Origin of the sequence: Pseudoalteromonas sp. JSTW, from assembly GCF_013423925.1 — a bacterium.
GTDB classification, from domain to species: domain Bacteria; phylum Pseudomonadota; class Gammaproteobacteria; order Enterobacterales; family Alteromonadaceae; genus Pseudoalteromonas; species Pseudoalteromonas lipolytica.
Genome location: NZ_CP058973.1, coordinates 173015 through 288357 on the forward strand (window position 1 = coordinate 173015; position 115343 = coordinate 288357).

Consider the following 115343-nt stretch of genomic DNA (forward strand, 5'->3'; position numbering starts at 1 on the left):
CAATGTCCCAGCAGATAAGCTTTTTACACCAGAATTTGTTGCTAAGCAGCTATATAAGTTTGTTGCAGATACTCATTTTTTATCTCAGTTAGATAATCCTGCTTACATTGATTGGCAGGGAAAAACCATTGATTGGTAACAAGGAAAATTATGTACTTTTCAAAAAACACCATTGAAAATTTAGACAGTCGATACCGAGCCCATTTCATTAATAGTTTATCGGGGTTCAAAAGTGCTAATTTAATTGGCACACAAGATAATCAAGGGCATACAAATTTAGCCATTGTCAGCTCAGTGTTTCATTTAGGCGCACACCCGCCGTTGGTAGGCATGATAATCCGTCCACATTCTGTGCCTAGACATACATTAGAAAACATTTTAGAGACGGGGTTTTATACGATTAACCACGTTAATAAAACAATTTATCAACAGGCACACCAAACATCTGCACGCTATGATAAAGCGGAATCTGAGTTTATTGCGACGGGTTTAGAAGCAGAATATCTCGCTGACTTCAAAGCCCCTTACGTGAAAGACAGCCGGCTTAAATATGGCGTTGAGTTAAAAGAGCACCACCACCTTGAAATCAATGGCACCGAACTCATTATTGGTGAAATTACTGCTATTCACCTTGATGAACACAGTATAGACAACGATGGGTTTGTCGATATCGAATCGTTAGAGACCGTCGCAGTAAGCGGGCTCGACAGTTATCACACGACTGAACGACTTGCCCGCTTAGCGTACGCTAAAAAATAGTGGCTTAGATAATAAATGGCTTAGGTGCGTGCGTTAATACTTCGTATCCTGTGTCAGTAACGACGATATCGTCTTCTAAACGCACCCCACCATAACCTGGTATATAGATGCCAGGTTCTATGGTTATCACATTACCAACCTCAAGGGTGTAATCAGTCAAGGTATTAATAAAAGGCACTTCATGTAAGAAAAGCCCTAGCCCATGCCCGAGTCCTTTACCTGCATACTCTCCATATCCTGCATCATCTAATACTTGCTGTGATGCCGCATTTAACGCCAAACAGTTGATACCGGGCTTAACAAGCGCAAGTGATGCTTGTTGCGCCTCTTCGACAGCTTTGTAAATCGATATTTGTTTATCTGATGCCTCACCTAGTATATAGCTTCGTGTCATATCGGAGCGGTATCCGTTCACCACAGCCCCAAAATCAAGGGTGATAAAGTCGCCGTGTTTTAACACCTGTGAAGACGGATTACCATGCGGCAGCGCTGTTCGTTCAGCAAATAGCATAATAGTGGCAAAAGACATGCCTTCGGATCCTAGCTTCTGCATTCGGTATTCAAGTTCTAAGGCTAAATCACGCTCAGTAACCCCTTCTTTGAAGTAAGGTAAAGTCTCTGCCAAAGCCTGATCCGCGATTGCTGCAGCCGCTTTAATCTGCTCAACTTCCCAAGCATCTTTAACACGTCTTTGCTGTTCTATAAGACCAGTAACCGGGGCTAAGGTGTGATTACTTAGCGCTTTTTCTACATCTTGCCATACTGCTACTGTGATATAACTTGCATCAAAAGCAACATGACTTTTAGCAGCTAAATGACGGTTGATGCAGTCACCAAGACTTTCAGTATCACGGTCGCGGCACACCACATCAAACCCCGAAGTCTCTGCAATAGCACGCTGATGGTAGCGATAATCGGTTATCAGTATACAGTCGTTCTTTGTGATCAATGCGTAGGCGGCATTGCCACTAAAACCACTTAAGTAACGAATATTTTCATGACCAAGAACTAACATGGCGCTATAGCCTTGCTGTTCGAGTCGGGCTTTAAATTCAGCTTGTCTTTGTAGGTAGTTTGCTTGCATCATCACTCCTTATTTTTTGCGCATGCTAGCAGCATTCGATTTAAAAACGAATTAGATGCGATTAGTCGCAGTGAATTTGCATCCCGTTACACACTCAGGTCACAATGTGAAAAAACCAAGGAGTAAACAATGACAACATATGGCATCGGTATTCAGTCACCAGAGCAAGCTCTGGCTTCTTTATCAGATATGACAACAGATTTAACCCCGATACAAAGTAATGAATTTTTAGCCCGTATCAGCGCAGCGCAAGCCTATATGCAAGCCAATAATATAGACGCAATTTATCTGAATGCAGGAACCAACCTTGCTTATTTTACTGGAATGCGTTGGTATGCAAGTGAACGTTTAGTTGGCGCTATTTTACCTGCGAAAGGCAATGTTGAATACATCGCCCCTTATTTTGAAATTGGTAGTTTAAATGATTTTATGGTGATTGACGGTCCAATACGCGGCTGGCAAGAACATGAAAACCCGTATCAATTGTGTGTTGATGTACTGTGTGAAATGGGTATCGATAAAAATGCTACGATTGGTATAGATGAAAGCGCGCAATTCTTTATTTATGATGGGATAAATAAAGCCAACAGCCATTACAACATCATTAATGCCCAATGTGTTACAGCGCATTGCCGTATGCATAAATCAGCGAATGAGCTTGCTCTTATGCAACGTGCTATGGATATGACTCTTGAAGTTCATAAAGCCACTGCAAGTATGCTCTACGAAGGGATAACAACCACCGAAGTCGAAGCCTTTATTAAAAAAGCACACCAAAAAGTAGGCGCACCAGGAAACTATTTCTGCATTGTATTATTTGGTGTAGCGTCGTCTTTCCCGCATGGTGTAAAGAACCCACAAACCCTTAAAAAAGGGGATGTGGTGTTGATTGATACAGGTTGTAAAGTACATGATTACTTATCTGATATTACACGTACTTATGTCTTTGGAGATGCAACTGTACGCCAACGTGAGTTCTGGCAACATGAAAAAAATGCACAATTAGCTGCATTCAACGCCGCTAAAATTGGTGCTAGTTGCGGCTCGGTTGATGATGCTGCACGGCAATATCTCGCAGCTAATGGTATGGGCCCAGACTATCAAACACCGGGATGTCCTCACAGAACAGGTCATGGCATTGGTTTAGATATTCATGAATGGCCTTATTTAGTTGGGGGTAATACAACTAAACTTGCTAAGGGTATGTGCTTTAGTAACGAGCCAATGATTGTTGTTCCTGACGAATTTGGTATTCGATTAGAAGATCACTTTTACATGACAGAATCGGGCCCATGTTGGTTTACAGAACCGGCACACAGCATTGATGACCCGTTTGGCTTAGGTAAATAAGTTTTATTCAGGCCACTGTATTGTGGCCTGCCTCTTTCCCTGTCTTTATGCGCTTCACATATTACATTAGTTCACAATACGCTTACTTTTCGGTCACCTTTTTTGTCTAAGCCATGGTATTATTTCAAGAATTTTACCTATAAAAATATTATGGAGAATAAATGGGTTTGCATTTTAAAGTTCCCCACACGCTAATTTTACTACTCAGTATGATGGTCATTGCTTTAATCGCAACATGGCTCGTACCACAGGGTTTCTTCAGCACAACACTCAGTGACTCAGGCCGAGAAATGGTCGTTGCGGGTACTTATCAAACAGTATCAGAACGTCACTATTTAACTCCTTGGGATTTATTACAAGCAATTCCTCGCGCTTTTGCAGCGGCACAAGATGTAATTTTCTTTGTATTAATCGTCGGGGGTGTATTAGCCATAGCGCGCGCAACAGGTACTGTTGATGCACTAATCGGTCGCTTACTTGAGCGCCACGGTGAAAAACCACAGCGTTTAATATTTATGGTGGTATTTTGCTTTGCACTTGCATCGAGCAGTATTGGTACTGCAGGTGAGTACATCCCGTTTGTTATTATTTTAGTTGCGCTTTGTAAAGCAATGCGCCTCGATGCGATGACCGCAGTCGGTATGATAGTCGCAGGCTATGGTATTGGGTATGGTGTATCGGCATTTAACCCCTTCACCGTATTAATAGCGCAACAAATTGCAGGTATTCCTGTTTACTCTGGCCTATGGTTACGTTTAGCCATCTTCATTCCATTTGTTCTTATCGGTTTTCATCATGTTTGGAAATACACCAAAATGGTGGCCAATGATCCGTCTAAGTCGATGATGATAGGTGTACCTTGCCCGCTTGAAAATCAAACGGCTGCAAGTTACCCAACACTTGCTCTTCGCCATAAACTTATTTTAGGCAGCTTTATTATTACCCTTGCGATTGCTGTTTGGGGTATCGCATCAAAAGGATGGTATTTATATGAGCTAGGTGGTGTTTTTATCGCATGGGGTGTCGTTGTAGCCATTTTAGGCAAGTTATCTGCTGATGAAGCGGCCAATAAATTTATTGAGGGGGTGTCAGACCTAGTAACAACCGCAATTTTGATTGGTGTTGCAAGGGGTATTGCGCTGATTTTAGAGGATGGTCAGATTCTGCATAGTTTAGTGCATGGCATGTCGTTACCGTTGTCTTATGTATCTGCCGAAATATCAGCGATTGGCATGTTAGTGATTCAAACTGTATTAAATACATTTATTCCATCAGGTTCTGGTCAAGCTTATGTCACGATGCCACTAATGGCACCACTAGGAGATTTAGTCGGTGTGCCACGTCAAGTTGCAGTACTTGCTTACCAATTTGGTGATGGGTTCTCAAATATGATCATTCCTACCAATGCCGTACTTATGGGTATTTTAGGTATGGCTGGCGTACCCTACGGCCATTGGTTTAGATTCTGTTTACCACTGCTTATCAAACTAATGGCTGCCGCATCAATAGTACTGGTAATCGCAGTTATGTTTGGTTATGGGCTAGATGTGCAACCCACACTAAATTAAGCTAGTTGATATTAAAAAAGCGCCCTAGGCGCTTTTTTTACATGTTTTGAGTTCTTTGTAACAACACATTTTTGGATAAAATGGAGTTGGAGTCAAAGGACAAGCCTGTGCCAAAACCTGACCATAAGCCGCAACTCGCTTCTGCCCCAAGACGTGTTTAGGAGAATTTCTAAAAATAGTGAACTTCGGCCGTTCACAATTGCTTTTCTATTTCGTCAAGGTATATTGCTTGCATAGTCAGGAAAGCAACACAATCGCTCGTTTTTGTCCTGAGGCAAAAGCTAGGACTACTGCATTTTAGTAGTAATGGCAATTAGTTAAGAAGTTTGTTACAAATGAGTCATTCAGAAAAGCGAGCGACGCAGTGGTAGAAAAACGCGCGATTCGCTCGCTATAAACATGTTATGCATAATTTAACCTGTACATATATACAGCTAGTGCTATTATCTTGTTAAACAAACTGCGTTTATAAAAGGGATCAAGATGATTAAAGGAAGCTGCTGTTGTAACTCGGTTCAATTCGAATTAGTTGAAAAGCCAAGTATGATGGGTATGTGCCATTGTAGTCGTTGTCGTAAAGTTGGTGCGAGTTCATTAGTTTTTGTTAAGTCTGATAAGTTTAAGATAACTACAGGTCGAGATAAAATAGCTACGTTTAAAGCTCAGCCGCCATATGAATACGACAGATGTTTTTGTTCAGTTTGTGGGACTTCTCTTGGTGAGGTTCTATCTGAAATGGATTCGTTTCCAATCAATGCTAATTGCTTAGATACTGAGTTTGAAATAGAAAATCAATTTCATGAGTTTGTTTCGGAAAAGCCACATTGGTTTAAAATTGGAGACCGCGCAAAACAATTTCCTAAACATCCACACGAATAGGAGAAAATATGCATAACAAAGCGTTTAAGAGGGATTCACAACGCTTGGCATTTTTAGTTTGAATCGGTTTAAGTGATTACGACACAATGGCTTAGGTTAGGTGGTTGGCGTTGTTCACCCCTTAACGAGGCGTTATGTGTAAATTATGACCATAGAAACATTCAACCATATTGAAGCTGGCTTATGGTTCAGTATTGGCTTAGGGATGCTAATTACTGCTGTCATTAGGCGCAGAGATAATCGTTGGCTAACGCTTTTGCTGGTAGCTACGGTTGCATTCACTCTATTTGGCGTATCAGACATAATCGAAGCTGAGACAGGAGCATGGTGGAAACCGTTGGAACTATTGGCTCTTAAAGCCACCTGTGTTTTAACTTTTATATGGTGCTATCTCAAAGGGAAAAAATTAAGTGCCCAAAACACATAATAAGCGCCATTTAAACGCCGCTGCGCGGCTCATTTCGCAACACGCTGATCGCGTTTGTGGCGGCCGTTACCACCGTCCGCTTCTGGCACAGAACCGCCCGTCGACTAAAACTCATTTCTGTCCAATAATGATTTAAATGCTAAGGCTTTAAACTTTAGGTTCTGTATAGCACTTTAATTACATGCCAACCAAAGCGGGTTTTCACTAAATGCGGTTCAAGGATCTCGCCGCTAAATGCAATTTTGTCAAACTGCGGTACCATTTGCCCGCGTCTAAATTCGCCTAAATCCCCGCCTTTTTTACCTGACGGACACGTTGAATATTTTTTAGCGAGGGTCTGGAACTTAGCCCCTTTTTTAAGTTGCTTAATGATATCTTCAGCTTGCTCTTTATGTTTAACTAAAATATGCAATGCATGTGCTGTATTGGCCATGGGGTATCTCGAAAATTAAAACGCAGATATTTTATCACGACAAACTAAACTGAGCCACTGCGGCTATTTCTGTTTGCTTATTGCCGGTAAGAACCCTTTAATCAAACAAAATTGCGCTAAATAATAACTACACATGATTGCGATATCTGCATGCACAATTTCAAAATAAAAACGATTAAGGCCAAGAATAGAGTCTGATACAACAAACACTGCCCCACCTAAGACTAAAAAACCGTTCGATTTATCCGTCATCCAAGTAAGGCTTGCCATTATGGTGAGCACCAACATATAAAAAAGCACGGGAATGAGTATGTCATTCAGGTTTGGATAGAATAAGCAAAAAACGATGATTGCAAAAAAGAGATAAAGTAATACGACTTCTATTCGCCAGTGTTTAATTGGTAACATGGTAATGATATAAAAAGCGTGACTTACAAAGAATGCCGCTAAACCGCCTATAAAAAGCTGCCCTGTATCAAGGGCTAGTAGCACATCACCTAGTGTCGAAAAGCTAAGTGCTAATAATAGCGTGATCAAAATGCGATTTTGTATCTGATTGCGTGCTTTTAACACCATCACAATCAACACACCGATAGGCAATGCTTTAAATACCGCCATAGAGGGTTGAGATAATGCAGGCATAAATAGCAGTAAAGCAATGTAAAACGTGCAAAGGATTAGAAAGAGAATGTTCATATTCTTATTATTTTTGTTTGTTCCCAATAATGAGAATAGCAAGCTTTACTTTAAATGTTTATAAAAAATGCTGCTTTTGTTTTTCGCTCAGTAACTTACACTGAGTTTGTTTACCAAAAATACGATAGCGATTACGACCTACCCAATCATAAATATGATCGCGAAAGCCCTTTGGGAGCAGATAAAACACTTTAGCAATTGAGAATGGAAACCCTAATTCATTTGCGATAAATAACACAGCATCACTTTGTTTATATAGCTGGTTTTTATCAATCACTAACATTGAGGAAAGAGGATCTTTAACTTCATGCGCTTTTAATAAACGCTCACCTTTATCGCTTTGCATTGGGCATAACTTAAAGGTTATCTGTTTATCAAAGCGAAGAATAAAACGTACACAAAAATGGCACAGATTACACTGACCATCAAACAAAATGACTGGGCAGTGAGTATGCAAGTTTAACCGCTTACTTGCACAACTTGTTTCCCAGTGAAGCCACCAGCAAGTTGTTTATTCAGTGCATCAGAAACCGCTTGGGCACTAAAGTCAACGGCATGGATTTGTGGCAGTTTTATCTCACCACGCGCTGCATTATCGAGTAATAAATTGCCCATAAAACTTAACTTTTGCTGTGCACATAAGCTATTAGCAAGCCAAGCCCCACCAAGCGACACAATACCAATATTAGGTGCGCGTCTGAACATCAGTTCTTGTTCGAATTTCGGGAGTTCGTTTAAGCATGCAATATGGCCACAAAAGCGCATTAGTTCAACGTTACGAATGGTAGTATCACCACCAATACAATCAAGAACAGCATCAAAGCCTTGCGGCCCTAGTTCACGACGAATTTTATCTTCAAGTTTAGGGTCTTTATAATCAAACACGACATCTGCACCTAATTGCTTAAGTAACTTATGATTGTGTTTGCTGGCGGTGGTAAACACCGTTGCACCACGTTGCTTAGCAAATTGAATAGCAAATTGGCCAACTCCGCCAGCACCAGCATCAATAAACAGTGAATCCCCTTCGCTCAGCTGCAACTTATCAAGGGCAATTAATGCCGTCATACCTGAACAAGGTAAGGTTGCAGCGTCTGCAGGTGATACGTTATCTGGCACAACCGATACAGCATAGTTTGGCACCGTTGTGTATTCAGATAACACACCTTGGTCGCCAAGACTGGCGTGCCATACAACGCGTGCACCAACACCAGGGAATACACCTTTATTTGCCTGAACAACCACCCCAACAGCATCATGGCCTAATACATGCGGGTAATGCCATTTACAAAAACCTTGTTTTGCAAAATTAGCATCAACATGGTTTAAGCCCACATATTCAACTTTAATCAAAAGTTCGTTCCCTTCAGGACTCGGTACTGGCACAGAAAGCTCAGATAACGTAATAGCGTCATTGGGCTCAACCACTGCTAGCGCGCGCATTGTTGACGGAAGATCTGTAGTTTGTTGAATATGTGACATTTAATACTCTGGGTTAAAGATTGTTAAGTTCAAAGCTCCAACGACCGTTAAACACGTTATATGCGCTTACCTTGGCCTGGACAGATGCAATAGTTGAATCAACAGCATTTTCTTGCGCTATTAAAACATCCTGTCTCGCATCTAACAACTCTAAGTAAGGAATTTGTCCTTCTTCATACATAGCGTGAGCTTGTTCAAATGCTTTATTCGCATAATTAAAACGCTGATTAGCAAAATCAAGTTGTTGCTGTTGTTTGACTAAGCGTTGCAAGGTAAGTTCACTTTCGCTTATCGCTTTTAGTACTTTACTTTGATAGTCGCTGTAAGCCGCTTCGCTTAAAAATTGCTGTGCGTCTCGTTGAGCCAATAATGCAGGATAGCTGAGTAATGACCATTCAACTTTTGGCGTCACTTGCCATTGTTGCACGGTATCGTCTAAACCATTACTGGTTAAACTCACCACACCTGCAAACCCTGCTAGGCTAATATCAGGCAGAAGCGCTTTAGAGGCTGCCACACTGAGTGAATAAGCTTGACTGAACTGATACAAGGCACTGGTAATATCCGGTCTGAGTGCCATTGCTTCACTCGCTTTATAAAACGACACGCTAAAATCGCGGCTCAATAATTCAGACTCTTCAATCAGCGTTATGTCGCTTGCAAGTCGGCCAGTTAGCACCGCAAGGGTTGCTAAGTCGCGATATTGCAAGTAACTAAGCTCAGGAATAAGCGCTTGTTGCTGCTTTAACTGAGCAAGGGTACGATTAAGGTCCAACTCATTGGCAACGCCCTCTTCAACTCTTGCTCTCAGCACATCAATACTTTGCTCTAACGCCTCGATTTGCATCTCAATAATCGCTTGTTTTTGCACATTACCTTGATAGCTTACATAGCCTTGCACTACCGCTGAAACCACTTCAACCTGCAATGCCCTTAACTGCTCGGCTTGATTTAGTGCGCCAGCATTCGCAGCATCCACTAAAGCTGTAATTCGACCAAATAAGTCAAGCTGCCAATTTACATTAACACCCGCGTTTGATTGGCGCGTAATAGCGCCATCTAAGCTACTGCGTTGTGCGATTACGCTTAAGCTGCCCTGCGGATAATAATCCGCACGGGCTGCACCTAAACGAGCTATGGCTGCATCAAGTTGAAGTTGGCTGGTTTTTAAGTCGTGATTCATTGCTAATGCATCAGTCACTAAATTGTCTAACTGCGCTGAATCTAAACGACGCCACCAGTTATTCTCGCTCGCACCTTCGTTTTGTGCACCAATTTGTGTATCACTGACAAATTGTGTCAGGCTAACTTGCTGCTCTTGTATGTCTACGCTTTGTGCGCAGCCTGCCAATACACCGGCTAACAGCATTGCACTTACAAGTTTGCCTTTTTTAATGATTACATCAAAAGGCTTATGCATCGTGTTGCTCCTTCTGCGATTTTTTCGTTACTAACATATAAAACACCGGGGTAAACAATAAGCCAAACACGGTTACACCAATCATGCCTGAGAATACCGCGTTCCCCATAGCGTGACGCATCTCAGCACCTGCACCAGTGGCAAGAACAAGAGGTACAACACCTGCCGTAAAAGCAATTGATGTCATTAGAATTGGGCGAAGTCGTAAGCGACACGCTTTAATAATGGCTTCAAGATGAGACATTCCCGTTTTATGCTGATCTCGTGCAAACTCAACCATTAAAATGGCGTTTTTACTTGCTAGCGCAACCAGTACGATTAGTGCGATTTGTGTGAAGATATTGTTGTCATCACCCACAAACCACACACCTAACAAGGCCGAGAAAATAGTCATAGGCACAATCAGAATAATAGCAAGTGGTAATCTCAAGCTCTCGTATTGCGCCGCAAGTACCATGAACACAAGCAATACAACAAGTGGGAAAACATACACCATGGTGTTACCCGCTAATATTTGCTGATAGGTTACTTCTGTCCATTCAAACTCAATCCCATTGGGGAGTGTGTCTGCAAGGATTGCTTCAATAGCTTGCTGTGCTTGGCCTGAGCTATAACCTGGTGCTGGGCTACCATTTAGTTCAGCTGTAGGATAACCGTTATAGTGCATCACACGATCTGGGCCTGTTGTTGGTGTGACCGTTAATACAGAACCTAATGGCACCATCTCACCCATACGGTTACGTACTTTTAGATTCAAAATTTGCTCTGGATCTTGACGGTAATCAGCATCAGCTTGCGCATTTACCTGATAAGTACGACCAAACAAGTTAAAGTCATTCACATACACAGAACCTAAATAGACTTGTAAGGCATTAAATACTTCATCAAGAGGAATGCCTTGAATAAGCGCTTGCTCTCGGTCAATGTCGATATCCATTTGTGGCACTTGAATTCTAAAGCTAGAGTAAAGTCCCATTAATGCAGGGTCTTGCTGCGCTTTAGTAATGGTTGCTTGTAAACTGTTAAAGAGTGCTTCAAAGCCTTTGTTAGCACGGTCTTCAATTTGCAGTTTAAAGCCGCCAGTAGTCCCTAAACCTTGAATTGGCGGTGGCGGGAACACCGCGACAAACGCTTCATCAATAGCGGCAAATTTTTGATTTAACTGCGCCGCTATCGCCATTGCAGACATACTCGGGTCTTGACGCTCTTCAAAAGGTGCAAGCGGAGTAAACACAATGCCGCTATTTGGGCTATTGGTGAAACCATTTACAGATAAACCAGGAAACGACACAGTGTTTGCAACACCGGGGACTTGTAGTGCAATTTTTTCCATTTCTTGCACGACTTCTTGGGTTCTGTCTAAGCTTGCCGCATCAGGTAACTGTGCAACAGCCACTAAATATTGCTTGTCTTGCTGTGGAATAAAGCCACCCGGAACAGCATCAAACAATTTAACGGTGCCACCAACAAGCGCAACATAAGCAACTAATACAATCACACTCATACGAATAAGCTTTTGCACGAGTTTTTCGTAGCCATTGGCGCCTTTATCAAACACGCGGTTAAAGGGTTTAAATAGCCAGTTGCCAAATAGGCGGTTTAATAACTTAGTTAAACGGTCTGGTTTTGCATCATGGCCTTTTAATAATAACGCCGATAACGCAGGCGATAATGTTAACGAGTTAAATGCTGAGATAACCGTTGAAATAGTAATAGTGAGTGCAAATTGCTTATAAAACTGACCCGATAAACCAGTAATAAAAGCCGTAGGAATAAATACCGCGCACAATACTAACGCAATAGCGATAATTGGCCCGGTTACTTCTGTCATCGCAACACGAGTTGCTTCTAGTGGTGATAAGCCCTGTTCGATATTTCGTTCAACGTTTTCAACCACAACAATGGCATCATCGACAACAATACCAATTGCGAGTACGAGCCCAAATAACGATAAGGTATTAATAGATACGCCTAACCATTGCATTACCGCAAACGTACCAATCAAAGATACTGGCACAGCAATCAGTGGGATAACCGATGCACGCCATGTTTGTAAAAACACCACCACAACAATAACAACTAACGCGATTGCTTCTAAAAGCGTTTTAATTACAGCATCAATCGAGCCGCGTACGAAAATAGTGGGGTCATAAACAATGTCGTATTCTACTCCTGATGGAAAGTCTTTAGCTAACACCTTCATGGTTTCGCGCACTTGATCAGAAAGCTCAATCGCATTAGAACCCGGGCGTTGGAATACGGGCATAGCAAGGGCTGGTTGACCATCTAGCATCGCTCTTAGTGCATACGTGTCTTGGCCAAGCTCAAGGCGTGCAACATCACTTAGGCGTGTAAGCTGACCTTGTTCACCGACTTTAATGATCACATTTTCAAATTCTTCTTGTGAGCTTAAGCGCCCTTTTACATTCATTAGAATTTGGAATTGGTTACTTTTCGACGTAGGTTGTGCACCCAAGCTACCCGCAGCAACCTGTTGGTTTTGCGCACGCAATGCATTTACTACGTCCATGGCTGTTAAATCGCGTGCCGATAGCGCATCTGGATTTAGCCAAACGCGCATCGAGTATTGGCCACCACCGAACATACGTACGTCACCCACTCCCGGAAGACGTGCAATTTGGTCTTTGATATACAAGTCAGCATAGTTCGCTAAGTAGGTCGTATCGTGCGTTTTTTCAGGTGAGTATAAATGCACCACCATGGTTAAATCGGGTGATGATTTTTCGGCTACGACACCTAAACGCTGAACTTCTTGTGGTAAGCGCGGTAGTGCACTATTTACACGATTTTGCACTTGTACTTGTGCACGGTCTAAATCAGTACCTAACGCAAACGTTACCGTTAGTGTCATGCGGCCATCACTGGTTGCTTGCGAAAACATATACAACATGTTTTCGGTACCATTGATTTCTTGCTCAAGCGGAGTCGCTACTGTTTCAGCAATCACCGTTGGGTTTGCACCTGGGTAACTTGCCGTCACAACAACTGTTGGCGGCACCACTTCTGGATACTCACTCACTGGCAATTGAAATAACGAGATGGCCCCTGCGATAAGAAAGATAAGCGACAGCATCGCAGCAAAGATGGGTCGCTGAATAAAAAAGTGTGAAAATTTCATTTTGCCCTACTTTTTCGCGACTAAATCTGATTGATTATTTGAAAGAGTGAATGCTATTCCGTCGCTGTTAATGGTGACGGTGTTTGGTGAGATAGGCATACCAGGACCTACACGAGCAGGGCCATTGACGGCTATCACATCACTTTCATTTAAGCCTGATGTAATCGCGCGTAGGCTGCCGTAACGCTCGCCCACCGTCACTAATTTATATTCAAGAACATTGCCTTCACCCACAGTGAGTACAAAACGGTTCTTTAAATCTGTACCAATTGCACGCTCTGGCACGATGACTTTTTCGCTTACTTTATTGGCTGCAAGCTTAATACGAGCAAATGACCCCGCACGCAGTTGTTGCTCATCGTTTTCAAACACGGCACGAACGCGAAGAGTACCGGTAGTTTCGTTAATTTGATTATCAATAAAATTGATTTTGCCATTAAAGTTAAAGCTCGTTTCGCCCACTTTTTGCATCACGACCGCTTGTTCGCTTTGCGCTGTAACATCAGCAAATGACTGATTCCACGTGCGCTCATCAATATCAAAGTAAGCATACATTTGCTGGTTTGAAACAATGCGTGTTAACACGCTTTGACCGGCAAGTACGTTGTTGCCTTTGGTGATATTTGCTCGCGATACTACGCCATTAATGGGTGAACGAACTTGGGTAAATGCTAAATCAAGCTTAGCTGCACTCAGTTCTGCCTGAAGAGCTAACAATTGCGCTTCGCGTTGTCTAAGGGTTGATTTACGAGACTCTGCTTGCTCAATTGAAATAGCTTTACGTTCTGTTAAGCGCTCAGCTCGTTTTGCTTCACTTTTAGCTTGCTCAAGTGCTGCCTTGGCGCTTTCAATTTGCGCTTTTAAGCTATCAACCACCGCAGCAAAAGGGCGTGCATCAAGCGTGAAAAGCAAATCGCCTTCTTTAACGCTGTCACCTTCTTTAAAGTTAATTTTATCGATCACACCCGAAACACGTGGCATGAGCGCAACTTCTTGCGGTGCTTCTAAACGTGTTGTATAGGTGTGCCAATTTTGTACTGGCTTAACGAGTACTTGTGCTACATCAATAGGTTGTAAATGCTGTTGCTGCGCTGCTTGGTTGGCTTCTGTGCCACACCCTGCAAGCGTTAAGCTCGCAATGGCCACTGCCACTGCAAGAATAGATTTGTTCATCACGACTCTCCTGTTTATAGATTGGAGACAATGTTACGGCACTAATTAGATGACAAAAATGATAGATTTCTAAATTCTTTAATGCCAAAATGGCATCAATAATGTTTTAGGAACTGCTATGGATACCACCAGCCGCCTGTTAATGCTACTTGAGGTAATAGAACGAGGCTCGTTTGCAAAAGCCGCTGAATCGAGAAATATCGACCGCTCCGTTATCTCTAAACAAATTAGCCGCCTCGAAGACGAGTTAGGCGTTCGCTTGCTTAATAGAACCACGCGCTCGTTTTCATTAACTGCAGCAGGGGCTGAAATGATCAAAAAAGCCGCTGAACTCAGAGATCTCTTAAATGAAACAGTGCGACTAGCTGAAAACTATCACCAAGAACCGCGAGGAACCCTTAAAATCACTTCCTCAAGTATTCTTGGCAAACGCTACATTCAACCGGTTATTAACGACTTTCAAAAACGTTTTCCGCAAGTAGAAGTGGAACTTCGTCTAGACGACAGATTAATTGATTTAGTGTCTGAGGGTTACGATCTCGCGTTTCGTGTTGGCGAACCAAAAGACTCCTCGTTCATCGCGCGTAAAATTGCACGTAACCGGATGTTGCTCTTAGCCTCGCCTGAGTTTATTGAAACCTACGGTATGCCAACATCTGTAGAAGATTTAAAAGAACTGCCAGCAGCCAGCTACACCAGTCCGAGTAAGCGTATAAGTGGTATTCGTTATCGCAATGCTAATGGCGATATTATCGAGCAAAATATTAAAAGTGTTTTCAGGGCTAATGACGCAGAAGTACTTCTTATGAAGGCTATTTCAGGAAACGCGTATGTGCTCGCTCCTGCCTTTATACTTGAAAATGAAGTAAAGCGAGGTGATTTAGTGCCTATTTTGACCAACATTGAATTACTTGATTACAGTGCGGTGTATGCTGTGTATCCACACAGAGACCTGCCAGTCAGAACACGCTTATTTTTTGATGCTATGCGTGAATACATAGGTAAAGATATCCCCATTTGGGAAGCAAATATCCCTAATTACGATGCCATGTATCAAAAAAGTACTTAGCTTGCTTTATCTGTATCGCAAAACAGTTGAGAAATATTTAACTCATAGGCTGTAACAACACGATTACGTCCTTGCTGTTTTGCCTGATATAAGGCGTCATCAGCCCGTTTTATAAAGTTTTTAAGGGTTTGCTTTGGCATATAACACGCAACACCAATGCTAATGGTTACATTAATTGTGTGCTCATCTATTTGGTAGTCAATTGTGGCTAATTGCTCACGCAACATATCCGCAAATTCAAACGCACTCTGTGGGTCACTTGCAGGTAAAAAGATAGCAAATTCTTCGCCACCAATACGAAACACATAGCCTTTATTAAGCCGTTGCCTAAAGAAACTGGTGACCTCTATTAACACTCTATCGCCTACTTCATGACCGTACTGATCATTAATTTTTTTAAAGTAATCAAGGTCGAGCATTAACATAAACAAACCATTTTTATGAGTCAGCTCAACTTCGAAATAATGAGTCATTGCGAGTCGATTGCCAGCCCCTGTGAGAGGGTCTAACAAGGCTAAATTTTCAAGACGCTTTCCATATTCTGCACGGCTATTTTCAAAACTGTGCGACACAGCCCAAATGCTGATATAGACAAACGAGAGGTTGAGTAACGAATTAACAGAGTTTAACGGTACTAAGGTCTCTTTACTGAGTAAAGTAATGCCTTGGATGATGGCTATTCCAAACGAGAAAAATAGCCCATATCGCTTGCCTAATAACAAATAATACAAAATGGGCAGAGCGCACGTCCAAATAAATAGCAGGTTTTTAATATCACCAAAATGCGTACCAATAACAACAAGCAGACTCAAAAAAACGCACAGAGTGAGCGATTGCCACAGATGGCCATAGTGTTGTCGTGTGTAAAAATAGGTGTGGAAACAAAAAACGGCAAAGAAAACTTCGAGTATGCCAAGCACAGCAAAGTCGTTATAGAGTAAATTATAAAAAGCGAATATTGTTGCAAGTACGCCCAAACAAAAGCTCATCCATTTAAGAACGTTATTTCGTAAAGCCTGAGTGCCTCTCAGCGCACCAATATCCATCAAGTTTCTCGCTTTGTTATGATTACTTGATTTTAGCGTGAAACAAATTAATTAGGAACATTTTATTAACAGTGAACAGCGTTAAGGTAAGCTCTTTACACTACATCCCTATTATTACTACATAGTATCTCTTTGGATTAGTAGCACACGCTAATAACAGAACCGGCTTAAATATTCAGTTCAAAATAAACAACTAATCGTTGATTAACGCTGTCACTTCTTCGATCAGATCATTAAATTCATTGCGTACATTTTTTTGCTGTTTGTCTGTTAATGTTGATTTAAGTGCTAACAATAGTTTCACGTAATTCTCTAAATTTTTGTCGTCAGCGTTAATAAGTGCTTGGCTCATGAACGCAACTCGGTCGTTAATAATAACCGCAAGTTGTTGATCAAAATCGGCGGGCTTGGTTTCTTGTAAAAATAACGTTTTAAGTGCATCTAAACGTTTTTGTTTGTACTGCATCCAGAGCAAAAAAGTATCGACACGCTGATGAGTGAAATCGACAACCAATGTTTTTTGTTCAGTTGATAACTTTGTACCAAGCCACTCTTTATAGGTATCAAGGTTGTCATCTAAACGCGCTTTATCATGCTCTGCTGGCGTTTTTTGTTCATGCTCTTCATATTCATCGTTAATGTTCTCTTGTAACGCAGCCACAAACTCAACACGCTGCTTGTAAGACAATGTATTTGCTAATGCAATTAACTCAGGTTCAAGTTTTGTCACTAATGTTTGCCAATGCTGTTTGGCAGCTAAGAAATGGGTTTTTAATTCATCATGACTAACATTTTTATCAAGTAATGATCTTAAATGTTCGAGATCACGCTTGTACAAAGGCAATTGCGTTTCTCTGTGCCAATCACGGCTAGTTTGAACTATGTGTTTAAACTTATCTGCTTGGTCGCTATTCAGGTCGACATAGTCGTCTATCCAAAACCCAGACAACCAGCCAAGATTGTTATAGGTAAAACTAGGTGAACATCCTGCAATGCCAAGCAATATGCTAAGTGCAATAAGGTACTTTGCTATTTTTTTCATTTGTATTTGTAAAATCCTGTTCCTGTCTAATTACTTTAGCAAGTTGATAGAGAGTGTAAATATGCAATGCCTGCATTTTAATGAAATTAATTCTCATTTAACTATTGACGAACAGTTAAACCTAAGTAATAATCGTTATCAACAACTTGGTTCGCTAAACTGTTTATACCGCAGTTTCAATACCTACAAGGGTTTGATGCTGTTCCACCAAGTTTATTCAAGACGTAACTCTTGAATGATGGTTGCTTCCTCGACCCGAGCACCGACATAAAACGTTACACTTTACTTGCTACATTGCTCATATCGGTGACGGTAGATATGACCTCAAAAAGCCCACTCTGGGCTTTTTTTATTTCTTTAGTTTTTCTATTAAAATCTGTATCTTAAGCCTACTTGTTAATTACTAAGCGTGTCGGTGTCTATAAATTAGGCATTTGCAGTAGTTGGGTCTAAACTAACAATATGTTTTGCCCATTTGCTGATACGGCAAGGCTTTTATCAATACCCTAATTATTGATATTTAAACACACATTTGGAGGCAGACTATGATCAAGCCTAATTTAAAATCACTATTGCTAAGCAGCGTGTTACTTCTTTCACCGTTTGCCAATGCAAGCCTAGAAGATGCTCAACTCGCAGCGAATGAAGGACGTTTTGAAGAAGCACTTCAAGAATTTAATTACCTTGCAGATCGTGGCTATGCACCCGCTATTTATGAATTAGCTAAAATGTACGAAGGTGGGTTCGGTGTTCAGCGTGATTACCGTAAAGCAGCAGAGCTTTACCAAAAAGCCGTTAAGCAAGTTCACGCAGATTCAATGTTTGCACTTGGTGTACTTTACCAAGAAGGTAAAGGGGTAAAACTAGACAAAGAGAAAGCAATATCACTTTACGAAATGGCAGCGCAAAAAAACCACCCTGCAGCACAATATAATTTAGGTGTTATGTATGCCAATGGTGAAGGTGTTTTACAGGACTACCGCACAGCAATGAGCTGGTATCAAAAGGCTGCTGCAAATAACTTTACGCTTGCGCAGTATAATATGGCGTTAATGTATTATGATGGTTTGGGCGTTCCAAAAAACCTTGAAAAGTCATATATTTGGAACACAATTGCTGAATACAATGGCAATATGGATGCCAGTCATAGTCGTAAACTTGACGAGCGAAACATGATGCCAGCAGAAGTTGAAGCTGCAAAAGAAAAAGCCGACGCTATTTACGCAAAAATACAAGCGGGATTATACGCCCCTGACGGTCGTTTATAATGACACGAAGTACTTGCGTCTATCGACGCAAGTACATCCATTTTAATAGCGTAATAAGCAATTTATTTTGCTTAAGCAATAGCTGTGTTCTTGGATTAAATTTACCAGATACCAATGTATTTCTGGCATGACTAAAAGTTTTAAACCCTTCTATTCCATGGTAGTGACCCATTCCTGATTCACCAATCCCACCAAAAGGAAGCTGATCTGCGGTCACTTGCATCAACACATCATTTATTGCCAAGGTGCCACTGCGAATCGACTGACTCACAAACGAAATCCTCTCTTTATCGTGGCCAAAAATATACAATGCTAAGGGATGAGGGTGACTATTTATATAGTCAATAACCTGTTGCAATGATTCATAGCTCATTATCGGCAGTAATGGGCCAAATATTTCATTTTGCATCACGTTCATCGCATCATTAACTTGCGTCAATATATGCAAACCCAAACGATGTTTTAAATCGTCATATTGATTCTCTTCAAGCGGCTTAAAAATCTGAGCCCCTTTATCTTCAGCATCCACTAAATATGATTTTAAACGCTGATATTGAGAGTCAGAGACGATTGAAGTTAGGTTTTTTCCCTCAACGCCGTCTTTAAAATGCTGTTTATAGAGCTCACATAGCTGTTGCAGTAATTGATGCTCATGTTTTTTTGGCACGAATACATAATCAGGTGCAACACAAATTTGCCCTGCATTATTTAGCTTGCCAAACAGCAATGTTTTCGCCACTGATTTTATATTCACATCGTCAAGAATCACAACCGGTGATTTACCGCCAAGTTCTAAAGTAACCGGTGTTAAATGCTGACTCGCTGCCTGCATCACCTTACGACCTACTGTTGTGGAGCCTGTAAATAATATGTGTGCAAAAGGCAGTTCACTAAACGCCGCAGCAACCTCGCTCTGCCCTTCAACAATATGGCAATGCGCTGCTAACTCACCAGAAAATATATCCTGTATAATCTCATTGGTATGGGGTGTAAATTCGCTGACTTTTAGCATCACTCGATTACCTGCCGCTAACGCGGTAATGACAGGAACCAGTGCGAGCTGTATAGGATAATTCCACGGCGCAATAACACCGACAACACCTTTTGGCTGATAATTAATATGAGCCTTAGAGGGCCACAAACTAATACCCACACCACGCGACTCATTGCGAGCCCACTTGGGCAGCCGTTTTATTGTGTCACTGATGAGTTTTACTGTCGGTAATAAATCACCCAGTACGGTGTCAAAAGCAGTGCGGTATCCAAAATCTTTACTCGTCGCCGCAACAAGGGCTTGCTCGTTAGTAATCAGGCTATTTTTTATCTGTTTTAAAATGCTAATACGCTGCTCGATTGGCAAATAAGGTTCAGCCAAAAAAGTACGATTGAGTTGCTGGAATTGAGAATGTAGAAGTCTTTGAATATCAGTCAAAATGTGATCTCTTGAATAGCGACAAATTCAACTATAGCGATCAATAATAACCGCCGCAACTTTCATAGAAGTAAAAAAACAGCGCTCAGGGTGAGCGCTGTTGTTGGTTGGAATAGGTTGGATATTATAAATGTATCTTAAAAGCCAAACACAGCGGCCGCGATGGTCATTGTAATTAGCGTAATCATCGCAATCGCAATAATATTAAGTGCAAAGCCTGATCGGATCATGTCACGCATTTGAATTTGCCCTGACCCAAACACAATGGCATTAGGAGGGGTTGCAACAGGCATCATGAATGCGCAGCTACATGCAATCGCTGCAGGAATAACCCACACTAAAGGCGTTCCAAATACAGATTCAGCAACCGGACCTAATAGCGGTAAGAAACCAGCAGCAGTTGCGGTATTACTTGTGATCTCAGTTAAGAAAGTAATCAATGTTGCAACAGCCAAGACACTCAGTACTAACGGAATCACACTTGCACCTTCAATCATATGAGCGATGTACTCTGCTAGGCCTGATGATTTAATTTGCGCAGCAAGTGTTAAACCACCCCCGAACAGTAATAACACGCCCCAGGGCACTTTTGCTGCACTTTCCCAATCGAGAATACGCTCGCCATCCCCTTTATTAGCAGGTAACACAAACAGCAGTAAAGCAGCAGCAATCGCAATGCCTGTATCCGATATTTTTAACCCTGTTGAGTCAGCCAATAACGGTCTGAAAATCCAACACACTGCAGCAAGTACAAACACTATTGCCACGCCTTTTTCAGCACGCTGCATTACGCCAAGCTCTTTAAGCTGGGTTGAAAATAATGATTTAGTATCTTGGCTCGCATCTTGCGCGCACGGTGTATCCACTTTATAAGCAAACTTAGTTAACCATACCCAGCACAAGATAAGCATGACTGTTGCAAGCGGGACACCCACTTTCATCCACTGTGCAAAACCAATATCAATTTTATAGCTATCTGATAAGTACGCTGCCATTAATGCATTTGGCGGAGTACCAATCAATGTGGCAATACCACCAATGCTCGCGCCATACGCGATAGATAGTAATAATGCTTTGCCAAATTGGTCGTTATCAGGATTAGATTGCTTTACTAACATCGTGATCGACATAGCAATCGGTAGCATCATCACCGCAGTGGCTGTATTTGACATCCACATTGATAAAAATGCCGTCACCAACATCATCGCTAAAATTTGTAGGCTAGGTTTTGTTCCCGCACGAAGCATTGTATTAAGTGCTATACGTTTATGTAGCCCCCAACGCTCCATCGCGATAGAAATTAAAAAACCGCCCAAGAATAAAAAGATCAAAGGGTGAGCATACGGTGCTGCAACCCCTTTGATTGCTGCAATACCAGCAAGAGGTGATATAACCAGTGGTAATAATGAAGTAGCTGGAATTGGCACAACCTCACTCACCCACCAAGATGCCATCCAAAATGCAAGGCCTGCTGTTCTAAGTGCGGGTTCACTCATCCCTGCTGGTGGGTCTATTAAGCATGTTAATAGCATCACTAATGGACCCAATAAAAGCATCACAGTGGTCATCAACGGACGTTGCTCTGTGCCGTCTTTTGTTTGATTAACTAATGACATACCGACTCCTTAAAACTTGTACTTAAGGCCAAGTGCAATGCTGTTATCTGATTCAATATCAAGGTCTAAATCAGTATAGAATAAGTATGCAGTTGTTTGTTTATCAAATACATAGTCAACACCTGCTGTCCATTGTTTACCTTCTTCAGCATGGCGAATTTTAGAGTCGTCTTTTACGTATTGTAATTTAGGGACCCATTTATCAATTGCATAGCTTGCACTTACAGCATAACCATTGCCTTCTTTAGTCCCGTCTGTTGATTCACTACGTTGGATTAAACCGGCTAACTGAAGATTTTCGTGTTTCCACGCTGCGACAACGCGACTTGCCGTTAATTTATTAAGGGCATCAACATGACTGATTGCAACATAATAATTAGCTGATTTTAATGCACGGTCACCATAAATAACGGTTGCAGCAAACCCTGACTCATCATTACTGCTATCGTCTTTTGGCGCGTATGTTAACGCTAATGAAGCACCCGCATATGTTTTAGAGCTATAGGTAATGGTGTCGCCAATCCGGTCTTGCCCTGGGATCAACTGCGCAATATCAGCTTGTGTTTCGTTAAAACCGTCAAGTTTGCCTTCTGAATATTTAAAGCGCGTGTCATTACGACCAACGACAACTTCACCAAAATCGCCCGCTAAGCCTAAATATGTATTGCGTGCTGAGAATGGCTCATTAGTATCATCGTGTTCAAAGCCTTTTACTTGTACTTCGTATTTGAACACTGCTTTTAATGATTCAGTGAGTTTATGACTGCCCTTGATGCCTATACGAGAAAAAGGTGCATCAATTTGCGTACCTTCATCAGCATAGCGCATCACACCAGTATCAGTGTTGGCTATTTGAACTTCGGCTTTTCCATATACAGCGTAGTCAGCAGCCATAGATGAGCTTGCAAAACACGCTAAAATTATACCCGCTGCAACGCGAGTTTTTGTATAAGTTACTATTGTTGTCATTATGCGCCCCTTTATATTAGGTTCAAATTGTTGTTCCTAACACTAGAGGCAAATTAATTGCCAACTCACACAATAAATTTAAAAAACTTAAAATACATATAGTTATGATTAAATCAATTTATTGGCATTGTTTTTATGTGCGGATTTCCACACATTTTTTAAGATGCGATGTCACTTAATCCACCCACACCCACTTTGTGATTGCTTAATCCTTGAACATTTCACGATTAATACCGTACTTACTCATTTTGTCATAGAGTGTTTTACGGGCGATTTGCAGGGTTTGCATGGTATTTTTAATACTGCCATTGTTTCGCTCAAGTGCTTCTTCAATCAGTGACTGCTCATAAAAACTCATTTTTTCAGCGAGACTGAGATCTTGGGCGAGTTGGATTTCGTTGTTACTATCATTATTAGTGGCAAATGCTAAGTCAGAGCCCAACAAAACAGCGCGTTCTGCTTGGTTTCTAAGTTCACGCACGTTGCCAGGCCAATCGTAGGCTAACAGACGTTGTTTAGCTTCGCTATTCAGTGTTGCAGGTGGTTTATGGAATCGAGTCGCCGCAATGGAGCTAAAATGTTTAAACAGCAACGGTATATCAGCTTTACGATCACGTAACGCAGGGATACTCACTTTAACGAGGTTCAGTCGATAATAAAGATCGGCTCTAAACTCACCCGCTTCGACTAAAGAAAGTAGATCAACCTTGGTTGCTGCAACAATACGCACATCAAGATCAACAGCATGATTGTCACCAACGGGAGTAACTTTTCGCTCTTCAAGCACGCGTAATAACTTAACCTGCAAACTTGCTGGGGTCGATTCTATTTCATCTAAAAATACCGTTCCCCCTTTAGCAAATTCAAACTTACCTTGTCGTGATTGTGTTGCCCCCGTGTACGCGCCACTGGCTGCACCAAATAACTCACTCTCAATTAACTGCTCAGGAATTGCGCCACAATTTATGGCAACAAAATTTGCTGAAGAACGATTACTTTGGTCGTGGAGGTAGCGAGCAACTAGCTCTTTTCCGGTGCCTGTTTCGCCTTCAATTAATACATCTGCTGGCGTATCAATCACGGCATTGAGTAAATGCATCATCTGCTGCATTTGTTCGGTTTCACCCAAAATTCGCACGCCTGGTGCTGATGTTTTTTCGACAGCAATTTTCAATGCACGGTTTTCCATCACCAACGCGCGTTTATCGCATGCTCGCGCAATGCAATCTAATAGCTGCTCAGTTAGCGGCTTTTCAAATAAGTCATAAGCCCCTAATTGCATGGCTTTTACTGCGACAGACACGTCTGCAAAGCCCGTTAGAAAAATAACCGGTAGTTCACTATCAAATGCCTTAACTTGTTCTAAAAAGGTTAAACCATCCATCTTAGGCATATTAATATCGCTTAATACAACCCCCTCAAAACGACGACTTAGTTTAGATAACGCCGCCGTTGGTTCGCTAAAGCATTGCACCTGATAGCCTTCAATCTCGAGCAGTTGCTTTAATGAATCACGGATCACCGCTTCATCATCAATAACGATCACCTGTTGGCAGGCATTGGCAACTAAACTCATGAGGTTTCCTTATTGCTTTGTAGTGTAATAATAAACTGTGCGCCCCCTTCAGGGCGGTTATGGGCACTTAATCGACCATTGAATGAGTCGATAATTTGTCGGGAGATAGACAGCCCTAACCCCAAACCATTGCTGGTTTTGGTACTGTAAAATGGCTCAAAAATACTGCCTAATGCATGTTGGTCAATGCCTGGGCCTGTGTCTAATATCGAAAACTTCACTCTGTCGTCAAATAATTCAAGCTCAAAACTCAATTCGCGTTTTTCACATTCAGCCATCGCTTGGCTGGCATTGGTGATTACATTCACTAATACTTGTTCAAACTTTACACTGTCGACCCATACCGTGATATGTTCTGAGATGTCGGCTGTTTTAACATCAATATCATCTTGCTTTAATTGAGCACTGGCGATCATTAATGCATTTTTAAGCATCCGTGATAAGCTCTGTTCACGCAGTTGCGTTTGTGCAGGCTTACTAAAATGCTTAAGTTGAGCAACGATCTTATGTACACGCTCAATGAGCGATTGCACCAATACAAGGTTTTCTGATGCTTGTTCAATATTGCCTTTCATAAGCAATCGCTTTGCACTGACTAAATAAGTGTTCATGGCACTTAATGGCTGGTTTATTTCATGATTAATACCCGCACTTAACTGGCCTATCGTAGCCAGCTTAGCAGCTTGGACAAGTGCCTTTTGCGCTTTTTCGAGTGCATGCGTACGCTCTATCACTTCTTGCTCAAGACTGTGTCTTGAAAATAAGAGTTTTTTATAACCCGCGAAACGAACCATACTCATGTGTATCAGCACGACAACTATCATATAAAACACACTAAACCACAGTAAACGTGGTATTTGTGCAACTTCTAAACCGCTTATATCTACCAGCACGCTGGCCTTCGCATTGATAATATCGATGGTTTCGAACGCGCTAATAAATCGCACTCGCTTATTATTTATTTCGATGGTTTGCTCAGCCGTATTATCACTTAAAGGCTTAGAAGTATAAGCTAATAAACTTGGCGTATGTGATAGGTATCGCCTTGAACTTACAAGCGTTTCCATTTGCTTTTCGCTAAGCGCTTTTAACGAATTTAAACGCCAGCTTTGCACATCAGACATCACGATAACACTGTCTTCAAGAGAAATATGAAAGTGCGTACTGTCTGACGCATTTAGCAATTGCCTGTCTTGCTCAAACTTTTTTGCATTCACTTTTAATGTCACGACGGCAATAACTTTACCGTCTGCAATAACCGGTTCAGAGAAGTATATACCCCGCTCACTTGAGCGCATTCCTAGTGCAAAGTAAGCAACTTTTTCACCTTTTTTCGCTAAATAAAAATACGGCCTAAACGCAAAGTTACTGCCAAGAAAAGTGTAATCGACTTGCCAATTACTACTGGCCACAACAGAGCCAGATAAGTCCATTAAATAAACATCTGATGCACCACTTGCACGCTGGATATCTTCAAGATAATAATTGACGGCTTGTTCACCAACACCTTGGTTAGTTACAAACGTCTTTACTAAATCATTAGCACTCACTAAGGCAGGGATCGTTTGAAACCGTTCAAGTTCACTTGAAAAATAGTGACTTAATTGAACCGCTTGCACACGGCTTAATTGACTGGCTTTTGTGTAATCGTGTTGTCGACCAATGTAAAAAACCAATACAAGCAGCAATATTAAAATAGCACCTGCCGCAACTAACTTTTTACTTAATGATGACATTCAGACCTTAAACACGACACTGCTAGAAATTGATTTGGTAGTGTAGCGATAATTCTTCTGTTGTACCAGCGACAGAGCCATTCTCAACACGTGGATCAAACACGTTATAGTTTTTACCCAATACGTTTTCAGCCTTAAACATTAAATGACTATGCGTATTCAATTGCCATTTAACCGTGCCTCCTAATAAACTATAAGCCGATTGGTTAAACTCATCACCGTTTAATGAAGCCGCATTCACTTGGTCACGCCATAAAATGTTTAGGCTTAGCTGCCAACTATCGTTTAAGTTATAACGGGTAACTAAGCTGGCAAAGCGTTTAAAACTGGCATTTATCGGCTCATGGAAATAGTGTGTATAGGTTCCCGTAAGCGCAAATTTTTTATTATATTGCCATGTAGCATCCAGCTCTAAACCACGGTTATCAGTGTTGAGTGAGTTTTCAAAAGTGAACAGTGTGTCACTGCCTTGAAAGGGCACAGTCTCAATAAAGTCATTAAGTTCATTATAGAAAAGTACCGCATTTGTTTGAAGTGTCGCGTTTTGATAGTGCCAAACAAGTTCAGTGGTTTTAACTGATTCAGATTGTAATGATGGATTACCTTTCGTCACAGAGTCATTAGAAAAAAGTTCATTCGTCACCGGTGTTCTGAACGATTCGCCATATTGAAGCTTTAATGTATGTGACTGATTAATTTCGTAAATGCTTGCTAATCGAGGTGATAATTTACTGTCGATATCTTTAACATCATCATAGCGTGCCCCTATAAAGAACGTGAACGAGTCAGAAAATGGAATCTTTAATTGCCCGTAAGCACTCACCGTTTCAAAGGTATACTTTAATGACGCAAATAAAGGAAAATCTTTAATACGTACAATCCCATTTTGATAATAAGCAGGCGCGAGGATAACTTGTTGTGAGTCACTGTCATAATAGTTAGTACGTACATCGGCTTTTTGCTGCTTTGCCTCAGCATATTCAACGCCTGCAGCTAATTGCCATTGATTATCAAGCTGATAACTTAATTCTGTTGAAAATTTACTGTCATAGGTTTGCCAATCGGGCCCTAATAAAAAGTCTGGCATATCGTCAAATTCAGCAATCAACCCAGCCGTTGATATTGCATGTTTACTGTAAGAGTAATGACTATCTAGCTTGAATTTATCGGTATTAAGCCAATTATATTTAATGCCTATAAACGTATTATCACTGGTGTGTTGGTTTTGTTTCGAATAACCGGCAAGATTTAAAAACTCATCAAGTTGCGTTTCATTGTAACGTGTATGAAGTGAAAGTTTTTTATAATCTAACCCTGCCTCAATATACACCGCTTTTAGAGGGTCTTTTACGTCTTGTGGGTAGCGTTCACCCGATTTACTTTCGTATGATAACGTCGCATACGCCGACACCGTGTCACTAAAATGCTTATAAAACTGTGCTGTTGCTCCGTAACGACCATTGTTGCCTGCTACAGCCTGTAATGCATTACGCTCTTTTGTCGTGACAATATTCATCACACCTAAAAAGGCGTTACTACCGTATAAAGCAGAGCCCGGCCCACGAATAAACTCTATTTTTTCTATTACCTCAATAGGTATGTAAGGCATGTAGACCGAAGCCTTACCAAATGATGATTCATTGACGCGCTCACCGTTGATCATCACCAACACATTACCACTATCTAGGTACACTCCTCGGGCATGATCTTTAGGCACAGCCCCTACCCAATCACCGCGGGTTGATTGCATACCCGCAACAAAATTCATCACTTCATACGCATTATCAACTCCGAGCGCTTGAATTTGCTGACGGCTAAACACGCTCATTGTTGAAGGAACTGATGACAGGGTTTCCGCTGTTTTACTCGCAATATCAACGTGTACATCGAGTAAATCTTCAAAACTTAATGAAAATAAATCTTCATCTTCAGAAGCTTCTGCGCCAAATAGCGCTGCTGGGGAATTTGCGATTAAAAAAAGTGTTGAACATAGTAAAAACTTCATGCTGCGAGACACCCGTAATAATGATTAAATGTTGCACTGCAACACTCTGTTTACACTATTAATACAAAAGATGGGTAAGCTTGCAATCTTTTTATACCAATTCACTTAATTTTATACAGTCTTTGACGCTCTGTACTTGGTGTAATAAAAAAGCCCATGTACTTTATAGTTATGGGCTCCTGTATCATTAGTTTAACGTCTCAATTAGCTAAACTGCTTAACACGCTCACTGCGCTTAGTTTTAAGATATTTGTATAAGCCAATCAATGATGCCGCAATCCAAAATATTTCAATGACAAAGCTGGCCAAGTTAAAGTTATAACACAAACTAATTAACAGCAGCACCGCGCCAGTTAAGTTCATCATGTTATACACAAGCCCTGTCGGGGATGCTTTATTTAGTTGTAACATGAAAAAGGCACCTACTACCAAGAAAGTACCCGTCATACCAATAATATCAAATAAAAGTGCTATCACGTACGTGAATCCATATTGTTCATTTGTTTATACCCAAACAACTGGCCCAATCCATGGGGAGGGTTGTTTTCATTCATTGAAACAGCAAACCGAACAATGGTATCAAAGCAGATAACTTAAACGAGGATAAATGTCCGCATTCTATGTATAAGCTACTTATGCGTCACTTTACCGCCAATAATTTTTAATGCGGGTGTGCCTCTTATCATTGTTTCGCGGGCAAAATGACGATGGCACTGCGGGCAAACACCCGTCTGTGCTGTAAAATTTTGGCTTATACGTTCAACAAAGCACTTAACTAATGCACCTTTGCCGCCTTTGCGGTATTTAAATAATTGGCACTTGCACTGACTACAAAATATATCAACGGTTTTCGTCGGGCCTTTTTTATTGGGTTTAGCCATAAACTCCACACTAAACGCGATTAAAAAACGCATGCTACCATGTCTATGGCCAAAGCCCCAAAACCAAACCCGTTAAAGAGAACTGTAAAATAGAATAGCCAGCGTTCACTAAAAACAATTTAAGGGGTCGTTGCTCAAAAATATAACCAATGCCAAGTGCGCAACTTACCCAACATAAACCGATGATGAACCCTGTGCCTACGGCAACGCCTACATTAACATTGCTACCAATAAATAAAGATAAACTTAAAGCAATTAATAGACACAGCACAAAACTGCCACCAAACACCATGACATGATTGATTTGCTGAAGATCAAGTTCTGTTAAACCGCAGCTCTCCATCCAAATGCGTTTAAAAAGCCACGGAGAATACCAAACAGCCCCAAGAAGAAAAGAAGCAAGCGCAGCAAGAAATACGGCAAAAAAATTCAGTTGAGAAAAATCCATACACCAGACTCATACAACCAATAGGGTTAATTTGACTTTAGTTAAGGAATCCCAAAGCAGCAAATCAAATGTGACGAGTGGTATTTGGTTCTAATACTAAATACCTTTTTTATGTTGTGCTACTTAATTTAACAATACTTAAATATCATCTTTATTGCTGAACGGGTTTCTTTTGAAGTTTACGTTGTAAGGTTCGTCTGTGCATGTTCAACTGCCTTGCTGTTTCAGATATATTGCCATGATTACGATGCAATACGTGTTGAATATGTTCCCATTCGAGTCGTTCTGGCGACATTATTTGTGTTTGCGGCAAAGTATGAGTAGGTTGCTCTGCCTCACTGCCCTCAAGTAATGTTCTCAATAACGATACAAAATCTACGGGTTTGGGTAAATAATCATCTGCACCGAGACGAATCGCTTCAACCGCACTGGCAATACTTGCAAAGCCTGTTAGAAGGATAATACGTGAACGCGGAAATTGCTGGCGCATTGGCTTTATTAACGTTAAGCCATTTTCATCTTTTAACTTTAAATCGACTAAAAAATGACTGGGTGAAAAAGCACTACAAATGTCAATTGCTTGCTGACAACTGTGGGCAAGCTGACAACAAAAGCCATGTTTTGTAAAGCGTCTGGCTAGCGTGTTGGCTAGATTAATGTCGTCTTCGATTATTAATAAATTCATGCCACTTTCAGGGTGATTGTAGCTACAGCCCCCTGCTCTTTATGATTACTCACTGTAAGTGAGCCTTCTAAGCGTTCCAAAGTCACATTAGAAAGCATTACTGCCATCCCCATACCATGTTGACTCGGCATAAGTTGACCCCCTAATGCTGCCATTTGTTGCTCACTTAAACCTTGACCAAAATCACGTAAAGATAAAGAAACCGAATCCGCGTTAAACTGCCAACGAGCTTCTATGTGAGAGTGCTGCTGATTGTTTGCTAATACTGCATTTTGTAGCAAATTCAAAATAGCGGGTAATAACATTGCATCACTCAGAATAGTGCATTTAGGTGGTTCATTTAACCATTCAAGCGTGTGTTCTGGATGATGTAATAATGCAGCATCTGCTATTTCTTTTTGCAGCACATCGACCGGTATTATTGTTTGCGTTTTACCTGTTCTAAGCGCAGATGATAGCGCTCTAAAATGCGCTAGTTGCTCATTGCACTGCTCCAATGGCTTGGCCATTTCTTGTATAATGGGGTCGTCAGCTTGCTGCTCTTTAAGCTCTTCGTAAAGAAATTGCAGGTTTGCTATAGGACTTGCTAACTGATGGGTAATTTGTGCAGCTGCACCATCTAATGTTAACAATTGCTCGTGCCTGAGCTGCTGCTCTCGGCCTCTTGCTATAGTGGCATCGCGTGCTTTAATCGTCCGATTTAGCGCACCGATTATAAATGCAATTACAATCACACTTATCACGAAGTTAACCCACATCCCAATAAAGTGATGAGTCATGTCGATTTGATGCATACTGTGATCAGGCATTTTAAACAGCAAATAGCTATACGCCGCGATAGCAAGCCCGGCTATGTAAGCTAATCCTTTACCATTAACCGACACGGCAGCAATCATAATTGGTAAAAGTAACAGCGACACAAATGCGTTCGTGGCGCCCCCACTCAAAGACAACAATATTGATAAAAATAAGATATCAGCAGTCAACTGCATCAACACGGCAATCGGTTTCGCGTGGTTCACTTTGCGATACGCTAAAATACTGAGCAATTGGAACAGTGCTTCAACACTAATCACAGCCAGTAAAGGGAAGATGGCAACTTGATAATCAAATAAAAAGTATACCGAAACAACAGCAAAAAATTGCACAGCAATAGCTGCACTTCTTAAAGTAAGTAAACGACTAATCGCCGGATCAGTTTGCATAAAAAGCGTTAAGTGACTTAATCGTCATCCATAGAAATAGTAAAGGGAGCGCAAGGTGTTCCTTGATGAAACACCATTTGCCATTGTTGACCATTAAAGCGCCATAGCGACATGCGAATTGAATAATTAAACTCAGCACGGGCGGAACGCCTAAAAGCAGCTTGATAACTCAATTGGGCAATCTCATCACTCAGCATCCGCCCTTTAAAGTGTTGATTATAAAACTGAGGAACGACTTCAGTCGGTAAACGAGTTAAAACCTGAAACTTATTAAACGACGTGCCATTAGCTGAAATTTCAATAAAGTCATCATCGAGCAACGCATCGAGTGCATCTGCAGACTGACGGATCTCAGGTTCTAGCAATTGCCTTTCAGCCTCAATGAGCTGATTAAATAACGTTGCTTTAATTTTACCGCTCATCGTAGTTACCCTTACTGTTTGAGCACGTCTCCGCCTTTCATAACAAAGCGTACATTTCTAAGTTCACTAATGTTATCAAGTACATTCATATTAACACTGATAATATCTGCTTGTTTACCAACACTCAAGTCACCAAGGTGCTCGCTTTGCCCTAATAATTTAGCGGCCTCGACAGTGGCTGACTTTATTGCTTCTTTTGGTGTCATGCCATAATTAACAAGTAGCTCAAACTCTTTTGCATTATCACCATGCTTTGATACGCCTGAATCTGTTCCAAATGCTATTTTAACCTTATTTTTTAACGCTAATTTAAACGATGCCTCCATTTTTGGAGCTACAAACTCAACTTTATCAGCAATTGCTTTTGGCATGTTGGGGTTTTCTAATACTTCTTGTTTGACTGTAGCACCTGCAAGTAATGTTGGGATTAAATACGCATCTTGTTTCTTAAATAGCTTAACAGTGTCTTTATCTAAAAAAGAGCCGTGTTCAATTGAGTCTACACCCGCTCGTAAAGCCGCTTTGATACCTTCTGTGCCATGTGCATGTGCAGTAACTGGGCGACCTAAGTGATGAGCCGTATTAACGATTGCAGTAAGTTCATCATCGGTAAACTGCTGATTAACACCGGCAGCTGTATTACTCAACACCCCACCCGTGGCAGTGATTTTAATGACATCGGCCCCACTTTTTATTACATCTCTTACGGCTCGAGTACAATCATCAGCGCCATTACACACGCCTAACCCACCGCCAATGGCTTGGCTAACATCACGGCGGTACCCGTGCATATCGGCATGCCCTCCCGTTGGGGTAATCATATCGCCTGCCGCAAAAATTCTTGGCCCAGGTATATCACCCCGCTCAATTGCACGCTTTAATGGAAAAATAACTTGATAACGGCTGCCTAAGTCACGCACTGAGGTAAAACCTGCGTCGACTGTGCGCTTTAAATACTTGAGTGAACGCAGAGCATCATCCGCTTCATACTCAGTTAACCACTGATGGGGGTTTCGCTTAGTATCTCGTTCAAATGTTAAGTGCACATGCATATCGATTAAACCGGGGAGCACCATCTGATTTTTTAAATCAATAATCGTTGCATCTGTAAGATTTAATTGCTCTTTAGTTAAATAACCAGCTTCAATTGCTGTAATTTTATCGTTTTCGATCACGATGGTTTGTTGTTGTTTTACAGCTTGCTCAACGCCAACCAACATTTTCCCTGCATGGATCAGCAACGTGTCAGCACTCACTGAAAATGTGCACAAAGAAACCAGTACCGATAAGGTGCCTATTTTTAGATTTATTTTTTTCATATTCGCCTCATTTTTATACTAGGTTTAACTTAAATACCGAGTAAAAGCCATTATTTGCGACATAGCAGTGTGTTACGCTAGTCTTAACAAGTGAATTTTGATATAACTTCGGCAAAATTTTAACAAGTCTGACCACATAAAGAGAACACATTATGTCTTATGCCCAAATCACTGGCTGGGGTAAATGTATACCACCAGCAAGCATTAGCAACGACGAAATCAGCAATATAGTTGATACTAACGATGAATGGATCACAACACGTACGGGTATTAAGTCTCGTCGTGTAAGCCACGTTAGCACTGCTGATTTAGCAACTGTCGCTGCAAAACACGCACTTGCATGCGCAGGTGTTGATGGGAAAGACATTGACCTTGTTTTACTCGCAACATGTACCCCCTCAACAATGGTGGCTAATACAGCCTCACTTGTACAAAAGAATATTGGTGCGGTGGGTGCAGCAGCAATGGATACAAACGCGGCATGTTCAGGCTTTTTATACGCACTACAAGCAGCTACTGCACAAATTCGTGCTGGTATGATCAAAAAAGCGGTGGTTATCGCAGCAGAGCGCATGACCTGGTACATCAATTGGGAACGTCGTGACAGTGCAGTATTATTTGGTGATGGTGCGGGCGCTGTAGTATTAGAAGCGTCTGATACTCCATCTGGTTTATTGGCAACTAAAACAGGCTGTGATAGCGAAGATCGTGATATTTTGCATATCGAAAATTTTGGTAGCGATCTTAATAAGTACGCGCCAATTGGCCCGTCTAACTTATTATTTGAAGGCCGTGAAATCTTCAAACGTGCCGTTAAAGGAATGAGCGAAGCGTGTGATGATGTGCTTAATCAAGCGCAGTTAAAACTTGATGACATCGATGTACTTGTTCCGCACCAAGCAAACTTACGTATTATTCAAGCTATTCAGCAGCGCTTAAAGGTGGCTGACGAAAAAGTAATGGTCAACATTGCTGATTACGGTAATACATCAGCTGCAACGATTGCAATTGCGATTTGCGAAGCTGTTGAGCAAGGCCTTATAAAACCAAACTCGAATATTATGTCTGCGGCATTTGGTGCCGGTTTAACGTGGGCTGCAAGCTACATTAAATGGGGCGAGCGCGTAACGCCTATCTCAATTTCAGACGCAAGCCTTCCACCCTGCGATAAAACAGGCTTAGAACTTGTTGCGCCGGCTGTTGCAGCATGTAAAGCGGCTGAATAACAAGCTATATATTGTGAATTAAGCGCGGCAATTGTCCGCGCTTTTTTGTTTCAAGGATACTGTTGATATATGAAAACAATCGGATTATTAGGTGTTCACCATGTAGCGATTATTTGTAGTGATTATGAGCATTCAAAACACTTTTACACTGAAATTTTAAAATTGCCAATTATCCATGAGCAGTACCGAAAAGAACGCGATTCTTACAAGCTAGACCTTGCACTGCCAGACGGCAGTCAAATAGAGTTGTTTTCATTTGTAAATGCGCCCACAAGACCAAGTTATCCTGAAGCACAAGGACTGCGCCATTTAGCTTTTAAAGTGGCCAATATAACGGAAGCTAAACAGTACTTAGAACAACAAGGTGTAGATGTGGAAGATATTCGTGTCGATGAAATCACCGGGAAGCAATTTACGTTTTTTGCTGATCCCGATGATTTACCGTTAGAGTTGTATCAAATATAACACTTATTGAAAACGGTCTTGTAGGTAGTTAAATACAGCACGAATACCGAGTGCTTCCCCTCCCACAGGACGACCAGGCAATGGGCGTAAGTTCCACGCCATAACGTCAAAGTGAACCCAAGGCGTATTCGGTTCGATAAACTCTTTTAAGTAAAGTGCAGCAGTGATAGCTCCACCAAATGGGGTTGATGCACAGTTCGCAATATCAGCCACATCACTCTTTAATAACGCTTTGTATTGACTGAATAAAGGCAACTGCCAAACGGGATCAAAGCACTTTTCTCCGGCGCTCATCAACTTACTGGCTACCTCGTTATCGTTCGCAAAAAAGCCTGGCAGTTCAGTACCAAGCGCAATACGACACGCTCCTGTGAGCGTTGCAAAGTCAATAATAAGATCGGGATTGTCGTTTTGTGCTTCTGCTAACGCATCACATAACACTAAACGCCCCTCGGCATCCGTGTTATCAATTTCAACAGTGATACCTTTTCGGGTTTTAATAACATCACCCGGTCTGAATGCATTACGCGATACAGCATTTTCTACAGCAGGAACCAAGACACGTAAACGTATCGGCAAGTTCGCTGCCATAATTAGCTGCGCTAAGCCAATGACATGAGCTGCGCCCCCCATGTCTTTTTTCATGTTGCGCATGCCCGAGCTTGGTTTTAAGTCTAAACCGCCCGAGTCAAAGCACACCCCTTTGCCCACAAGGGTAATTTGAGGAGCATCTTTTGCGCCCCAGCGTAAGTCTAACAAACGTGGTTTGTTTTCACTTGCACGGCCAACCATGTGAATTGTGGGATAATTTTGCTCAAGCAACTCATCGCCAACCCATTCACTAAACTCACCATCAAAATTATCAGCTAAGTCAGCCATCACTTGTGATAAATGTTGTGGCATCATATCGGCTGCAGGTGTATTTACGAGATCGCGTACTAAATTTATTGCGCTTGCGAATTCAGTCAAGCGCTTGGCAAGGCTTTCATCACTGATAGCAAGTTGTGCTCGTGGCGATGGTTTCTCTTTATATTCACTAAACTCATAACCACCTAACATAAAGCCAAGTGCAACCTGTTCGACAAAGGCACTGTCACCCTGAATTTGGTAACAACCAGCCGGCAATTTAGTCGACAAGTCACCTGCAAGCCAAAAATCGTTAATATCGTTTACAAGGCAATACACATGAACCAAATCACCTGATTCACTGTCAGCTACGAGCGCAAGCCCCTTGTTTTTAAAGTCGCAATTACTTAACCAGTTTTGCAAAGCTTGCGGCTGTTCAGATAACCACGATGCTAAATGCGTTTTTTCAATGAAAGAGAGCGGAATACCCGTAGAAGAATGACGAATTAATGAACTCATTAAACGACTCAATATAAAGAAAAGGTAATTAAGCATACCAATAACTTGAGCTAAAAGGTATAGGCTAAATCAGATTGATAAACGCAGCTTACTTGTGATCTTTTTCTTCGGCTTCTTCTTTTGCAACTTGCTGATCTATCTCTTTAAGTGACTTATTGATATTGAATGAACTCGGAAGAACATCAACACCAACCCACTGCCCTAGTTTTACAACTAGCGGAATCGTAATGGGTGCAAAAGGCAATACAGCAAACACACCCAGCCCAATCCCTTTTAGAATATCTAAAAATTGTTCATTGGCCGTATGCAGCTCTTCTTTAGTTGCGTGGCCTTGTGTATAACGTCTATAGATTTGCAGCATTTCTTTGGTTTCTTGCTTTTCTTGGGCAAGTGCGATTTTAAGTGCCACCATAGCGCGCTTAAAGCGTAATTGCTGACGCTTTTTGGTAATTTTAGCCACTCGAAATGGGGCCCGATGAATAACTTTATATAATCGCATTCGGTTATTTTCACATAAGCATCTCACTTCACAAAGCATAATTTACTTATAGTAGATTTTGCTTTACCCTTCGCACACTTTTCTTAACTCGTTTTATTTTTTAAATGTGCCAAGATCGCCACGTAAATGAACCTAAGCCACAAAAACCTGCGCCTGACGAATGTTGTGGAGGCGGTAGTTGTTGCCCGTGTGTTTGGGATGAATACCGAGAGAAATTACGACAGTGGCAATTAAAAAACGAATCAAAGCAAAATAATTAAACCGTTCCAACTCAGTTTTAGTGCAAAATACGAACAAACAATCACTAATTTTAATTTTTTTTAGCTTCAACAATAAATTCTGACCTCCTTTAAGAAAACAACGAATAATTTATCACATGCGTTTTCAGTGACATACCCCTTAAAAATGCAAAAAATACGACAAAAACACTCAAAATAAAACGTTTCGTTAACAATTTGCAAATCAAATTAACAGTAGGTATAAGTTAGTTACACCAAATTAAAATACCTATTTGGTGGCATAATCATAACTATTCTAACTGGGGAAGTCAGAATGAAATTAAGAAATAATATGCTACAACAAGCTGTTAAGTTTGCTTTAGCCACGACAACAGCGGGTCTGTTTGTGTCGGGTTCTGTGGTTGCTGCAGATGAGTCAACCGAAGAGACTAAAGTTAACAAAAATGTTGAAAAAATCGCAGTAGTTGGTACTCGTTCAGCGCCGCGTTCTATCGGTGACTCACCTGTTCCTATTGATATCATAGGCGGCGAAGAACTTACTAAAGCTGGTAATACCGATATGCTTGAGCTTTTAAAAGGCTCAGTTCCTTCTTTTAACGTACACCAAAACCCGATTAGTGATGCTGCATCACTGGTTCGCCCAGCAAATTTACGTGGCCTTCCTGCTGACAGTACATTAGTGCTTGTTAATGGTAAACGTCGTCATCGTGCTTCTGTAATTGCCTTCCTTGGTGGCGGCATTAACGATGGTGCACAAGGTGCAGACATCTCTGTGATCCCAAGTATCGCGCTGAAACAAGTTGAAGTTTTACGTGATGGTGCAGCGGCACAGTATGGTTCTGATGCCATCGCAGGTGTAATGAACTTCGTATTAAAAGATGCGTCTGAGGGTGGCTCGTTTGAAATCCGCCAAGGCGAATACTACGAAGGAGATGGAGATACAACACAAATCTCTGGTAATGTGGGCCTTCCATTTACAGACAGTGGCTTTGCAAATTTAAGTTTCCAATACAAAACGGCTGATGCAACAAGTCGTTCAGTTCAACGCCATGACGCAGCTGAGCTATCTGCTGCGGGTGTACCAGACGTGTCACCACTAGCACAAGTATGGGGTGCACCAGAGGTAAATGATGACATTTCAATCTTTGGTAACATTGGTCTTCAATTAAGTAATACGTCAGATTTTTACATGTTTGGTAACTATTCTGAGCGAGATGTACGTGGTGGTTTCTATTATCGTAACCCGCATACTCGCCCAGGTGTTTATTCAAATGACGGCGGCGAAACCTTACTTGTTGGTGATTTAACGGGTGATATGAGCGGTAACTGCCCAGACGACATAAAGATTGATGGCAACGTGTTAAATAACACTGATTACATTAACCGTGTAGCGAATAACCCAGACTGTTTTGCATTCAATGAAATTTTACCTGGCGGTTTCACACCAAACTTTGGTGGGAATATCACAGATACAGCACTAACAATTGGTACCAAAGGTGAAATAACCAGTGGTTTCCTTAATGGTGCTTACTATGATTTAAGTGGTACGGTAGGTTATAACGAATCTCGTTACTTCATCTACGATACAATTAACGCGTCGCTTGGTCCTGATAGTCCACGCGACTTTAGCCCTGGTAAATACTCACAGTTAGAGAAAAACTTTAACGCTGATTTATCTAAAGGTTATGATTTTGGCTTAGCATACGACGTAAACGTTGCAGGTGGTCTTGAATGGCACGAAGAAACGTTCACCGTTGTGTCAGGTGATGTTGCTTCCTTTACAGCGGGTCCACTAACAGAGCAAGGCTTTGGTATCGGCTCAAACGGCTTCCCTGGTTTCAAACCGTCTGATGCCGGTGAGTATACTCGCCGTAACTACGCAGCGTATGTAGACGTAGAAGCCCCCTTTACAGAAGATTTCTTAGTGGGCTTAGCACTTCGTTATGAAGACTATGACACATTTGGTTCAACCACTAACTATAAGTTAACGGGTCAATACCATTTAACAGAAGATCTAAATATTCGTGGTTCAATCAGTACAGGTTTCCGTGCGCCAACGGTCGGACAAGCGAACGTAAGTAACGTGCAAACAAACTTAAGTAGCGGTGTATTAGTAGACTCAGCACTTTTACCACCCACTAACCCGATTGCAGTGCAATTAGGGGGTACCGAGCTTGAACCTGAAGAATCACAGAGCTACACATTTGGTGCCGTATGGACCTTAGGTGACTTATTCTTAACAGTAGACTACTACAACATTCAAGTAGATGACCGAATCAGTCAATCAGATAAAATTGAGCTAAGCCAAGCAGACAAAGATACTCTTGAAGCTGCGGGTGTACCCAATGTACAAAACTTAGCGCAAGTTAGCTTTTTCACAAATGACTTTGATACAACAACTCAAGGTATTGATTTAGTTGCTAACTACTCAACTGAACTACTTGGCGGAAGCTCAACATTTAGTTTAGCGTACAACTGGAATGATACTGAAGTTACTAAGTCGACCCCTATTACAGGTGAGTTTAAAGTAAGCCGTTTAGAAAACGATTTGCCTAATCACCGTGCTACATTAAGCTGGGCACAACAATGGGAAGATTTCTCTGCTTTCACACGTGTAAATTACTATGGCGAATACCAAGGTGTTCACGTTGATTATGATGCAACAGCTAAAACAGCTGACGCAGCTATTACTCTGGATGCAGAGGTTACCTACTTCTTAACTGAGTCAATTAGTTTCTCGGTAGGTGCACAAAACCTATTTGATCAAGAAGCTGAAAAACTTGATTTCTTCGACAGTACAGAGATCCCTAACAATAACTGGGGTGGCAAATACTACGAGACATCACCTTATGGGATTAATGGTGGTTTCTATTACGTGAAAGCAACTTACACGTTCTAGAACTGCGCTATTGTGTGGGTTGTGACATTACAACCCACATACCTTGGGTATTTATAGTGATTTAAAAAGGCGAAAGACATTTCGCCTTTTTAGTTTTATAGTGAATAAAAATAATAAATTCTTATCGATGCTATGCTGCTAGAAAAAGCCAATCAATTACTTGCTGAAAACAAACTAAAAGAAGCTGAGTTTCATTTTAAAGCCTTGTTAGATGCGAACCCTGAAAATGGTGAAGCATTGTTTGGTTTAGGCAGAATCGCACTTCGATTAGAGCGCTATGATGCTGCTGTATATCTGTTGCAGCGCGCGTGTGAAAGGCTGCCCTATCTGCTTGAACCGTTGCATGCACTTGCCGATGCGTTTAATGGCGTGCATTCACCTCAAGATGCGCTTACTGTGCTTGAATATGCAAAATCAATCGCAAGTCATAACCCAGAGCCTCACTACTTTTTAGCTCAACACTATTTAACCTATGGTGAACTCGACAAAGCCTATGGTATTTTACAACAAGCGCTCGCCATGGGTGATTACCCAGTTAAGGCCTATATACTTTTTGAGCTTGTGCAATTTTCTCGCTTTAATCACGAGCAAAACTACCTCAATGAGCTGCATCACTTTTTAACACTCACCAATAACTTACGTTTAAAAATGGTCTGCTACTACGCATTAGGTAAAAGCTATGATTTATTAGATGATACCGAGCAAGCATTTAATTACTTTACCCTCGCTAATAAACTGCAGTCACAACTGACTACGTTTAAAACCAATGAACTCGCCCCTTTTTATCAGCAAATCATCAGCCAAAGTGATGCAACGTTAATTGATTCACGCGATAAACGTTTTACGGGCACGATCACCCCTGTTTTTATTATCGGCATGCCACGAAGTGGCTCTACTTTGCTTGAACAAATGCTAGTTAGTCACGAAAGTTTTGCAAGCCTAGGAGAAGATGCCAGTATCAGCAATCAGGTTGTAGCGTATATTGAGCAGCAAACTCAATTACCTTACCCCGAGTGCCTATCTAAACTGGATCAAAAGCTGATCAGTACGGCGCGCAATATCTATATAGAAAGATTAAAGCAATCTCCCCATGTACACCCGTATATGATCAATAAGCTGCCAGCAAATTATCAATCACTTGGATTAATCTATCTATTATTTCCAAACGCAAAATTTATAAATATACAACGTGATTATCAGGCTGTTGCGTGGTCAGTATTTAGTAATTACTTTGCAGAAAATGAGCCCTACTTTTGCTCATTGACTGAATTTAAGCAGTATTACGATTTATATCAGCAACTTATATCGCACTGGCATAGCGTAATGCCCGATGCACTTTTTGACTTACAATATGAGCAACTCGTCACAGAACCTGAACAAACGTTGAGTGCTCTGTGTGAATTTTTAGGCGTTAAGTACAGCAATCGCTTTTTAGAGTTTTACAAGTCGAATAAGCCAGTCGCAACACTGAGTAAAGCAGCAGTCAGACAACCATTAACTGACAAAGCTAAAGATAAATATAAGCGTTACGAAACGGCTATGAATCGCCTTGTGAATGAGCCGAAAACCACTCAAGAAGATCAGCAAACTGATCGTGGCGCGCCTCAGGGTGAGTAAGCATATTAATATGGTCATAATTCACCTTGTGACCATATTTTCGACCGTAAATCGTCATTGTTTGCACACCTACACCTGACTCAGCCATGAACTTTTCAATGTCAATCGGTTGGCAAAGCGCCTTATCTTTTATACCCGCCACATGAAAAATAGGGGGCAGAGCTATATCTTGCAGCGCTTTTGCATAGTCAAAGCCGTCATCTGAGTCTACCCAGGGCTTGCGCTTAGCCCATTGCATACTTTGATAATGGGACTTACGCGTTTCATCGTCACTTCCCCATTTCAATTTTTTAGCAGGCACAAACCCGTGTTTTCTCGCCATTAAAGGTGCTAAACCATACCAAATTAAATTACCTTGGATATATTTGCTTGGGTGATGATTATAAAGCGTGCGCTTTGATCCAAAATACGCACAAGCCCTTACATCATTAATTAGATTAGGAAAGCGCGCAAATACGCTATTCATTAATACCCCACCCCATGAATGGGCAACCCAATAACGTGCGGGTGCACCTTCAAGTTGTTCTATTTTTGCTAAAAAAGCGGGGATGTCTTCTAATATGGCTTCGGTTTGCCCGTAGCTCGCATATTTTGATATTGCAGGTTTACTTTCACCACGGCCCCGTAAATCAGCCACGTAGCACACATAACCCTGTTCAGCTAAAAACGGTGCCAAACCTTTATTGCTGTGAGTGTAAAAAATTTTGCCATTCTCGACTGCACCATGCATAAAAAACACCGCAGGCCCGGTTGCATCAGTTTTACAAATACGGCGCATATGGAGGGTTTGATTTTCAGCTAATTTTATAAATACAGACTGTTGTTTTAATGTCACGGTTGACCTTTTTTATTATTATAAACTCATCGTACCAGCAATACGTTACGTCAGTATTACTAGCAAAGCAAGCATGATGTGATCAAGTAAGTAGCCCTTAAATACAACAAGACTTTGTAAACGTAAGAGCGGGAGTTTTAATAAAAATATAACGGAATGAACCAAATGAAATTGAGTTGAGTTGAGTTGCATGCTTAAAGACGATAAGCGGACATTGACAACTCCCTTATTATCGTTTTTTTCACAGTTGGCTAAACATGCAGCTCAGGATGAAAACCAACTGTGAAAAGTGATTTCCTTGCTATGTTTTTTTACACTCGAAACCCTTAGAGTCCACCCGTGCGATACTGTCTTTGTCGCCACATTGCTCTATGGCCATTTCCATGTGATTTTGCTCATTATATTGTTTAGCGATGGCCCCAAGCCCTACCAATATTACCAAGGCTATAAGAACTTTTTTAAATTTAGACATAAACACTCCTTTGAAAATGATCACTCAATACATTAGTACCTAAATATTACACATAAAGGGACAAGCAAACAATTCACTTTCCCTCTGCACAAACCAGCCGCAAGTTTTAATTACTCGCAGCGGTTAAAGTTTACCTTTAATTATCATTCAATCATTGCCATTGAATTTATATTGAAATGATAAATGGAAAACGATTCACCCTCTTCTTTTAAAGTCACTGTTATTTGTGCTTCACCATTTTCAAAAGAAGCTGGGATTTTATAAGTAACAAAAGTACCTGATCCATCGCCTGTTACAGCTTTAGTGCTGACATTAATAAATTGATACTCACCGAGTTCTTTCAAATCGCCTAATTTCGAAAAAGCTCGAATAATTTTTGACAAGTCGTCATCTGAAACACCCTCAATTGAGGTTGGGGTCATGTAACTTTTTAATGTTTGTGCGTCCCATTTAGATATTTCAGTTAATGCCGGGGTTAAATAAGGTATCGCTGTTTCTTTATATCCTGACGCTTTAAATGAAGTCCAAACCGCTAGGATTACAAACAAGCAAATTATAACTAAGAGCGTTATACCCATTCCTTTAAGTATTTTTTTATCATTATTTTTATTACTTTTCAGTTAGTTGAAATTAAAATTTACCAGCTTTTAATTGTTATTCATAGCCGTTTTATGACTCGTATTAATGAAAAGATTACTTTGCCTCGATTATCAAACAGATAAACTGCATTTAAGAACACACATGACTTTATCACTTAGCTTACCTTTGTTAATTCAGTTAACGCTTAAAATTAGAAAGTTAAATGCATGAAAATTGGTTTTTAGTCATTTTATGCTAACAGAAACCAATAAAATTTCTGACCACCCTGCCTGTTTAAAAAAACCTAAAAACAACACTTTGTAATGATTAATTTGATACAATCTGTACTGAACATTGCTAACAGATAGGTTTATTTAATGCATCCGCGAAATCGCCACCTCAATGGCTACGACTTTACTTTATTATGTAAAGATACTCCGGCTCTTTCTCAGTTTATAACACAAAGCCCAACCGGCAGTGAGACTCTCGATTTTTCAGATGCAATGGCAGTGAAAACCCTTAATCAAGCATTATTAAAAAGCCAATACAAAATTGATTTTTGGGATTTGCCCGACAATTATCTGTGTCCTCCTGTACCCGGTCGAGTTGATTACATTCATCATCTAGCAGACTTATTAGCCAGTGATAACCAAGGTAAAATCCCTACAGGTAAGCAAGTTAAAGTGCTGGATATTGGCACAGGTGCAAATTTGATCTACCCGTTAATTGGTCAACATGAGTATGGCTGGCATTTTACAGGGTCTGATATCGATACCTTATCCGTTAAAATTGCCAAGCAAATTGCGCAATTTAACCGTTTAAAAATATCAGTAAAGCAACAAGATAACAGCAATAAAATGTTTACAGGCGTTATCACTGATAAAGATGTGTTCCACTTAACCTTATGTAACCCGCCATTTCATGCCAATGAACAGCAGGCACAAACAGGTTCACAGCGTAAGTGGAAAAATTTAAATAAAACCCCTAAAAAAGAACTCAACTTTGGGGGCAGAGAAAACGAACTTTGGTGTGAAGGTGGCGAACGCGAGTTCATCAGTAAAATGATCACCGAAAGCCAAGAGTTCAGTGAGCAGTGTATTTGGTTTACGTCTTTAGTATCAAAGTCAGAAACACTCCCACAACTCAAAAAACAACTCGCATCGCTTGATGTCAAAGACGTTAAAACAATAAAAATGGCACAAGGCCAAAAAATAAGCCGCTTTATCGCTTGGAGTTACTTTGACCAAGCAGACCGCGAAGCCATTCTTAACCAACTTGTATAAGGGTAATAACATGATCGACTTTCGTTCAGACACAGTCACTCAACCTACAGCCGATATGCGTGCAATTATGAATAATGCTGCCGTTGGTGATGATGTTTACGGTGATGACCCAAGCGTTAACCAATTAGAACACGTTGCTGCTGAGCGACATGGGTTCGAAAGTGCGCTTTTTTGCAGCTCTGGTACGCAAGCAAATTTACTTGCTTTAATGGCGCATTGCGAACGTGGTGATGAGTACATTTGTGGCCAACAAGCACATAACTATAAGTTTGAAGGTGGCGGTGCCGCCGTACTTGGGTCGATTCAACCACAACCGATTGAAAATAACGCCGATGGCACCATTGATTTAAACAAGGTGGTTGCAGCTATTAAAGCGGATGACTTTCACTTTGCAAAAACGAAACTACTCAGCCTTGAAAACACCATTGGAGGCAAAGTACTGCCATTAAGTTACCTTGAACAAGCAAGAGAATGTGTTAATAAACACAACCTTGCACTTCACCTTGATGGTGCGCGTGTGTATAACGCAGCAGTTAAGTTAGGTGTCGATATTACTGAAATCACCCAATACTTTGATTCAGTGTCTATTTGTCTATCAAAAGGATTAGGCGCCCCTGTGGGTTCATTATTATTGGGTAACAAAGCACTCATTGATAAAGCTCGCCGCTGGCGTAAAGTGCTTGGTGGTGGTATGCGCCAAGCGGGTATGCTTGCCGCAGCGGGGCAATATGCGCTTGAGAATCATGTCACCCGACTAAGTGACGATCACGATAATGCGGCTTATCTCGCTGAAAAATTAAATTCATTATCAGGCTTTGATACCACACCTTTTCAAATCGATACCAACATTGTGTACGCAAATGTCGATGAAGCTATTGATTTAAAAGCTGTTGCTAATAAGCTAAAAGAGAAAAATATACTTTTTTCAGCAGGCAAACCACTTCGCTTAGTGACGCATTTAGGGGTCACTAAGCACGATATTAACTGCTTTATTGATGCTTTAGCGGCAGAGATTTAACGCGGCTTTATAATGTTTGCGGCACACCGATACATATCGGTCGTTGCCGCCAATTTCAACTTGATTACCATCAGCAATCGCATTGCCTTGCTCATCGGTGCGTAAAACGTGGTTTGCTTTACGACCGCAATGGCATACGGTTTTTAGCTCAATAAGCTTATCCGCCCACGCTAAAAGATACTGCGAGCCACTAAATAACTCACCTCTAAAATCATTACGAAGACCATAACAAAGAACAGGAATGCCCAGTTCATCGACCACATCGGTTAATTGCATCACTTGCAATTTAGATAAAAACTGACACTCATCAACTAAAATACAATGACGCTTTTTCTGATCGTTCAACGATTTGATTAGCTCAAATACATCTTTGTCGGCATCAAAAATATGTGCATCAGCTTGTAAACCTATCCGTGACGATACTTTGCCAACGCCCGCTCTGTCATCAATCGCAGCGGTTAAAATCACTGGTTCCATTCCACGTTCGCGGTAGTTAAAAGCCGATTGTAAAAGTGTGGTTGATTTACCCGCATTCATTGCAGAATAATAAAAGTACAGCTGTGCCATGATGTTGCCCAAAATTTAAAGTCGCAATATGCTACCCTAATCGTGCAATAACATCATCTATTACCTTACTCTTTTGCGCCGTAGCTGCTCATCTCTAAATGAGGGGAGTTTTGCATCTGTTTTGCAAAGGTCAATGGGATATTCTGCTTTAAAAGTTGCTGCCAAATAACAACCGCCTCATTCTGATGCTTAACATAAAACTCATTTGAAAAAGCCAAGTACGCTGTCACCGTATTTAAAGGCGGATAGACAGGTGCCAGCTTCTGTCGATGGTATACCGATAAATCAAGTTTATTATTTTCGATTTGGCAGAGCACTAAAGCCGCATCGGCTCGCCCCTCTGATACACGCTCTATAGCCTGCTGCTGAGTAAACGTGTGTTCAATAAAAAACGCCTCTTCGCTGGCCGCTTCTCCCACAAAAAGCCCATTTGCAACGGCCAAAGAAAATGCCTTTGATTGTAACACTTCACGAGATTGCCATTTGGTATGAAAGCGACGACTTCCAATTAAGCATTGGCTCATTCTTGCAAAGGCAAATTTAGCAATCGGTACACCTTTATCAGTAACCGGAAATACAGCATAACGGGATTTTTGTGGACTAAATCCCGCTATAAATGCATCGACTCGACCCTGCTTAATCGCTGTAATGCACTGCGACCATGGCATTTTTACAAACTTAAAAGTCACGGATTCAAGTGCATTATCAAGTTTAGCAAGCGCCGCTAATTGCGCCGTAGGTTCAACAAGGGGTATTTCATGTTTAGCACCAACAAACAGAGGTGCTTGCGTGTGGTCCGCATAACATAAGGTCAGGGGCAATGGCGCACTACTTTTTGCCTGACAATGCAGAGAAAGTACGATAAAAAGAACAAGTAAAAATCTAATAAAAAACAACGTCACTGCCATAATAAACTACGAATTTAGTCAACTAATAACAGTGTAGAAGTAAAAACAGGATTTTTACAAAATTCCTTCGTGTTTAAGTAGCCATTCTTTACGGTCTAGTCCACCAGCATACCCCGTTAACTTTCCGCTTGCTCCAATTACCCGATGACATGGCACTATGATACTAATTGGGTTCTTCCCATTGGCTGCGCCCACTGCACGCACCGCTTTTGGGTTATTAATAGCCTGTGCTATATCTAGGTAACTCTTGGTTTTACCAAATTCAACCCCCATTAGCGCACGCCACACTGATTGCTGAAACGCCGTCCCTTGTGTGTCAAGCGGCACACTAAAATGTGTACGTTCGCCCTTGAAGTATTCGTTAAGCTCGCTCATGCATATTAAAATCGGGGTTAGTGTATGCTCGTTAACGGTTTCAGTTTGCATGGCAACAACAGGATAAAAACCTACATAACTGACGCCCTTTGAGGAGCTTTGAATGGTAATATCGCCAAGTGGGCTTGGCATAATAACTTGTTGCGTTTTCATAATTGTTGCCATAGTTGAAATGTTAAATAAGAACGGAAAGGTGCACAGCGCTCACTATCAAATTCACCGACCTCTGCTAAAGCCTTTTTAATGCCTAAGTCACCGGCAAGTAAAATATCAGGGTTACTTTGACCTCGCAGCTTAGCGTAATTAACTGTCCATGGGCCAATCCCTTTTAGTGACAGCCAATTATCAAGCTCTTGATTATCAGGATGTTGATGACAATACTCACTTAACCGGTTTAAAGCGTCTTTGCGTGATTGAGGCATTTTAAAAAAGCTCAATTCTGAATTGGCAAGCCATTCTGGAGATGGAAAAAACACGGTATCACACGCTTGATTAAACTCAGCGACCAGCTTAGTTACCAAGTTGTGCGCAGCAGTCACACTCACTTGTTGACCCAAGACTGCGCGAATACCCGCTTCAAAATCTGACCAAATACCCGGCAAGCGTAAGCCTTGTGTCAATGGCATGGCATTATTAAGTTCGGCATTTAAATGGGCTTCAATAGTGTGCGTATCAGCATCTAAATCAAGTACACGACGAATGTTATGGATCACTTGTTGTAAATAGCGGGTGTTATCAATATCTATCGTGACTTTAAAATGATTTTTTTGTTCAACAAATTGAGCAGTAAATTGCCCTTGGCAATGCGAGTCTTTAAATGTGCGCCCATAGCTTGTTTCGCTAAGCCATTCGAGACCTTTAATTAAGCGGCGCTGTAAAAACCCATGTAAAGCCTGCCAGTTATAAGGTGGACGAAACGCCAAAGTTAAATTTAACGTTGCACTTGGTTTTTTATCGGTTTTTCGCAATTTTGATGGTGCAATATTAAGCTGCTTTAAAAATGCGTCGTTAAAACGGCGAATACTATTAAAACCAGATGCAAAAGCGATGTCAGCAACCGATAAATCAGTTTCTTGTAACAGCTGCTTAGCAAAATTGCACTGATTGAATAAGCGATATTGTGTGATTGAAAGACCAAAGTGCTGATTAAACAAACGACGCAAATAACGACTCGACACACCTAATCTATCGGCCAGCACTTCACAATCATATGCCTCGCCTTTGTCAATAAGTTGCTTTGCTCTGAGCGCCGTGGTTTTAGTTCCTAACCACGCGGGACTATTCGGTGCACTATCAGGTCGACACCGAATACAAGGGCGAAACCCATCCTGTGCCGCTAAATGCGCGTACTGATAGTATTCAACATTTTTCTCTTGCGCTGTCGGTGCTGGACAAATTGGCCGACAATATATACCGGTACTTTTTACCGCGACAAAAAATACCCCATCAAATCGGGCATCACGGCTTTGCCTTGCTGTACGCCATTGTTGGCTAGTCATAATGATTCTCGTAATCAGCTAATACCGATAGCTTAACCGAATATATTTTTTTGACTAGCCAGTTTCGGACCTTAACTATTTAATCGCTGCTAAATAACGTCGCTCAACTTCGGGCCAATTAATCACTTTATAAAATGCAGCGATGTATTCTGGTCGGCGGTTTTGATATTTTAAGTAATAGGCATGCTCCCACACATCGAGAGCCAAAATCGGCGTATGGTTATGCATCAGCGGGCTGTCTTGATTTAAACTACTTTCAACAACGAGTTGATTATTTTCGTCAACACATAGCCATGCCCAGCCACTTCCAAAGCGGCTGACAGCGGCATCAGTAAACTGCTCTTTAAACTCATCAAAACTGCCAAATGCTTCAACGATCGCTGTATGTAATTCACCGCTTGGTTTGCCTACCCCATTCGGTGTCATTACTTGCCAAAATAATGAGTGATTATGGTGCCCGCCAACATGCTCTTGCACCGCCTCTTGTAATAACTCGGGCATTGTAGCAATCGTTCGCAACAGTGTTTCGGCATCTTGCTCGCTATAATGACTCCCTTCTAAGGCAGCATTCGCCTTATTAATATAAGTTTGGTGGTGCAATGTATGATGGATTTCCATAGTTTTTGCATCAATATTAGGCTCGAGTGCATCATAGTCATAAGCTAAATCGGGTAATGTAAAAGGCATACTGATTCCTTATCGTTAATGTAATAACTGCGTTTTGTGGGGATGCTCAGCTAACAGCTGATTTATACGATTGATGAGGGTTGGAAATGCCGATGACATTTTCGCAAACTTCACCAACTCAAAATACGTTTTGTGATGATGATGTAATACGTGTATGCGAACTTGCTGCTCTGGGTGCATTAAAAGATGACTAAGCCGTTGATGAGCATAGCAAAGCCAACTACAGGCTTGCTCAGGTTTTTGCATAACTTTAAAGGTATCTGCAAGGTTTAAAGTCGCCACTACAAAGGCCGCAATACAATGCTCTAATGTGTCAATAACCGTGGGGGTTAGTGGTAAGTTCGCAAATTGCGTGAGTAATGTTTCTGCACAACCACTTGCCTGCGTGTAGTGATCGCGAGCAATGATTAATTCGCCAGACTCAAAAGCCAGATTCCCGTTATAAATAGCGTTTTGCCAAGGTGCTAATGCATCATCAATAACTGGAGCACCTAAGGCTGAGAGATGTGTTGTGTGTGTCATAAAAATCACCTGCACTTAAAACCTGTGTATTAAAACTACACAGACAAAACGCTAAATGCAAATGATTTATATTTATTATTTGTGTGATTTGGTGATATTACTGATTCGCAAAATCGATCAACTCTTGCCCTGTTAGTCGATAAATAATCCATTCATTTTGTGGTTTAGCGCCAATGCTGTCATAAAAATCAATCGCGGGTTTATTCCAATCAAGTACTACCCACTCAAATCGACCGCAGTCTTTTTCTAGCGCTTGTTTCGCAAGGTATTGCATAATTTTTTTACCTGCACCTTTACCACGGCTATCAGCACTGACATATAAGTCTTCTAAATACAAACCGTTTTTACCAAGCCACGTAGAATAATTATAAAAATAAACGGCAAAACCAATGGCTGTGTCACCTTCTAAACAAATAACACTGTGAGCGGTTGCACCTTCACTAAATAAAGTTTTTAAAATAGCATTCTCATCAGTCTTTACTGCATCTGGTTCTTTTTCGTAGATAGCTAGTTCATTGATGAAATGTAGGATAGTTGCTGCGTCGCTCGGTACTGCAGGACGAATTGAAATTTTATTGCTCACGGTCTGTTCCATATGTTACTTCATTATTATAGCGCCCAGTTTATAAGGGCTTACGTGTTGTGTAAACGCCCTTTACAGAATTACTCAGTACTAAAAAAGGGGCGATTACGCCCCTCTGTAAATAAGCCACTTAGGCAGTTATTTATTACTCATCGACTTATAAAGAACAGGTAGGACAAATAAGGTCAAAAATGTTGCGCTGACCAAACCGCCAACAATCACTGTTGCCAGTGGCTTTTGTATTTCAGCCCCTATTCCCGTGCTCAATAGCATGGGTATAAGCCCTAACATTGAAGTTAATGCGGTCATTAACACTGGTCGTAACCTTGAGGTTGCCCCATCAAACACCGCGTCATCTACTTCGTCTTTGCCCTTAAGGCGATGATTAATACTTTCTACCATGACCACACCATTCAATACCGCAACACCAAACAAAGTAATAAAACCAACAGAGCTTGGTACCGACAAATATTGCCCAGATACAAACAGAGCCACAATCCCCCCTATTACCGCTAAAGGGACATTCACTAAAATAAGTAATACTTGCGATACATTGCCAAATGCAAAATAAAGTAATAGCGCAATCAGTAACAATGCCGCTGGCACAACAATCATTAAACGTTGCTGTGCCCGTTGTTGGTTTTCAAACTGACCACCTATAGCAACACTGTAACCACTCGGTAGCTGTAATTTATCCTCTATTATTGCGCGAATGTCAGCAACAACAGATCCCATATCACGTCCTTGCACATTCGCTTGTACAACTACGCGCCTTTGTACATCATCACGGCGTACTTGGGATGCTCCCGATTCAATCGCTACCTGAGCCACATCACCTACTCTCACAATCGCCCCCGAAGGGGTTTGTAAACGAAGGTCTGCAATTACACGCGGGTTCTGCCGGTAATTTTCTGCTATGCGAACATAGATATCGTAACGCTCGTTAGCATTGATAATTTGCCCTGCACTTTGTCCACCAATTCCGTGCTGTACAACCTCCATTAAATCAGTAACCGATAATCCAAAACGCGATAACGCTAAGCGGTTAGGTTTCACAATTAACTGTGCCTCACCGCCCATTTGCTCCATGGCCACATCTTTAGCACCGGGTATTTGCTTAACTAGCTGCTCAATTTGCTGACCTTTTTCACTTAACACCGCTAAATCACTACCAAACAACTTGATTGCTAACTGTGCTTTTACACCCGATAAAAGTTCATCAACACGGGTGGCGATGGGTTGCGAAAAGTTAAATAAGAGCCCAGGAAACTGCTCAAGTTTTTCTTCCATTAACTGCTGGAGTTCAACACGTGTTTTAGCATTTATCCATTGCTCGCGAGATTTAAGACCAATGTATATCTCTATGTTGTTAACAGGTTCAGGATCGCCACCGACTTCTGCTCGACCAATCCGACTAAGTGCATAATCGACTTCTGCAAATTCAAGTAACATGGCTTCCAGTTTAGGTGCCACTGAGATTGCCGTTTCAAGACTGGCTGATGGTGCAAGCGTTACCCGCAAATTAATCGTACCTTCTTCAAGTTCGGGCACAAACTCAGTCCCCAACCTTGGAAGTAAAATAGCGGCTGTAACCAATAACACGGCAGCAATAGCAAGCACCAACCGTTTTGCTTGTAACGCCTGTCGTAACGCTCGTTGATACAACTTTTCAATGGGTTGTAGCAGCTTACTGTGTTTAACTGTCACACCTTTAGCAAATAAGTAGACGCTTAGCGCAGGCACAACGACTAAGGCAACAATCATGGCACTTACTATCGCTAACATGATACTGACGGCCATAGGCTGGAACAGCTTTGCCTCGACGCCTTCAAAGCTGAATAAAGGCAAAAATACCGTTAAAATAATCAATGACGCAAAGAAAACTGGCCGAGCAACTTCTTTTGCTGCAACAGCAACCAGCTCACGGCTTGATTTACCCTGATTATGTTTTAGCCCTAGATGACGAAAAATGTTTTCAACCATAACAACAGAGCCATCTACCAGCATACCAATAGCCACAGCAATGCCACCCAATGACATTAAATTGGCCGACAGCCCTAACCAAGCCATAATACTGAGCGCTAAGCCGATTGAAATTGGAATGGACAGCAAAACCAAGAATGTTGCTCTTAAGTCTAACAAGAATAGCGCTAACACTATGATTATAAATACAAATGCAAGTAATAATGCATCTATAACGGTTTGTACCGCGTGGCTAATAAGTGCCGCTTGGTTATAAATAGGCGTGAATTTGACGCCCTCAGGCAGCGCGCGGTTGATCATTGTAATACGCTCGTTAATACCATCGATGGTCTGCTTCGTATTTGCACCAATCCTTTTTAATACCACGCCAGTTACAACTTCGCCTCGGTTAACAACATCACCATTTTCATCGCGAGTCGATAAGGTTACTGCCCCTTGGCGTATTTCACTCCCAAGCTGTACGTCTGCAACATCAGTGACTTTAATTACGGTGCCATCAATCGTTTTGATGGGGGTTTGCGCAATTTCACTCAGGCCTTTATCACCGGTCGAAAACCAGCCAGTGCCACGAATAACTAATTGCTCTTGACCGCGGTTCATATACCAACCGCCAACATTCCTGTTGTTTGCTTGCAATGCATTGCTTACATCTTGTTGGCTTAGGTCATAGGCAAGTAATTTGTTAGGGTTGAGGTTAACGTGATACTGTTTTACTTCGCCACCAAACGATAAAATATCAGTAACACCATCTATGGGTAATAGTAATAATTTAACCACCCAGTCATTTAGGCTTCGCAGCGCCATGCTATCAATGTCAGCATCGGGCTTTGCTTCAAGTAAGTATTGATAAACTTGCCCAAGACCAGAGGTATTAGGCCCCATGGTAGGCATGCCAAGTCCGTTAGGGATTAGCTCTTTAGCAGATTGTAAGCGCTCAAACACTAACTGCCGCGCAAAATAGATATCAACGCCTTCTTTAAACACCACCGTCACGCCCGACAAACCTGTTTTTGAAATCGATCGCACTTGTTCAACGTCAGGTAGTGCGTACATTACCGCTTCTATTGGGTATGTGATAAGTTGCTCGACTTCTTCCGCTCCAAGACCAGGAGCTTCGGTGTTAACAGCTACCTGCACATTTGTCACATCAGGAAACGCATCTAAGTTCAGTTTTGGAACCATTAATGCACCCAGAGCAATGGCCGCAAGTAAAGCTAATAGCACGATGAAACGGTTTTTTATCACCGACTCGATTAATAAATTAAACATGCGGCACCTCTAATGGTTATGCGGATCAAACCCGCCTTTTGCGAGCTGTGAAGCAACAAAGAATGCGCCTTGAGTAACAACGTTAACCCCTTGCTCGATACCTGATATTTCACGGTATTGTGCTAAATTTCGACCTACGCTCACCTCTTTGGCAATAAACCCACCATCATCATCAACCACAAAAACTTGCCAATCACCATCGGCACTGCGTGTTAACGCGTTTTCGGGAACCGCAAGCACAGCTTGCTCTGTTGTAAAGTGAAAATACACATCTGCAAACATGCCCGGGTGTAAGCTGTGCTGGGTATTTTTCACTTCAAGCCGCACTGTCCGTGAGCGTGTTTGCTCATCAATAGTGTGCGCCTCTTGAATAACTTTAGCGTGGTAACGGTTTCCATTTACCTGCATCGTTGCAACAGAGCCATTGGCAATCGTGCGGTCTTGATTTGAGGAAAGTTGCGCTTCTACCCACAGCGCAGATTCATCTGCAATTAGCATTAATTCAATACCTGAATCGACACGTTGACCTTGTGAAAAATTATCGGTGAGTACAGCACCCGAAGTAAGTGCAAATAAGGTATATTCACCGAGTTTTTCAGGCGAGATAGTCAGTGTTTGTTCTATTGCGTGTTTAGACAATCCAAACGCGACAAGGCGACTGTATGCCACTTCGCACTCTGCTTTTGCAGTAAGCAGCTGCTTTTCGCTCACCGTACCACGGGTCATTTTACTCACCCGCTGCCACTCAGCTTCGGCTAACCTAAATTCGGTTTGTCGGCTTGCCACCTCTCCACTAAACAAGGTTACCAAGGGATCACCTTTATTAACATGCTGTCCCAGTAAAGCGTGGCGTTTTACAACAATAGAATCAACACGAGGGGCAACCACATAACTGGCATAGCCATTGGCTTTAACTTCACCCGGTGCATACACGGTTTGGCTGTGTGTTTTGAGTTCAAGGCGTTCAACCTTAATATTCGCTAATTGCTGTTGCTGTGGCGTTAAGGTTACTTCGTTAATGTGTGGTGTTTGTGCATTTTCTTGATGGTCATGCAGTTGCTCTGACGCAAAACTGTTTGTGACATATATAAAGCATACGCACGACAATGCGTAGCGCATAAAATTTCTTAAATACATAATTTTCTCTTACTTAAAATAGGCTAAGCCCAAGCTTGCCTTAAAAAATAATCCCAAAGACAAGGGAATAAAGTGTTAAGTAAGAGAGGCGATTGGGGGGCGATGAAGTGGTGTTAGATCTGCCGACTTAAAATTAAGCTCTAACAATTCAATTTTTGCAAAATAAACTGAAACGGGTTCAGAAAGGGTAAATGAATCAACAAATGCAGGACTGTGACACACATGACAATGGCCTTTTTCGGCGGAGTCAGATAACTGTTTTGCAAGCTCGGCATGCTCAGATTGATGCTGTTGATGATCGCCATTAGCTGCGCAGTGGGCTTCAAGATCCAGCTCTTCTAAAAGCAGGGCTGAGGTGTGATTAAATGCAACATTATGATCAGCCACGTCAAAGCTATCCAGCAACGGCTGGAGCAATAACACACTAATCAAAATAACAAATGCTGCTTTCACGTAACACCTAATAATTGGTACAACGGCGTTAACTTACCAAATTAGTACTTATTTGAACAGTAAAACCTAAACACGAAACACCCCATACATGCATACTGCTAACGAGTGTTTTAAAAGCGATGCTCACATGATATAAAAATAAAGAAATCAGCAACTAGGTATGCTTATGGGACACGGACATCACCACCATCACGATGCAGAAAGCAAAAGCACACAGCAATTATTACTTGCTGTATTAATTAATGTGTTACTTACATTTGCACAAATTGTGGGGGGGCTCATTTCTGGAAGCCTATCGCTCATTGCTGATGCACTGCACAATTTAAGTGACGCATCATCGTTATTTATTGCGTTAATAGCACGCAAAATTGGGGCTAAACCAGCAAATAATCGATATCAATATGGCTATAAACGCGCCGAAATCTTAGCCACGCTTTTTAATAGCCTGAGTTTAATTGTAATTGGTGGCTACTTAGTCATTGAAGCAATAAAAAGTTACCTAAATCCAGAACCCATCGATGGCTGGATCGTTATTTGGGTTGCAGGGTTAGCCCTGATTATTGACCTAGTAACGGCATTCCTTACCTACCGTGCTGGCGCTAATCAAAGTATGAATATTCGTGCTGCGTTTATTCATAATCTTTCAGATGCTATGGCTTCTGTCGTCGTTATTATTGCCGGCTCTCTGATCATTTTATATCAATGGTATATTGTCGATCTTATTGCGACCATTCTTATCTCTGTGTATGTGATATACCACGGCGTATTGCTCTTAATTGCCAGCAGTAAAATTTTAATGCAAGTTGCACCAAGTCACTGCGAATCAACACATGTATCTGAACAACTGATAAGCGCATTTCCTATTTCAAATATTGAATACATAAAAGCATGGCAGCTTGATGAACACACCGTGCATTGCGAACTAAAGTTTTATGCCCACCAAACAATCGACAACAATGAAATTCGTCAATTTTTACAGGATAAGTTTGCTATTAAGGCGTGTACTATTGAGCAAGTTTTAGTGTAAATGTTACTTGTTATCATTTACAATTTACCTTTGTATTTAAAACAAAGTAAAGGAACACCTCTTGAAGTTGTGGTTACGCCGTACGCATTTACTCCTTGCCTTAGTAAGCGGCCTTTTTTTGATTTGCTTGAGTTTAACAGGCGCATTACTTATTTACGCAAAAGATATTCAGTACCTTACACAAGGTGATAAATGGACGGTGACTCCACAAGCTTCACCGCTCGCTTTTGACCCACTAATAGCACGCGTATCAAACACAACTAAACAACCTGTTACTTTATTAATGCCTGAGGCGCGTGATGATCTTGCTTGGCAACTACAACTTGCCAATAATCGTTATGTGAGCGTTAACCCTTACACCGGTGATATTTTATACGAATACGATTATTACAGCACGCTGTATGGATTTACCATGGCGCTACATCGTTGGTTGCTTTACAAAGATGGCGACAAAAACCACCCTTTAAGGAACTGGGTTTCACTATGCGCGCTTATTCTTATTTTAGAAATATTACTAGGGTTTTACATTTGGATTAAACCTAAAAACCGTTTAAAGCGACTAGCTATAAAACCAAAAGCCAAATTTAGAGTATTAATGTACCAACTTCATACCGTGCTGGGCGTCTATTTATTGCTGCCACTTATTTTAATAGCATACACAGGCATGGCGTTTAACTGGAAGACAGAAACTAAAGCGGTATTAGAGTTTGTAATGCAAGGCACGGTTGAAGACAGACCTAAACCACCTGACGTGCTGCCCCCTTCAGAAACAACACCTTATCAAGTACAAAAAGCCTATAACAATGCACTCACTGTTTTTCCTGAAGGTAAACTGTTTAGAATTTATTTACCTAAAAAACCGACTGACAACATTGGTTTTCGCATCGAAAACCCAGGTGAAAGCCATGCCTATAGCTGGGTATGGGCCAACCCGTATACAGCCAATATCGTCGCGAGTTACGACGCCAGCAAAAGCTCGTGGACAACACAAACATGGCACTTTAAATACAAATTCCATATTGGCGATTTTGCGGGACCTATTGTGCAGTTACTGTGGCTTGTGTTTGCCCTGTCACCTTTATTTTTTACTGTGTCGGGTTTTTACTTTTGGTACAAACGCCACTTTAGATAATAACGCGTAATTAAACTTAAACTGATAAAACATGAACCCCAGAGCATATCACTACTTTTAGCAAAAAGAAGTGTTTACATTGGCTAATTATACTACTGTATTTAGCCACCTTGAATGGCTCATATTCTCGGGCAAAGCATGATAGTTCAGCATACCCAGTATTATTGATTGATGTGTAAAATAGGTTTTAATACCAACAATACAAAAGAAAGAGTGGGCCAAATTGTAGTTATGACTACCTCTATTGTTTTATTACTTATTTGGGTGCCGCTTAGAAATACAGCGGCACCAAGTAAGTTAATTCAAGGTAAATCTATTCAAGCCAATACTACTCTCTAATGACTTAAAACGACCCTTTAATTCATTGCAGCAATTGACAACATACGCGTTAATTCGCCAAGCTCTATCGCTAATATGCTACATACATCGTAGAGATTAAACTGCCAACACTATTGCAAATAATTATCATTAAGCTTGCCTTTACAGTTCTTTGCATTTACACTGCCGCCCCATAACTCATTTCATTTATCTTTTTTTAACAAGGACAAACATGTTAAAAACATCGCTTAGCCTTATTGCACTGGTGATAAGTAGCCAATCATTTGCTGATGATGCACTCAATAAAAAACTCACAGCAGAAGAGATGGAGCACGTTGTCGTTTCTGGTAGCCGTGTTTTTGAGAGCATTGATGAAGTACCTGCTTCTGTAACTATAATTAATCAACAAGAAATTGAAGAGCACTTAAAGGTAAATCCAGAATTACAAAGTTTGCTGTCACAAATGGTACCCGGACTTGCACCTGACACAGGCAGTTCAAGCAACACAGGCCAAAGTTTACGTGGCCGCGCCCCGCTTGTTATGATTGACGGCGTTCCACAATCAACACCTCTGCGTAATGGTTCTTTAGGAATAAAAACGCTTGATCCAAGTGCAATAGCCCGTATAGAAGTTATTAAAGGCGCCACCTCTATTTATGGCAATGGGGCTTCTGGCGGTATAATTAACTATATTACCAAGCAAGCGCAAAGTGAGGGTAAAACCGAAGGTGAAATTAGCCTATCATCACGTTTTAGTGCCGTAAAACTAGAAGAAAGTGCTGGTGCACGCCTCTCAGCAGCTATTAATGGCCGCGCAGATAAATTAAGCTACTTATTTACTGCCAGTTATGAAGAAAACGGGGTACAACGTGACGCCGAAGGCGACATTTTGGGCTTGCAATATGGTTTGTCTGATGCCGTAACCGAAAACTACTTCACTAAACTGGGGTATGATTTTGACGATCAGAAACAACTGCAATTTAGCTATAACTTTTTCAGTTCTCAGCAAAAAACAGATCTCGGTGATGTCGTTGGTAATATTAACGATGGCGAAAAAACCTATGCGATACATGTGCCAAAAGAGTTGCAAAAACGAGGTAAACCACAAGGCCCTGAAGGCAACGAAAATATTACCTTGAAATACACTGATTACGCCTTGTTTGATAATACCCAAATGACCCTAGACCTCTACATGCAGGATATCGAAAACATATTCTTCTATTCGCCAAACCTTGCAAACCCAGATGAGGGCTACGATGGTGGTCAGTCAATAATCAGCTCAGAGAAAAAAGGCGCACGTGCGACATTTAATACCCTGGTCGATTTTGACAATATTGAAGCAACCTTTATCTATGGTTTAGATGCTTTAAACGATGTGACATCACAACCCCTTGTTGATGGCCGCATTTGGGTCCCCGAAATGGACATGAACAGTGTTGCAGGCTTTTTACAGACTAAATGGGTTATCAATAACGACTTAGTTGTTAAAGCCGGTGTGCGTCAAGAAAGCATTGACTTAAGCGTCGATGACTACGAAACATTAAAACTTTGTCGCTCTGCAACACAATGTTCAGTGCCACTGAGTGTAAAAGGCGACACCATTGACTACGACGCAACAACCTATAACGTGGGTATTAAATATAATTTGCTAGCGGCCTTTAGCCCCTTTGCAAATTACTCACAAGGCTCTGACATTTCAGATATTGGCCGCTTGTTACGCGCAGCAACTGTGAATGATATTGGTTTAATTCAAACCGAAGCGTCTATCATCGACAACTATGAAATTGGTTTTACCTCACAGTTTGATGATGTTCGTTTTGAATTTGCAGCCTACCGAAGTACATCGGAGTTTGGGACGACCAACAGTTTTAATGAGACAACTGGAGTGTATGAGCCCGTACGAGCACCACAAGAAATTTGGGGTTACGAAACGCTTGTTGACTACACGATTAGCCCAACCTTAAAGCTAGTTGCAACCTACAGCTATGTAGAAGGCAAAAACACTGAAGACGATATTTACTTAGGTTCTCGTCAAATTAGCCCACCAAAAGGAACTGCGAATTTAAACTGGACGCCTAACGATGAACTGTCATTAAGCGCAAGTTACTTGTATGTTGGCTCACGTAAGCGCTTTGAACCTAATGCAGACGGTGATTATGTGGGCGATCAAGGTCCAATTAGCAGCTACAATATTGTCAACTTGAGCGGCCGCTATAAGTTTACACATAACTGGCAAGCCTTCATGGGTGTTGAAAATCTATTTAATAACGATTACTACCCTGCTCGTGCGCAATCATACACGTACGGTGGTTACAACATAAAAGGCCTAGGTACAACAGTGACATTAGGGGCGACATATCGCTTTTAACGACCGCTTAATAAAACACTAAGCCCTTCTTCGTAAGGGCTTTTTTTATTTTTAAATAAAAACGATAAATTGTTCATTTATCAACCATTAACGCAAACTTAAACGAGAATCACAATCAATAGTAAATAACTGATTTACAAGGAAAAAGTTTGCAATCTTATTTTTATATACTACAATTATCGCAACTTGAATTTTGAGGACAGCACGATGAAAGGTAACCAGAAAGTCATTGATAGTTTTAATAAACTACTCGCAAACGAATTAGCCGCTATAGATCAATACTTTATCCATTCACGTATGTACGATGATTGGGGCCTTAACAAGCTGTACGAACGCCTTAACCACGAAATGGAAGAAGAGAAAGATCACGCTGACTGGTTAATCAAACGTATTCTATTTTTAGAAGGCGTACCAAACATGACCAAGCGTCGTGATTTATTAATTGGTACCGACGTTAAAAGCATGATGCAAAACGATCTCACTCTTGAACTTGAAGTGGTTGATTGTGTTAAAGAAGCCATTGCTATTTGTGAGCAAGAAAAAGACTATCAATCGCGTGAAGTACTTGAAAAACTATTATTCGATACTGAAGAAGATCATGTTTATTGGTTAGAGCAGCAGCTTGGTTTAATCGACAAAATTGGTAGCCAGAACTACCATCAATCTCAAATGGGCGAATAGAGGTTTACACGTATGAAAGGCGATAAAAGCGTTATTGCTGCACTAAACAAAGTACTAGCAAATGAGTTAGTGGGTATTAATCAATATTTTTTACATGCGCGTATGTTTAAAGATTTTGGCTTTTCAAAATTAGACAAAGCTGACTATAAAGTGTCTATCCAAAAAATGAAAAACGCCGACCGTTTAATTGAGCGTATTTTGTTTTTAGAAGGATTACCAAATCTACAAGACCTTGGTCGTCTGCGTATTGGTGAAAACTCTGAAGAAATGATTGAAGCAAACATGAGCTTCGAGCTTGATTCACTCCCTGATCTTAAAGCTGCAATTAAACTTGCTGAAGAGAAAAAAGATTACATCAGCCGTGAAGCGCTTGATCACATCTTAAATGAGCAAGAAGAGCAAATTGACTGGCTTGAAACACAGCAACAGTTAATCAAAACCGCAGGGCTTGAGAATTACCTGCAATCTCAAATGTAATTTGCAACTATCAAAAAGCAGCCTCGGCTGCTTTTTTCTGCTTAAGTCCCCCCTAACCTAACTAAATCGTTGCATATATTTAAAGCAATCCTATCAGAAAATTCTGATATCGCTGGGTTTGTCGCAATTTAAAGCTGCTTAACAGTGAACTTGATAATGATTTTTATTAACATTAGCTTGTATCCAATAAAGACACTGAGCTTTAGACGTAAAATATCAATTTACTTAATTAAGCGAGCGAGTTTGTAACATAACATATTGCTTATAAACGCAATGATTATGTTGTTTAGCGTTCACAGCGATTGCGATTAACTTGCTCTACTTCTTGTATTTATTTAATCGTGGATAAGACATATTTAACACGGTGATCATCAGATTTACTCCCTCAAGATGAGCAAGTATGTCGGCACATTGGTATTGCACACCACTTTAAAGGATACATTCACCCTTCGAATAATTAGCTAGGTTTAATAATGAATGATTTAACTAAGCGAGCAGTCATTTCTTCTTGTGAATATTTTAAAGAATGTATAGATCAAACAATCGACACAGGTATTAAAGCAGGTAATAAAATGAGTATGAATTGGCTGTCTGAGGCGCTTAATTACCCTAACAGGAAAAAGTTAGAACGGGATTTCAAACGATATCTCAACACCACTTATAGCGATTACATTGCCAAGAAAAGACTGACTCTGGCTTGCAACATGCTTTGTGAGGAAAAAGTGTCTATTAAAGCGGTTGCGCTATCCTGCGGATTTAGTAATTCTGCGACATTCTGTAATGCCTTTAAACGCCAGTTTGGCTTAGCCCCCTCGGTATACAGAGTTGATAGATACAAACAGCGGGTTAAACAAGGATGTGATTGTTCAAAAGAAAAGCGACTTAACAGCGCCGCTTAGAAACTTAGGATATATTACGCACCAAGTAACGGGTGCGTTTATTTATGAAGCGTCTTTTTGCTCAATGATAGATACTTTATTGCTTAAAATTAATGAGTTAGGAATTAAATGAATCGCCCCTTCACCTTTAATAGTTATATAACGAAGATTTAAATCGACTACGATGCCTTTTGAATTACTCACTTCGATATAATTGCCAAGTTTTACCGGCTTATAAAGGACAATCATCACACCAGCAACCAAATTAGAAATTGCGTCTTTTAGCGCAAAACCAAGTGCAAAACCTGTTAAACCAAGCCCAGCAACCAATGCAGCCACATCGAAGCCTAACTTAGAAAGAGCCAGTACGATGCCAACAAAAAGTAAAATAGCGCGCTGCGAGTTCGAAATCAGTCGGAAGGTTTCAAGTGCTGTTGAGTCAAAACGACGTTGAAACTGCTTTATCGCACGGTCAATAATCAAACTAGCGATAAAACAAACAGCCAACACAAAAAATGCCTGAATGAATTGATTAGTCATTGAGTAAATTAGCTCCAGCCAAAAAGCCTATAATAGGCTTAAATAACCTACCAGAAAACATATTATTGCTTTTCAAATACACAACTAACCGAAGGCTGGCTGAGTGTATAGGTTATTTTATCGTTATCCTCGAAGCGCAAATCTTCAACGGTCGTCCCTTCGTCACTTTCATCATTACAGCGACTGTAGCGATTAGTTCTTACTATGCCATTAACGAAATACTTGAGTTTCGATGTGACGATGCAAAAATCAGGAATTTTCTTCGTTTGTGTACCGTTATGTAAATCACTAAAGTCTATTAGGCTTCCTAAAGTGAAGCCTTGTGTGGGCTGTTTAACCAAAGTAAACGGTGCACTTTTGCATACTTCATCACTGCCAGATACAAGAGCATAGTCCCCCTGCTTCGCTTTTATCAATGACAAAAACTGTGTTTTATTACTGGGTTTAACATCGAGTAACGCACTTGCTAAAAGTGAATTTGAGAACAGGAACAACACTAAACAATAGTAATATCTCATTGAAAATCCATAAGCTTATGCACACTAAACAAGCATAGCATGCTGTGTAAGGTTGGTGAAAATATAACTGTATTGCTTCATACGAATTAAAATCAAAAATAGCTCTACTTTATAGATGAACCAGAGGCACTTTAAATAAATATGTGCTATATCTTTGAGTGATAATAATTTTTGGAGGGATTCTAATGAAACTAATCAAGTTACTTTCTATTGCGTTATTCTTCGGTTTATTTAGCTTGCAGAGCGTTGCTGGCGACGATGATTGGAAATCAATTGCTGAAAAAAGGTCAGCTTTAAAAGTGAAACCGACACTGTTAATCCTTTAACTAAAAGCCGATATAGTCATATAAAAGTCAAATGCACGCATGGCACCGTTAACCTTAAAAGTATTAAGGTGATCATGAATGACGGCGAAGAAAAAGTGTTCGACAATTTAGGTGTTCTCAGTAAAGGCATGTCGTCACGAAGCTTAAGTCTGCCTGATAAAAACGACGCTAAGCTTGATAAAATAGAGCTTAATTACGAATCAGTTGGCAGTGCCGCACTAAGCATGGCGGGTGTAACAGATAAAGCACAAGTTGAAATTCTAGCGAAAAAGGCAAATAAAGAAGATTAGTGCAACTTGCGAGACAACCATGTTCGAACGAGTACATGTAAGCTTTCATGTAGGAACGGCTTCAGCCGTGAACTTTAAAAATTCGGCGTTAAAACGCCTCCTACATCGAAAGTGTTCTGCTGTGTAGTTCACCACTTATAGCGGCCTACATACTTATAGCAGCCTGCATAGTGTCGCACTCTATTCTCATAAATCGCGCTAAAGCCCGAGCTACACCTTCAGCTACGTAGGAACGGCTTCAGCCGTGAACCTTAAAAATTCGGCGTTAAAACGCCGTCTACATCGAAAGTGTTCTGCTGTGTAGGTCGCCGCCACTTATAGCAGCCTACATACTTATAGCGGCCTACATAGTGTCGCACTCCATTCTCATAAACCGCGCTAAAGACCGAGCTACACACTCAACTACGTAGGAACGGCTTCAGCCGTGAACTTTAAATGTTCGGCGTTAAAACGCCTCCTACATCGAAAGTGTTCTGCTTTGTAGGTCACCACTTATAGCGGCCTGCATACTTATAGCAGCCTACATAGTGTCGCACTCTAGTCTCATAAATCGCGCTAAGCCCGGACTACACACTCAACTCCGTAGGAACGGCTTAAGCCGTGAACCTTAAAAATTCGGCGTTAAAACGCCTCCTACATCGAGAGTGTTCTGCTGTGTAGGTCACCATTTATAGCAGCCTACATACTTATAGCGGCCTACATAGTGTCGCACTCTATTCTCATAAATCGCGCTAAAGCCCGAGCTACACGCCAACTGCGTAGGAACGGCTTCAGCCGTGAATCTTAAAAATTCGGCGTTAAAACGCCTCCTACATCGAAAGTGTTCTGCTGTGTAGTTCACCACTTATAGCGGCCTACATACTTATAGCAGCCTGCATAGTGTCGCACTCTATTCTCATAAATCGCGCTAAAGCCCGAGCTACACCCTCAGCTACGTAGGAACGGCTTCAGCCGTGAACCTTAAAAATTCGGCGTTAAAACGCCTCCTACATCGAGAGTGTTCTGCTGTGTAGGTCACCATTTATAGCAGCCTACATACTTATAGCGGCCTACATAGTGTCGCACTCTATTCTCATAAACCACGATAAAGCCCGGCCTATACGCCAACTGCGTAGGAACGGCTTCAGCCGTGAACTTTAAATGTTCGGCGTTAAGACGCTGCCTACAAGCTATTTCCTTTAAGCTCGCTAACTTTACTATTTACCTGTAAGTATGCTTTTGTATATTTATCAAATGAGCTTAATCTCGACCAAAGCCAATCAGCTTTTTACCATTTAACCCATTTTTATGCCATTCGGTTTGCTCTTCGCAGAATATTTGTGCGTCGAGCTCTTTGCTTGGTTCTTCGTTTAAGCTACCAGCGGGCACCAAAAGATAGCTGCTGTCTTGTGATTCAAATGGCAGTGCAGAGCCACAGGTTTTACAAAATGCACGTGACAATGCACGATTTGGGTAGTTAAAACGTGTAATATTATGCTCACCTTTCAGCCATTCGATGGCATCGGGTGAGGTAAATAAATTTGCAGCATGTGCAGTGCCAGATAATTTACGGCATTGCTCGCAATGGCAAAAGAAAAAACGCTTAAAATTGTCAGTTACCTGAAAACTCACTTCACCGCAGCAACAGCCACCCGTTAATATTTTACTCATAGTCACCTCCTTTTTGATTCAGCATAACCCGAGATAAAGAGTTCAACAATGCGCCTAAATGGTAATAACAAGTAAAACGAATTATGCCTGAATGTACTAGGCTGGTAGATTCAACACTCTTCATGTTATATTTAGTAATAGGAACCCACCTTAATTTCACTAACCCCCACCATAAAATGCATTTTAATTAATAACTTATGAATAAGTTAAAATTTATAAGTCTGAATAATAAAGGGGAACTTAATTAATTTTAGATAAAACATAAAAATTCATATGTACCCGTTTATCAATTAAAACAATTGACAAAAAAATAAAAAAGCCACACGTTATCGTTATAAAGCAATTTATAAAAAATCGCCATCAAACTATAAGACACGAGGAAAATGCGATGATATTAGCAGCAGGTTATCTGGCTATTTTTCTCGGCCTAATACATTCTTTTTTAGGTGAGATTCTTATTTTCCAAAAACTAAGAGATAACGAACTAATCCCAAGTCATGGTGGTGACTTACTAAAAGCGCGACAGGTTAGAATTTTATGGGCCTCATGGCATCTGGTTTCTATTTTTGGGTTTGGGATGGCAAGTATTTTAATATGGCTTTCATTGTCAACCTCAAATTCATCTATCACAGAGGTTTTAATTAATATTGTTTCTATTACCATGCTGTGTGGCGCTGTATTAGTGCTAATTGGTACTAAAGGAAAACATCCCGGCTGGATAGTCCTTACCATAATTGGTATTTTACCTTGGTTTGCCTAATAGATTTTATAAAGTGGAACTATTAAAAACTACATAACAATAAAAATGGAGAAGAATATGCAAGCTTATTTTTTATGGCAAGCAACTATTTTGAGCGTAATCACGTTTTATGTTCATACATTTATTGGTGGACCAAGAGTTGCCGCTCCATTATTAGCTGATAAAGCCCTACCTGTAGCATCAAAATGGCTAAATTATTACTGTTGGCATATTACGACACTGTATACACTTATTATGAGTGGAGCTTATGCATATGTAGCACTTTTTCCAGGCAAAATTGAGCTAATCGTATTTCTTTGTGTCTTAAATTTCTCTTTTTCTATATTGAGCTTTCTCGTTGCTCTCAAAGCAAAAATTAATCCTTTTCGGTTTCCCTCAACATCACTTTTTTTCTTGGTTGCATTATCAGGTTTAACAAGCTTATTAATTTAGCAACCTTTAATCACCCACCCTATATTACTAATATAAAATCTAATGAAATAATAAATTATGAGTAAAAAAAGAGTAAACTCAATCAATAACATACCTATCAAAATTAGAATGGGCATTATTTTCGCTCTTGGAGTAGTGTTAATAACTTACCACTTAACAAAAATTTCAAGCTTATATTTTTTAAATCCTCCGATAGATTATTCATTACTTACTCACTTTCAATCTTTGGTGCGAGTAGTTATTGTTATCTCCTTGTTTTTAGTTATTTTAAAGAAGAAATACGCCTTGTTCAGTATGTGGGTTAGTATACTCATTTTAGTTATTACCCAATACATTACATACTTTTCAAACTCGCCCACTGACGTTTCTGTATTTTCATATTTAAAAGGCTTTATTTTTCCATCAATAATTACGCTTCTGTTTCCATACAAGAAAGATACAACACGTTCAGTTTAATGTCTCGTCCTAAAATACGTTGACGGTTTTAATTGAAGGCCAGTAGCTTTTGCTCCTGGTCTTTTTTATGCACTTGGTTTGGGGTTTCCATGCCTAAACTCAAATGCGGCCTCATTTCATTGTATATTACTATTGATTCTTCGACGAGTTCACGTAGCTCTTTCAGATTTTGGCATTTATAGAGTAAGAATTCTTGCTTCAATATGCCATTAATGCGCTCCGCCAATGCATTTTGATAGCAATCATAGCCATCGGTCATCGATGGAGTAATGCCATTTTCATTAAGCTTTACTTGATATACCCGTGAGCAATACTGTAACCCTCTATCTGAATGGTGAATCGTACTGCATTGATACTGACGATTAGCGATGGTCATATCTAATGCCTTAACCACATCTGTCGCCTTCATTTCATCACTGAGTTCATATCCCATAATTTTGCGACTATACGCATCAGTTACCAGCGATAGATAGTGAACACCTTGCGTTGATTGAACGTAGGTTATATCACTTACAAATACCTCTTCTGGCCTCGATGGTTGTCTATCTTTAAGCAAGTTAGGATGCTTTTTCATCCAATGTTTACTAAACGTCGTTTTTGTATAACTACGCTTAGGTTTAACCAATAAATGTTCACTTTTTAAGTAACTAAAAAAAGCATCTCGACCTAAACTTATACCTTGCTCTATGAGTTTGGGTTTCAGTAGAAAATATAATTTCCTTCCACCTAAACGCGGCATAAAGCGTCGTATTTCCAATACCATCGCTTTAACTGGTGCAAGTTCAATAGCACGCAATTTAGCTCTGCTCTCTCGTTGATATATTGCTTGTCTCGTTATCCCAAGCAGCTTGCAAGCACGTTCTAAGCTAACTATTTTTTGCTTTTGAAGGCTTCTTGCTCCTTGGCAATATACTTTTTTCTAAGGTTTGTCCCATGCTCAGCGTCAAGAATATTAACCACTTCATTGAGTAACAGGTTACGTAAGTGCTCATCTTCGAGCTCTCGTTCGAGACGCTTGATTTTTTGTGCGGGGCTTTCTTTGGCTTTAGGTGATTTAGGCATAGTCATCTTAGGTGATTGAGTCCAATCCATCTTACCGTGTTTTCTCAACCAAGTAAGCACAGTTGAGCGACCTTGTATGCCATAAATTTTTTGGGCTTGTTTATAAGTCATATCGCCTTTTTCTACAGCGTCGACAACTTGTAATTTAAAGCCTAATGAATAATCTCGTTGTGTTCGTTTGATCGGTGTATTATTTGACTTGGTCATAATAAGTCCTAAATGTGTAAACACATTTCAGGACGAGACATAAAAATAAAAAAGGCCATGTTACGTGTGCAACATGGCCTTTTTGAATTGACACAACTTAAAAATCTAAGTTCGATAAAATCTCGTCATCAACGTTATTCGATAACGTCACCTTCAGTTTTGGTGTACGTGCCATTTCACGCTTAATCGCAAAGTTGGCTTCTTCGTTACGCGCCCAACTACGACGTGCAATACCGTTATTTACATCAAACAGTAACATTGATTTTAAACGACGTTCAGCGGCTTCAGAGCCATCTAGTAGCATACCAAAGCCACCGTTGATCACTTCACCCCAACCTACACCGCCACCATTATGGATTGATACCCATGTTGCACCACGGAAACCATCACCAATCACGTTATGAATGGCCATGTCGGCTGTGAAACGGCTACCATCATAAATGTTTGATGTTTCACGGAAAGGCGAGTCAGTACCACTTACGTCATGGTGGTCGCGGCCAAGAACTACAGGGCCAATTTCTCCACGATTAATTGCATCGTTAAAGGCTTTGGCAATATCTGCGCGGCCTTGTGCATCCGCATACAAGATACGTGCTTGCGAGCCGACAACAAGTTTGTTTTGCTTCGCGTCTTTAATCCAAGTGATGTTGTCTTGCATTTGCTGCTGAATTTCTTCTGGTGACTCAGCCATGATTTTTTCAAGGACTTGTGCAGCAATGGCATCAGTTTTATCTAAATCTTCTGGCTTACCAGAGGTACATACCCAACGGAATGGACCAAAACCATAGTCAAAACACATTGGACCAAGGATATCTTGTACATACGATGGGTATTTAAAATCAATACCATTTTCAGCCATCACATCGCCACCAGCACGAGATGCCTCAAGCAAGAATGCATTACCGTAATCGAAGAAATATGTGCCTTTTGCTGTGTGTTTATTTATAGCATCAGCATGGCGTTTAAGCGTCGCTTGTACTTTTTCTTTGAATACGTCTGGTTCTTCACGAATTAAACGGTTTGATTCTTCGTAGCTGATATCTACTGGGTAATAACCGCCTGACCACGGGTTATGCAGTGATGTTTGGTCTGACCCTAGGTGAACAAAAATATCTTCAGCTAAAAAGCTTTCCCATACATCAACGATATTACCAATGAACGCAATTGAAACTACTTCTTCGTTTTGTTGCGCGCTGCGTACGCGTTCAATAAGTTCTGGCATGTTATCGATTAGCTCATCAACCCAACCTTGTTGGTGACGTTTTGTAGCCGCTTTCGGGTTCACCTCTGCACACACTGTAATACAGTTTGCAATATTACCCGCTTTTGGCTGCGCACCACTCATGCCGCCTAAGCCAGCAGTTAAGAAAATTTTACCTTTTGGTGATTCGCCTTTTTCAAGTACTTTACGGAACGCATTCATCACCGTAATAGTTGTACCGTGAACAATACCTTGCGGGCCAATGTACATGAATGAACCCGCGGTCATTTGACCATATTGCGTTACACCCAGTGCATTGAATTTTTCCCAATCATCAGGTTTTGAATAGTTCGGGATCATCATACCGTTAGTAACCACAACACGCGGTGCTTCAACCGAAGACGGGAATAACCCCATCGGATGACCTGAGTACATGTGAAGCGTTTGGTCTTCTTCCATCTCGCTTAAGTACTTCATGGTTAATAAGTACTGAGCCCAGTTTTGGAATACCGCACCGTTACCACCATAAGTGATCAGCTCTTCTGGATGCTGTGCAACCGCAGGATCGAGGTTGTTGTCGATCATAAGCATAATCGCGGCAGCTTGTTCACATTTTGCTGGGTAATCGCTAATTGAACGTGCTTTAAGTTCATAATTAGGCTTAAAGCGATACATGTAAATGCGACCAAATTGCTTTAGCTCTTGTGCAAATTCAGCGGCGAGCTCTTGGTGCCACTCTTTCGGGAAATAACGCAATGCATTACGAATAGCCAATTGCTTTTCGTCTGCTGATAAAATGTCTTTACGTTTTGGAGCGCGGTTAGCATCGCTTGGATAAGCTTTAGGCTCAGGTAAAACGCGTGGGATCCCTTGTTTAATTTGTTCTTGGAAAGTCATTATCTGCTCCCTTAGTTTACTTTAAACGCTTGCGATTTAACCAGTGTAACCATGGCATCAATATCCGGCTTAAGTAAACGATCTTCTTCTAACTTAGCCACTTTGTTACGAATAATTGCAACGTTTTCTTCTATGATATCTGAGCACTTATTAGGGCGTCTAAATTCGATAGCTTGTGCTGCATACATCAGCTCAATTGCAAAAATTTTATCAAGGTTACCTAAAATCTGGTTTAGTTTACGACCCGAGATACTGCCCATTGATACGTGGTCTTCTTGGCCCATTGATGTTGGTACACTGTCTGCCGATGGTGGGAAACACAGTGATTTGTTTTCTGTTACCAATGCTGCTGTCACGTATTGTGGGATCATCATGCCTGAGTTCAAACCACCAGATGAGGTTAATAAGCGCGGTAAACCGTGTAAACCCTCAAGTAATAAATAACAACGACGGTCAGCAATATTACCAAGCTCAGCCGCCGCAATTGAAGCGTAATCTAATACCATAGCAAGGGGTTGACCGTGGAAACCGCCACCCGAAATAGCCTCTTCTTCGCTGATAACTATTGGGTTATCAGTTACTGAGTTCATTTCTGTTTCAGCAAGTTCTTTTAAGTGGTTGTAGGCGTTTCGCGAAGCACCATGCACTTGTGGAATACAACGCAATGAATATGGGTCTTGAACACGGTCACAATTAGTGTGTGACGCCATGTTTTCAGAGCCTTCGAAAAAGCGACGCATACGCGCTGCCACTTCAACATTGCCTTTAAAGGCACGAATTGCATGAAGCTCTTCACGAAACGGTGATTGGCTACCCTGCATACCTTCGATACTCATCGCCCCTGCAATATCGGCAAGGTCTAGTAAGTAACCCATTTTTGTCAGTGCCGTGATCGCATGCGATAAAATAAATTGTGTGCCATTGATAAGCGCTAAGCCTTCTTTAGCATGTAACTCCATTGGCTCTAAACCATGCTCTTTGAGTACTTCTGCAGCCGGCTTAATATCACCATCAATCCAAAACTCACCTTCGCCTAATAAGGGTAAAAATAAGTGTGATAACGGAGCTAAATCGCCTGATGCGCCTACTGAGCCTTGTTCTGGCACAACCGGGATAATATCAAGCTCAATAAACTTAAGCATGCGCTCTACAACCGCTAAACGAATACCTGAATAACCTTGGCTTAGTGCGTGCACTTTAGTGATAAGCATTAGCTTTGAAATAGGTTTAGCAATGGGCTCACCCACGCCGACAGCATGAGTGATTAATAAGTTCTTTTGTAACAGATTAGTTTCTTCTGGAGATATCTGCGTATCACATAACGGGCCAAAACCTGTGTTAATGCCATAAATGGCTTTATCAGAGGCAGCCATTTTATCTACGTTTTGGCGGCTTTTATTAATTTTATCAATCGCTTCTTGGCAAAGCTCTGCCTGTAACGTACCCGCTGCAATAGCATTAACGCTGTCTAACGTTAACTGGTCAATACCGTACTTAAATGTCATTTATAACTCCTAAAGAACAGGATTAGTTTTATTTAATGCAATGCTAACTTGCTCTAGATGTTTTACAAATGCATAATTATCGTTATTCATTCCAGATTTATCGAACTATAAGAATCGCCATGCAAGTTCATGATGTAGACCTGCGCTTATTGCGCGTTTTTGTAGCAATTGTAGAGTGTGGGGGGCTGTCGGCGGCTGAGTCGCGATTAAATATTGGCCGCTCAACTATCAGTGCTCATTTATCAGATTTAGAAGTTAGGCTTGGCATTAAATTATGTAAGCGTGGCCGCAGTGGGTTTGAAATTACCGATGCTGGCGCCATTACTTATCAAGCTTCAATTGAACTTTTACAACAATGTGAAGCATTCGCCAATACAGTCGCCAGTTCTAAAAATGAGTTATCGGGGCGTTTAAGCATCGCCATGATAGATACCATGGTGAGTGACCCACGCTGTGTGATCCCCCGCGTTATAGCCACACTAAAAAGAAAGAGTAACAATATTCAGTTTGATATTAATGTATGTGAAGCCCGAGAAGTTGAAACGTCGGTGGCTAATGGCCGTTCACTCGTTGGCATTGGCGTGAGCCGCCATCATATTCGCGGTTTACACTACACTCCCCTGCATAACGAAACCAACTTTTTATATTGTGCGAAAGGCCACCCGTTATTTGATTGCGAAGACGGGCACATTAATAAACTAATAAAAGAAGCTGAAGTAATCACCAGTAACTATATGCGCGATAAAGAAAGCCGTAACGACGGTTTGAATTATCAAAACAGTGCGGTAGCGTATCACGATGAAGGCATTGCCCACTTGATTCTATCGGGTGAGTTTATTGGTTATTTACCCGATCACTATGCGCAGTTTTGGGTAGATAAAGGTATGTTTAAGGCTATTCAACCAGCCAAGTACCATTATGATATTCCGGTGGTGTTGATCACCTCAAAAACAAACGCTAATTCGCCACTTGCAAACGCCATGATTGAAGAAATAAAACACTGTTATACAGCTTAATAACAATATTACTGACGTTGAGTACCTTTAAGCTCATTTATTAATACAACACTAAACGCGATAATTGCGAGGTTTGTGGTTACCGGATTAAAGGCTTCAATTAAAAGCGAGGGCTGTAAAATGGCAACAAATAACATTAAGCCAATTAGCGTCAATATGTTTAATACATTGATTAAAATAGAGCGATAGAAAATAAAAAAAAGCACAGCAAAGATGATTTCACCAACACCTGCTGCACGTGTAATCAAATTTGAAATTTCAGGATTAAAACCAAAACTGCCTGTCATCTGCTGCTCAAGAGGCGAAATATGCACAAGTTTTGGAAACAACCCATGGTAAAACCAACTAAAGCTGATAATAAAGCGGGCAATTTGAAGTGTCGTTAAATGGCTCATCGTGAAGGCTGAATTATGTGTGCTCTAGCCATTAGAGCACACTGCAAAGACTTATAAAACAGTTGGCTTACCAAAACGGTTTTCTGTTTCATCACCAGCTAAAAAGCCATTCTCAATGAGTGCCCAAATTGGTCCAATCAACGGAATAAAACCAATTAAGACCCACCAACCTGACTTATTACGGTCATGCCAACGTTTTACTTGAATCGCTAGTGAAACCCACATTAGGGGAATGTACATAATGAACGAAATAACCATTACGGCCGATTCACTAGCACCAGAAAGTAGTGCAGCAATAAACATAATCACAAACGTAGCAGCCACTACTCCTAAGAACGCATACCAATACGTTTTACGCGGAATTCGACCACTAAAAGAGAATAAAATTTCTTTTATGCTTAACGTTGTTGATTCTGTAGAGGTTGAAACAAGGTTCGATTCTGGGGCTTGATAAACATTTTCTGACACTGTCATTTCCTTTGAATTGTGTTTTAGCAAACTAACACGACGGTTACCCTGCTGATTTATAATCATTAACTAAGCGAGACTCAGCGCGAATAACATAACATAAATTTAGGTTATTTAGGTACTAAAAAATTACAACTAGCTATTCGCTCTTAGCTTTTACCGCAGGCACGGTATTTAATTAACGTTTCGAAAATGGGTCTAAAACTAACTCTGCCTTAAAATATGCCACAGCATCTTCAACATCGATAAATGTTTTTTGCTGAAACTTTAAGCCTCTTTCAAAGTAAAAAACCTCAAAGTGGGTTTTAGCATCGTAAATACAATATCCTTCAAACTTTGGCAAAGTACCAATAGCGTACGCACCGGTGCTAACTCGTTTCTCAACTAAATACTTTTTCAGCTCAATAAACTCTTGTCGCACAGTAACAATCTCTTTATTACGAATACTTAATAACTTATTGAAGCGTTGGAGTAAAAGCAAGTGACCTTTGAAACATTAAAATAAGAAGTATTAAAAAGCACCTGAACGGTGCTTTATATTAATTTGGTTGTTGCCAGTATTTGGCGTATAGATTTGGGTAGGTTTGTTTTAAAAACTTAGCTTTATCTTTAAAGCGCTTGCCTTTTGGCTGTTCAAGCCCCGACGGAATAAACGGCAGTTCATCATCATTTCGCTCTTCGTACAGCATACCTGCGATAAGATCATACTCATCTAAATAAGGGTAAGGTTGCTCATTTAAATGATAAACCGGTGTACAGTCAGCGATTGAATCCGGGTTTTCAAGGGCATTTATAAATACCTGCTCGCCACGTGAAATCAGCCAACATAAAAACTCTGAAAATCCGTAATCGTCGTTACAACCTGCCATTACAAAGGCAGCACCGAACAAATCCCACGTGTAGGCTTTACGCATGCGAAGACTAAACTGCTTATCAAATTCCATCAGCTGTTCATCAGATAAGTCAGTTAGCTTTGCTTTTAATGCATTACATACAGACTCAGGCTCCGCGGTTTTATCTTCTGCGGTAACTAACTGCCAAAACTCAGCTTCTGTTAACACACTCATGATAAAATCTCTTTTACACGACCTACTTGACCATCGTCTAACTGCACTTTTATGCCGTGTGGATGGTTAGGTGATTTTGTCAAAATACGTGACACCACACCTTGGGTTAACTGACCTGTTCGTTGATCTTGCTTTAATACAATATTCACTTCACAACCAATAGAAATTTGTGAACGCGTAGGCACTGCCATAGCAAAGTCTCTTTCATTAATTTTTGCCGATTATAGCTATTTGTGGCGCAGTTACCAAACTAAACCCGTGTGATTGACGTGTTTTTAAGCGCTTGATGGGGAATGATATCGTTAAGTCTTTCGATTATAGCGTCTGATTTTCCTTTAATTTGAAAATCATAGCCTTGACCATTTCTATCCAGAATGACCGCTAAGTAATTATCGGCGACTTTAAACTCAGTAATTCGGTTTAATTCAAGCAACTGCTCTTTCGAGCTGTAATAAAACTGCGTTACTTTAAGGTGAGTATTTGTTGCAATTAGCGTGTTACTCAGTGCGGTTTTTGCAGCAAATTTATCTGTTGAGCGAACGGCTTGCAGAGCAAAAAAAACGGCAGCAACAAAAGCGCTAAATGATGGAAACGGCAACGCGTCGTCAGACAGTATGCCATAAACACCCACGCCTAAAAACAACACAGACAGTGCTGAATTCAAAGATAACATGTGCTTCGCCGTTAAATTCAAAAACATATTTATTCCTTTAAAAATGAAATTGCCTTCGCGTTTATAGTTATATCTATCGTATTAAGTTCATCAATAATTAAGTTTACTATCAGTTGCTTTTGATTTTCGTTAATTGGCAACGTATTGAAAAAACACTTTATTTTAAGTGATTGAGGCAGTTTTTTTAAGTCAGCGGTATGAGTTAGCCATAAAAACTCACTGACTGTCTCTTTAGCTTGCTCACACGCGTGAGTTAACGCAACACGAATGGCTTTATCAAGGCGTTTTTCGGTTTTAGTCATTTTCAACTTGTTGTTTTTTAAATTCTTCGTAACTGTCTTCTTGGCGTTTTACACACTCGTGATACTCTTTATCTGCTAAGTAATTGCATTCATTTAAACGGGCCGATTGAATTTCGTGATACCGTGCATCAGAGCTACATGCACTCAGCATAACGAGTAAGGCTGCTAAAGCCACAAACTTTAAAGCGTTAAAAAACATTAAATTTCCTTTCTTAAGTTATACATTGGCACTGTGTTTTACTGTATATTGCGTGGGTTTAAAATCTTATTATCAAAGGGTCATCTATGATGTTGTCGCAGTTACAAGAGCTGTTTCAGCGTATCGATAAAAGTAAAATTTTTCAATCATTTGTTATCGCGGTCATTGTTATTTCGGCGTTAACTGTTGGCGCGCACACGTACTCGTTACATCCAACCGCAGAAATTGCCTTGCACTGGATGGACATGGGGATCACTGTCTTCTTTCTGATTGAGCTTGTGATCCGCTTTATTGCCAGCCGTGGCATAAAGGACTTTTTTAGAAAAGGCTGGAATATTTTCGATTTTATCATCGTCGTCGGAAGCCTTTACCCTGCTGCGGGGTCAACTATTTTCATCGCAAGGCTGTTACGTATTTTCCGCGTATTACGATTAGTGTCGATGATCCCAGAGCTGCGATTGTTGGTTAATTCGCTATTAAAAGCCATACCGCAAATGGGCTATATCGCCTTGTTAATGTTCGTTATCTTCTACATATATGCCGCAATGGGTAGCATGTTATTTGCCGATATTAACCCTGTTTTGTGGGGCGATGTGTCAATTTCAATGCTAACTCTATTTCGTATTGCCACCTTTGAAGACTGGACCGACGTAATGTATGAAACCATGGCGGTGTATAAACTAAGCTGGATTTTCTACTTAACGTTTATATTCTTAACTGCATTCGTATTCTTAAATATGATGGTCGGTGCCATTTTAGAAGTTATGTCTGAAGAGCATCGTAATGCACGTGAAGAACAAACGAGCGACGATGACATGCCCGCTACAAAAGGCCAAATTGTTCAATTACAAGCTGAAATGGCAGAGCTAAAACAATTACTTAAAGAAAGAAAATAACTTTTTTATTTAACAGTTTTTAGTTATGAGGCGCTAGAGTACAAAACCTAGCGCCTTTATTTTATCCACGTTTTTCCACTTTCCATGGTGGATTCAAGCGGTTTTCACCTGCCCAATACAGTTTGATTTTGTTACCTGAAGGGTCTTTCAAAATAGCTTCTGTCCATAAGTAGCGCTGCGCTGTTGGCGGTTGTTCAAAAGTAATCCCCTTTTTAACAAGGCTCGTGTAAAGAGCATCAAGATGTTCTTCTTCAAAATAGATAACAGCATGACTCTTAAAGTCCCCGCTTTCTAACGACAGCGAAAATGTCGCGTCTCCATTGGTACATTTAAAACGCGCATAGTGAGGTGTATCTACAATTTGAATAAAACCAAGAGTTAAATAAAAAGCCACCGCCTCATTCATATTTTTTACTGGTAACGTGACTTGATTAAGCTTCATTTGCTACTTCTGATTAATTAGATTTCGTTATGCCAGCATATTCCGAATAACTAAATAAGCAAAAGATAAGCGTGAATAACGTATTAAATAACTGATAAGCTCACAGCTTGCATATTCGAGTGGACAGCTGTGAGTCATACTGTAAAGCATCATGCAGCGCTCAAAGGGTTTCCCCTTGCCATTTAAAACTGAATAAACGTTCTATTTTTGTTTATACAAAAAGGGCCGTGCAGCCGCCATAAGTGATAACCAACAAGGGCAATGATGATTATATGTATTTTAATCGCCACCTTGCTGGCCTAATACATGCAATAACTCAGTTAAAGGCAACGACTTGTAAAAGTACCAACCTTGACCTTGAACCTGATAGTCGTCATTGTAATTTTTAATAAAGTTATATTCTTCAACTGTCTCAACCCCCTCAAAAATAACAGTGCGGTTTAGGTTTGTTATTAATGACATAATGGCTAACAACATTTCTTGCTTCAACTCATCAGATATTGATTGAGTGAAAACCTTGTCTATTTTGATCACATCAAAATTGATTTCGGTTAACCACACTAGGTTTGAAACTCCTGTTCCAAAATCATCAAGAGAAATAGAGAAGCCGTATGTTTTAGCTTTTGAAGCAAAACATGACAATTCGTCCAATGGAAGCTCTATTCGCTCGGTGATTTCAATTTTGATTTGCTGTGGTTTTATTTTATTTTCAGTGCATAAATCATATAAATAATCTAAATACTCTTTTGTTTGAATTTCATAAGCGTTAATGTTGATTGCCACGCTGAAATCAGAATCAGCACGTAAAACAGGAGAAAGTTCATTAAGCGCTTTTTTGACCGAGTTATACGCAAGAGTTGGATACAAACTTAGCTGCTCTGCAATACCTAAAAAAAGCTCTGGCGAAACATTACCGTAAACAGAATCTTTCCACCTTATCAAACTTTCTACACCAATAATTTTGTTACTTTTTAGCTCGAGTATTGGCTGATACTCCAAATATAATTCTTCGTTTTCAATGGCTTTACGAAACCTAAATTCCATTGAGTGGCTTTTATCTAAGTATGAACAAATTGAATAAGCAATTAAAAAGCTAATAAACCCAATTAAACCGATTAATAGAGCAGAAATGTAAAAAGGGAAATACAGTAAACCAGGCCGGTTATTGTATGTCTCAATGCAGTATTGGAATTGAGTGCTACAAGTTTCTACCACTTGCGGTTTAAGCAGTGTATCTGTTTTAAACTGGTAGTGTGCCGCATAGTTATGAAAGGTGTATTTTCTATTCTTTGAAATAATTTTATATGAAAAATTTTTATTTAATTGATCAAAGTTTTTAAAAGGGGCATTAATTGTAAAAGCAATTACACTCCCTTTATTTGTAATGTCATATTTCGCTGCAACAGGAAAAATATTCGCAACTTGAGAAGCAAAATAGTAGCCCGATGGAGAATGATACAAAACACCGTCAAGTGGCGTTGAATCAGCAAGAAGTCCCCAATTTGCTGAGCAATTAACTTTATTATTAAAAATCAAACCTAAGTCATGCGTAAATTCATGTTTAGAAAGAATAATGCGCAACTTATTGATTGTCTGAGCATCACACTCAAGAGGAGATAATGCTGAAGCCTCTTGGATAGAAGAGCCTAAATCGCTTGATATGTCTTCTGCTTTTGATAACAAAGATTGCGAAAACTCCTTTTGATAGCTGACTTGCAGATAACTAACCAGAAGGTGAAAAGCAACAACGAGAAAAAGCATTAAACAAATAATATAGAGTGCTTGATTATTTTGAGCTGATTTTAGTGTTTTTCTCGTCATATTTAACTTATACGCTTTACAGTCTAAACCTCAAATTAGCCTTTATGTATTACCAAATCAATAAAAAGTAATAAAATGGAAACAGAGTAAGTGTAACTACCTACTAAACCCCGAGATGAATCAGAAAAGACAACATTAGGCTGTTGCACCTCATACCTTAAATTTACCCACTAAGTCTGTAAGTAAATGAGACAGCTGATTAAGTCTTTCACCATTTTGACGCGCACTCTGTGCAATGTCACTTACATCGTCTGCCGCATTTTTAATTTCGACAACATTGCGGTTTATGTCTTCTGCTACATGCTGCTGCTCCTCGGCTGCAGTCGCTATTTGTGTGTTAAGGTCACTAATATTGACAATAGACGATGTGATCTCGCTAAACTGCTGTTGCGCAGAATGTGCAAGCTCAACAGTTTTATGAGTGCGGTTTAAACTTGCAGCCATTTCTTTAGATACTTGGTCAGACATTTTGCGAAGCGTACTAAGTTGGGTTGCTATTTCCTCCGTTGACTCAGACGTTCTTTGCGACAGCGCACGAACCTCATCAGCAACCACAGCAAATCCACGACCGTGATCGCCCGCTCGAGCAGCCTCTATTGCAGCATTCAGTGCTAATAAGTTTGTTTGCTCAGCAATGCCTCTTATGACACTGAGAATCGACATGATATTTTCACTTTCAGCATCAAGCTGAGTGATATCTTGAGTCGCTTTTGTTATCACAGTAGAAAGCGACACAACACTCTCTACAGTTTCTGAAATGACATTTTGTCCAAGCTCAGAAGCATGCTGTGTTTGCGTTGCAAGCTCTGCTGCATTCGCACAACTTGCGGAGACCTCATTGGCTGTCGCAGCCATTTCATTAATTGCAGTCGCTGCCATTTCAAGAGCTTGTTGTTGCTGTGATGTAGAATCAGATAGTTGTGAGGCTTGTGACGAAGTGTTCGCTGATGTTTCACTCACATTTTGAGAACAATCATTTATTTGCGTCACTAACTCTGAAATTAAATTCAAAAACAAATTAAAGCTATTCGCTAATTTTGCTGTTTCATCTCGCGTTTTAATAACAAGCCGCTTCGTTAAATCACCGCCGCCTTGTGATATTTCTGTCAATCCATCACTCACTTCAACAATGGGGGCTGAAATAAGTTTAGAAATATAACTTGCCACTAGAATAAACACAGCAATCAGCACCGTACTAATAACAAGTATAGTAATTGTGATTGTGTTAGCTGCGCTCATTACTTCAGATTTTTCGACTAAAGCAACGAACTTCCAACCAAGCTTTTGCGAAGTGTAAATATTTGCTAAATAATCTTTGCCATTTATTTCAATTTCAAACTGGCCGCGATCGTTGTTAGCAAGCTCCCGGTATTTACCGCCATTGATTTCGTTTAGCTGTTTAAAACGATAATCCGCATTTTTGACATCGACCAAAACATTGCCGCTGTCTTCTATCAGCATTAAGTAGCCTGTTTCACCCAATTTAATGTTCGCAATAATATCTGTTAGACCTTGCAGTGAAACATCCATGCCTTGTACACCAATTAAGTTGCCATTTTCTTTGATAGCCTTAACAGTTGACACTATTACCATGTCATCAGCAGCCCAATAATAGGCATGCGTTCTTAATGTTTCACCGTTAGCGGCTTTTGCAGTTTTGTACCAAGGCCTTACTCTCGGATCGTAATTAGCGGGTACTTCACTTGCTGGCCATTGAACATAACCACCTTGCTCGTTCCCCATATAAATATATGCAAGGCCGGGGTGCGTTGTAGCAAAGTGATCAAACAAGTTAAACACTGTTTGCTCTACCAAACTGCCATTCTGGTGATCTAGCTTGACTGGATTTGATGATTGCATATGCGTCATTACGTCGGTTTTTGCATTTAAAGTCGCAGAATGAGACGCCAAGTAATCAACATTTTTTTCAATTTCAGCGAAAAATAAACTGATACCGTTATCTACTTGCCGCGCTTCACGCACACTCAATTGAGCAAAGTTGTCTAGCGCCTGTTGGCGGGTTTCAGTAATAACTAATAGAGAAATAATGATTAAGGGAAGTGCAATTGCTGATGCAAAGGAGAGTTTTAATTTTTTTGAGATGTTCATTGTAGACTTCCAACTAAGTACTTACGAAAATATAGTGAGGTGGTTGCAATTGAGCAAATAAATAGTTGGAAATTTATTAGGCACAAAGTTGGGTAGGCAAGTCGTTCAAGTCTTTAATTTATTTATGATATGACAATAGGTTGACAGATATACATTGTAGACTAGCTTTACCTCTAGTAATGAAACAAATATTTAACAAACCAAACGCTAATGACCTTCCAACCAATTGGCAGCTTTTGCAGGATGCAAATTAGCTGCCTATTCCAATTTCGTGTTTAAGCATATAGCGCAATAAAGCCTGTGCATCTGGGTGTGTATCAGCTTGTAACCCTGCAACAACACCTTGTTGATCCGCTGCTAACTTGTGTTGGCCAAGTTTTTCTTTTGCTTGTATTGACTGAACATTAATTTTAATTCCGACAATACCGCGCAGTAGTTTTGCTTGGTAATCAGCAGGTAGCAAGTCGGTATCGTGTAAAATACTCGGCTCATACTGGCTAATTAACTCATCTAAGCAGGCTAAGGTATTCTCATTATCAAGATATTCAACCTCACCTTGAACATGGACCGCAGCATAGTTCCACGTCGACACAGCGGGTTTTTCTGCATACCAGGTTGGAGATATATAGCTATGCGGACCACTAAAAACCACTAATACGCGGGTTATATCTAAGCCCTTACCATGACGATTTGCCCGTGATACATGACCATACAAGGTACCCAATTCCCCCTCATCAGCTTTGTATACTAAAGGCAAATGTGTGGCTTCAAATTCACTGTCTACCATCAGCGCAAAGCTATAGGTTTTTATAAATTGTGAGACTCGCTCCGGTGTCATTTTCCACTTGCTGGGTGTGTGCATTACTTTCCTTTATTGCTTAAAAAGGCCAGCAAAGTGCCAGCCAGATTTAACTATTACCACTTAATTTTAGCCATCAACAATTATGCGTAGCATACGACGAAGTGGTTCAGCAGCACCCCATAACAGTTGGTCACCAACCGTAAATGCACTGATATATTCTGGGCCCATAGCTAATTTACGAATACGGCCTACCGGAATAGACAACGTGCCAGTCACTTTAACAGGTGTTAGGTCTGTTGCTGTAATGTCTCGGTCGTTTGGAATAACCTTGACCCATTCATTGTGAGAAGCCAGAATCTCTTCCACTTTCTCCACGCTGATATCTTTGCGTAGCTTAATGGTCATTGCTTGTGAGTGACAACGCATTGCGCCAATGCGAACACACAAGCCATCAACCGGGACAGGCTGCTTGCTGGTGCCCAAAATTTTATTGGCTTCGACTTGCGCTTTCCACTCTTCTTTACTTTGACCGCTTGGCATTGGCACATCAATCCAAGGGATAAGGCTACCCGCTAAAGGCACGCCAAATTGGTCTTGTGGTAAATCGCTTGATGCAATTTTTTCGGTGACTAATTTGTCAATTTCAAGAATAGCGGCATTAGGATCAGCCAGTTTGTCAGCAACCGTTTCGTGAATTGCGCCCATTTGTGCAATTAACTCTTTCATGTTGCGAGCACCGGCGCCTGAAGCCGCTTGATATGTCATTGGGCTGACCCATTCAATCAAGTCTTGTTCAAATAATCCACCAAGCGCGAGTAACATAAGTGATACAGTGCAGTTGCCGCCAACATAGGTTTTAACCCCCTGCTCTAACCCTTGTTCAATCACATCTTTGTTTACAGGGTCAAGCACGATAATACTGTCGTCACTCATACGCAGTGCCGACGCAGCATCAATCCAATAACCTTGCCAACCAGACTCGCGTAACTGCGGGTAAACGGCTTTTGTGTAATCGCCGCCTTGGCAGGTAACGATAATATCCATTTGCGAAAGCGCAGTAATGTCGTTTGCATCAAGAAGTGGTTTTGCTGGGCCCGCAATATCAGGGCCTAATTGACCGGTTTGTGAGGTGGTGAAAAAAGTCGTGTCGATCTTAGAAAAATCATTTTCTTGCTGCATACGATCCAATAACACAGAGCCAACCATGCCCCGCCAACCGACTAATCCTACTTTTTTCATTGTTTGTTCCACTGTTTGATTCATTCCAAGTACCTAAGCTGTTAAAAATTAAAATCCATTGCGTAAGAGTTTAATTTTTACAGAGCTAATCTAGCATTGTGAATGACACAAAACCAGCGCAGATAATGGAACTTAAAATTATTTCATATTATTTTATTTAATTAATGGACAGTCTGTTGGCAATACAAGGTTTACTGCATTAGCACAGACTTTAAATGTTTGTTGTTTTGAGGTAATTGGCTCGCCATCGAGGTTAATTGGCATTTCAGTTTGTGTTTGCCATTCAAGCCAAGGCACTTGATAGCGTTTCACCCACTTTTGTGAAGAATTGGGGTAGTTGCTTAACTCTTCGATAACCGCAGGCACATCTGAAATTGCAAATGAGGTGAAAGCAACAAGATCAACCATGCCATCATTAATATACGCATCAGGTGCAAGCAACTGCCCGCCACCGGCTTGTCGGCCATTACACACGGCAGCGGCAATGATCTCACCGGAACTGTGCTGACCATCGGGCAAAGAAAGTTGACCACTGTAAGGAACAAAGCTCAGCGCTTGAACAAGCCCAGCGAGTGTATATGCACCGCCGCCAAGCAAGTTTTTAAGTGCTGGCGGTGTGGTGGCGGTAATTTTTGCCCCAAAGCCTGCACTGGCAACATTAATAAAAAATCGTTTATCGACTTCAACAACATCCACTTCTTGAGTATGTCCCTCAAAAGCCAACGTGAGCGCCGACAAGTATTCAGTCGGAATGTTTGCAGAGCAAGCAAAGTCATTTGCCGTCCCCATTGGGAGTATGGCAAGTGCTGGTCTTTGAGAATGCTCAATTTTCATTAAGGCGTTCACAGCTTCGTTGACCGTGCCGTCACCACCAGCAACAATAACCCGTTTTACGCCCTCTTTATTTGCCTCGTTAATCAGTCGCTCAACATCGCCTCCTTCATAGGTTACTCGAACCTCTAACGGGGTTGTTTGTCGAAATTTAGAGACAGCTTCGCGTAATTGCTCATTGCCTGCTTTTTTACCATTTAAAATTAATCGTAGGCTCATTCTTAATCCCTGTTATGACAACTAAGCTCTACCATAACATGCAATGCTGTTTACTCAATACGGATACAAAAAAGCCCTGCTATTGCAGGGCTAAATCAATGTTAGGATTTATTATTGTATCCTTCCTTGGGGAGTTTAGTTAAAACTCGTAGCTGAAGCCTAAGCTAAACTTAGTGCCTTCTTCTTTCTTCCAAAGTGATAAACCTTCTTGCTCAATTTCTTTATCTTGACCAAGGATGTTTTCAATTTTGAACTTCACTTTCGTGTTAAAGTTCGGGAAGTAAGAATAAACTAAATCAAGCGAATGGAATGGCTTCTCTTCTGCATCTTCATTACCGCGAGTACCCGGTACAATAATACGCGGACCAAACACGTTATATACTAGTGATGTCGAGTGGAAACCATCAGCAGAGTCATAACCCATCTGCAAGTTTGCTACCCACTCAGAATGCCCTACTAAACGGCGCTCATCATTAGTGACAATGTTAGACACGGTATCAGCATCAAGTGCATCTTTTAATTGCTGCTCAAACAACGAATCAACGCCGTCAGAATCATCAATACCTAGTTTCACACTTGAGTCAGATAGCGTAACGTTACCCGACAAGAACACACTCGACCAATCGGCACTGATAAAACTAAAATCAGTCAAGAAATCAACTTCAATACCCGTTAACTCACCCGATTCAGCGTTTGCAGTTAATAGTTGTGGCGCAGCACCACCTACACCTGCAAGCTCTACCATTTCGATAGGGTTTGTAATGTCTTTGTAGAACAATGCAACTGATAAGTTATTACCCGATGCCATATACCATTCAAAACGGAAATCAGCATTTTTAAGTTTTGAGCTTTGTAATGTCGGTGAACCACGAACTAGGAATTCCGTTAACGGATCAACGAAGAACGTTGAGCTTACATCACGCATATCTGGACGAATGGTTGTTTCGCTTAGATTTAAACGAAATTGCATTTCTTCATCCATAATATAAGTCACAGCTAAAGATGGATAAAAATCATCTTCTTTGATCGCTACTTCAGCTAGCTCTTCTGTTGTCGCATCAAATAAATTACTGTGAGCCTTAAATGGAACCGATACTTGGGCAAAGTCTTCCCAGCGAACACCACCAGTAATACGCCAAGTATTATTGATGAAATAATCAGCCATAAAGTAATAAGCATCTAACTTATGCGCCGCACTGTATTTATCACCGTCTGTTGTTCTGTCATCAAAAATGCCAGAACCGGTTGAACTTGCGTAAAAAGCATCATTGTTGATGTTATCGTAAGCAAAAATTTCATCCAAACGTGAGCCATAGGTAAAATCATCAGCAATACCACGGTGCGTAATACCAAATGTCGTATTATTTGCAGTACGTGTTTTCTCTGAGAAATCGCCACCCACTTTTAGTTCAAGCTCATAGCCTTCACCATAAAATGGCATACCCATGTTCCAACCCCAAGTATCAACTTCGTCATGAAGAACTTGGAATTCACGGGTTACGTTAGTAGCTGAAACATCTTGTAATTGCTCAGAAACAAACGAACCATCGTCATAGTTACGTTGGAAAACAGCGTCTACACCACCTGGTGCATCACGGTTTGCACGGCTCGTACCGGCATACCAATCAACAAACAAGTTGTTAAAGTCGATAAAGTTGTGTGTGCCTTTTAATTGGCTAGAGAACATTTCACGCTCTTCGTACACAACATCAACGCGACGAAGGTCACGAACACCTTCTTCAGTTTCGTTGGCATCATAGAAATTACGATTACGAACGCGGTCACGCATGTCATGCAGTGCAATGTTTGTCATCTCAATTTTATGGTTTGAATTAAACTCATAACCAATATTGAATGTACCACTCCAACGCACATTTTGCTCCGTTGATGTGCCATCGTAATACTGAGCAAAACACTTGTCTTCACAACCTAAGCTGCCAAGGTTAGTACCACTTTTTTCTTGTGCTACTTCCCACTCATTTTCGTAAGAAACAGCGGCAAGTACACCAAATGTACCCATTTCACTTTCAAAGCGATCGCCTAGCGAAACTGAAAAGCTCATTTCAGGATCAACGTCTTTTTCTGTTGCCGAAATATTCCAATCAAGTGACGACATCAATGCTTGGCGCTCAGCCAATGCTGTATTGATATCACCTTCTAGGCCAGTGCCATAAAAGGCATTAATTATTTCAGTAGGTAACGCACGAGTTCCATCATCACGGCCCATCCAGTCATCATCGCCACCTTCATAAAAGTAGCCCGTATCACTGTTATTGGTGTTGTAAGAAGTACCAATGTCGACTTTAAACAAAAAATCAGTCGGGATTGATTTTGTTCTAATATTTACGTTACCACCACCAAAATGCGCAGGCATATCGGGTGAAAACGATTTTTGAACGCTTAAACTTTCAATAATATCTGATGGGAATAAGTCAAGCGGTACAACTGAGCGAGTTGGATCTGGACTTGGCACATACATACTATTGAGCTGAGTACTCGAATATCGCTCACCTAAACCACGAACATAAATGAACTTGCCATCAACCAGTGTCAAACCTGTTACACGACGAAGTGCCGATGCAGCATCGCCATCACCAGTACGAGAGATTTGCTCTGCACCCATGATATCAGCAACAAACGCTTGATTTTGACGCTCTTGAAGAACCGCGCCAGCACTCCCTTTTAAACGCTGTCCTACAGCAACCACTTCTTCAATTTCTTGTGCTTCATCCGCTGCGTAGGCAGTATTCATCGATAAGCCTACTAATGCTGCAAGCACTGCATGATTTATCTTTGAACGCACAAGTTTAGAGGGGGTAAAAGATTTCATTATTATACTCCGAAAACAAAACTAGAAGCTGGCCGGGGTATTCCCCCGACCATGGATTAGAAGGGCTTAGTTAAGACCTACTTTTACCCAACCTGCTGTCCAGTCTGTTTGCGCGTCCATTGCACCGATGTAATCTACTTTATCGAAGAAGCTATTTAGGCTTGAAGAATCGAAACCACTACCAAGTAGTGCTGATTCTGCACTTGGTTGATAACCGTTGTCGCTAAGACCTAACATAGCTGCGTCCATGATAGAGTTACCTTCTTGGCCTTCGAACCAAGATTGAACATTACCCGAACCAATCGCTTGGCTTGAGAAGTTATTATCTGCTGTACATGCAACTACTGAGTGGCTGATTGTTAGTGAACCATCTTCAGCGCGAGGAGCTGAATCTGCACCCACTCGTAAGCAGTTTTTATAACCTTCACCACCTGTTACTACTACGTTTTTCAGCATACCCGCAGTACCTGCACGTAAACGGATACCGTTCACACCATCTGCACCGATGATAGTTACGTTAGAGATAGTAGGTGTAGTTAAAGGTGATGCATTTGAGTCAAACTCTGAGTTATCAGCTTCAATTGCATTATCACCTTCTGAAGAAGACTGCTTGATCAATACGTATTGTGCATTACCAGTCCAACCGAATGACCAATCTAGCGAGTCATCACCGATGTTTGTCAGTACTAAGTGGCTGATGCTTGCAGTACCACCGAAGAACTCAACACCGTCATCAAGGTTTTCGTGAACGTGGATATAATCAAGTTCAGTTTGGCTTCCAACACCTGCAAGTGAAATACCGTTAAGCTCATCACCGTTACCTAGTGTTTTACCTGCTTGTTTTACAACAACATACTTAAGTGTACCTGAGTTATCTTCTGGTTGGTTACCACCGAATTGACCAGCATCACCTTCTGCAGCAACACCACAGTTTGCTAGTTCATCGGCTGTTGTTTCACCCACTTGGTCACCACAAGAGTTAGCTGGTGCGTTACCAAGAAGTACCACACCACCCCATTGACCAATGCCTGTTTCAGCGCCTGTCATATCTTGGATTGATGTCATCACGATTGGTTGAGTTGCAGTACCTACCGCTTCAATCTTAGAGTCACGACGAACAACTAAGAAGTCATCACCGCTTTCACCGATTAGCGTTGTACCAAATTGAACATAAAGTGTTGCGCTATCAGTGCGGTCACCACCCACTGCTGTGCGGCCTTTAAGGATCCAGTGAGCATCGTTAGTTAGAGTTACGTCAGATGTGAAAACAACATCTTGTGCTAGCTGATAAACTGGCTTATCGGTAATTTGTGGGAAGCTTGCTGAAACATCAGTCGCTAGACCTTGCTCCATTGCATTTGTGATATCTGCTGGAAAGCTAGGGTTAACAGCAACTGTCCAACCGTCCATCCAGTTATTGTCACCGTCAAATGCACCAATATAGCTTGTTTTAGTGAAGAATGGGTCAAGCTCTGACGCATCAACACCTGCACCTAATAGCGGCGAGCTAGATTTAGGTGTGAAACCATCTGTAGCAAGGTTTAGTGTCGCTGCAGTAAGTGTTTGGTTACCTGTTTGACCTTCGAACCAAGATTGAACATTACCAGAACCAATTGCTTCAGTACCGAAGTTATTCTCTGCACTACATGCTACCACTGAGTTTTCGATAGAAAGCTCACCAGACTCAGCATTTGCAACAGAGTCAGAACCTACACGTAAACAATTTTTGTAACCTTCTGGGCCTGTGATAACCATGTTACGGATAACACCCGCTGTACCTGCGCGAAGACGAACACCATTTTTACCGTCAGCACCAACAATCGTTACGTTTGAAAGTAATGGCTTAGTTAGTGGTGTAGCGTTTGAATCGAATTCTGAGTTATCAGCTTCGATTGCATTGTCACCTTCAACTGATGATTGTTGGATATATACGTTTTGTGCACGACCTGTCCAACCAAATGACCAGTCAAACGCGTCATCACCAATATCAGTTAGTACAACGTTACGAACGTTTACAGTACCACCGAAGAACTCGATACCATCATCAAGGTTTTGGTGAACTTGGATATATTCAACTTTTGTTTTAGAACCAACACCCGCGAATGAAATACCATTTAGCTCATCGCCGTTACCTAATGTTTTACCTGCGTGTTTAACAACAACATAACGGATAACACCCGAGTTGTCTTCTGCATCGTTACCACCAAATTGACCTGCATCACCTTCAGCTGCAACACCACAGTTTGCGAGCTCTTCAGCTGTTGTTTCGCCTTGTTGATCACCACATGAGTTAGCCGGTGCATTACCAAGTAATACTAAACCACCCCATTGACCGATGCCTGTTTCTGCACCTGTCATATCTTGGATAGATGTCATAGTGATTGGTGCTGTTGCATTACCATTAGCGTTAATTTGCGAACCACGGCGAACAACTAAGAAGTCATCACCTGTTTCACCGATTAATGTAGTACCTGCTTGAACATATAATGTTGCGCTATCAGTACGGTCACCACCCACTGCTGTACGACCGTTTAAGATCCAGTGAGCATCATTTGTTAATGTTACATCTGCTGTGAATGTTGTATCTTCAGCTAAACGATAGACAGGCTTGTCAGTGATTTGTGGGAATTCAGATGAAACGTCTGTCGCAAGACCTTGCGCCATTGCATTTTCGATATCAGTTGGGAAGCCACCATTGATAGCAACAGTCCAACCTTCCATCCAGTTGTTTGTTGCGCTAAATGCACCGATTTGACCATTTGCTAATAATGGTGAACCAGCTAAAGGCATATAACCATTATCATCTAGCATTAAATCAGCGGGTGTTAGAGTTTGGTTACCATCTTGGCCTTCAAACCATGCTTTTACAGTACCACCATTAATGGTTTCACTACCGAAGTTATTAGCAGGTGTTTGACAAGCAACAATAGAGTTAGTGATAGTGAGTGAACCATCTTCAGCGCGAGGAACTGAATCAGAACCAACACGTAAACAGTTTTCATACGTTGCAGGGCCTGTAATGAAAACGTTTTTAAGCATACCTGCAGTACCTGCACGTAGACGAATACCATTGTTACCTTCAGCACCCACGATTGTCACGTTTTCAATTGTAGGGTTAGTCAGTGGTGTAGCGTCTGAATCAAACTCAGAGTTATCCGCTTCAATCGCGTTGTCACCTAAGTTCGCAGCTTGTTGAATGTATACGTTTTTCGCAGTACCAGTCCAACCAAATGACCAATCTAGTGAGTCATCACCAATGCTTGTAAGTACCACGTTGCTTACGTTTACTGTACCACCAAAGAACTCAATACCATCATCTAAGTTTTCGTGTACTTGAATGAAATTAACAGTAGTTGCAGAACCAACACCGGCAAATGAAATACCGTTTAATTCGTCACCATTACCCAGTGTTTTACCTGCATGTTTAACAACTAAGTATTTCAATGTACCAGAGTTATCATCTGCAACGTTACCACCGAACTGGCCTGCATCACCTTCTGCTGCAACACCACAGTTTGCAAGTTCGTCTGCCGTTGCTTCGCCTTCTTGGTCACCACATGAGTTTGCTGGTGCATTACCAAGAAGAACTAAACCACCCCACTGACCGATAGACGTTTCAACATTAGTCACATCTTGAATCGAAGTCATTGTAATTGGCTGGCTTACAGTACCTACCGATTCGATTTGTGAACCACGACGAACAACTAAGAAATCATCACCCGATTCGCCAATTAATGTAGTACCTTGTTGGATATAAAGAACAGCATTATCTGCACGATCGTTACCGACCGCTGTGCGACCATTTAAAATCCAGTGAGCGTCATTTGTTAACGTTACATCTGCAGTAAAAGTAGTATCTGCTTTCAAACGGTAAACAGGCTTATCAGTGATCGTTGGGAATTCTGAAGAAACATCTGTCGCTAACCCTTGTGTTAAGGCATTTTCGATGTCAGTTGGAAAACCTGTTGTCGCATTTTGAGAATCATCACGGCCTGACTGATCGCCGCCGTTATCACCATTGTCACCACCGTTATCGATGATATTAGTGATGTTATCGCCTTCATTTACAGTGGTGTCGCCTTCTTTAACGACTAAATCACCACCACAACCAGCTAAAGAAACTGCAGCAGCTACCAGACTAACTTTAAATAAGTCAGATAATTTCATTGTTCACTCCGTTAAGATAGATATTTAATTATTGTGTTAGCGCATAAACTCAAGTCACCAAAAAGCACTGTAAAGTAATGCTTTTGGGTCACTTGAGTTTTAAACTGCGACTACCTTACGGGAGCTGTATGACAAAGTGGTTACATTTTAATAAACATAAAATGACAATGTAATTGACTTTAAAATTAGAGGGTTAACTTAAATTAAACAACGGAAAAAAGCCGCCCGAAGGCAGCTTTGGTGTTGCGATTATAATTAAGTTATTTTGTACGCTTGCCTGTTGAATACAAATTAGAGCAATGCGGTACGTAACGTTTCGGCGTGTACTTTTTCACGCTTCACATACTTGATCCATTGCTCAGCTAAACGCTGTGACTTTTTGTGTTTTTCAGCTTGCTCAAACGCTAAAATAGAGGCATCAAAGTTTTGTAAGTTGTACTGTGCCATTCCTAAGGCTACATACACATTCGATTCAAACTCTAAGCCGCCTTTATCAAGTGCTTTACGGGCTGCATCCGCTGCTTCGTCGTATTTTTCAAGGTTAATGCTCACCTCTGCGATACGCTGGTCGTACTGACCGTGCGGCACTAAGTCAGCAGCTTTAGCAAAATACGGCAATGATTTTTCGTCTTCTTTTGCTTGCACCATGGCTTCTGCAACAAAAGCATAGTTTTTAGCAGATTGTTCAACAACACCGTCTTTCATGGCTTTACTCATCACATTCGCCGCTTTATAAGCAAGACCGTTGTATAAATACACTTGTGATAATTGGCGTAAATCAGATTTAGACTTTAAAAAGCCTTGCTGATACGCGGCTTCTAACACTGCTAACTGCTTTTTCTCTGCGCCTGTTTCACCATACATACCACCTAATTGAACCCAGTACTCAGGTTTATTGTATAGCTTCACTAATCGCTCTAGCACTTCAACCACTTTGTCAGATTGATTGAGTGAGTAGTACATTGCACGTTGTAAAATTAGCCAGTTTTCTTTTGGCATTTCACCTTTGCTTTCAGCTTCTGCAATAGCAAGGTTAATGTTTTCAATGCCTTTTTGATAATCTTTAAGCTGATAATAAGCTTGAGATTTTAATACGTAATACGCATCTGTTTTTGGCTTATCATTGATTTTCTCCCACTGATCCAAATACGTAATTACTTTATCGTAGTCACTATTTGCCATCGCTAATTGCGCTAAACTAAACGTGGTGCTTACGCGCAATGTTTCAGGGATTTCTTCTTCTGCCACGACTTTTTCGAACGACGCAATTGCTTTACCAAGATCGTTTTCGTTGTAGTAAATAAAGCCGTAGAAATTATGCATCATGGCAATTTCATACGAGTTCATACTTGATGAACGCTCTTTTATGCTATCTAAGGCAGCAAGACCCGCTTTTGCATCACCATCATCAGCCAGCTTTTGAGCACGCGCCAATTGGCTATACACTTTTTCACGCAGTGCAGGTACGCGTTTGGTTTTTTGCTCTTCGGCATAAGCTGTAGCCAATGTTACCCCTGGTAACATACTAACAACGCTTGGTACTACAAGGCTGCTTGTGAAAGCAGCCGCGCAAATCACGGCAACTTTTAAAGGTTTCATAATCGCATTCCTCTTCTCTAACCGTTAATCTGGAAAGAAATTTTGTTCTGTACGCCCGCTACTTCAACGGCTTCACCGTTAACAACGCGCGGTTTATATTTAAATTTAAGTGCAGCATCCATTGCAGCGCGGTCAAACAGTGACTCAGGTTCCGCTTTAATCACTTTAGGGTCACGCACGGTGCCTTGCTTGGTTACTGTAAACTCAACAATTACATAACCTTCGATACCACGCGATAAAGCTCGGCGCGGATATACAGGCGCTACCTTTACAATGGGTAAGTATTCACCGTCGCTTGATTCAAGCGCTAAACCACCGGATAAGTTAACGTCAGCTTCAACGCTTGCACCAAAGTCAAAGTTTGCATTGCTTGCATTGGGATCACTGTTTTGCATTTGCGGTGATTCCATTGGCGGTGGTGGCTCTTTTGGCGTTGGTGGTTTTTGTGGTTTGCGCTCTTTCTTTTGTACCGTCTCTTCTTTTTTCAGACGAACAAAATCAAGCACGTTCCCTTTTACTGGCTCAGACATGGCCCCTTCACCGCCGGTGATCAGTGCCTGCATGCCTAAAAACAGCATGACAGTCACGATACCAGCGATGATTAATGCAACTATATAACGCATCGCTCACATTCCTTATGATGCTTCTTGCGCAGCAATCGACACATCAAATGCGCCTGCAGCTCGCGATGCATCCATAACTTTAATCAGTACATCGGTTGTGGCTTTTTTATCAGCTTGAATAACCACGCTACCTTGAGGGTTTTCAGCTTTTAAGCGCTCAATATTTGCTTGTACCGCACGGATATCTACTTGGCGTTTGTTAATCCAAATTTCACCCTTGTCTGAAATAGCAACTAAAATGTTGGCACGCTCTTTTTTCACAGCGGTTGCCGCTTCAGGGCGGTTAACATCAATACCGGCTTCTTTTACGAATGATGCTGTTACGATGAAGAAAATAAGCATGATAAAAACAACGTCTAGCATTGGTGTCATGTTGATTTCTTCTGCATCGTCTTCTTGAAATAAGTTACCTAGTGGCGCTCTCATTATTTGTCTCCTAGTGGGTGGTGTTTTACATCACCCTAAAATTCATTTAGTGGTCTAAGACCATATTGTCTTCAAGTAATTGCACTTCGCGTTTTGCACGACGTTGTAAATACGTTGATGCAAACACCCCTGAAAGTGCACCCACCATGCCCGCCATTGTTGGGATAGTGGCTTTAGACACCCCTGACGCCATCGAACGCGCACTGCCTGTGCCTGTGATTGCCATTACATCAAATACTTCGATCATGCCGGTAACAGTACCTAACAGACCTAAAAGTGGACATAACGCAACCATTACGTTGATTAGCGCAAGGTTATTATTTAGTTGCATGCCAGCGCGTGAAATCATCGCCTGGCGAATTTGCTCTGCGTTCCAACTGTTACGCTCTGCTCGATTGTTCCAAGTGCTTTTTACGTCTTTTTTGTAGCGTTTAAAGCCACCAAAGAAATACATAAAACGCTCAAGTATCAATAACCACATCGCGAAGATGAGGACCCCGATGACCAAGAGAACTTGGCCACCCGTGTCGAGGAAATCACGTAGAGCATTGATTGCATCAATCAATAGCACCATGATTTACGCTCCTTTCTCGCTTCGCTCTGCAATGATACCTGCGCTTTGCTCTTGTAAAATTAACAGCATGTTTTTAGAGCGCGTGTTAAGAAGTGTGTATAAAAATACCGTTGGAATAGCCACAACCAGACCCAGTACCGTTGTTACAAGTGCCTGAGAAATACCACCAGCCATTAGTTTAGGGTCACCTGTACCGAACAAAGTAATAGCCTGGAAGGTATTAATCATACCGGTTACCGTACCAAGTAGACCCAATAACGGAGCTACCACAGAAATAATCTTAATGAGCGTTAGGTTACGAGTAATTTTTGGCATTTCACGAATGATTGCTTCGCTTAATTTAAGCTCAAGTGTGTCGTACGCTACATCTGGGTACTGATCTTTCACTTTCATTACACGACCAAGTGGGTTGTCATCACGTGCCACTGTGTCTTTAAGCTGACGACGGATTTTGCTACCCATAATCATCAGAGATACAAAACGCTCAAGTGCGATTAATAAGGCAATTAAGCCAACACCTAAAATGATGTAACCAACTGTACCACCTTGGTGAACTTGCTCTTCGGTGTCTGGTGCTTGAACTAAAAGACCTAAGATTGAACCACCTGTTGGGTCAAGTGCAAACGGCACAACACCTGAGTTAGCTTGTTGGAGATCCGATGCCGTCGCTGTGTATCGGCTGCTTGGTTGGCGAGTAAGCTGGCTGATTGTGTTAGTCGCTGGCGTGTACTCTAGGTATTTACCATCCGCGATTAAGTTAAATGCACCAACACGCACCACTTCTTTTTGTGCTTTGCTGCCACCTTCAACAATAACATCCGTCGTAAAGCGTGACACTTTACCCTGCTCAGTCATTTCGCGTTGTAATTCAAACCATACTTTTTCAATATCATCGATTGAAGCAAGCTTCGACGTTGACCCCATTTTTTGAGCAAGCTCATCCATGAAGTTACTACGTCCTGGTAGCTCTGCAGAAACAACAGAGGTCATGAATTTGTTGCTTGAATCGCCCGCTACTTGTTGTAACACACCGAAAAGCTCTTTAAGTGAACCCATACGGTTTGAAAGTGTCTCGGTTAAGTTAGCAAGTTTTACTTCGTTTTCTTCAAACTGCGTTTCTAAACGCTCCGACTCGTTAAGCATGGCATTACGCTTTGCTTGTGTATCTTTAAGCATTTGCACTTGTTCGTTTTGGCGCGCCATGAACGCTTGCTCACGTTGCTTATTCTCAGCGCTTTGTTGTGCTTTACCTTGCTCTAATGTTTTTAGTAATGAGTCTAAATCCATTGGCTCAGCAGCAAAGCTACTACCCGCAAAACCAAGGCCAGCTGCAAACACGGCCATTTTTGTCATTGTCGTTAATAATTTCATCTCGAACCTCTTATTCAGCAGCGTGGACTGGCAGTGTTAACATATCTGGGGCAAGTTGCTTACGCGCAATACGTAAACCTTTACTAATTTGACTGATTGCAGAATCGGGTAATTCAACAAACGATTTTGTTTCTTTATCCCAGCTACCTGCTTTTTTGCCGTCGCGTGTTAAATAAATAAGCTCTAAACGGCCGATACGTAAAAAGTCAACTTCGCGCTCTTGACCATCAACATCAAGTAATGCGGTGTACGCTTCGATAGTACGACCGTAATCAACTTCTACTTGGTAGGCTTCCAGTAAGCGGCGGAATTTTTCACTTGATGTGATGTCTGCGCGGTCCATCATTGCTTTCAATGAGGCAATACGCTTGCTACGTTCTTCAGTTAAGAAAGGCACGTCTAGTGCAACAAATTGGTCAAGGCCTGTGATCATGCGCATCATTAATGGCGTGATTTGACGCTCGATAACCGATACCTGATCCATAGACTCGTTTAACGCGTCCATTTCAGCAATCTGGTTATTTAATTGCTTGGTAAGTTGTGCGTTATAAACAGTTAAACCGTCAATTTCTTTGTTTAGGGCTTTGAACTGTTGTAAACGACCTTGCATTGAATCTGCAATCTTGTCGATTTTAGTTTGTGATTGCGCAGCAGATTTGTTTATCTCACTACTTTTATCAATTACTTTATCTAGATCGTTTGCATGTACTGCTGCAGATGCCGCTACAATACCTGCTAAAATCAGTGGTTTAACGCCTTTCATCGCATACACCTTTACTCGTTAAATTAGCTTAATTTGCTAGTGGGGTTGTTTTAATGAGCGAAAGTCTAACGATGAAAAATGACAAGCGTGTTGCGTAAAAAATACAAAAATATGACAGCTGTAACAATTCGTTTATGTTGGGAAAAAATAAGGGGGAAATCTCGAGGATGTGCCTTATAAGTTAGGCATTTATAAACATTTGGGGCAATTATTTTGAAATTTCAGCTAAGAAAAAAAGACATTAAATTTAAGCTTTGAGAAAAACTCACGGCAGCGCGTTTTTGCACAAAGATGCGTTAATCGGTACTCGCCAATAAAAAATGAGTTTGCATTACACATAACAAAGGCAAATAAATAATGTTAGTTATTCACCAATTAAGGTTTAATCGTTGGATATGTCTCAGTGCCAAACTTGATAGTTAAAGCGAGCCTAATATGACATTTTTAAATGATCGCTGCGTAGCCCAATTACAATGCCAAATAAACCTTTTAAGTAACTAATATCTCGCAGCGCTGCGTTTTAACTGTGACAAGATGTTATCAGTCAACTTTAGCCAATTTGTTTCATACTCCCACGTCCTTTTAAAGTCGTCATTGCTCCTTGAGCTTTCAAGCATTTCTCTAAAATCGAAGACATCGGCAAAATTATCATTCGTAACATCATACCTTCCATAGCCCCGGGATTCAGGCCCGATATATTTCAAATAATTAGATTTAAAATCCTTTATAGCACTTACTAATTCCTCCGAACCATTTAGTTTTTCTTCTAAGTACTCTTTTTCAAGGTCTGTAATCGAACCTGTCGCTTCTAAAGTACCAGATTGGTTTATTGATATTCCCCAACTTTTATAGGCCAATGAAGGCGCTTGATTATTTATATCTGAGAGTAATGCATCATAAGGAGAAAGCATTTTTTCCACAGCCTTCGGTACACTCCCACCAGGCATATATAATTCGCCAGTCGCAACAGCAAGTTCATACATAAAGTCATCAACCGTTTTAGTCATGTCTATTTTGCTCGCGGTCATTGTCAGTGGCTTGCTATATGTTTGCTCTAGTTCAGTTGGCTCGCTTTTGTGATATATGTCATCCGCCAACTTTTTCAGCTCATTATTTAAAAGAGCCTCCCCATCTTTGGGTGATTCTAATGTCACATTTTGATTATTTAGTGGCTGCGGTAAATTTTCAGAAATAACCTTCATAACACGTCCCTGTTTCAGTGATATGGTTTTGTATCGGCCTATTTTTATAATTCTTTAAAGCTTAAATGCTGCTAGATTGATGTTAACTCATCACTGGACAGAAACACGTTAGAGTATTTATTCGGTAACGCCCTGTTAACAGGCAATAAAATTGTTGGCTAAAATGAGCGACGCAGGAGCAAAAGCCAACTGTTTTTTGTCCTTGTTTAATTTCTTGTTATGTTGAAACTTGCGCAATCAAATGATTAATACCATAAAAAGTAAGAAACAAGCCAATTAATAAGCCTAACAACCTAATGTTTTTATGTGCATCTGAAGGTATGGCTAGCATACTTGCAATACCTATTTTTTCACCAAGTTGCCAAGCTAAACACTTGTCCAATCCCCAGAAGGTTAAAAACAGATAAATACTTACTAATGATTCATAGTTTTTATCTAAATAATGAAAAGTAAAAAATAAAACTATGCAAAGTAAAGCTAAGGCAAAGATAACGCTTTTAAATTTTTTTATCACCTAACCTTTCCTTGAAACATAACATGTTTATAGCGAGCGAATCGCGCGTTTTTCTACCACAGCGTCGCTCGCTTTTCTGAATGACTCATTTGTAACAAACTTCTTAACTAATTGCCATTACTACTAAAATGCAGTAGTTCTAGCTTTTGTCTCAGGACAAAAACGAGCGATTGGGTCGTTTTACTGACTATGCAAGCAATATACTTTGACGAAATAGAAAAGCAATTTTGAACGGCCGAAGTTCGCTTTTTTGAGTAATTCGCCTAAACACGTCTTGGGGCAGTTATGAGTTAGAGTCGACGGGCGGTTCGGTGCCATGAGCAGACACTGAAGATCTTTAATGTCTGAAATCAAAATTTGGGTGATGCCAATCATACTCATTGCTAGGTCACAAAAAGTGGAACGCCAAGAAAAGCTCGCATGGATAGTCGCCTGTTTGTTTATTAGTTGGTTTTGTTTACTCTTATTTATGTTGATTGCACCACTTAAGCCTAATCAAAAATAGTAATTTGGTGTTGTTCGCGTGTTAAATTAGGTTTTGATTAATGGCTTTTATAACGGCCTGAGTGCGGTCTTTTACATCTAATTTGGCAAGAATTTGTGACACATGATTACGAATAGTCCCCTCAGAGTTATCTAATTTTTTGGCAATCATTTTGTTTGGCATACCCAAAGACAAACACTGCAATACGGTTTGTTCTTTGTCCGTTAAGCAGAGCTGAGGGCTTAGTTCCTTTTTGAGTAAAAAATCAGTCACCGCACTTTGCAATACTCGCTCACCTGCAACGACCTGCTTTATAGCGCTAATGAGTTCTTCAAGTTCAATGTTTTTAAGCACATACCCACGAGCACCTAGATTAAGGGCTTTGACTAATACATCACAATCTTCAAATGTGGTAATGATCAGCACAGGGGTTTTATCACCCTTTTCACGCATTTTTTGCAGCACGCCGAGCCCATCTAAATTCGGCATTCTCATATCGAGTAAAGCAATGTCAAAACTATGCTCAGCTAATAGTGTAAGCGCTTGCAAGCCATCTTCAGCTTGGGCTTCGATATTAATGGCGCTATCAAGGTTAAGTAAATTAGCGAGGCCTAAACGAACTAATGTCTGATCTTCAACTAGTAGGCACTTTATCATGGCTTTTTTCTTCTAAATTTAGTGGTAGTGTCATGGTATTGATCAGTGTTTCTTGCTCAAGGTGTTGTGAAAATTCACCGCTAAATTGTGCCATTCGCTCATTTAATCCTGCTAATCCGTTCCCTTGTTTTGGTAAATGGGTCTCTGGTTGATTGTGATACGCTTTTGCAACTAACAGCAGCTGTTCGCCAACGTGGGTGACATTTACATGCAAAGTAAAATGGTTTGCTTGGGTATGTTTAAGGGTGTTGCTGATCATCTCTTGGGTAAACCGCAATACACAAAGGGCGTAGTCTTGAGGGAGCTGCTCTGTCTCCTTACTTAGTTGGAGATCACAGTGTAAATTAGGTGTTAGTTCGCAAATGGCCTCAAGAGCTTGCTTAAGTATCGTTTTGTCATTGCGTTGAGTGGAAACGATTTCGCGCACCTCAGCCAATACTTCTTGGCTAAGTTGGTGACAAAGAGAGAGGGTTTCAACGGTGGCTTCATTTGCTGCTCTTTTAGCAAAATCTAAATTAATGCTGAGCGCGGTAAGCTTATGGCCGAGTGAGTCATGGAGCTCGCGTGATATCTTTTGTCGCTCTTGCGCTGCATGCATCACCCCCATCATGTGTTGGGTGGCTTTTAACTCTTTGTAGTTTTGGCGGGATTGGTAATGTGTATTTAAACTTTCGACAATCCGGCGACTGACAAACCAATTCATCAAGCAAAAGAAAAACCAAATTGTAAACGTGATCCAAGGAATGCCATTTTCCCAGCGCGCATAATGCGTTAAACCATACACCAGCATGGCGGCCACAACGCAAGCCAGTATTTTAGGAAGCGAAAAATGAGGACTAAAAACCGCGGTAAACATCACTAGGTGGATAAAAACTAAGGATGTTGAACTCAGTTGTATCATTGCCAAAATAAGCAGGAAATAGCCAAGTGCTACGCCGTGAACAAATTTGTTAGGCTGTTTTAACACATACAGCAAAATAGCTAAAATGGAACCACTTACTATGATTTGCAAATATAGCGCTAATTCTGAGTTGGCATAATAGGCACACGCCGATGTCACCCCAAGCCACGATGCCAATGTTGAGAAATGCCAATCGGTTGTATGTCGTATAGTTGATTCCATTACTATGACCATATTTTTTTAGCAATTATTGCAGAACTCGCGTTGTAAAAACAGTGACATCTGTCATAGCTCGGGCTATGAGCTTTGTGACTAGTGCCATTATGCCTCATTCATTTATGCTTTATTAATAAAAATTAGTTGGGCACATTAATGAATAAAGACAGTCGATTACATTATATTGATAATTTACGCAGCCTCGCGCTATTGCTTGGCATAGTATTTCATGCCGCTTTAGCCTACAGTCCGTTCTTTAGCAATATTTGGTTTACGGCAGACCCAAGCACACATGGTCTATTTGATTATATTACGCATACGCTGCACTTATTTCGGATGCCGTTATTTTTTATTATTGCAGGGTTTTGCAGTTCACTTTTAATAGACAAATCGAGCAACGCGCGCTTTTTACATCATCGCAGTAAACATATTCTACTGCCTTTTATTGTATTTTTACCGTTAAGCTTTGCCGTTTACTACCATGCCTTGAGTTTTGGAGCCGGTATAGCTAATCCAATACCGCCGATTTTTGCTGTGTTTAAAGTTATTAAAGAGCCTGTTGTTAGCACTATGCACTTATGGTTTTTGTGGAACTTATTCCAGTTTTGCTTAATTCACTGGTTGTTGAAAACAACTAACTTATTAGGCAATAAATTCGATGCGCTTAGCGTCCACCCTTTATTTATGTGGGTTGTACTTCCCATCGTGTTAACGTTTTCATTAATGGGGCAATCTATTCCATTTCCTGCTCCTGATAAACTCACGCCACAGTTGTGGTCGTATGGTTTTTACGGCAGTTTTTATTGTTTAGGAGTAGGGCTTTATAAAAAACAACAACTCATTTCGTCATATCATAAATACTTATGGCCTCTTATTTTGGGTGTTGCAATATCACTGACTGGCTATTTTTCTTTATTACCAGCCGCGCCAAGCTTAGATGAAGTGATTGCTGCCGCAACTACGGGGTCTTTTTCCGCAGCGGGAGAGCTATATGTATTGCATGTTTTATCACAAGGACTGAGTGTTATTTTGTTAACCGCCATAACGTTTTTACTTGGGCATCGTTTTTTAAATCACAAAAGTAAGCTCAGTCGCAGCATATCAAATGCATCATATTGGATTTATTTAATACATGTGCCAGTGCTGATTTATATTCAGATGCCATTGATTAATACTAATTTGCCAGTTTTAGTAAAGTTTATAGTTAGCGTGGTTTTAACATTACTTATAGGTCAAATAAGTTATTTATTATTAGTTAAAAATACATGGTTTGGCGCACTACTTAACGGTAGGCAAACCAAGAGAAAGATAATACAGTCAGCCTAAATGTCGTCACTTGGTAATGACTTAAAAGCAGCAAAACTGACACATTAAGAGCTACATCAAGAGATACTATTATGCATGCAATAACAATCAAATCGACAATCGCCACGATTCAACAAGGGACAATCAAAGCCGACGGTAGATTTTGGCTAACCAACACCGATATTCATTTTGCACCGTTTAATGCGCAATTTGGGTTAGGACCTTATATGTTTGCACAGCGTGAAATTGTCAAAGTGAGTAAGTGTACTGGTAAAGTTGCAGGTATTTTGCCTTATACACGTGATGCAATTGAAATCATATTAAAAGATGGTAATAAATATCAATTCATTGTGTCAAACGCAGATGAATGGATTAAATTACTTACTCATAGTGCATAGCGCAATCGCTGGTAATTCATCAAAATAGCTATTGTTTTAATGTACCTAATAATGCACGATAAAAATATGACGCTATTTTAATTTGGTATTCAGTGAAGTACATGGATTTAATAAATATGCTTTTGCTTAAGCTCGGATTGGATAAAAAGCTCATCCACTCATCGTGTTAGGGAAAAAACTATCAAACAACAATAACGCGGTAGTTAAGCCGCTTGAGTTATATTGTTTTTCGCCTGATGCGTATTTCGACGATATTAGTAAGTTTGAGAAAGACAATTGTTTTATTGAGTCTTTGGACGATATAGCCCCTGTTAACGCATTGGTGAGAGCGCTGAGTAGTGCAAATGCCGTTGTTTGTATTGATAATCGCTCTGAGCCTTTGCTTGTGTTGCCACTATTACAAAAGCTCGTGCCCATTCGTTTTGAAAAAGCCAACGAGGATCAAATCTTGACTTCAGACATCAAAACTTTTGATTGACTGCTTCGCTCAAAGCAGATCTTTAGAGCATTTACATTAGCTCATTTAGGGGCAAAGACGAGTAATATATCTCGGTCAAAGGTCAGGAACGCGTTGAGTCTATAATCAATAACCCAACATTAACGGGCTTAAAATAGTTTGTTAGAATAGTAAGACACTCAAAATAAACTGTTTTAAGACCCAGTTTAACTATTTGTCAGCCTTGCAATTCGATTAATGAATCAAGTGCTTTTAGTAATAATAGCTCTACAGTCTTTTTCTCCATTTTAGCCAACTCTTCTAAACTGTAATCTTTGCCTATTTCTTTAGCTAAAATGTAGCCTAGGTAATAACCTCTGCGGTATGGCAAATTTGTTTCATCTTTTCTGAAACTGAAGAATGAAGAGTATGTTTCAGGATTTTTCGAGTAAAATTTTCCCTTAAGATCAGTCAGCGAATAACGCAGTCTAGAACGGACATTTTTAATCATATTTTCAGGTATGTTTAGCATCAATTCATCATTACTCGCAGACGAATTCAATTGGTGTGACACGTACGTTGCTAAGCCCTCAGTCCATAGCGAGCACCAGAGTTCATCATTACATTGAAAAAAGTTTTCATGGTAAACATGAAATAGCTCATGATGGAAAAATGGGGTGTCATTCTTCCAGTTATGGTATTTAGCCATCAGATCTACACCAAACATTAAGTAAGATTTGCCATTCAAATCACGTGTTGCCCCATTGAAGCCACCGAGCGAATGGAGTATATATATTGGTGTTTCAGATTTAAAATCTTCAAAAGTAGCAATAAACGAGTCCATGCTACCATTTAAATTTTTAGATAACTCTCTGTTTTTTAATAAGTATACATCTTCTATCTCACTGAAACTTTCAATAGATTTAACAAAGCTCTTATTACTATAGAAAGGCTCAAACTGAGAGGTGAAATACTGTGAAAACTGCTCTGCTCTCTTTTCAGGGGATAACGTTTTGCTTGACTGATATACAGAATAAAAATCATCAGAAAGATTAATTATTTCGTAGGTAGCTGATTGGTCTTGGCCAAGTGTTTTGAATGATAACACTCCAAATAAAAGTGTTGTTAGCAGATGGGTTTTATAAAAATTTCGCATAATCTAATACATATTATTGATAAGGTTAACGCCATTTAAGCGGCAAATTGCTGTTAGCTAAAATAGGCAAGACACGAACAAAAAGTTCACGACAATTTGTCCAACTTAGAATGCCTTGTTAGGCATTTACTGCTTTATTTCTTTCCATGTATCTGCGCCGTCAAAATATCTAATTTTAAGAGCGCTAAGAATATTTGCATTTACTAAACGAAAATTGACAGCCATTTTATCTTTATTGCCAAGTTCTGTTGGTGTGTAATGAGTTAAACAACCGCAGTTATTACAGTGATGGAATTCAATGGTTTTATCACCCCAAGAATATGAAGCAATAGAATTATCTATCGTAGTAAATTTAACGTCTTTGGGTGAAAAGTAAGCCCATAAAGATGCATACTTACTGCAAGCAGAACAATTACAACTTGTAACCGTATCTGTGATTTTAGGAACCGCTATTTTAATGTTGCCACAATGACAACTTGCTTCGATCATTCCGTGATTCTCCTAAATACCTAACAGGTATATATCGAGCTAGTCGGTCATTTTTATACCACGCTGAAGCTCAATTATCTTAAAGACATATTATTAACAAAGTTATTAGCCAATTACTATATATTAAAAGTTGGTTGCTCTTCTTTTACCGTGATCACAAAACGAGTGATTGGGTCGTTATTTAACTATGCAAGCGCTCAAACCATAACAATAGAAGAATGTTTCAATATTACTCAACTAATTGATTGCTCTAATAAATAATTAGTCAAAAAAGTGATATGAAATTTTCCTACTAACCCTCGTTAAATGACTCCCCTCTCTTAAAAAACAAAAGAGCTGGCTTTGAGACTATATAAGCGAAAGGATCTGCTGATAACTGGCTTCCCAATCAAGGTAATTAACTGGGATTACATGGTACTCCCCTTTATTTTCGAGCACTAAAGAAGGAAAGCCTTGGATTGGCAGTGAACGCGCTGCATTTATTTCAGCCATTAATAACGCATTTATCGCGTCACTTTGAATATCATTAATAAAGGCTGTTTTATCTAAGCCTATTTGCTCTGCTAGATTAGCAAGGGTGCTTATGTCAGATGGGTTTTGTGCGTTTAAGTAGTAGGCTTTTTGAATGGCATAGAGTATTTCGGGCTCTTTATCGTGTTGCCTTGCAACAAGTACCGCACGACATGCTGGGTAGGTAGAGCGGCGTGGTTGAGCTGTATGCCAAAAATCATGATTAAATTTCGTACCAAGCTGCTGCTCAATTCGATGCCATGTTTGCTGTAAAAATTGCTGCGTGTCTAAAGGCATTGGCTCATCGCTATCAGGTGCAAGCCCCCCTACTTTATACTCAATGCTGAGTTTATCGGTTAACGCAGCCTGCAGTTTTAACCACGTTTCTCTGTACCCCCAACACCAACTGCACATTGGGTCGTAAACATATATTAATCTGGCCATTTACTCGTCTTCTTGTTTATTGGATACAACAGTATTGCGCCCTGCCATTTTAGCCTTGTAAAGATTATCATCGGCTTGCTTAACAGCCTTACTAAACTGACTGGCGTGATTTAAGCTCGCGATACCAATACTACAGGTAATAGACACGGCCATTCCCACATCATAAGCTATGCGCTTATCGGCAACATAGGCACATAATTTTTCAGCAACGCGATGGGCTGTTTTGAGCTCGGTATTGGGTAATAAAATTATAAATTCTTCTCCTCCATAGCGTGCTTTTATATCGGTCGTGCGTAGCTTATCGAAAAGCATAGACGTAAAGGCAATCAAAACCTGATCGCCAAAATCATGGCCGTAAGTATCATTAACTAATTTAAAGTTATCTAGATCAATTAACAATATCGACATGGGTAAATGACTTTGTGCATCCGATTCTAAGCGTGGACAAATATGCTCATAAATATAGCGACGATTGGCAAGCCCGGTGAGTGGGTCGGTTAAAGCGTCACGCTTTTCAATAAGGGTAATATCAGCAATTTTTTGATGGCTTTTTTGACGGAAAAATTCACTGATCCCAGAGAACAAAATAACCAATGTGAATGAGGCCAAAAATCGTGTCATTTCAACATGACCATAACTTACCTGACCAACATCAGCACCAAACAACAAAAGTGTAGTGCTTAAGTACATAATGGCCACAAATACACTACCCACTTTAAGCCCTAGCGTTACATAGGCAACAACCGGATAAAACATTAGCCAATACAATGCTGTATTTTCTTTACCTCCGGTATACACCAGTGAGATACACAACAGCATAATAATTAATAAGATAATGCAGGCGATTGCAGTAAGATTTCCCGTTCGAAAGTAATAAAGCAAACACCCGACGATGGCTATATCGCTTATTAGCAGCATCACCGTAAGCGGTAAGGCATACACCTGATAGTTCAAAATGAGCAATGTGGTAATTAATGCTATGGCAAAAAAGGCCATGGTAAATAACGTGAAGGCACGGCGTTGTTTGTCCGCCGTGTCGACACTTTTTAAGGTAATGGCACTAAGCCAGTTTTGATCCAAAAGTGAGAATACCTTTATACTTTAAACTTCAGAACGAGCTTTTCAAGTTCATAAAACTGCGCTTTGAGTTTAGTGCACTCATTGAGGGTATTGTTTAAGTTACTTTGCCCTTGGTTAGACAACTCACTTATTGAATGAATATCACTATCTAAGCTTTGAATAACATGATTTTGCTCAGTTGTTGCATTTGCAACACTGTGATTTACTTCATCTATTGACTCGATTGCCTGTGTAACCTCGGCCATTTTGTCACCCGCAATATGCGCTTGTTCAACGCTTTTCTCGCTGTCTTTAATACTGGCAGTCATTACTTCAACTGCTGACGCCGAGCCCTGTTGTAACTGCGTTATGGTGTCTTCGATCTCTTGTGTTGATTGTTGTGTACGATGAGCAAGCTGACGTACTTCGTCTGCAACAACGGCAAACCCTCGACCCGCTTCACCCGCTCGGGCAGCCTCTATTGCGGCATTTAAAGCAAGTAGATTTGTTTGCTCGCTTACCCCTTTAATCACTTCGAGTACTTGGCCGATACTGACCGTGTGAGCATCTAAGCTGTTAATGGTTTTTTGTGCTTGCTCCATATTACGTGACAGTGCATTAATTGCATTTAAGTTGTCCGCGAGTGCAGACTGACTTTGCAGCGATTGGCTATTTGCACTTGTCGCTAATTTAGAGGCATTACTAGCACTGTTTGATATTTCGACTGCACTTGAAGTTAACTCATTAATTGCCGTAGCCACATTATCTGTACGCTTTGTTTGATCAGCGTACATAGCGAGTGTGCCTTGAGTTTGATTTACTAAGCTTTCAACTAATCGCTCCAGCTCAACCGTGGTACTTTTTACTTGTTCAATTGAGCTATGAATTTTTTCTATAAAGGCATTGAAGTAATGACTCAATTCGCCAAATTCATCGTTATTCTCGATTTCAAGACGACGTGTTAAATCGCCCTCGCCTTGAGCAATGTCTTTAATTGCATCGCTTAAGCGCTGCATCGGGCGCATTAAATAGCGCAATAAAAATTGCATCATCAGTACAATCGCAACAATCCCAATAAGCATGTAAACAGCCGCCATGTTTCTAAATGACGCCACTGACGAATACGCTATCTCTTCGTTGATCACCACACCTAAGTACCAATCAACATTCTTAATGCCTTTTATTTTAGTAAACGAGACTAGCTTATCTGAGCCCGCAACTTGCACTTCAACAAACTCTGACTGTAAAGACAGGTTTTTGCCAAACAGGTCACGCATATTTTTATCATTATATTTCGTGTCGGGATGACTTAAAATACGTCCTTCGCTATCCAGTAAAAAGCCATAACCAAACCCTAAAAAGTCAATTTCGTTAACGATTTTAGTGATGGTTTTCATATCGATATCAGCGCCAGCAACCCCACTAAATACACCATTTGATTGCATTGGCGCGACAGCCGAAATAGTTAATTCGTTTGTGGTTACATCAATATATGGCGCGGTGAAAGCCGTATTCGTTTTGTTTTCAACAAGCTTATACCAAGGGCGTGTTGTTGCGTCGTAGTCTGGCGGTAATACAACAGATTGGTCATTAAGTACAAACGTCCCATCTGAAATACCAATATACGTATTTTTAAAATTGCCCGCTTTATCTGCCGTACTAAGCTGGGTTAAGGTCAACGCTTTGCTGTCACCTAATTGGTATGTATCCGCCACAGAAGACACGATGGCTAGTTTGGCATTAAGCCAGTTAGCAATATTTTGTGACACCGATTGAGAGATCTCTTGCAGAACTAAAGATAGCTGCTCCTGCGTTTGGCTTCGCATTGAGATAAAATTATTAATTGTGAATAAACCCAGCACTATCACTAATACTAATGACGCAGCTACGGTGACTTTGGTGGTAAATTTAAGCGTGCTTTGCATGGCAACCCTATTTGTTGTTATTTTCGTTGTTAGCCGTTTATTTTTAACAAAATAAAATCACTTTGTCTTATAAATTTAGCTTAAAACCATAAAAACGTCGCTTTTTAAAACCACTTCTTCACGAAAATCGATTACTTTCTGTGTACTCATAATAAAAACCAAACATCAAATTGCAACAGCACAGTTCAACATCTCTATTGGAACGTTCCTACACTGTAAGTGTTCACGTATCACTGAATACGTATTCATAAAATCATGCGGCTAAGATAATCAGGCATAAAAAAACCCCGCGTCTTAAACGCAGGGTTTTCATTAAAAAGAGGCCGCTTTAACCTATTCGTTTTTTCCACGTGTCGGCAAGACGCACAACATTCAAGCCATACCAGGCAATAAACGCATAGCAAATCACTGGAACGAAGAAGCTTTGTTGAATACTAACGGTATCGGCAACAACACCTTGCACTAAAGGCACAAGCGCTCCACCAACAATGGCTAAACATAACCAACCAGAGCCTTTACTCGTTAATGAACCTAGGCTTTCAATGGCAACTGAAAATATGGTTGGGAACATAATTGAGTTAAATAAACCAATCGCCAGCACAGAGTACAGTGCCACATTACCTTCTGTGAAAATTGTCACAAGTAACAATACAATAACCATCATGGCGTTAAAGAACAGCGCTTTAGAAGGGGCTATTTTTTGCAATGCCGCAGAACCGATAAAGCGGCCCACCATCGCACCACCCCAGTAGTATGCAATTAAACTTGCGGCTGCATGCTCTTCAAGCCCCGCAATATGTGCTTCACCAAAGTAATTAACTAAGAAACTACCAATTGAAACCTCTGCACCCACGTAACAAAAAATTCCCACGACTCCCATAATTAAATGAGGGGCTTCTTTTAGGCTATGATTTTTTGCTTTGCAGTCTTGCTCTTCTGTGTGCTCAGCAATGACAGGTAATTTAAAAAACGCAAATACCACAGCAATCGTTAACAGCGCTGCTGCTAGCATTAAATATGGAACCTTAACAGACTCAGCCGTTGCAGCGTTTGCCGCCAATGAGCCCGCGGTACCAAAAAATAAGATCCCGCCAACATAAGGGCCAACCGTTGTGCCTAATGAATTGAGCGCTTGCGCAAGGTTTAAGCGAGATGATGCTGTTTTCTCAGGTCCCAATGCGACAACATAAGGATTTGCTGATACTTGTAACACTGTAATGCCTGCAGCTAGTACAAAAAGCGCACCTAAAAATAGCCAATACTCATGCACTACAACAGCAGGGTAAAACAACATACAGCCAATTGACGCAACGATTAAACCGGTTAGAACCCCGTTCTTATAACCCAATTTTTTCACCAACATACCGGCTGGTAACGACACTATAAAGTAGGCGCCAAAGAAGCAAAACTGTACCAGCATTGCTTCGGTATAGGTTAAATCAAAGACGCCTTTTAAGCGCGGGATCAACACATCATTTAAAACTGTAATAAAACCCCATAAAAAGAACAGGGTCGCCATTGCCGTTAAGGGAAGCAGGTAGTTTTTATTTTGCTGCGACCCCTCAGCGACAAACGATTGGTTTGTATTAATTTCACTCACGTGGTTTTCACTCCGTTAACAAGTTACGCTTGATTCTACACATTGAAGTAAAAATAGCACAAAGATTTAATAGGAACGTTCCAAAATATTTATTTCCTGCTATAGTTGCTTTAATCAAGAAAACCACCGGAGGCAGCATGCATACTGTCGATTTTCAAAGCCCTGATTTCTTAAAGCAGCACATAAAAGACACGCTCGCTTTTTATCATCCGCATTGTGTTGATAATTCAGCAAATGGTTGCGGTGGCTTCTATCAATTTTTTAAAGATGACGGTCAGATTTATGACAAAGAAACCCGTCATTTGGTGTCCAGTACTCGCTTTGTTTTTAATTATGCAATGGCCTATTTGCATTTTAAAGAGCCTGAATACCTCAGACTAACGCACCATGGCTTAGCCCACCTTGAGCGTGTGCATAAGCAAAAATCTGGGGGGTATGCGTGGCTGTTAAAACAAACCAACGAAGGCAAGGTCACCATTTTAGATGACACGAATCATTGCTATGGCCTTGCGTTTGTACTGCTTGCAAATGCAGTCGCATTAAAAGCTGGCATCAGCGAGTGTGAAAATACCATTTCGCAAGTATGGAATTTACTTGAAACCCATTATTTTGATGCCAAAAATAATGCCTATTTAGACGAATACACTGCCGATTTTAGTCAAGCCGACACTTACCGCGGTCAAAATGCCAATATGCACCTATGCGAAGCACTTTTGATGTGTTTTGAAGCCACTAATCAGCGCCACTATTTAGACCGCGCGCTGCTGTTAGCACAGACATTCACACTAAAGTTGGCGGCAAAAAGTCAGCAGTTTGTGTGGGAGCATTACCATCAAGATTGGCAGCTCGACTTTGATTACAATAAAGATGACCCTCGCCATTTATTTAGACCGTGGGGCTTTCAACCAGGCCACCAAACTGAATGGGCTAAACTGTTACTGATTTTAAATCGCCATGTTGAATTACCTTGGCTAGTTGAGCGGGCTAAAACGTTATTTGATGACACATTGGCTATTGCATGGGATAACGAGCACGGTGGTATTTTTTATGGTTTTGCGCCAGATAAACAGATTTGCGACAGCGATAAATACTTTTGGGTTCAGGCCGAATCATTGGCCGCTGCCGCCCTACTCGCTGATGCTACACACGATGATACATATTGGCTTTGGTATGAGAAAATTTGGCAATACAGTTGGCAACATATGGTAGATCATCAGTATGGGGCATGGTTTAGAATTTTATCAGCAAACAATCAGGCATACAGTGACGAAAAATCACCTGCGGGAAAAACCGATTACCACACAATGGGTGCCTGCTACGAAGTATTAAAAGTAATAACATTGAGGAATACATAATGAGCTTAGTGTGTTTTGGCGAAGCGCTAATTGACTTTTTGTCTGACGGCAAACAGCCTGAATCATTTACCAAATATGCAGGTGGTGCGCCTGCTAACGTGGCTGTTGCAGCAGCAAAGCTAGGATTAAAAACCAGTTTTTGTGGCATGCTTGGCGATGATATGTTTGGACACTTTATAAAAGATGAGCTGGCACAGCATGGCGTTAACACCGATTATTGCCAATTTACCGATGCCGCTAAAACAGCACTCGCCTTTGTTTCACTAGATGAAAGCGGCGAACGTTCATTTAGCTTTTATCGCCCACCCGCGGCCGATTTACTTTATCGGGTAGATGACTTTAACAGTTCGATGTTTGCTGAACATGCCATTATGCATGTATGTAGTAACAGCCTTACTGAGCACAACATCTATCAAACAACAATTTACGGCCTTACTCAGGCGAAAAAAGCCGGTGCAATTTGTAGTTTTGACATGAATTTGCGCGAAAACCTGTGGCCAAGCATGCGCCATACGCTAGATAGAATGTGGCATGTTATCTCTTTGTCAGATATCGTAAAACTTTCATTTGAAGAACTTGAGTTTCTAAATCAAAAAAGTCATCAGGCAATGCCACTTGAACATACCATTGATACCATTTTAAAGGCAGGTGTAACCTGTTTGCTCGTTACCAATGGCGGTGAAGCAATTAACGTTTATCACGCTGATTTTAAAGGCCAAGTAAGCCCACCAGCCACCAACGTTGTTGATACCACTGCCGCTGGCGATGCCTTTATTGGCGGTATGCTGTCAAAGATTGGCCAGCACTGTGAAAATAAGCAACGTTTTAAAGAGTTTTGCCAAACACAAGCGAATATAGAACAGACCATTGCTTACGCCGCCAAAGCGGGCGCTTTTGCAGTGAGTCGCTATGGCGCATTTGCGTCATTGCCAAGTGCAGCAGACTTAGCCTAAATTAACAGTGAACACGGCAATCACACATGCCGTGTTCATTTTCTTCGTTACAACTTTGACTCTTCATTCGAGCATTTGTCTATAATCGGTAAATATCTAAGCACTTTCATTTGCGGATCAATAACAACATGGTCTCCTTGCTGAATAGCAATATTTATACGACCCTCTTTAGGGTAATAGGTGTTCGACTCTCCATTAATTTCCACAGGGATCGGCATCGGAAACTTATTCCCTTTTAACGAGGCTGTATTCCAACTTAACGTAATGTTATGTGGTGTTTGTGTTACTTCAAGCTCAGGTAATTCAGCCTGCTTTAGATACACATCAAAAAACCATTGATAGTCTTTACCTGTTAAACGATTAACAATGCTAATAAACTCGTCGGTGTTGCGATAACGAGGCGCAATTGGGTAGGTTAACGATGCGGTGTTATTCACACCGTAAAGCAGCTCTCGTGTTGCTTGCCAAAATACGTCTTCACCCACAAGCCAGCGAAGAGTATGCAGTGTCCAGCCACCCTTACCATAAATATCAGAGTTAAACGCTTGGTCAGATGTAATTTGACCTTCAAGCACAACTGGCGCACAGTTTTTAAGACCTAAATAGGCTTTATACATACTGTGATTGTAGGCTGCGTCACCAAATTTATATAAGCTGTAACTGGGTTGCATATAAAAACCAAACCCCTCATGAAGCCATGCATCATTAAGCTTTTCGTGGGTCATTAAATTGCCAAACCATTCATGGGCAAGCTCATGCTGTAATAACCAATCATATCCATTGGGATCACGCGCATACTTTTTGCCATACGCATTGACTGTTTGATGCTCCATGCCTAAGTGTGGCGTTTCAACAAAGCCTAACTTTTCACCGCCCCAAGGATAGGGTCCGAGCATTTTCTCAAAAAACGTCACCTGCTGGCGTAAATCATTGTCGATAAGCTCGCGTGCTTTTTGCTCATTTTGTGTGAGAGACCAAAACTCAATAGGCACCGTCGCGCCATTCACACTGGTATACTCTGTTTTAATACGCGTATAGGGCCCAATATTAATCGCAATATTGTAATCACTTGCTGGCACCGATAATAACCAATCGAATTGTTGCTTATTATCAATCAGTTGCGTGATATTTTGCAGTACACCATTACTCACTGCACTTAAACCATTTGGCACAGTTAAACGAATACGCATGCTATCGGCTTTGTCTGCAAAATGATCTTTGCAAGGCCAGAACAAGTCACACCCTTCCCCTTGCACTGCCGTTGCAATCCATGGCTCACCCGATTCGGTTTGTGAAAAAACAAAACCCCCATCCCATGGTGCATTTTTAGCAATGTGTGGTTGCCCTTCATAAGCAACGGACACCGTAGCGACACTCCCTGGCGCTTTTTGTTCACCTAAATCAATGGTGATCACACCTTGATTTCGTTTAAAGTTAAGTGGCTTATCTTGTGAGGTAATCGCGGTAATAGTAAATCGGCTATCCAGTTTAAGTTCGACAAACTGAGTGGGTGCTAAAATTGTAAAGTCGGTTTTTGATAGCCCCTTTAATCGTTTCTTATTTGGTATAACTTCAAGTGCTAAATCGTAATGTGTAACATCAGTCTTAATAGCAATCTCTGATAGCGCTTGTCCTGTGTCACCAATAACAGGGTCTAGGGGTAATGGGTTTGTACTGCACCCCACTAAAATTGCACTTATAACAGCAGCAGCTGTTGATTTAATTAAATTAATACCCTGCAAAACACCTTCTCCATTCATTATTTTTATTATTTCTTTTATCGCATAGCTTTATAGGTAATACAGCGATTTGCGTTGAATTACCCTGTTACAAAAATCTTATCATTGTTGATTAAGCAAATATGGTGAAGGGTTTGTAATCATGGTATGTTTTTTAACTAATTAAAGAAAAAGGAATTCAAGCTATGAATAATAAGCTTCTTGCTGTAGGTGCTATTGCAATTGTTGCAGGTGCGGTGTTGTATTCACAAAATAAAGCCAGTGTTGATGTAGATTTACCTGAGCTTGCCTATGTGCCAGCAGATACTGCCGTGTTTTACGGGCAATTAAAGCCATTCCCGTATAGCAAATACTTTGCACTTATGCCTGATGCAATGAAAGGCACCAATGACTTCACCCCTATTATTGCTGAGCTAAAACAAACCAGCGATCCAAACGCTGTGTTTCTTGCTTCGTTAATGGAAAAGTATCAACAGTCTTTAAGCTCTTATGATGCGTTTAAATCAATGTGGGGGTTTGGCGATGACTATAAAGGAATGATGTATGCACAAGGTTTAATGCCAATTGTTCGTTTTGAAGTCGCTGACCAAAGCAGTATTATTAATAGCATTAAGCAATCTGCCGACGAAGCAGGTATTGCTTACACAAGTGAAACACTTGATGGTGTGGGCTACACACGGTTCAACATTAGCCTTGAAGGCTTAGATAATATCGACCTGATTGCGTCAACGCATAACAACTGGGCGACATTAACTCTAGCAACCCCTCTTTCGAACAATCAAGACTTACGCATTGCCCTTGGAATAGAAAAACCAGCTAAGTCACTCGCTGATA

General features: G+C 40.8%; 111 protein-coding genes (2 of these 111 running past the window's edge). 34 read left to right on the forward strand and 77 right to left on the reverse strand.

Going from position 1 to position 115343, the window contains the following annotated elements:
- Both GZH31_RS17075 and GZH31_RS17080 read left to right on the forward strand, forming a co-directional pair.
- On the forward strand, positions 1–139 hold the 3' portion of the coding sequence (locus GZH31_RS17075) for an SDR family NAD(P)-dependent oxidoreductase (protein WP_180311858.1). Its footprint begins 608 nt before the window's first position; only the last 139 of its 747 coding nucleotides appear in the window; its start codon lies beyond the left edge, outside the window; it ends in the stop codon at positions 137–139.
- 11 nt (positions 140–150) lie between these two features.
- Complete coding sequence (locus GZH31_RS17080; RefSeq protein ID WP_065979136.1) at positions 151–759, forward strand: flavin reductase family protein; 609 nt, start codon at positions 151–153, stop codon at positions 757–759.
- A 4-nt stretch (positions 760–763) separates the two neighbouring features.
- Here the strand turns inward: GZH31_RS17080 and GZH31_RS17085 are convergent, their stop codons facing one another.
- Entirely contained in the window at positions 764–1843 is a 1080-nt protein-coding gene (locus GZH31_RS17085; RefSeq protein WP_065979135.1) for a Xaa-Pro peptidase family protein, read from the reverse strand.
- Positions 1844–1972: 129 nt separating this feature from the next.
- Between GZH31_RS17085 and GZH31_RS17090 the strand changes: the two genes are divergently transcribed.
- The 4 genes from GZH31_RS17090 to GZH31_RS17105 all read left to right on the forward strand — a co-directional run bounded on the left by GZH31_RS17090 (position 1973) and on the right by GZH31_RS17105 (position 6067).
- The gene (locus GZH31_RS17090; protein ID WP_075593328.1) at positions 1973–3193 is read left to right on the forward strand and encodes a Xaa-Pro peptidase family protein; all 1221 of its coding nucleotides are present in this window, start codon (positions 1973–1975) and stop codon (positions 3191–3193) included.
- Positions 3194–3354: 161 nt separating this feature from the next.
- Positions 3355–4761, forward strand: a complete 1407-nt coding sequence (locus GZH31_RS17095) for a YfcC family protein (protein ID WP_036972786.1) — start codon at positions 3355–3357, stop codon at positions 4759–4761.
- 483 nt (positions 4762–5244) lie between these two features.
- The gene (locus GZH31_RS17100; RefSeq protein WP_065979133.1) at positions 5245–5640 is read left to right on the forward strand and encodes a GFA family protein; all 396 of its coding nucleotides are present in this window, start codon (positions 5245–5247) and stop codon (positions 5638–5640) included.
- 145 nt (positions 5641–5785) lie between these two features.
- Positions 5786–6067, forward strand: a complete 282-nt coding sequence (locus GZH31_RS17105) for a hypothetical protein (protein ID WP_065979132.1) — start codon at positions 5786–5788, stop codon at positions 6065–6067.
- Positions 6068–6221: 154 nt separating this feature from the next.
- On the opposite strand, the gene ppiC is transcribed toward GZH31_RS17105, so the two are convergent.
- From ppiC to GZH31_RS17140, 7 genes are all read right to left on the reverse strand, one after another.
- Entirely contained in the window at positions 6222–6500 is a 279-nt protein-coding gene (gene ppiC, locus GZH31_RS17110) for a peptidylprolyl isomerase PpiC (RefSeq protein ID WP_065979131.1), read from the reverse strand.
- Between the two features lie 63 nt (positions 6501–6563).
- A complete protein-coding gene (locus GZH31_RS17115; RefSeq protein WP_162898069.1) occupies positions 6564–7142 on the reverse strand; it encodes a lysoplasmalogenase in 579 nt (192 codons plus the stop codon).
- A gap of 112 nt (positions 7143–7254) precedes the next feature.
- On the reverse strand, positions 7255–7653 hold the full coding sequence (locus tag GZH31_RS17120) for a thiol-disulfide oxidoreductase DCC family protein (protein ID WP_036972792.1): 399 nt from the start codon (positions 7651–7653) through the stop codon (positions 7255–7257).
- Positions 7654–7655: 2 nt separating this feature from the next.
- Positions 7656–8678 (reverse strand): zinc-binding dehydrogenase, encoded by a 1023-nt coding sequence (locus GZH31_RS17125; RefSeq protein WP_036972794.1) that lies wholly within the window; start codon positions 8676–8678, stop codon positions 7656–7658.
- A 13-nt stretch (positions 8679–8691) separates the two neighbouring features.
- Complete coding sequence (locus tag GZH31_RS17130) at positions 8692–10098, reverse strand: TolC family protein (RefSeq protein ID WP_065979129.1); 1407 nt, start codon at positions 10096–10098, stop codon at positions 8692–8694.
- Positions 10091–13237, reverse strand: coding sequence for an efflux RND transporter permease subunit (locus tag GZH31_RS17135; protein ID WP_065979128.1), 3147 nt, complete (start codon positions 13235–13237; stop codon positions 10091–10093). The genes GZH31_RS17130 and GZH31_RS17135 overlap by 8 nt, the downstream gene beginning before the upstream one ends.
- Positions 13238–13243: 6 nt before the next feature.
- On the reverse strand, positions 13244–14410 hold the full coding sequence (locus tag GZH31_RS17140; RefSeq protein WP_180311859.1) for an efflux RND transporter periplasmic adaptor subunit: 1167 nt from the start codon (positions 14408–14410) through the stop codon (positions 13244–13246).
- Between the two features lie 118 nt (positions 14411–14528).
- Here GZH31_RS17140 and GZH31_RS17145 point away from each other — a divergent pair, with 118 nt between their 5' ends.
- Complete coding sequence (locus tag GZH31_RS17145) at positions 14529–15479, forward strand: LysR family transcriptional regulator (protein ID WP_036972798.1); 951 nt, start codon at positions 14529–14531, stop codon at positions 15477–15479.
- Here GZH31_RS17145 and GZH31_RS17150 read toward each other — a convergent pair.
- On the reverse strand, positions 15476–16525 hold the full coding sequence (locus GZH31_RS17150; RefSeq protein ID WP_074989126.1) for a GGDEF domain-containing protein: 1050 nt from the start codon (positions 16523–16525) through the stop codon (positions 15476–15478). The genes GZH31_RS17145 and GZH31_RS17150 overlap by 4 nt on opposite strands.
- A 193-nt stretch (positions 16526–16718) precedes the next feature.
- A complete protein-coding gene (locus GZH31_RS17155) occupies positions 16719–17567 on the reverse strand; it encodes a DUF6279 family lipoprotein (protein WP_180311860.1) in 849 nt (282 codons plus the stop codon).
- A gap of 545 nt (positions 17568–18112) precedes the next feature.
- On the opposite strand from GZH31_RS17155, the gene GZH31_RS17160 reads away from it, so the two are divergent.
- Entirely contained in the window at positions 18113–18835 is a 723-nt protein-coding gene (locus GZH31_RS17160) for a tetratricopeptide repeat protein (protein WP_036972801.1), read from the forward strand.
- A 19-nt stretch (positions 18836–18854) separates the two neighbouring features.
- Here GZH31_RS17160 and GZH31_RS17165 read toward each other — a convergent pair whose 3' ends face one another.
- The 13 genes from GZH31_RS17165 to GZH31_RS17225 form a co-directional block, all read right to left on the reverse strand.
- Complete coding sequence (locus tag GZH31_RS17165; RefSeq protein WP_180311913.1) at positions 18855–20270, reverse strand: coniferyl aldehyde dehydrogenase; 1416 nt, start codon at positions 20268–20270, stop codon at positions 18855–18857.
- Positions 20271–20404: 134 nt separating this feature from the next.
- Positions 20405–21835, reverse strand: coding sequence for an SLC13 family permease (locus tag GZH31_RS17170; RefSeq protein WP_227006889.1), 1431 nt, complete (start codon positions 21833–21835; stop codon positions 20405–20407).
- A 57-nt stretch (positions 21836–21892) separates the two neighbouring features.
- Complete coding sequence (locus GZH31_RS17175) at positions 21893–22852, reverse strand: porin (RefSeq protein WP_180311861.1); 960 nt, start codon at positions 22850–22852, stop codon at positions 21893–21895.
- A gap of 205 nt (positions 22853–23057) precedes the next feature.
- Positions 23058–24428: a sigma-54 dependent transcriptional regulator gene (locus tag GZH31_RS17180; protein WP_036972805.1), complete on the reverse strand. Its 1371-nt coding sequence runs from the start codon at positions 24426–24428 to the stop codon at positions 23058–23060.
- Positions 24425–26164 (reverse strand): ATP-binding protein, encoded by a 1740-nt coding sequence (locus GZH31_RS17185; RefSeq protein ID WP_036972806.1) that lies wholly within the window; start codon positions 26162–26164, stop codon positions 24425–24427. Before GZH31_RS17185 ends, GZH31_RS17180 begins: the two co-directional genes overlap by 4 nt.
- A 22-nt stretch (positions 26165–26186) precedes the next feature.
- Positions 26187–28169, reverse strand: coding sequence for a TonB-dependent siderophore receptor (locus GZH31_RS17190; RefSeq protein ID WP_074989123.1), 1983 nt, complete (start codon positions 28167–28169; stop codon positions 26187–26189).
- Positions 28170–28373: 204 nt separating this feature from the next.
- On the reverse strand, positions 28374–28646 hold the full coding sequence (locus GZH31_RS17195; RefSeq protein WP_036972808.1) for a hypothetical protein: 273 nt from the start codon (positions 28644–28646) through the stop codon (positions 28374–28376).
- Positions 28647–28798: 152 nt separating this feature from the next.
- Positions 28799–29050, reverse strand: a complete 252-nt coding sequence (locus tag GZH31_RS17200; protein ID WP_036972993.1) for a hypothetical protein — start codon at positions 29048–29050, stop codon at positions 28799–28801.
- A 43-nt stretch (positions 29051–29093) separates the two neighbouring features.
- Positions 29094–29498, reverse strand: a complete 405-nt coding sequence (locus tag GZH31_RS17205; protein ID WP_074989122.1) for a DUF1761 domain-containing protein — start codon at positions 29496–29498, stop codon at positions 29094–29096.
- Between the two features lie 151 nt (positions 29499–29649).
- Entirely contained in the window at positions 29650–30183 is a 534-nt protein-coding gene (locus tag GZH31_RS17210; RefSeq protein ID WP_065979120.1) for a response regulator transcription factor, read from the reverse strand.
- Positions 30180–31388, reverse strand: a complete 1209-nt coding sequence (locus GZH31_RS17215; RefSeq protein WP_074989121.1) for an ATP-binding protein — start codon at positions 31386–31388, stop codon at positions 30180–30182. Before GZH31_RS17215 ends, GZH31_RS17210 begins: the two co-directional genes overlap by 4 nt.
- Positions 31389–31405: 17 nt before the next feature.
- Positions 31406–31810: a DUF4440 domain-containing protein gene (locus tag GZH31_RS17220; RefSeq protein WP_036972813.1), complete on the reverse strand. Its 405-nt coding sequence runs from the start codon at positions 31808–31810 to the stop codon at positions 31406–31408.
- Positions 31811–31821: 11 nt separating this feature from the next.
- Positions 31822–33129, reverse strand: coding sequence for an amidohydrolase family protein (locus tag GZH31_RS17225; RefSeq protein ID WP_118844941.1), 1308 nt, complete (start codon positions 33127–33129; stop codon positions 31822–31824).
- 152 nt (positions 33130–33281) lie between these two features.
- Here GZH31_RS17225 and GZH31_RS17230 point away from each other — a divergent pair, with 152 nt between their 5' ends.
- Positions 33282–34355: a ketoacyl-ACP synthase III gene (locus GZH31_RS17230; RefSeq protein WP_065979118.1), complete on the forward strand. Its 1074-nt coding sequence runs from the start codon at positions 33282–33284 to the stop codon at positions 34353–34355.
- Positions 34356–34424: 69 nt separating this feature from the next.
- Complete coding sequence (locus GZH31_RS17235; RefSeq protein ID WP_174403885.1) at positions 34425–34820, forward strand: VOC family protein; 396 nt, start codon at positions 34425–34427, stop codon at positions 34818–34820.
- Between the two features lie 3 nt (positions 34821–34823).
- Here GZH31_RS17235 and GZH31_RS17240 read toward each other — a convergent pair whose 3' ends face one another.
- The gene (locus tag GZH31_RS17240) at positions 34824–36185 is read right to left on the reverse strand and encodes a M17 family metallopeptidase (protein ID WP_036972816.1); all 1362 of its coding nucleotides are present in this window, start codon (positions 36183–36185) and stop codon (positions 34824–34826) included.
- An 88-nt stretch (positions 36186–36273) separates the two neighbouring features.
- On the reverse strand, positions 36274–36684 hold the full coding sequence (locus GZH31_RS17245) for a hypothetical protein (RefSeq protein WP_036972817.1): 411 nt from the start codon (positions 36682–36684) through the stop codon (positions 36274–36276).
- Between the two features lie 104 nt (positions 36685–36788).
- Here GZH31_RS17245 and GZH31_RS17250 point away from each other — a divergent pair, with 104 nt between their 5' ends.
- From GZH31_RS17250 to GZH31_RS17260, 3 genes are all read left to right on the forward strand, one after another.
- Complete coding sequence (locus tag GZH31_RS17250) at positions 36789–36944, forward strand: oxidoreductase-like domain-containing protein (RefSeq protein WP_075593321.1); 156 nt, start codon at positions 36789–36791, stop codon at positions 36942–36944.
- A gap of 292 nt (positions 36945–37236) precedes the next feature.
- Entirely contained in the window at positions 37237–39822 is a 2586-nt protein-coding gene (locus GZH31_RS17255; RefSeq protein ID WP_075593320.1) for a TonB-dependent siderophore receptor, read from the forward strand.
- Between the two features lie 132 nt (positions 39823–39954).
- Positions 39955–41439: a sulfotransferase gene (locus GZH31_RS17260; protein WP_118844940.1), complete on the forward strand. Its 1485-nt coding sequence runs from the start codon at positions 39955–39957 to the stop codon at positions 41437–41439.
- On the opposite strand, the gene GZH31_RS17265 is transcribed toward GZH31_RS17260, so the two are convergent.
- From GZH31_RS17265 to GZH31_RS17275, 3 genes are all read right to left on the reverse strand, one after another.
- Complete coding sequence (locus GZH31_RS17265; RefSeq protein ID WP_036972821.1) at positions 41360–42274, reverse strand: alpha/beta fold hydrolase; 915 nt, start codon at positions 42272–42274, stop codon at positions 41360–41362. The genes GZH31_RS17260 and GZH31_RS17265 overlap by 80 nt on opposite strands.
- Before the next feature lie 301 nt (positions 42275–42575).
- Entirely contained in the window at positions 42576–42746 is a 171-nt protein-coding gene (locus GZH31_RS17270) for a hypothetical protein (RefSeq protein ID WP_155950861.1), read from the reverse strand.
- Positions 42747–42889: 143 nt separating this feature from the next.
- The gene (locus GZH31_RS17275; RefSeq protein WP_065979113.1) at positions 42890–43294 is read right to left on the reverse strand and encodes a hypothetical protein; all 405 of its coding nucleotides are present in this window, start codon (positions 43292–43294) and stop codon (positions 42890–42892) included.
- A gap of 408 nt (positions 43295–43702) precedes the next feature.
- On the opposite strand from GZH31_RS17275, the gene rlmF reads away from it, so the two are divergent.
- Entirely contained in the window at positions 43703–44608 is a 906-nt protein-coding gene (gene rlmF, locus GZH31_RS17280) for a 23S rRNA (adenine(1618)-N(6))-methyltransferase RlmF (protein WP_065979112.1), read from the forward strand.
- Positions 44609–44618: 10 nt separating this feature from the next.
- Positions 44619–45626 (forward strand): low-specificity L-threonine aldolase, encoded by a 1008-nt coding sequence (ltaE, locus tag GZH31_RS17285; RefSeq protein WP_065979111.1) that lies wholly within the window; start codon positions 44619–44621, stop codon positions 45624–45626.
- Here ltaE and GZH31_RS17290 read toward each other — a convergent pair.
- The 10 genes from GZH31_RS17290 to GZH31_RS17335 form a co-directional block, all read right to left on the reverse strand.
- Positions 45609–46193, reverse strand: coding sequence for a thymidine kinase (locus GZH31_RS17290; RefSeq protein ID WP_065979110.1), 585 nt, complete (start codon positions 46191–46193; stop codon positions 45609–45611). The two genes, ltaE and GZH31_RS17290, sit on opposite strands and share 18 nt — an antisense overlap.
- Before the next feature lie 65 nt (positions 46194–46258).
- The gene (locus GZH31_RS17295; protein WP_162898068.1) at positions 46259–47089 is read right to left on the reverse strand and encodes a transporter substrate-binding domain-containing protein; all 831 of its coding nucleotides are present in this window, start codon (positions 47087–47089) and stop codon (positions 46259–46261) included.
- Between the two features lie 66 nt (positions 47090–47155).
- Complete coding sequence (locus GZH31_RS17300; protein ID WP_118844936.1) at positions 47156–47629, reverse strand: methylated-DNA--[protein]-cysteine S-methyltransferase; 474 nt, start codon at positions 47627–47629, stop codon at positions 47156–47158.
- Positions 47626–48975, reverse strand: coding sequence for a DNA-3-methyladenine glycosylase 2 family protein (locus GZH31_RS17305; RefSeq protein WP_074989112.1), 1350 nt, complete (start codon positions 48973–48975; stop codon positions 47626–47628). Before GZH31_RS17305 ends, GZH31_RS17300 begins: the two co-directional genes overlap by 4 nt.
- A gap of 75 nt (positions 48976–49050) precedes the next feature.
- The gene (locus tag GZH31_RS17310; RefSeq protein WP_074989111.1) at positions 49051–49662 is read right to left on the reverse strand and encodes a superoxide dismutase; all 612 of its coding nucleotides are present in this window, start codon (positions 49660–49662) and stop codon (positions 49051–49053) included.
- Between the two features lie 15 nt (positions 49663–49677).
- Complete coding sequence (locus GZH31_RS17315) at positions 49678–50184, reverse strand: hypothetical protein (protein WP_074989110.1); 507 nt, start codon at positions 50182–50184, stop codon at positions 49678–49680.
- Positions 50185–50281: 97 nt separating this feature from the next.
- The gene (locus GZH31_RS17320; protein ID WP_074989172.1) at positions 50282–50767 is read right to left on the reverse strand and encodes a GNAT family N-acetyltransferase; all 486 of its coding nucleotides are present in this window, start codon (positions 50765–50767) and stop codon (positions 50282–50284) included.
- Between the two features lie 138 nt (positions 50768–50905).
- On the reverse strand, positions 50906–54019 hold the full coding sequence (locus GZH31_RS17325) for an efflux RND transporter permease subunit (RefSeq protein ID WP_180311862.1): 3114 nt from the start codon (positions 54017–54019) through the stop codon (positions 50906–50908).
- A gap of 9 nt (positions 54020–54028) precedes the next feature.
- Positions 54029–55156, reverse strand: a complete 1128-nt coding sequence (locus GZH31_RS17330) for an efflux RND transporter periplasmic adaptor subunit (RefSeq protein ID WP_180311863.1) — start codon at positions 55154–55156, stop codon at positions 54029–54031.
- Between the two features lie 75 nt (positions 55157–55231).
- A complete protein-coding gene (locus GZH31_RS17335; RefSeq protein ID WP_036972834.1) occupies positions 55232–55609 on the reverse strand; it encodes a hypothetical protein in 378 nt (125 codons plus the stop codon).
- Positions 55610–55775: 166 nt separating this feature from the next.
- On the opposite strand from GZH31_RS17335, the gene GZH31_RS17340 reads away from it, so the two are divergent.
- The 6 genes from GZH31_RS17340 to GZH31_RS17365 all read left to right on the forward strand — a co-directional run bounded on the left by GZH31_RS17340 (position 55776) and on the right by GZH31_RS17365 (position 62511).
- On the forward strand, positions 55776–56636 hold the full coding sequence (locus GZH31_RS17340) for a cation diffusion facilitator family transporter (protein WP_036972835.1): 861 nt from the start codon (positions 55776–55778) through the stop codon (positions 56634–56636).
- A 61-nt stretch (positions 56637–56697) separates the two neighbouring features.
- Positions 56698–57768, forward strand: a complete 1071-nt coding sequence (locus tag GZH31_RS17345; RefSeq protein WP_036972837.1) for a PepSY domain-containing protein — start codon at positions 56698–56700, stop codon at positions 57766–57768.
- 550 nt (positions 57769–58318) lie between these two features.
- Positions 58319–60454: a TonB-dependent receptor gene (locus GZH31_RS17350; protein WP_180311864.1), complete on the forward strand. Its 2136-nt coding sequence runs from the start codon at positions 58319–58321 to the stop codon at positions 60452–60454.
- Positions 60455–60661: 207 nt separating this feature from the next.
- On the forward strand, positions 60662–61135 hold the full coding sequence (bfr, locus tag GZH31_RS17355) for a bacterioferritin (RefSeq protein ID WP_036972840.1): 474 nt from the start codon (positions 60662–60664) through the stop codon (positions 61133–61135).
- A 12-nt stretch (positions 61136–61147) separates the two neighbouring features.
- On the forward strand, positions 61148–61612 hold the full coding sequence (gene bfr, locus GZH31_RS17360) for a bacterioferritin (RefSeq protein ID WP_036972843.1): 465 nt from the start codon (positions 61148–61150) through the stop codon (positions 61610–61612).
- A gap of 473 nt (positions 61613–62085) precedes the next feature.
- The gene (locus GZH31_RS17365; protein WP_036972845.1) at positions 62086–62511 is read left to right on the forward strand and encodes an AraC family transcriptional regulator; all 426 of its coding nucleotides are present in this window, start codon (positions 62086–62088) and stop codon (positions 62509–62511) included.
- 42 nt (positions 62512–62553) lie between these two features.
- On the opposite strand, the gene GZH31_RS17370 is transcribed toward GZH31_RS17365, so the two are convergent.
- Together GZH31_RS17370 and GZH31_RS17375 are read right to left on the reverse strand one after the other, a co-directional pair.
- Positions 62554–63030 carry a mechanosensitive ion channel family protein gene (locus GZH31_RS17370; RefSeq protein ID WP_036972846.1) on the reverse strand — a complete coding sequence of 159 codons (477 nt, stop codon included), beginning with the start codon at positions 63028–63030 and terminating at the stop codon, positions 62554–62556.
- Positions 63031–63092: 62 nt separating this feature from the next.
- Complete coding sequence (locus GZH31_RS17375; RefSeq protein ID WP_036972849.1) at positions 63093–63548, reverse strand: hypothetical protein; 456 nt, start codon at positions 63546–63548, stop codon at positions 63093–63095.
- Between the two features lie 185 nt (positions 63549–63733).
- Between GZH31_RS17375 and GZH31_RS20060 the strand changes: the two genes are divergently transcribed.
- Together GZH31_RS20060 and GZH31_RS20065 are read left to right on the forward strand one after the other, a co-directional pair.
- Positions 63734–63874 carry a hypothetical protein gene (locus GZH31_RS20060; RefSeq protein WP_257473719.1) on the forward strand — a complete coding sequence of 47 codons (141 nt, stop codon included), beginning with the start codon at positions 63734–63736 and terminating at the stop codon, positions 63872–63874.
- A 74-nt stretch (positions 63875–63948) separates the two neighbouring features.
- The gene (locus tag GZH31_RS20065) at positions 63949–64164 is read left to right on the forward strand and encodes a hypothetical protein (protein ID WP_257473720.1); all 216 of its coding nucleotides are present in this window, start codon (positions 63949–63951) and stop codon (positions 64162–64164) included.
- 1239 nt (positions 64165–65403) lie between these two features.
- Here the strand turns inward: GZH31_RS20065 and GZH31_RS17385 are convergent.
- The gene (locus tag GZH31_RS17385; protein ID WP_074989107.1) at positions 65404–65814 is read right to left on the reverse strand and encodes a GFA family protein; all 411 of its coding nucleotides are present in this window, start codon (positions 65812–65814) and stop codon (positions 65404–65406) included.
- 388 nt (positions 65815–66202) lie between these two features.
- Between GZH31_RS17385 and GZH31_RS17390 the strand changes: the two genes are divergently transcribed.
- Together GZH31_RS17390 and GZH31_RS17395 are read left to right on the forward strand one after the other, a co-directional pair.
- A complete protein-coding gene (locus GZH31_RS17390) occupies positions 66203–66574 on the forward strand; it encodes a hypothetical protein (protein WP_074989106.1) in 372 nt (123 codons plus the stop codon).
- Positions 66575–66631: 57 nt separating this feature from the next.
- Complete coding sequence (locus tag GZH31_RS17395; protein WP_118844929.1) at positions 66632–67006, forward strand: hypothetical protein; 375 nt, start codon at positions 66632–66634, stop codon at positions 67004–67006.
- Positions 67007–67490: 484 nt separating this feature from the next.
- Here GZH31_RS17395 and GZH31_RS17400 read toward each other — a convergent pair.
- The 3 genes from GZH31_RS17400 to hutH form a co-directional block, all read right to left on the reverse strand.
- Positions 67491–68731, reverse strand: a protein-coding gene (locus tag GZH31_RS17400) for an IS3 family transposase (protein WP_374027183.1) whose coding sequence is annotated in 2 segments (ribosomal slippage) — positions 67491–68374 and positions 68374–68731 — 1242 coding nt in all. Because the reading frame shifts where the segments join, the coding sequence is not laid out codon by codon here.
- A 97-nt stretch (positions 68732–68828) separates the two neighbouring features.
- Positions 68829–70829 (reverse strand): urocanate hydratase, encoded by a 2001-nt coding sequence (locus GZH31_RS17405; RefSeq protein ID WP_118844928.1) that lies wholly within the window; start codon positions 70827–70829, stop codon positions 68829–68831.
- An 11-nt stretch (positions 70830–70840) separates the two neighbouring features.
- The gene (gene hutH, locus GZH31_RS17410) at positions 70841–72334 is read right to left on the reverse strand and encodes a histidine ammonia-lyase (RefSeq protein WP_065979097.1); all 1494 of its coding nucleotides are present in this window, start codon (positions 72332–72334) and stop codon (positions 70841–70843) included.
- 119 nt (positions 72335–72453) lie between these two features.
- Between hutH and GZH31_RS17415 the strand changes: the two genes are divergently transcribed.
- Positions 72454–73350, forward strand: a complete 897-nt coding sequence (locus tag GZH31_RS17415) for a LysR family transcriptional regulator (RefSeq protein ID WP_065979096.1) — start codon at positions 72454–72456, stop codon at positions 73348–73350.
- 8 nt (positions 73351–73358) lie between these two features.
- On the opposite strand, the gene GZH31_RS17420 is transcribed toward GZH31_RS17415, so the two are convergent.
- From GZH31_RS17420 to GZH31_RS17455, 8 genes are all read right to left on the reverse strand, one after another.
- Positions 73359–73745, reverse strand: coding sequence for a DoxX-like family protein (locus GZH31_RS17420; protein WP_118844927.1), 387 nt, complete (start codon positions 73743–73745; stop codon positions 73359–73361).
- A 51-nt stretch (positions 73746–73796) separates the two neighbouring features.
- Positions 73797–74213 carry a DUF805 domain-containing protein gene (locus tag GZH31_RS17425; RefSeq protein ID WP_220469631.1) on the reverse strand — a complete coding sequence of 139 codons (417 nt, stop codon included), beginning with the start codon at positions 74211–74213 and terminating at the stop codon, positions 73797–73799.
- A 178-nt stretch (positions 74214–74391) separates the two neighbouring features.
- On the reverse strand, positions 74392–74694 hold the full coding sequence (locus GZH31_RS17430; protein WP_118844925.1) for a hypothetical protein: 303 nt from the start codon (positions 74692–74694) through the stop codon (positions 74392–74394).
- Between the two features lie 58 nt (positions 74695–74752).
- The gene (locus tag GZH31_RS17435; RefSeq protein ID WP_065979094.1) at positions 74753–75280 is read right to left on the reverse strand and encodes a DUF4240 domain-containing protein; all 528 of its coding nucleotides are present in this window, start codon (positions 75278–75280) and stop codon (positions 74753–74755) included.
- Complete coding sequence (locus GZH31_RS17440; protein WP_036971837.1) at positions 75277–75471, reverse strand: YwbE family protein; 195 nt, start codon at positions 75469–75471, stop codon at positions 75277–75279. The genes GZH31_RS17435 and GZH31_RS17440 overlap by 4 nt, the downstream gene beginning before the upstream one ends.
- A 59-nt stretch (positions 75472–75530) precedes the next feature.
- Positions 75531–75980, reverse strand: a complete 450-nt coding sequence (locus GZH31_RS17445) for a hypothetical protein (protein WP_065979093.1) — start codon at positions 75978–75980, stop codon at positions 75531–75533.
- A gap of 2 nt (positions 75981–75982) precedes the next feature.
- A complete protein-coding gene (locus GZH31_RS17450; protein ID WP_036971841.1) occupies positions 75983–76255 on the reverse strand; it encodes a hypothetical protein in 273 nt (90 codons plus the stop codon).
- On the reverse strand, positions 76248–76454 hold the full coding sequence (locus GZH31_RS17455; RefSeq protein WP_118844924.1) for a hypothetical protein: 207 nt from the start codon (positions 76452–76454) through the stop codon (positions 76248–76250). The genes GZH31_RS17450 and GZH31_RS17455 overlap by 8 nt, the downstream gene beginning before the upstream one ends.
- A gap of 89 nt (positions 76455–76543) precedes the next feature.
- Between GZH31_RS17455 and GZH31_RS17460 the strand changes: the two genes are divergently transcribed.
- The gene (locus GZH31_RS17460; protein ID WP_180311914.1) at positions 76544–77350 is read left to right on the forward strand and encodes an ion transporter; all 807 of its coding nucleotides are present in this window, start codon (positions 76544–76546) and stop codon (positions 77348–77350) included.
- A gap of 61 nt (positions 77351–77411) precedes the next feature.
- On the opposite strand, the gene GZH31_RS17465 is transcribed toward GZH31_RS17460, so the two are convergent.
- The 16 genes from GZH31_RS17465 to GZH31_RS17540 form a co-directional block, all read right to left on the reverse strand.
- Complete coding sequence (locus GZH31_RS17465; protein WP_118844922.1) at positions 77412–77792, reverse strand: VOC family protein; 381 nt, start codon at positions 77790–77792, stop codon at positions 77412–77414.
- A 279-nt stretch (positions 77793–78071) separates the two neighbouring features.
- Positions 78072–79613: an EAL domain-containing protein gene (locus GZH31_RS17470; protein WP_118844921.1), complete on the reverse strand. Its 1542-nt coding sequence runs from the start codon at positions 79611–79613 to the stop codon at positions 78072–78074.
- A gap of 150 nt (positions 79614–79763) precedes the next feature.
- Positions 79764–81722, reverse strand: a complete 1959-nt coding sequence (locus tag GZH31_RS17475; RefSeq protein ID WP_118844920.1) for a methyl-accepting chemotaxis protein — start codon at positions 81720–81722, stop codon at positions 79764–79766.
- Positions 81723–81972: 250 nt separating this feature from the next.
- Entirely contained in the window at positions 81973–82584 is a 612-nt protein-coding gene (locus tag GZH31_RS17480; RefSeq protein ID WP_118844919.1) for an FMN-binding negative transcriptional regulator, read from the reverse strand.
- A gap of 66 nt (positions 82585–82650) precedes the next feature.
- Positions 82651–83787 (reverse strand): aspartate-semialdehyde dehydrogenase, encoded by a 1137-nt coding sequence (asd, locus tag GZH31_RS17485; RefSeq protein ID WP_180311865.1) that lies wholly within the window; start codon positions 83785–83787, stop codon positions 82651–82653.
- Positions 83788–83916: 129 nt separating this feature from the next.
- Complete coding sequence (gene yegS / locus GZH31_RS17490) at positions 83917–84813, reverse strand: lipid kinase YegS (protein WP_180311866.1); 897 nt, start codon at positions 84811–84813, stop codon at positions 83917–83919.
- A gap of 139 nt (positions 84814–84952) precedes the next feature.
- Positions 84953–87643 (reverse strand): TonB-dependent receptor plug domain-containing protein, encoded by a 2691-nt coding sequence (locus GZH31_RS17495; protein ID WP_180311867.1) that lies wholly within the window; start codon positions 87641–87643, stop codon positions 84953–84955.
- A gap of 66 nt (positions 87644–87709) precedes the next feature.
- Positions 87710–91810 (reverse strand): hypothetical protein, encoded by a 4101-nt coding sequence (locus GZH31_RS17500; RefSeq protein ID WP_118844916.1) that lies wholly within the window; start codon positions 91808–91810, stop codon positions 87710–87712.
- A gap of 291 nt (positions 91811–92101) precedes the next feature.
- Positions 92102–93409 (reverse strand): lipopolysaccharide assembly protein LapB, encoded by a 1308-nt coding sequence (locus GZH31_RS17505; protein ID WP_075593297.1) that lies wholly within the window; start codon positions 93407–93409, stop codon positions 92102–92104.
- Positions 93410–93426: 17 nt separating this feature from the next.
- Positions 93427–94032, reverse strand: coding sequence for an energy transducer TonB (locus tag GZH31_RS17510; RefSeq protein WP_065979085.1), 606 nt, complete (start codon positions 94030–94032; stop codon positions 93427–93429).
- A gap of 12 nt (positions 94033–94044) precedes the next feature.
- The gene (locus GZH31_RS17515; RefSeq protein WP_063707380.1) at positions 94045–94458 is read right to left on the reverse strand and encodes a biopolymer transporter ExbD; all 414 of its coding nucleotides are present in this window, start codon (positions 94456–94458) and stop codon (positions 94045–94047) included.
- Positions 94459–94504: 46 nt separating this feature from the next.
- Positions 94505–95032, reverse strand: coding sequence for a MotA/TolQ/ExbB proton channel family protein (locus GZH31_RS17520; protein ID WP_065979084.1), 528 nt, complete (start codon positions 95030–95032; stop codon positions 94505–94507).
- A 3-nt stretch (positions 95033–95035) separates the two neighbouring features.
- A complete protein-coding gene (locus GZH31_RS17525; protein ID WP_180311868.1) occupies positions 95036–96403 on the reverse strand; it encodes a MotA/TolQ/ExbB proton channel family protein in 1368 nt (455 codons plus the stop codon).
- A gap of 10 nt (positions 96404–96413) precedes the next feature.
- Positions 96414–97166 carry a DUF3450 domain-containing protein gene (locus tag GZH31_RS17530; RefSeq protein ID WP_036971874.1) on the reverse strand — a complete coding sequence of 251 codons (753 nt, stop codon included), beginning with the start codon at positions 97164–97166 and terminating at the stop codon, positions 96414–96416.
- A 497-nt stretch (positions 97167–97663) separates the two neighbouring features.
- On the reverse strand, positions 97664–98368 hold the full coding sequence (locus GZH31_RS17535) for a hypothetical protein (RefSeq protein ID WP_065979083.1): 705 nt from the start codon (positions 98366–98368) through the stop codon (positions 97664–97666).
- Positions 98369–98585: 217 nt separating this feature from the next.
- On the reverse strand, positions 98586–98882 hold the full coding sequence (locus GZH31_RS17540) for a hypothetical protein (protein WP_065979082.1): 297 nt from the start codon (positions 98880–98882) through the stop codon (positions 98586–98588).
- Positions 98883–99222: 340 nt separating this feature from the next.
- Between GZH31_RS17540 and GZH31_RS17545 the strand changes: the two genes are divergently transcribed.
- Complete coding sequence (locus GZH31_RS17545) at positions 99223–99387, forward strand: hypothetical protein (protein ID WP_155950849.1); 165 nt, start codon at positions 99223–99225, stop codon at positions 99385–99387.
- Positions 99388–99408: 21 nt separating this feature from the next.
- Here GZH31_RS17545 and GZH31_RS17550 read toward each other — a convergent pair whose 3' ends face one another.
- Together GZH31_RS17550 and GZH31_RS17555 are read right to left on the reverse strand one after the other, a co-directional pair.
- Complete coding sequence (locus GZH31_RS17550; protein ID WP_036971875.1) at positions 99409–100023, reverse strand: response regulator transcription factor; 615 nt, start codon at positions 100021–100023, stop codon at positions 99409–99411.
- Entirely contained in the window at positions 100001–101146 is a 1146-nt protein-coding gene (locus GZH31_RS17555; RefSeq protein ID WP_065979081.1) for a sensor histidine kinase, read from the reverse strand. Before GZH31_RS17555 ends, GZH31_RS17550 begins: the two co-directional genes overlap by 23 nt.
- 150 nt (positions 101147–101296) lie before the next feature.
- Here GZH31_RS17555 and GZH31_RS17560 point away from each other — a divergent pair, with 150 nt between their 5' ends.
- The 3 genes from GZH31_RS17560 to GZH31_RS17570 all read left to right on the forward strand — a co-directional run bounded on the left by GZH31_RS17560 (position 101297) and on the right by GZH31_RS17570 (position 103321).
- The gene (locus GZH31_RS17560; protein WP_065979080.1) at positions 101297–102466 is read left to right on the forward strand and encodes an acyltransferase family protein; all 1170 of its coding nucleotides are present in this window, start codon (positions 101297–101299) and stop codon (positions 102464–102466) included.
- A gap of 71 nt (positions 102467–102537) precedes the next feature.
- Positions 102538–102843 (forward strand): hypothetical protein, encoded by a 306-nt coding sequence (locus GZH31_RS17565; RefSeq protein ID WP_180311869.1) that lies wholly within the window; start codon positions 102538–102540, stop codon positions 102841–102843.
- 163 nt (positions 102844–103006) lie between these two features.
- Positions 103007–103321, forward strand: a complete 315-nt coding sequence (locus GZH31_RS17570; protein WP_036971883.1) for a hypothetical protein — start codon at positions 103007–103009, stop codon at positions 103319–103321.
- Between the two features lie 196 nt (positions 103322–103517).
- Here GZH31_RS17570 and GZH31_RS17575 read toward each other — a convergent pair whose 3' ends face one another.
- From GZH31_RS17575 to GZH31_RS17600, 6 genes are all read right to left on the reverse strand, one after another.
- Positions 103518–104435, reverse strand: coding sequence for a DUF5700 domain-containing putative Zn-dependent protease (locus tag GZH31_RS17575; RefSeq protein WP_065979078.1), 918 nt, complete (start codon positions 104433–104435; stop codon positions 103518–103520).
- A gap of 126 nt (positions 104436–104561) precedes the next feature.
- A complete protein-coding gene (locus tag GZH31_RS17580; protein ID WP_083202766.1) occupies positions 104562–104924 on the reverse strand; it encodes a GFA family protein in 363 nt (120 codons plus the stop codon).
- A gap of 348 nt (positions 104925–105272) precedes the next feature.
- Entirely contained in the window at positions 105273–105878 is a 606-nt protein-coding gene (locus GZH31_RS17585) for a DsbA family protein (protein WP_180311870.1), read from the reverse strand.
- Positions 105879–106958, reverse strand: coding sequence for a GGDEF domain-containing protein (locus GZH31_RS17590; RefSeq protein ID WP_257473724.1), 1080 nt, complete (start codon positions 106956–106958; stop codon positions 105879–105881).
- Positions 106959–106972: 14 nt separating this feature from the next.
- Positions 106973–108862, reverse strand: a complete 1890-nt coding sequence (locus GZH31_RS17595; protein ID WP_065979075.1) for a methyl-accepting chemotaxis protein — start codon at positions 108860–108862, stop codon at positions 106973–106975.
- 328 nt (positions 108863–109190) lie between these two features.
- Positions 109191–110462: a sugar MFS transporter gene (locus tag GZH31_RS17600; RefSeq protein ID WP_180311871.1), complete on the reverse strand. Its 1272-nt coding sequence runs from the start codon at positions 110460–110462 to the stop codon at positions 109191–109193.
- Positions 110463–110599: 137 nt separating this feature from the next.
- Here GZH31_RS17600 and GZH31_RS17605 point away from each other — a divergent pair, with 137 nt between their 5' ends.
- Together GZH31_RS17605 and GZH31_RS17610 are read left to right on the forward strand one after the other, a co-directional pair.
- Positions 110600–111817, forward strand: coding sequence for an AGE family epimerase/isomerase (locus GZH31_RS17605; protein ID WP_180311872.1), 1218 nt, complete (start codon positions 110600–110602; stop codon positions 111815–111817).
- Positions 111817–112770, forward strand: coding sequence for a carbohydrate kinase (locus GZH31_RS17610; RefSeq protein WP_065979072.1), 954 nt, complete (start codon positions 111817–111819; stop codon positions 112768–112770). Before GZH31_RS17605 ends, GZH31_RS17610 begins: the two co-directional genes overlap by 1 nt.
- 47 nt (positions 112771–112817) lie before the next feature.
- Here GZH31_RS17610 and GZH31_RS17615 read toward each other — a convergent pair whose 3' ends face one another.
- Complete coding sequence (locus GZH31_RS17615) at positions 112818–114512, reverse strand: M1 family metallopeptidase (RefSeq protein WP_257473725.1); 1695 nt, start codon at positions 114510–114512, stop codon at positions 112818–112820.
- A 182-nt stretch (positions 114513–114694) separates the two neighbouring features.
- Here GZH31_RS17615 and GZH31_RS17620 point away from each other — a divergent pair, with 182 nt between their 5' ends.
- Positions 114695–115343 carry the 5' portion of a hypothetical protein gene (locus tag GZH31_RS17620; protein WP_180311874.1) on the forward strand. 1088 nt of this gene lie beyond the right edge of the window, so the window shows 649 of its 1737 coding nt (coding positions 1–649); it begins with the start codon at positions 114695–114697; the stop codon falls past the right edge of the window.

Bases quoted from the DNA above. Each gene is read 5' to 3' on its own strand.
- rlmF (WP_065979112.1), top strand. From the start codon at position 43,703: ATGCATCCGCGAAATCGCCACCTCAATGGCTACGACTTTACTTTATTA.
- GZH31_RS20065 (WP_257473720.1), top strand. From the start codon at position 63,949: ATGAATGACGGCGAAGAAAAAGTGTTCGACAATTTAGGTGTTCTCAGT.
- GZH31_RS17095 (WP_036972786.1), top strand. From the start codon at position 3,355: ATGGGTTTGCATTTTAAAGTTCCCCACACGCTAATTTTACTACTCAGT.
- GZH31_RS20060 (WP_257473719.1), top strand. From the start codon at position 63,734: ATGAAACTAATCAAGTTACTTTCTATTGCGTTATTCTTCGGTTTATTT.
- GZH31_RS17465 (WP_118844922.1), bottom strand. From the start codon at position 77,792: ATGAAGCTTAATCAAGTCACGTTACCAGTAAAAAATATGAATGAGGCG.
- GZH31_RS17460 (WP_180311914.1), top strand. From the start codon at position 76,544: ATGTTGTCGCAGTTACAAGAGCTGTTTCAGCGTATCGATAAAAGTAAA.
- GZH31_RS17435 (WP_065979094.1), bottom strand. From the start codon at position 75,280: ATGAGTGTGTTAACAGAAGCTGAGTTTTGGCAGTTAGTTACCGCAGAA.
- GZH31_RS17565 (WP_180311869.1), top strand. From the start codon at position 102,538: ATGCATGCAATAACAATCAAATCGACAATCGCCACGATTCAACAAGGG.
- GZH31_RS17455 (WP_118844924.1), bottom strand. From the start codon at position 76,454: ATGTTTTTTAACGCTTTAAAGTTTGTGGCTTTAGCAGCCTTACTCGTT.
- GZH31_RS17510 (WP_065979085.1), bottom strand. From the start codon at position 94,032: ATGCGTTATATAGTTGCATTAATCATCGCTGGTATCGTGACTGTCATG.
- GZH31_RS17235 (WP_174403885.1), top strand. From the start codon at position 34,425: ATGAAAACAATCGGATTATTAGGTGTTCACCATGTAGCGATTATTTGT.
- GZH31_RS17100 (WP_065979133.1), top strand. From the start codon at position 5,245: ATGATTAAAGGAAGCTGCTGTTGTAACTCGGTTCAATTCGAATTAGTT.
- GZH31_RS17585 (WP_180311870.1), bottom strand. From the start codon at position 105,878: ATGGCCAGATTAATATATGTTTACGACCCAATGTGCAGTTGGTGTTGG.
- GZH31_RS17610 (WP_065979072.1), top strand. From the start codon at position 111,817: ATGAGCTTAGTGTGTTTTGGCGAAGCGCTAATTGACTTTTTGTCTGAC.
- GZH31_RS17255 (WP_075593320.1), top strand. From the start codon at position 37,237: ATGAAATTAAGAAATAATATGCTACAACAAGCTGTTAAGTTTGCTTTA.
- GZH31_RS17300 (WP_118844936.1), bottom strand. From the start codon at position 47,629: ATGAAAACGCAACAAGTTATTATGCCAAGCCCACTTGGCGATATTACC.
- GZH31_RS17330 (WP_180311863.1), bottom strand. From the start codon at position 55,156: ATGTATTTAAGAAATTTTATGCGCTACGCATTGTCGTGCGTATGCTTT.
- GZH31_RS17085 (WP_065979135.1), bottom strand. From the start codon at position 1,843: ATGCAAGCAAACTACCTACAAAGACAAGCTGAATTTAAAGCCCGACTC.
- GZH31_RS17225 (WP_118844941.1), bottom strand. From the start codon at position 33,129: ATGAAAAAAATAAATCTAAAAATAGGCACCTTATCGGTACTGGTTTCT.
- GZH31_RS17175 (WP_180311861.1), bottom strand. From the start codon at position 22,852: ATGACAACAATAGTAACTTATACAAAAACTCGCGTTGCAGCGGGTATA.
- GZH31_RS17520 (WP_065979084.1), bottom strand. From the start codon at position 95,032: ATGGTGCTATTGATTGATGCAATCAATGCTCTACGTGATTTCCTCGAC.
- GZH31_RS17575 (WP_065979078.1), bottom strand. From the start codon at position 104,435: ATGCGAAATTTTTATAAAACCCATCTGCTAACAACACTTTTATTTGGA.
- GZH31_RS17230 (WP_065979118.1), top strand. From the start codon at position 33,282: ATGTCTTATGCCCAAATCACTGGCTGGGGTAAATGTATACCACCAGCA.
- GZH31_RS17200 (WP_036972993.1), bottom strand. From the start codon at position 29,050: ATGGCTAAACCCAATAAAAAAGGCCCGACGAAAACCGTTGATATATTT.
- GZH31_RS17130 (WP_065979129.1), bottom strand. From the start codon at position 10,098: ATGCATAAGCCTTTTGATGTAATCATTAAAAAAGGCAAACTTGTAAGT.
- GZH31_RS17140 (WP_180311859.1), bottom strand. From the start codon at position 14,410: ATGAACAAATCTATTCTTGCAGTGGCAGTGGCCATTGCGAGCTTAACG.
- GZH31_RS17220 (WP_036972813.1), bottom strand. From the start codon at position 31,810: ATGAGCGGTAAAATTAAAGCAACGTTATTTAATCAGCTCATTGAGGCT.
- GZH31_RS17440 (WP_036971837.1), bottom strand. From the start codon at position 75,471: ATGGCAGTGCCTACGCGTTCACAAATTTCTATTGGTTGTGAAGTGAAT.
- GZH31_RS17105 (WP_065979132.1), top strand. From the start codon at position 5,786: ATGACCATAGAAACATTCAACCATATTGAAGCTGGCTTATGGTTCAGT.
- GZH31_RS17370 (WP_036972846.1), bottom strand. From the start codon at position 63,030: ATGACTAATCAATTCATTCAGGCATTTTTTGTGTTGGCTGTTTGTTTT.
- GZH31_RS17390 (WP_074989106.1), top strand. From the start codon at position 66,203: ATGATATTAGCAGCAGGTTATCTGGCTATTTTTCTCGGCCTAATACAT.
- ltaE (WP_065979111.1), top strand. From the start codon at position 44,619: ATGATCGACTTTCGTTCAGACACAGTCACTCAACCTACAGCCGATATG.
- GZH31_RS17555 (WP_065979081.1), bottom strand. From the start codon at position 101,146: ATGGAATCAACTATACGACATACAACCGATTGGCATTTCTCAACATTG.
- GZH31_RS17365 (WP_036972845.1), top strand. From the start codon at position 62,086: ATGAATGATTTAACTAAGCGAGCAGTCATTTCTTCTTGTGAATATTTT.
- GZH31_RS17325 (WP_180311862.1), bottom strand. From the start codon at position 54,019: ATGTTTAATTTATTAATCGAGTCGGTGATAAAAAACCGTTTCATCGTG.
- GZH31_RS17135 (WP_065979128.1), bottom strand. From the start codon at position 13,237: ATGAAATTTTCACACTTTTTTATTCAGCGACCCATCTTTGCTGCGATG.
- GZH31_RS17525 (WP_180311868.1), bottom strand. From the start codon at position 96,403: ATGAAATTATTAACGACAATGACAAAAATGGCCGTGTTTGCAGCTGGC.
- GZH31_RS17080 (WP_065979136.1), top strand. From the start codon at position 151: ATGTACTTTTCAAAAAACACCATTGAAAATTTAGACAGTCGATACCGA.
- GZH31_RS17205 (WP_074989122.1), bottom strand. From the start codon at position 29,498: ATGGATTTTTCTCAACTGAATTTTTTTGCCGTATTTCTTGCTGCGCTT.
- GZH31_RS17310 (WP_074989111.1), bottom strand. From the start codon at position 49,662: ATGCCTTTTACATTACCCGATTTAGCTTATGACTATGATGCACTCGAG.
- GZH31_RS17210 (WP_065979120.1), bottom strand. From the start codon at position 30,183: ATGAATTTATTAATAATCGAAGACGACATTAATCTAGCCAACACGCTA.
- GZH31_RS17245 (WP_036972817.1), bottom strand. From the start codon at position 36,684: ATGCGATTATATAAAGTTATTCATCGGGCCCCATTTCGAGTGGCTAAA.
- bfr (WP_036972840.1), top strand. From the start codon at position 60,662: ATGAAAGGTAACCAGAAAGTCATTGATAGTTTTAATAAACTACTCGCA.
- GZH31_RS17480 (WP_118844919.1), bottom strand. From the start codon at position 82,584: ATGCACACACCCAGCAAGTGGAAAATGACACCGGAGCGAGTCTCACAA.
- GZH31_RS17190 (WP_074989123.1), bottom strand. From the start codon at position 28,169: ATGAAGTTTTTACTATGTTCAACACTTTTTTTAATCGCAAATTCCCCA.
- GZH31_RS17315 (WP_074989110.1), bottom strand. From the start codon at position 50,184: ATGACACACACAACACATCTCTCAGCCTTAGGTGCTCCAGTTATTGAT.
- GZH31_RS17145 (WP_036972798.1), top strand. From the start codon at position 14,529: ATGGATACCACCAGCCGCCTGTTAATGCTACTTGAGGTAATAGAACGA.
- GZH31_RS17215 (WP_074989121.1), bottom strand. From the start codon at position 31,388: ATGCAAACTGATCCGGCGATTAGTCGTTTACTTACTTTAAGAAGTGCA.
- GZH31_RS17420 (WP_118844927.1), bottom strand. From the start codon at position 73,745: ATGAGCCATTTAACGACACTTCAAATTGCCCGCTTTATTATCAGCTTT.
- GZH31_RS17415 (WP_065979096.1), top strand. From the start codon at position 72,454: ATGCAAGTTCATGATGTAGACCTGCGCTTATTGCGCGTTTTTGTAGCA.
- GZH31_RS17115 (WP_162898069.1), bottom strand. From the start codon at position 7,142: ATGCCTGCATTATCTCAACCCTCTATGGCGGTATTTAAAGCATTGCCT.
- GZH31_RS17375 (WP_036972849.1), bottom strand. From the start codon at position 63,548: ATGAGATATTACTATTGTTTAGTGTTGTTCCTGTTCTCAAATTCACTT.
- GZH31_RS17270 (WP_155950861.1), bottom strand. From the start codon at position 42,746: ATGTCTAAATTTAAAAAAGTTCTTATAGCCTTGGTAATATTGGTAGGG.
- GZH31_RS17530 (WP_036971874.1), bottom strand. From the start codon at position 97,166: ATGAAAGGCGTTAAACCACTGATTTTAGCAGGTATTGTAGCGGCATCT.
- GZH31_RS17515 (WP_063707380.1), bottom strand. From the start codon at position 94,458: ATGAGAGCGCCACTAGGTAACTTATTTCAAGAAGACGATGCAGAAGAA.
- yegS (WP_180311866.1), bottom strand. From the start codon at position 84,813: ATGAGCCTACGATTAATTTTAAATGGTAAAAAAGCAGGCAATGAGCAA.
- GZH31_RS17405 (WP_118844928.1), bottom strand. From the start codon at position 70,829: ATGACTTTCCAAGAACAAATTAAACAAGGGATCCCACGCGTTTTACCT.
- GZH31_RS17580 (WP_083202766.1), bottom strand. From the start codon at position 104,924: ATGATCGAAGCAAGTTGTCATTGTGGCAACATTAAAATAGCGGTTCCT.
- asd (WP_180311865.1), bottom strand. From the start codon at position 83,787: ATGAATCAAACAGTGGAACAAACAATGAAAAAAGTAGGATTAGTCGGT.
- GZH31_RS17170 (WP_227006889.1), bottom strand. From the start codon at position 21,835: ATGACCACTGTGATGCTTTTATTGGGTCCATTAGTGATGCTATTAACA.
- GZH31_RS17150 (WP_074989126.1), bottom strand. From the start codon at position 16,525: ATGGATATTGGTGCGCTGAGAGGCACTCAGGCTTTACGAAATAACGTT.
- GZH31_RS17290 (WP_065979110.1), bottom strand. From the start codon at position 46,193: ATGGCACAGCTGTACTTTTATTATTCTGCAATGAATGCGGGTAAATCA.
- GZH31_RS17180 (WP_036972805.1), bottom strand. From the start codon at position 24,428: ATGAGTTTAGTTGCCAATGCCTGCCAACAGGTGATCGTTATTGATGAT.
- GZH31_RS17550 (WP_036971875.1), bottom strand. From the start codon at position 100,023: ATGATAAAGTGCCTACTAGTTGAAGATCAGACATTAGTTCGTTTAGGC.
- bfr (WP_036972843.1), top strand. From the start codon at position 61,148: ATGAAAGGCGATAAAAGCGTTATTGCTGCACTAAACAAAGTACTAGCA.
- GZH31_RS17305 (WP_074989112.1), bottom strand. From the start codon at position 48,975: ATGACTAGCCAACAATGGCGTACAGCAAGGCAAAGCCGTGATGCCCGA.
- GZH31_RS17350 (WP_180311864.1), top strand. From the start codon at position 58,319: ATGTTAAAAACATCGCTTAGCCTTATTGCACTGGTGATAAGTAGCCAA.
- GZH31_RS17340 (WP_036972835.1), top strand. From the start codon at position 55,776: ATGGGACACGGACATCACCACCATCACGATGCAGAAAGCAAAAGCACA.
- GZH31_RS17445 (WP_065979093.1), bottom strand. From the start codon at position 75,980: ATGTTTTTGAATTTAACGGCGAAGCACATGTTATCTTTGAATTCAGCA.
- GZH31_RS17125 (WP_036972794.1), bottom strand. From the start codon at position 8,678: ATGTCACATATTCAACAAACTACAGATCTTCCGTCAACAATGCGCGCG.
- GZH31_RS17385 (WP_074989107.1), bottom strand. From the start codon at position 65,814: ATGAGTAAAATATTAACGGGTGGCTGTTGCTGCGGTGAAGTGAGTTTT.
- hutH (WP_065979097.1), bottom strand. From the start codon at position 72,334: ATGACATTTAAGTACGGTATTGACCAGTTAACGTTAGACAGCGTTAAT.
- GZH31_RS17545 (WP_155950849.1), top strand. From the start codon at position 99,223: ATGTCTGAAATCAAAATTTGGGTGATGCCAATCATACTCATTGCTAGG.
- GZH31_RS17535 (WP_065979083.1), bottom strand. From the start codon at position 98,368: ATGAAGGTTATTTCTGAAAATTTACCGCAGCCACTAAATAATCAAAAT.
- GZH31_RS17450 (WP_036971841.1), bottom strand. From the start codon at position 76,255: ATGACTAAAACCGAAAAACGCCTTGATAAAGCCATTCGTGTTGCGTTA.
- GZH31_RS17505 (WP_075593297.1), bottom strand. From the start codon at position 93,409: ATGAAACCTTTAAAAGTTGCCGTGATTTGCGCGGCTGCTTTCACAAGC.
- GZH31_RS17470 (WP_118844921.1), bottom strand. From the start codon at position 79,613: ATGACGAGAAAAACACTAAAATCAGCTCAAAATAATCAAGCACTCTAT.
- GZH31_RS17560 (WP_065979080.1), top strand. From the start codon at position 101,297: ATGAATAAAGACAGTCGATTACATTATATTGATAATTTACGCAGCCTC.
- GZH31_RS17475 (WP_118844920.1), bottom strand. From the start codon at position 81,722: ATGAACATCTCAAAAAAATTAAAACTCTCCTTTGCATCAGCAATTGCA.
- GZH31_RS17260 (WP_118844940.1), top strand. From the start codon at position 39,955: ATGCTGCTAGAAAAAGCCAATCAATTACTTGCTGAAAACAAACTAAAA.
- GZH31_RS17185 (WP_036972806.1), bottom strand. From the start codon at position 26,164: ATGTCATCATTAAGTAAAAAGTTAGTTGCGGCAGGTGCTATTTTAATA.
- GZH31_RS17605 (WP_180311872.1), top strand. From the start codon at position 110,600: ATGCATACTGTCGATTTTCAAAGCCCTGATTTCTTAAAGCAGCACATA.
- GZH31_RS17495 (WP_180311867.1), bottom strand. From the start codon at position 87,643: ATGAAATCTTTTACCCCCTCTAAACTTGTGCGTTCAAAGATAAATCAT.
- GZH31_RS17090 (WP_075593328.1), top strand. From the start codon at position 1,973: ATGACAACATATGGCATCGGTATTCAGTCACCAGAGCAAGCTCTGGCT.
- GZH31_RS17160 (WP_036972801.1), top strand. From the start codon at position 18,113: ATGATCAAGCCTAATTTAAAATCACTATTGCTAAGCAGCGTGTTACTT.
- GZH31_RS17595 (WP_065979075.1), bottom strand. From the start codon at position 108,862: ATGCAAAGCACGCTTAAATTTACCACCAAAGTCACCGTAGCTGCGTCA.
- ppiC (WP_065979131.1), bottom strand. From the start codon at position 6,500: ATGGCCAATACAGCACATGCATTGCATATTTTAGTTAAACATAAAGAG.
- GZH31_RS17500 (WP_118844916.1), bottom strand. From the start codon at position 91,810: ATGAAATTATCTGACTTATTTAAAGTTAGTCTGGTAGCTGCTGCAGTT.
- GZH31_RS17250 (WP_075593321.1), top strand. From the start codon at position 36,789: ATGTGCCAAGATCGCCACGTAAATGAACCTAAGCCACAAAAACCTGCG.
- GZH31_RS17240 (WP_036972816.1), bottom strand. From the start codon at position 36,185: ATGAGTTCATTAATTCGTCATTCTTCTACGGGTATTCCGCTCTCTTTC.
- GZH31_RS17395 (WP_118844929.1), top strand. From the start codon at position 66,632: ATGCAAGCTTATTTTTTATGGCAAGCAACTATTTTGAGCGTAATCACG.
- GZH31_RS17155 (WP_180311860.1), bottom strand. From the start codon at position 17,567: ATGAAAAAAATAGCAAAGTACCTTATTGCACTTAGCATATTGCTTGGC.